Source organism: Pacificibacter marinus (assembly GCF_900109555.1).
Lineage (GTDB): Bacteria > Pseudomonadota > Alphaproteobacteria > Rhodobacterales > Rhodobacteraceae > Celeribacter > Celeribacter marinus_C.
Genome location: NZ_FNZV01000001.1, coordinates 1 through 115343 on the forward strand (window position 1 = coordinate 1; position 115343 = coordinate 115343).

Below are 115343 nucleotides of genomic sequence, written 5' to 3' on the forward strand. Positions count from 1 at the left end.
GTCGGCAACGCTGGCGATGTTGGCATGGGCGCGACGGTTACTTTTGCGCCGCCCAAAAAACCACCGAGCTCTGCGGGCGCCTACATCAACGATGCCGGCGAGCTCACACTCTACAGCCCGATGATGGCGCGGATGAACACCCCGCTGCGCGACATCTCTGATCACGATCCTGAAACAGGCGAAATCCGCGACATAGACTGAACGCACTCGGACTGATCGCGTTTAGACATTTTACCCCCACAGAAAGGCAAGCCATGCTTAATCTCACCCCTCTCACCAACGACAATCCTGCCCAAACCATGCGCGATACAATGCTGGAGCTTGGCAAACATGAAGCCATCGCCCCGCCAGATGGCATGGATCTGACAAAGCCGTTTCTGATCACGGTGCCGGACAAGCGTAAGGTCGAGGATTTAACGCAAAAGTATTTGTCCGCAGCGCAGCACCTAAAACCAACCCAGCGCAAAGGCACGGCGCGCCTCAAAGACTTGGAAAGCCTTGTGGCTTGGGCCAACCGTTTTAAGGGCGACAGCTCAGTCTTGTTTGCCAATCCCGTCATGGAAAATCCGTCTTTGACCTGCATTGCCGATTATCACGATGAAGGCCCTGCAGACCCGACAAACCCACTCGGCGACCCGAGCGCGCGTCACGGTCATCATCGTGGGATCTATGATTTTCCACTGTCTGAGGATTGGAAAGCATGGATGGCGGTGTCTGACACGCCGCTCGAAAAAGACGACATGGGCGAGTTTATTGAGACGCAGGCCAAGAACATCATGGACCCAACGCCCGCGATCATTGCCGGCGTACAAGACGATAAAAACGACGATTGGGAAAACCGCCTGATTGAAACGGCCTGCAAGATTGAGGGCCGATACGGCCAGCTCACGCAGCTGCTGCAAATGTCCAAACAGTTCCTCATCAATGAAACCAGCGACCTCAAACTGACCACCAACCGCGACACTGGCGAAGCGGAAATGAAGTTCATCAATGAGCACAAAGGCCTCAACGGTCAGCCGCTGAACCTGCCAAACCTGATCATTATTGCCATCCCGGTGTTTTTGAACGGCCCGCTTTACCGCATGCCCGTGCGCTTTCGCTACCGCAAGTCCGGCGGTCAGGTGAAGTTCATCCTGTCGATCTACAACCCCGAGAAAGCGTTCGAGGCGTCCTTCGATGAATCCCTCGACCTCGCCGTCGCGCACACCGACCTGCCGCTCTTTAAAGGCACGCCGGAAGCGTGACGCATTGGTGTAGGCCGTGCTCTGCGGCCTCATCCTATGCGGCATGACCGTCTATAAATCGAAATGAAAAGGGATCGACATGGGGCAAGCTTTACCAATCGCCGTGGCAGAAAAAAATGCAGCAAGGCTGTTGGACATGCCGACATCAGTGTTCCTTGATCTCGTCAACAAAGGGGCCCTGCCAAGGCCCATTGGAATAGCATCTGGCGTGCAAAGGTGGAGTGTGGCGCAGTTGAACGCCATCATGACTGGCGCTGCGATGGAAGATGATGAGTTTGAGACGTGAAAAAAACAAACCTACCATACTTGAATATTATTGAGCGTAAGGGCGTGACCTACATCTATTTTCGCCGTGGAAAAGTTCGCCATCGCCTACCCGACAATCCAGACACAGAAGAATTCAGTCGTGCGTATTGGGAAATTCGCAGTGGCAAAAAAACTTCGTCCATCAAAACAACGTGGGGCGCACTTGTGGTGAGCTATTACAAAAGCCCCGAATTCAACAAGTTAAGCGATGGAACCAAAGCCAACTATCGCCGACATTGCGAAGTCATTAGAGAGAAAAACGGCATAAAAGACGTGAGGCGCTTTCGGCGTAAGCACGCAATTGCTGCCCGTGATGCTTTGCAAGAGACTTGGTCAAAAGCCAACGAGAGAATCGCGGTCCTATCCATTCTCTGTAAACATGCCGTTGATCTTGAATGGATTGACAGAAATCCCGTCGTGGACATCTCAAAATTATCCGGCGGCTCGTATGAAGCATGGCCAGACGTAAAGCTCCTTGCTTTTGAGCGCTACTGTTTGACCCACGATCTAACAACAGCGCTCACGGCATTTGAGGTGGCAATCGGCACAGGTCAACGCATCGGTGATTGTGCGAAAATGGCTTGGGATGATTTTGACGGCGAATTCATGAATGTTATCCAGGATAAGACGAAGGCCAAGCTACGCGTGTATTGCCCAGAACGCCTGCAACAATATCTTGGATCACTCCCCCGAAAAGGGCGCCACATCTTCGCAAAAAACCTCACGCAGCCCATTGGTAAGCGCCAAATTCAAAAATCAGTGGAAGACGTGCGGGACGCCATCGGAATCATGGGTGGTAAAGATCGCCTTGTGCCTCATGGCTGGCGCTACACAGCAGCCAAACTACTTGCTGAGGCCGGATGCTCCGACAGCGAAATCCAAGCGGTAACGGGGCACAAAACTCTGACAATGGTTCAAAAATACCGTGCTCAAGCCGACCAAGAAACGTCATCTAAACGTGCGCAACAACGCAGAGAACGGAACAAGACTGTCCGTTAAATTTAACCACTACAGGGCCGCGCATCTTCTAGCGCAGTTCGCTGCCATTGATACACGCAGTGAACGGCCCAGAGCCGCCGTTGCCCGAAGAACCAAACGCTGCGTTGCAGCTTTCCTAAAGCTGCCGTTCGACACCTGACACAGCAAATTTGACAGCCCAAGGTCGGCTGTGCGGGACTATACTGCCGTTCCCCGCAAGTTCCCCAATGCCCGGTTCGGCGAACCGTTCTATATGGTGGTTTTTGGAGGACGTGAAATAACGAAGCGAGGACAGGCCCCGCTTCGTTATTGCGCCTGATTTAGTCGATGACCTTCACCGCTCAGCGCCTTATTATAAGATTTGCCATCCGCGAGGCTACCGGGAAGGCTATTGCTCCAAGCACAAAGGCAAAGGGCCATGCGATAAGAGCTGCTTTGGGCCACTCTGAGAGCCAAAGTGCGGTTGGGCCAAGGGCGATTAGTGACATTATGCCAGACATGGTGACCGCCATCATAAAGGTCATGATAACTTGAGTGAGGATTAGCGTTTTCTTGTCCATCGTTGGTTCTTTCCATGGTGGAAGATGCCTTGACGCGCATTGTGCGAAAAAGGGCACCATCCTGTTGCAAGGTTGGTGCCGCGGGTTCGTGCTTTCGAGCACGACTAAATCTCGTATGACCGAGGACTGGAATAACCGGACCAGTCTGAAATTTTTTCGACCTCGTTCAAATACGTGTCACACATAAAATGTCAATGATGGAAAAGGATTGCTTACTGCAAACCTTCCAAAAACGCTCGTTTGTGAAACAAGCAAAAGCGGCCCCTTTTAACGCAGCTCAAAACCCAAGTGGTTGTTGAAGGCTTTTGACTACGTCGACGAAAGCTGACATCCGCGACGTTGCAGCATTTCGGAACTATGGGCTCCAAGCGGACTTGCAGCAATGCTGCGCGTGGGTTTTGCGCAAAATGCCCTTCCACCGGCCTGTGAGTGATCACACCGGATGACTGCTGTCAACCCAAAACGGCTGTGGCGCTTCAGGGATGAATTGACAAAGCCGACGTTCATGGCGATGTGTTCCAGCGACGGAAGTGCGGACGAATCTGCCCTTCGATCCTGTGGCCTATCCAGCAAAGTTGGCGTTTGTCCAACATAGCATGATGGTTACCCAAGATAGACTTGCCCCGCTGGGTATTTCACCCTCGGAACACTGCGCGACGCGAGGAAGAACCCGATGGTCAGCGGGCCGACACGGCCGATGAACATCATCACCATAATGATTGACCTGCCAATACCATCAAGCTCTGCCGTTGTGCCACGCGACAGGCCGACGGTCCCGAATGCGGATGTGACTTCAAACGCGAGATCAATGAATTCACCATCGTGATGGATCGAGGCGACAAAAATGCCCGTCAGGACCAAAAGCATGGAAATGGTGGTGAGGGCGAGCACCTTCATCACCTCATTCACCCCCAAAGAGCGGCCAAATGCGTTCAGCGTCGTGCGGCGTCTGAAAAACGCGGTCGTGGCCAGCAACAAAACACAAAGGGTTGTGACTTTGATCCCCCCCGCGGTCGAGGTGCTGCCACCGCCCACTAGCATCAGCGTCATCGTCAGCATCGTCGCGCTGTCATGCATGCCGCCGGTGTGGATCGTATTGAACCCAGCGGTGCGCGGTGTGACCCCCTGAAACCAGCTCGCCCAGAGCTTGTCGGAGGTGCTCAACTGCCCCAAGGTCTCTGGATTCGACCATTCCAGCAGGCCGAACATGACGCTGCCCCAGACAATCAAAACGGCGGTCCCGAGCAGCATCAGTTTGGAATGCAGTGTGAGTGTGCGCCACTGACGTTTTTGATAAATATCGCCCATGACGATGAATCCGAGCCCCCCCAAAATGAACAGCGCCGGGATCACGATGTTGATGATCGGGTTGCCCACCCATTGCGACAGACTGTCGGCGTGCAGCGCAAAGCCCGCGTTATTGAAGGCCGACACCGAATGAAAAATCGCCTGCCATATGCCAGCCCAGCCGAACTCTGGAACAAAGACAAAGGCCAGCAACGCGGCACCGCAGGCTTCACACATAAGAGCAACAACAAAAATAATGCGTGCAAGATAGGTGAGATTAGACAGTGATGTCTGGTTCAGGTCTTCGCGCAGGATCAGCCGTTGCGGCATGCCGACGGGAATACCTAGCGCCCCGAGCAGCAACACAGCAAAAGTCATCAACCCCAATCCGCCCAATTGGATTAGCGTGGCTATGACCGCCTGTCCGAAGCCCGTAAAGACGGCGCCCGTATCGGCAAGCACAAGACCTGTCACCGTCACAGCAGAGGTGGATGTGAACAGCGCATCCCCCAGTCCGATGTCACCATAGTGCGAGATTGGCAGCCTCAGCAGGATTGCCCCTATGATAATGAATGCAATGTAAAAAATGACAAGCACCGCTGGCGGTGGCAGCTGCACTTTGGTGAAACGTTTCACCAAATTCAAGGTCCAGACTGTCATGGCTAAAGGCTGGCTGCGAAGTTGCGTAGGTCCTTGCGTTGCCCCAGCAACAGCAGCAAGTCATCCCGCGCCAATTGGCATCCTGTCGCATCTTGCCCGACAAATTCAGTGCCGCGCATGACGCCAATGCACCGCAGATTGAACTTCTCGCCATGGGGCAGGTCTTTGAGACTTTTACCTTCAAGGCTTTGTGGGATACGGAAATTCACAACGTGGTAGCCATTCCCCAAGGAGACATAGTCCCGCACCAAAGGGTTGTGCAAAACCTGCGCGATATGCTGGCCGACTTCCACTTCTGGGTGGATGATCCTGTCCACGCCGAGTTTGCTCAAAATCCGGTGGTGCGTCTTGGTCGCAGCTTTGGCCCACACGATCGGAACGCCAACGAGTTTCAGGTTGATCGCCGCAAGGATGCTGGCCTCTAGATCATCACCGATCGCAATGACGACCACATCACAGTCGCCAAAGCCCGCTTCTCGCAACGCGACATCATCGCGCGCATCGACGATCATGGTTTGTGACAGTGTATCGGCAAGCCCCATAACGTTCGCTTCGGAAATATCGGCGCCGATGACATGATTGCCAAATCTCTGCAGTTCTTTTGCGACGGTACTGCCGAAATTTCCCAGCCCTAAAACACCAAAAGTACGGTTGGTAGAGGTCTTCATGTGTTCGACTCACGATATTGAATGACAATTGGGCGAAAATCGCCGCAACGCAGCACGTTGTCAATATAGGCTCGAAGCCGTCGTTAGCTGCATCTTTGCCGAATGGCGGCTTTGGCGCAACTGCCAAACTTTGCAAACTCCGCTTTCTGCGCATAGCTGACCTTGATGGTTGGTGCAGCATGGTTGGTTAGGCTTTCGCGGTCTTGAATGACCGCTTTCACCGATCTGCAGTAAGATGAGTACAGGTGTAGCTAAGGTCCGGTTTCCGCCCGAAGTGTGGATCAACACGAACGGCCCGAAGCGGACGTTGAACAAATGCCTACGCTGCGGAGTAGAACCATCAAACAGCCCTTCTATGATGAGCAAACTGAAATGGCATCATGTCCTACCATCATCGTGTCAAACCACTTGAATTCAAGTGATTGAAAATACTACCAGACTGTACAGACATATCCCAAATTATTTTTCGAAATAGATCTGCAACTTCTTTTTAATCACTACCGTCAAAGCACCTTGACCTATGGACAGCTGAAAACAGTGCTTCCCGCGGGGGGCAGCTAACCAAAACTCAGCAGCTCCTACTTATCAATACGGGTCCTGAATTCAAACGTCGCGGCTGATCCTGGCAAGACCTCGCCATCGCATTCCCATCTTATACCACCCACATAACCAGGCGTCACTATATCAGGAAGCGCGAGGGTGCATTCGGTCCCGCTGCCGATTGTGAGCGTTTGTGTAATTCCGCCATCAAGGCTCGTGTAGGGTGGCGTGTGGTCGTGGATATGGACTCCACGCACGGAATCAATCCCGGTATTCGTGATGCGGATCCTGTACAGAAGAATATCGGCAGGCCCCCCGCTGTTGGAATGAGATTCGCCGGTCATCCGGGTCAGGTTTTCGACAGTTTTCTCGACGATGATGCCGCCGCCACTGCCTATGGTCACGCGGTCGGTATTGTCAGCCTGCAACGTAACACTGACATCATCAAACGCGGTTATTGCAGTAAGCCGATATGTGATGGCGGCACCGTCAGGCAATCCAGAGCCCGTGGCAACGCGGGACAGGATGCAGATACGGTCGCCGACTTCCACGGCAAAGGGCGCGGAAATCACGGCTCCGAGGGTGCCGTCGCAATCCTCGTCATGAAACAATGCAACACTGGCTGCGCCCTCTGATGGAAGGCTCAAGTCTTCGACGGAAAACGCGACGCTGCCCTTGCTGCCTGCAACGTAATCGTGAAACAGAAGGGCGATCTGCCCCGATTGCGCATAGGCGACAGAATTTTCGGAAAGCCGCGGCACGGGAACCAGGCCGAAGGCAAGGTTGCTCACGATGCTATCGGCTGCAAGGTCCAGCAGTATCCCCCCCCCATCATTTGGCGGGGATGATACGATCGCGGGAGAGCCTGAAATGCTTTTGGATATCGCCAGCATGCCGTCCGGCACCACCACCCTTGCCAAGGCAGGCCCCTCGAAACCAGGTGGAAGATCTACTGACCAATTGCCGAGGTCATCCGTAGAAGTCACGGCAATGGTCTGCCCGTCAGGTGTCTCGATCCTGACCGATACCGCTGCCAAGCCCGCCTCGCCACCGTTGAGCGCACCGTCATGGGCGCTGCCGTTCCCGGTGCCCGTGTCGGCAATGACCTGGCCCGAAAGCCTTGGGCGGGGTGGCCCAGACAGGGCGACGGCGTGGTCCTCGACCTCTCCGTCCGGAGCGTTTTCGATGGGGTCCAGGCCGGGTTGCGTGGACCAGCGGAACCGCGCGAAGCTGGCCCCCGGCCGAGCGTTGAGGGGGACAGCCACCGAAAGCGAAATCACCCCAGCCCCGCTTGACGTCATATCACTTGCGATTTGTTCGCCCGCCCCGAACGTGCCGTCCCCGTTCCAATCGATCCAGGCCTGCAAATATCCGGCCTCTCCCCCTGTTTCGCTCACGCTGACCTCGATGGTCTGGGTCGTGCCGACTGGCAAGGGTGGCAGAACAACGCCATCTTCGTCGTCGATCCCGCTTTCGTCATCCCCAGTCGCCGTCGGGTTTGCCTGCGGCCCTGACTCCATATCTGGCACGGCAGAGCCCATGAACAACGTCTCATAGATCAGATGGTAAGGGCTGCCGTAATTCGCTGTTGCGGTGCCATCGGGTGCGCGACCTGAAATCGGGCAATCAGCGTAGTCGGTGCAGATCGACGTCACCCCCGAAATCGACGCCTCCGCCTCTCCGATACCGACGCCGAAAAAACCGAGGAGAGGATCAACGGTAAGGTCCAGGCTCGGAGAGATTGCATCCACCAACAGACCGCCGACCAGGTCACCCACCAAAGGTTCGATCGTCGTGTCGATCAGCGGACCAACCAGGTTTCCCAGGCTGTCTTCCACGTCCACGTCGAGGTTTTCCGCAAGGGTTCCGATGAGATCACTGAACGATGATGCGCCATCCCCGGTTGACTGCCTTTGCGGATAGGGTGGCGAGAAGAACAACGTCTCGCTTATTTGAGGCGCGCTCTGCGCAAAGGATTTCACCCGGATGCCCGCGTTTTCTTGAACCAGACCACCAAACAAGGAGACGTCGAGTTGTGCAATGGTCGCAAATTCGACATCTGACTGCGCGATCGGCCGATTTCGATTGAAGAATATGGCGTCGTCGATACCGCCCAGAAACAGGTCGATTGCACTGGGCGCAAGAATGACGCTGGCCGTCTCCGTCACGGGGTCGGCCGAAAGGATCGTGCCGTCCACGCGGCCGAATTCAAAATAGAGATCCACGTCCCCCAAGGTGACATCCGTCGCTATCAGCCCCCCAAGAAGGGCCCCGAGAGCGCCATCCAACACAGCGGTATCCAACCCGATATCGGCCAGATCTACGGAAAGCTTGGCCCGCACGGTCGAGGTATGGAACTGCGTTCCAGCACCCCCGCATTCGAAATGGGGCGGCTCGACAACCTGCAGCAGTATCTCTGCTCCGCCAATGCCAAATTGTTGTAGAATGGCGTTATTCAGTGCGATGGGCTGTGTCGTGGTCACAACGTTTTCATAGTTGTAAAGCTGGATCGCCCCACCGATCAGATCCAGCGCATTCAACTCCAGCGTCGCCAAGGCCCCTTGGGGCAAGCCGATCGTGATTAGGTCAGCCAGATTGATGGTCTGATTCAGCTCGGCTATCGGCACGCTCAGCGCATTCAAGGCGTTCACCAGCGCGGTGTCACCATCAGCCTCTGCAACAGCGGCTGAGGCTTGAACGAGGTCCAGAAGGGTCAGGTCAACATTGGCGATCTGCCCCGGATCAGAAACCGTGACATCCTGCCCATTTTCACCAAGAAGTCCTAAAAGATCAATGTTGGCACCGGCCATCGCATTCCAATCCAGAACGCTCAGGCTGACATCGGTCCCAAGCAATCCCGAAAGGATGGGGCCAAGAAGCTCTGCCTCGCTGGATTCAACGCTGGCCATTCGGGGGCCTGCGAACACGCAGGCAGCTCCGCAAGAGTCTTGGGCCTGTGCCAAATTAGCAGCCGATAGTGAGAAAATCGCCAACAAAAAAACGACCACCTTCGTTCGAACCACCATGTAATGACGCAGCAAACTTTGAGCAGAGCAACAACGTGAAATTGAGAGATTCATTTGAGCTCAAGCCCCGCTTCGGTCGAAACCATGGCTGTTTGGTACAACAGCGCAATTATAGGTTGGGTAATCATAAAAATTTTTACTTCGTATTCGGTTGCAAAATTATGAACTGGGTGCCTCGTTTATCGTGCGACCAGCGAAATAAACGAGTTCTTTGCCGATCCTGCCAAGATCTAATTATCACGGAAAATCTAATCGGTCCCTGCTCATTGGTATGACTTCGATCTCTTAAGGATAGTGGCTCATGAAGGCCAACCGAGATTAAATCAGACAACATTAGAACGTAGCAGGTTTTCACTCGGCTTTCGAAAAGGACAAGGCTTGTTTCACATGTAGCGAAGGTCCAGAAACCGCCCTTGTGCAGATCGACGTGAACGGCCCGAAGCATGCGTAATTGGGCTACCCTCTGTTCTGAGGTCGAGCTCCCGATAAGATCACGGGATGACTGTGAACAAGGGAGAAAGAAGATGGAATATTTTGCCGGAATAGACGTATCGCTTCGATCCTGTGCGCTTTGCATTGTGGATGGCAAGGGGAAGGTGCTTCTTGAACGAGAGCTACCATGCGAGATCAGCGATATCACTAATTGCCTTGCTGAGTTTGCACATCCGATTGAACGGGTCGGCTTTGAAGCAGGTACTCTGAGCCAGCACCTATACTTCGGTTTGACAACAGAAGGCTTCGATGTGGCCTGCATGGAGGCGCGACAGGTCAATGCGGCGCTGTCAGCAATGCGGAACAAAACAAACAAGAATGATGCCCGTGGGATTGCCCAAGTGCTACGGACGGGCTGGTTCAGTCCAGTACATATGAAGAGCCGAAAGGCACATGGTGTGCGTGCCTTGCTCAGCACACGCAAGGCGTTGCTGAAGAAAACGATGGATTTGGCAAACGAAGTGCGTGGACTGCTGAAGATCTTCGGCATTCGTCTGCCCATGACCGTCAAGTATGGCAGTTTTGATGGTGTCGTCCGTCCGCTGATTGAGATGGATGATGTTTTGGCGCATGCCTTGGTGCCACTATTGGATGCACGCGTGGTTTTGTATCAGCACTTTCTGGAACTGGATCGGCGCGTCAAACGCGCAGCCAGCCATGACGAAGTTTGCATGCGGTTGATGACCGTTCCAGGCGTCGGGCCGATCGCATCGCTGACCTTCAAAGCAGCTGTAGACGATCCGACGCGCTTCAAACGATCACGGACTGTAGGTGCGCATTTTGGGCTGACGCCGCGACGATATCAGTCGGGTGAGCACGACAATCCCGGTCGTATATCAAAGGCAGGTGACCGAGATGTCCGTGCAACTTTGTATGCCGCTGCCAACGCATTTCTGATGCGAACGATGGCCGGGTCCCAGATCAAATCTTGGGGCATGCGACTGATGCGCACCAAAGGACGACGCCGTGCAGTTGTTGCAGTTGCACGCAAACTCGCCGTCTTGCTCCACAGGATGTGGGTTGATGGCACTGAATTCCGTCAGGATCCGGTGGGAGGCAAGGCATGATCTAAAACGCAACCACCCAATCCTAACGGGGTCGTCCCTCACCGGACGAGGTTCGTGCCCTCTCGGGCATGTAAACATGCCCTGTCTGGTAATAGAAGAAGCCGAAAATGTCTGCTGCGCAACGTGAAGCGCGCCCCAAAGCAAGGCTCTCCACTGCCTATCCGACATATGCGTGCAGCGGTGCCATCACGGCATCAACAAGACTGCGAAGAGAAGCGTGACCCGGATGAGTGACAAAGACCTAAAATGACAAGGAAAAAGAGCTTGACCTAAACACCCAATTAGAGAAGCCGACGTTTAACAATTGGTTTGATACTGCGGCGCAGCTTTCGTTTTACGGCCTTTCTTGCGGTTGCAACATCTTGTGGGCTTGAAGCCCCTGTATGTGGAAAAGCGCACCTCTGCGCTGCCCAACAATGACCGACATTCGTTTGTGCGGCTTCTAAGCAACAGTGCTATCCACTGAGGTCACGTGAGCGAGCAAACCAGTTGCTTACAGCAAACGAAAGCTGTCTCCCTAGGTTATTCCAATTCGAAGGGCGATCATCTTGCTTGCTCTTGCGGAATTCCCACTAAGCACTTGGCAAAAAGAGTTTATAAGCATGCGGCATCTACTAATATCGGCGTTCATTTTCGCTCTGGCAAGTTCCGCAACACCAGTGATTGCGATGCAGATTTTTGTCAAAATGCCTACGGAGCAGACCATTACTCTCGACGTCGAAGCCAATGATACAGTCGAAAATGTCAAATCCAAAGTTCAAGAGAAACAGGGCATTCCACCGGAACAGCAACGCTTGATTTTTGCCGGTACGCAACTTCAAGTCGGTCGGACGCTTTCCGATTACAACATTGGGAAGGAATCCACGCTTGATCTATTCTATGTACAGAGTGGAGCTGTCGATGCCGGCCCCGTTGCCGCCATTAGCGCCAACGGCCAGACGCGAGCAATGCAAACCGGTACAAGTAATAACTCCCGAAGCCGTTTAGGCGAAAGCTCTAGCAATATCGTGTCCCGGAGCCAGCTGTTTTTTTCGACCCAAAACCTGTCGAACAATTCGTTGGAGAGGCCTGAGTTGAACGTCTGGTTCTTGGCAGAGGGCCGACATTACAGCGGTGGCTACGATGGCTATTCTGCGGATGTGGTTTTCGGTGCGGATAAGTTGTTTTCCAACAATTTCTTGGCCGGCTTAATGCTTGGCTATGGCCACGTCGACATCAGCGACGCAACTGGCAGCGTTGGCGCGAACTCTCCTGCCGTTGGTGCGTACTTTGCTACCAAGTTCGCTGGGGACTTAATACTGGATGGCTACTTCAGCTACGCACGGCCTGAGTACAAGCTTGATGGTGCCACCTTAAAATCTGATCGCATTTCTGCCTCACTTGCACTGAGCGGCGATCACACAATAGGCACATTGAACATCCGTCCTTTTACATCTGTCAGTGGATATAGCGAAAGCCAACCGTCCTACATAGGAGGCGGTGGAGCGGTTGCCGCAAATGACATCTATGAATATAAAGCGTCATTGGGTGCAAGGTTCGAGGTGACCAGCGCCTTAGGCTTCACGGGCATGACATCTTATATGAGCGCCGCAGTTGACTATGGTCGCTCAAAGTCGACATCAACGGGAACCGAGGACTTTGCCGCTCCTCGCCTTGGCTTCGGTGTGAGCGGCCCTGTCGGCGAAGGTTATCTCAGTATTGATCTTGATGGCGGTAAGGTGTCTTCGGAAACTTACGATTTGGGTCTTCGAGCTAACTACAGTTTTAACTTCTAGGATGCAGCCAATTGCTGTGCGCGCAATCGCCGTGACAGCAGTCGCGACATATTCGTTACAGCGGCAGGAGGGCTACTGTTCGAAAATATGTCTTTCGGCTCATTCGCATCAAATTTCTGGTTGAGCATCAGTGGGCCGCCAGTGACGTGACCGCGTGCAAATTACCAACTTCCACACTTTGGCATTCATTCAACCTGTCGCCGCGCTGATTGCAAATTATTCATCAGTAAACTCTGGCTCGACGAAAGAAGTCCAAGCCAATCTTAAGTGCCTCGGGAGGGGCCGCTTTGACTGTTTATAGTTGGGAATCCTGCGTCATAGCTAAGGTCCGGTTCCCGCCCGACGTGTCGGCCTACAAGAGTCCACCGCCGTTTACGGACATTCATGCCGATGAATGCCGATAGCCGATCCACCCCTTAAATGTGAACGCGGCATAGAACAGCTGAATATCCGTGAGCCCAGCCTCTTCTAATAAGGTCGTGTCTTCTCGCGGCGTCAGGATCGGCAGGCGCTTTTTGAATGTTTCGATGCTCTTTTGTGCTTGTTCGGAGGGTATCCCATGGGACATCATCAATGCAGCGTTCCGACGTAGCCAGACGTCTCGTTCGGCGCCCTCCGGCGCGCTATGATGCATCACGATCAGCGGTGCGCCTGGGCGCAAGCGCCGCGCGATCTCTTGCAACGTGCGCAAGCGCTCTTCGCGCGGCAGGAAGTGTAGAGTCAGCAAGCAGGTTGCGCCATCGAAGGGGCCAATCGGCGCATCATCGATATAGCCTTGGGTGAATGACACGCGGCCAGCCTGACCGCCCAGCGTCAGGTGGGCTTGATCGATCATCTCGGCAGAGGGGTCGATGCCGTCAAAATGCCAATCGGGTTGCATATCTGTGAAGGCTTTTAGCTCAAGGCCACCACCAGCGCCCAATACCATCACGCGACCTGAGGCAGGCACCTGTTCGGCCAGCAAAATTCCAGCCATGCGATACATATCTTGCAGGCCGGGAACAAGACGTGCAGTCCTTGCTGCGTATCCGGGGGCATCCCGCGTGAATGTGTGATTGCTCATGCCTCTCTCCTTTATCCATGCATGTCTGGCCAAACCAGTGAGCGATGAAGTTGCAGGCCAGCCATGGCGCCGTCACCAACGGCAAAAGACAATGAATGCGGCATTTGGGCGACGTCACCGCAGGCGTATACGCCGCGCACCGTGGTTTCTTTCGCCCCGTCCACAGCGATCATCTGACCCATCGGTCCCTCTGCAATTGTGCAACCCAGTTTGGCTGGCAAAGTGGTCGAGGGCGTGACCGTCGGCGCAACAAAGAGCCCCGCAAATGACAGCGTCCGGCCATCAGCCAGTTGCACGCCGACCTCCCCCGTCAGAGCGCGGATGGCGGTGTCTTCGATAGTAACGCCTTTCTGCTCCAGAGCCTGCTGGGCAGCGGGGGCAAGCGGCAGGACACCGTTGGTGAAAAACGTGACCGTGCCCCACTCCGCCAACAGCTCGGCCTGATGCGTTGACATCGGGCCGGACGCGATAACGCCGATGCGGCCCTGATCAAGCTCGTAGCCATGGCAATAGGGGCAATGAAAGACGGACTTCCCCCACCGTTCCGCCAGCCCGTCGATCTCTGGCAGGTGGTCGGTTACCCCAGTCGCAAACAGGATACGGCGACTGCGGTAGGTTTGATTGCCCACGGCTTCCACGACAAACGTGTCACGTTCTCCGGTGACAGAGGCGGCCTTGCCTTCGACCCAAGTCAGGGTCGGATAGGCCTCCAACTGGCAGCGGGCATCATGGGCGATGACGGCAGGGTCTACGCCGTCCTGCCCCAGAAACCCATGAGAATGACTGGCCGTGCGGTTGCGCCGCTGTCCGGCGTCGATGACCAGCACTGAGCGGCGGGCACGCAGAAGCTGGAGGGAAGCTGCCATGCCAGCATAGCTTCCCCCGATGACGATGACATCATGGATCATTTAAAGGTCTTTCTGTTTAAGCCGTGCCGCGTATCGCACCGCAAAATCCGCTGCGAGGTCGGCAAGGGTAATTTCTCCAAAACGCGCCAACAGCAGGGCCTCAGCCTCGGCAAAACTTTGGTCTAGCGCTGCATTGACAGCCTGTTCGACAAGACAGTCGGGTGCTTCGTTGCGGTTGCCAACGGCGAATAACGCGGGTTCCCCCAAGGCATCATGCAGGTGGCGAAGCGTAACCACAGACAGGTCAGCCGTGATGCGCCAGCCACCCGCATGGCCCCGATCCGAGGTGACAATACCCGCATCCCGCAGGAACCCCATCGTCCGCCGAACAACGACAGGGTTTGTGGCAAGGCACTTTGCAAGGTCGTCGGATGTCATGGGGCCATCGCGCTCAGCCATATGGAGGAGCGCATGTAGTACAGAGGAGAGGCGACTATCACGTTTCATGTAACTTCAATAGTTATGATTCGGGCATTTTGTCAAGCAGTGCCCTTATTGCCGAACGTGGGTGGGTAAATATGGGCGCACATCTGCCTTTTGGCAAAGTCCGCTACGGAGCGGTCAGAATTTCAACTCTTGGCGCGTGGAGGCCCGCCGGCGAAAGTGTGAAAATCTCGAAGCCATCGGAGGTCACACCAATCGAATGCTCGAATTGTGCCGAAAGAGATTTGTCCCGCGTCACGGCCGTCCAGTCGTCCGCCAGTACTTTCACTTCCGCGCGCCCCAGATTGATCATCGGCTCAACAGTAAAAATCATACCCTCGCGCAGCTCAGGGCCAGTGCCCTCTTTCCCAAAGTTCAACACATCGGGGGAATCGTGAAAAACCTGACCGATGCCGTGCCCGCAAAACTCGCGCACCACAGAGCAGCGTTGAGAATGGGCGTAGTTCTGGATGGCGTGACCGATATCACCCAACCGCGTCCCTGGCCGCACCGCATTGATGCCCTGCATCATCGCCTCATGGGCGACCTGAATCAGACGCTCAGCCGCGCGTTTCGGCTTTCCCACCACATACATGCGACTGGAATCGCCATGCCACCCATCATGGATCAGCGTCACGTCGACATTCACGATATCGCCGTCGCGCAGCTTTTTCTCGGTTGGAAAACCGTGGCAGACAACGTGGTTTACCGATGTGCAACAGGCATATTGATAGCCGTTGTAACCAAGCGTTGCAGGCCTTGCATTATGGGCGGCGGCGAAATCGAGGACGAAGGTATTGATCTGCGCCAAAGCGGTGCCGTCGCGAATAAGATCGCACACACCGTCAAGGCATTGGGCGGTCAAAGCGCCTGCGCGGCGCATACCTTTAAAGGCGCTTGGTCCATAGATCTTGATGCTTTCGGTTCTGCGGGCGTCCTGCGCCTTTGATGTGGCAGGCACGTCAATATAACTAACCATCGTCCATTCTCTCTACATATCCTACGCTGTGGCGATCAACGCCATGTTGACCGACTGCTAATTGTCCGTGTATACGAATCATATATGAATCGTATATTTTAAATTAGGAGACTGGTCGATGGGCATCGTAAAAATCGGGGACGATCTGCATGAAGAACTACGCAAGGCCAGTTCGGTCATGTGCCGCTCAATCAATGCACAGGCCGAATTCTGGATGAAGGTCGGTATGCTTGCCGAAGCGAACCCAACCTTGCCTTTTATGGAAATTATGGCGCGGCAGCTCAAGAACGCCGGTGTGCAGGTGCCGCAGATCGAAGCAGCCTGAAACCTGACGCGTTCTTTGCAAACTAACAATTTGGGTGAAGTGGCCGTCTGCTTGACGGAATTGAGCGACAGGCCCGTTCGGCAAAACCGCCTGGGAACACTCTGCAGAGAATGGCGGCTCTCCGCCCGTTGTGCAGATCGACGCGAACGGCCCAGAGCCGACCTTGGTCATGAGATATGTCGCCGCATTGCAGCTTCCCCAGAGTTGACATTAAGCGAAGGCCCAACAGCTTGGACCGATTAAGTCTGCCAAGCGTATAATCTGAGCATGGCCCTCTAGGATTCAGAGGAGGCCAACATCTCGCCGCCATAAGCATCCATCAGCTCCGCCCCAAATTCTTCAGCACCTTCGCTCCTGAGGGCTGAGATATGAGCGACGGCGTCATCACGAACCTCGCGGCTTGGATAAACCGTTACGATGGCAAAGCGGTCTAGTTCAGCATCCATCAGCATTGAATGCTCCGCGCCCAAAGCCAGCAACCCAGGGAAATATTTTTGCACCATCAGGTCCGTTACATGCTGCAGGGTTTCGGTCTCGCCTATTATTCGCCAAGTGGTTATTGAAACAAAGCTCATTTGATCGTCCTCCGCTAAGTAGAACTATAGCACAGTTCGACACGATGGTCCTATATGTACTAATGCCAGTCTGCAGAGCCTTTCTCCACTTTGCTGTATCGCGTGCTACTTCAATGGGCGCGTCGCCATTCGGCCCTAAGCGGACCTTGCCAATGTCTTCAATCGCTGCGGCGAAGCTTCATCGGAACAGACGTTCATTGTTAGTCCGGTTAAAGGTCATCAATAGAAGAGAACATCCTTATTGCTAGTGCCACCCTGACCTCATTGTGAACGGTATCAAGATCGGCATTAGCATCCGCAGAAAACCCATCCTCTATCGTTTTGAGTTCCTCGTAGGACCCAACACGGGAAGTGTTGTTCGTCTCCCTTCTGAGCCATGCGTGATGCCTATTGAAATCTCCTGCCTTGACCATCTGTTGCAGCATTTCGATAATAGGGCTTGGAGGTATCCCTGTCTCAAGCTCCATTGCTTTCACAATTTGGCTCAGAAGGCTGCACAAAAAGCCGATGTCCGGCAGTATTCTGATAGAGAAACGCCGAGCTCGGTTCGCGTGTTTTTGAGCAGAGGTTTGTTGAAGGACGGGTTGCTCATGTTGGCGCACAAAGGCTAAGAGCCAAGTTTGAATCTCAACTAGCGACTTGCCGCCACACCACATTTCGACCAATGACTTCAAAGCCCCTAATATAATCTGCGAGCCTGCATCCTTGTCCGCCTGATTTGTGAAAGCGCGACCAAATACGGTATTTAACGATGTTTCTCGTACGAGCAGCGTTAGGTCTGCCGAAGATGTTACACACACATCTAGGAGCCAAGAAACCCAGTCGCTGGTTTCGGCTTTGTCGATTGGTGCAGAACCCATTTGGCTGACAATACGAGCGATCAGCTCAGGCGGAACACCATTCCGAACAGCTAGAGTTTGTTGCCAAGGAAGCACAGGAGGGTCCTGTAAAGTTTCTGTCGCTGCGGTGAGTGCTATTCGCCGAGACTGCAGCCATGCATCAGCAGAGGTCCCCTCTCGCGCTTTTCGCACAAAGTATCCGAAAGACCTTCCTGCGATGTCATCAAAACCCGATCGACCATCGTTCGTGACCGACGAAAGGCGCCGTATCATTGCCTGGGCTTTGGGATCAGAACTCGCTGTTGCTTCGATAGTATCCAAGAGTAGTTCTACTGGGTCGATAATGTCCTGGCATGCATCGTTATCGGAGAACACAATATCCAAAGGGTTTTGATCCTGCCCGAAGGCAAGTGCAGAAGTATCGACTCGGATAGGGTTGGCAGGAACAACGATAGCGAGCCCCGTTGCAGAATATGCAGCACGGCCAGCACGGCCCATTGCATTCAAAATCTCATGGGGAAGTAGATCTTTTCTTGGGTTCCCGCCCGGATCATCTTGAACGCTTCGATCGGTGCCTGCTAGAACTACTACGTCGCACGGCAAATTGAGGCCTTGAGCGATTGTTGAAGTGGCAGCAATTACCTCCAACCCATGCGTTGGCCCTGACGTAGGTCGACCTGTGCGAAAGACGGTCTCCATCAACCTTCGCTCCAAAGGCATCAAGTCACCATGATGCACGCCCGCCCGCAATCCTGTAGGTTCATAGGCTGCATCTGAAGAGCCAATGTCTTTTAGAATCGACTTTCTCATACTTTCTTGATCATCGGTTAAGGTGATGTCTGCGATGTCCAACTGTTCATTAATCGCATCAGCAATACTTCCACATGCCGTAGCATCAGTGCAAAAAACGACTACCCGCTTGCCTTGCGCCGCGTAATCAGCGGCCACTTGTGCCGCAACGGCGTTTCTATTTGAGGTGTGACGCCCATTCGGCTTGCGCGTCAGGGCTGGAGTTGCCGCCGTTAGTCTACGCACTGCGAGTTTTTCTGGCCTATCTGGATGCCAGCCTGACAACAGTGAGAACAACCCAAAGGGTTGAACTGGAATCGCATTCTGTTCCTTTTTCGTGGGTAATGTTGCAGTTTCTGCCGCCGAGCTTCTTACTTCGGCGTCGTCGTAAACCACACATGAACGTAACTGACGTGTCGGCTTCCAAGGATCATTGAAACAGTGGACTGTCTGCCCGGTGGTCGAGTGAAGCCAATTTTTAATTTCCTCTCCGTTTGCGACCATTGCGGAAAGCAGCAGTAAGTCCGCATTCCGTCGAAAGCTCATGAAACTCAATAGAGCCAACATTGCATCGATTGCGCGCGAGTTGATTTTAGGAGACGTCTTTGGGTCGTCTGCACTGATCAAGTGAAACTCATCAAAAACCAGTAAACCTACATTCTCAAAGAGCTCCGGGGCTGAACTCAGCAATGCAAGACATCTCTCCGGGGTCATCACGGAGAGTTGGGGGAGGCGATCTCCAATTTCTTCCAGCAAAGTATCTTCGACGCTTTCTGGATCGATGTCTCCGACCTCACCCGACAGGTCATACTCCACCTGATCCACAAGTGCATGGGTCGGCGCGAGGTAAACAACACTCTCATCAGCACACAATACAGCGGCAATTTTCAAGACTGACAACGTGGTCTTTCCCGAACCAGTAGGTGTAGTCATCACCATAGAGGAACCACGGTCTAAGTATCCTGTCGCGACCGCGTGCAAGTGGTTGGTCCAAAGAAACGGACGCTTTTCAGCTTGAGGCAGCAACCATTCTCTCCAAGTGGTCGAGTTCGCCCCTACCGGAACGGGTGTACGAATGAGCATGGATTGCCTGACTCTTGGCAATAACCTTAACAAGAGAGTGGCAACATGATGTGGCCCAGCATATTGCTCGTGCATTAGGCCCGCGATTCCTTCCGGCAGTTCATTATCGCGTGGTTCTGCGAGCGAAATAACCTGAACCAACTTTTGTTCCAAGTCTTCCACAATCTCTGACTTGCCGAGAGCTTCCACAGCGAGACCTTGCACGACTAGAGCACATTCACGGAATAAGAGGTTAGTTGCGTGCTGCCTGCTGTCGTCCGCTGCAATCGACTCCCCCTCCAAGGCTCGTTCAGAAATCTTCGAGAGTTCGCCCTTTGCGAGCTCGCGAATCGAGATTATCAACGCTCGCCTAATTGCATGATCTTCACCTTTTGCGATGAGCTTTGAAGCAGCCTCCGCAGCATCAGCCGCTCGGTCCGCAATCAAGAACAGCAATGTGCTGGCAATGGTGGAAGAAACCGCATCGCTAGAAAGTAAAGTTGGCCCAACTGCTCGTCCGTTGGTTGCTCTGGCAATGAGCTGATGAGCGCTCGCGGCGACAAATGCTGCCGCTTGTGTCCGTGCTGGCTGCAAATCAAGAGCAACATAGGCTTCGAAGGTGGCCGCCAAACGTCGCACCTTATCAAGAAGAATGCTCCGCCGAACCTCGTCTTCCCCAAAAATTTCGACCCGTATTGTCGCAAGCTCAATGTGCGCTTCTGTTAGCACCTCATCCAACATGTCGGCTTCAAGCCCTGGAAGATTTGGCGCTGTACGAATTAAACGTCGTGAGCTTTCGTCAAACATCATAACCCTCCGTTGCCGAACCGATGTCTCGCAACTTCTCAATCACTTCTTGAGCAAGCTGGTGAAGCCCATTTCTAACATCGTCGAAAGGCATAACCCCGCCAATCCTACTTGATAGTGCCCCCAATGCTACTTCATCGAAGCCAGCAAGGAGATGGGCAAAGTCAGCCGTTCCGCGTTGATTTTCACCTGTGGCTATCGACACACGGAACTGCCGAATTTTCTCCCAGAATATCGCATCGACCGCATCCTCCAGCTCTTCACCTGAAAGACCAGGGACAGCCTTTAAAAGCGTTGTAAGTGCAGACGATACCTCATCTTCACGTTCTCCGGCGCATATTGATGTGATTTCGTCCCAGACTCCTCCCTTTTTGATCACCAACCTACGTGGGTCCTGTGACGCCTTATCTTCACACAGAACCACTTTCTGCACTCGTTTCTGTGCGTCATCAAATTCAATAATGAACCCATCAAAGCCTTTATCAGCCTGCCGGACATGTGGCGGCGTAAGTATGTCGTTAGGGTTAGCTAATCGAGCAACGACCCAGGACAAGTATTGAAAGAGATGTCCATCCCTGTGCCAAATCGACACTTTAATGCGGTCAGTTGCTTTTTTTCGTTCATCCTCATCGCCACTTTGGGACAACTCGACGTCGGCGGGCTTTGGGGCCGTGAGCTTTGTAATAGCGTTCGGCAAGACTCTTTCTGTTGAAGAACGCGTCCTCGTTTCCAAAGTTTCTATAATGCGTTCGGCGTTTTGTTCTTGTCGTAGATACAGGTATGCCAAAATCGTAACGAGCTGGTCTCTCTTGGCCGGATCGATTGACCACTCGGTTAGGTTACACTCAATTGAAGTGAGTTGAGATTGGGCTACTGGCAAAAATACGCACTCCAAAACTGGTTTTCTAACAATATATGTCTGAACACACCTATAGAGGGAAGCCTGTAGTGTGTGTTCACTCAGTAATAGAAGGATAAGATACGGTCCGCTTTTGCGAAATCAGACTGCGCGATGCCCAGTCGGTCTGAATGTCTGCTAACGCGGAGCTACCCTTGCAAATTCGATACCGCAGCGAAAGTCCGCTTTCCGCCGATTCTGTTGAAAAACACCGTGTTGCTGGCGCAGAAAGTATTGCTTTAGACACAGCGCGAGCGCCTTTTCTATCAGGCTTTGCGCGTTTGCTGCGGTGCAGGAAAGATCTTGGCTAGTTTGCGGAGGTTTTGGACGGTTGCAGCGAGTAAAAATTCGTCATTTGCGCCGTTCGGCCCACGCAATCGCAATCGTCCCAATCCGAGGATGCGTTTGAGGTGGGCAAAAAGCATCTCGACCTTCTTTCTGAGCCGCATCGAGACCACATATTGCTTGGTTTTGGCGATATCGCGGGCGACCTGACGGGCGTCTTCGTCAGGTTCGCGGTTGATCGTTCGAATGCTCTGGTCCGGACAGCATTTTGCTTTTGAAGGGCAATCTTGACAGGTCAGCTTCAGAGCACGATATCGCATTGTACCTTTGCCCGATGGGCCACGATTTGGATCAGAATAATTGCGCCGGAACTGCTTGAGGTCGTGCCCTTCTGGGCAAATGTATCGATCATTTTCTTGATCCCATTCAAAGTCATCACGTGACCAAACGCCTTCTGCTTTTTTGGCCTGGTCGATGACTGGGATATGGGGTGCGATGCCACGCTTGACCAACCAACCGAGCATTGGACCTGTTCCATAGGCGGTGTCTGCGATCAACCGTTCTGGATCAATGTCGTGCCGGTCTTTGATCCGATCTAGCATGGTGCGCACTGACCCAACTTCGGCCTGTCGGATCGATCTGGAGCCTTCGACATCAACGATCACGCTGTGGTCGGTGTCGATCAGATAATTGGTTGAATAGCTAAAGAACGCAGGCCCTTTGCGCGCTGCAGTCCACTGGCTGGCGGGATCAGAATGCGATGTGAACTTAGGCTTCACCTCTGATGCGGCACCAAAGGCAGCATCGTCCAAGACGTCCAAATACTCCTTCACAGCTCGTGGCGCATCGCTGGGATTGATGGCGCTTATGTCCCAATCTTCCTTCGGTGTGGAGTTCTGTTTATTCGCGTCCGCTTCAATCAAACTGGCGTCGGCAGCAAGACGTTGGCCGCTGACCAAGCCATCCGCGATGCACCGTGCAACAGTCTTTTCGAATAGATGCCGCAGCAGCGCGCTCTCACGAAAACGGCCATGGCGGTTCTTGGAAAATGTAGAATGGTTCGGCACCGGATCAGATAAATCGAGGCGACAGAACCAACGATAGGCGAGGTTCAGATGCACCTCTTCGCACAACCGGCGCTCTGATCTGATACCGAAGCAATAGCCAACCAGCAGCATCCGGATCAGCAGTTCCGGATCAATCGACGGGCGACCTGTATGGCTGTAAAACTCAGCTAGGTATTGTCGAATGTCATCCAGATCGACGAACCGATCAATCGACCGCAGCAGATGATCTTGCGGGACATGCTCTTCCAGAGAAAACTCATAAAACAGTGCCGCCTGTGCTTCCTGCTTCGGTCCCATCATCGCCAAATCTCCCGCTACCGTAGACAAATTGAATCAGTCACAGGTCCTCAAATCAAGAAGAGTTTTTCAACAGAATTCGCCAATGCTGCTTCTCGCTGCGATTGCAGCCAATCACAAGCAGTCCTTGGAGTTAGTCCCAGCGCGGGTCTACTTTTCCTGCGCCATCAAATAAGGCCGCGTCAAGTTGTAGCTCTGAAGACCACAGGAAGCGGAGAACGGACACAAAGCTCTTACAATGTCCAAAAGTACCGCGCCCAAGCCGACCAAGAATCGTCATCAAAACGCGCGCAACAGTGTAGGGAACAGAACAAGACCAGAACGTGAAAGTGCCAAACAAAGTGCCAAACAGCTACATTTTGGCAGTTCATCAACGTTTAAGCGTCTGGGAAAGTTCAATAAAATCAAGGTGGTGCGGGTGAAGGGACTCGAACCCCCACGCCATAGGCGCCAGAACCTAAATCTGGTGCGTCTACCAATTCCGCCACACCCGCATTGCGTGCCTCATAGCAAAGGCAAATGACCAGCGCCAGACGTAAAATGCATCAAATATGTTTGAAAGCGCGATTTTGTGAAAAATCCTCCAAAACCACACACGCATAGCCCATGGCGGTGCGAGGATCGTTGTGAAATGCGCGCAGTGATTGGCAGAAGTTGGAAAAGATTACAGCGTGAAACCATTACAAACCAAGCGTCTTGAACACCTTGGGTAATGCGTCGGGCAGGTCCTCTGCAATAAGTCCCGCTCCAAAGCTCAGCGCACATTCGGTGTGCAAGTAGGCGGCAGTGTCAGCGGCATCATGCGGTGCAAATCCACGCGCCATCAGCCCCGTGATGAAACCAGCTAAAACGTCGCCTGCCCCAGCCGTCGCAAGCCACGGTGCGGAACGCACATAGAGTGACGCGTTGATCGACGCTCTCCCCTCGGGACTTGCGATGACTGTATCGGGGCCTTTGAACAGGACCGTGCAGCCCGCGCGTTTCGCAGCGTCGCGTGTGGCGTCGACTTTTGAATAGGCGGGGCCTGTCGCGGCTGGGGCGTCGAGTTTGGCGGCAATGTCTGGAAACAGGCGCTTGAATTCGCCGACATGGGGCGTGAGCACGCAATTTGCGTGCAGTTTGGCAAAGATGCCCGCATCTCGAGACAAGAGTGTGAGAGCATCGGCATCTAGCACGGTGCGTCGACCCGCGCCCAATGCCACCTCGACCAGCTTGGCGGCGCGCGCATCCAGACCAAGCGCGGGACCGAGGCAGAGCACGTTGATGCGCGCATCTCGCAAGGCGCGCCTAAGCGCCTGCGGACCATCGACCTCAGCGAGCATAATCGCGGTGAGTTGCATGGCATTTTCAAGCATGGCGGATTTTGGCGAGCCGACAGTGACCACCCCTGCCCCGATCCGCAAAGCCCCGCGAGCCGCCAGACGCGCAGCACCTGTTTGACCCGCAGGACCAGAGAGAACAAGCGCGTGACCGTGAGAGAATTTGTGGGAATCTGCGCGCTTTGCAAGGCCAAGATGATGGCCGGTCTTTAATTTAACCACATCGTTTGGCGGTATATGCGGGTGAGACCAGTTCTCAAGACCGATATCCGCGACGACCGTTTTTTGTGCCCCAATTGGGCCTTGGGCAAGCACATGCCCAAGCTTCATCCGATGAAAGCTCACCGTTAAGTTGGCCCTGACACATTGATCTAATGAGGTACCCGTGCGTCCTAAATACACCCCACTGTCTGCGCAAATGCCCGATGGGATATCGACCGACACGACTTTTGGTCGGTTGCCATGAAACGATCCAGCTTGCCAAGAATTCAGTTTGCTCTGCACGCGCGCAAGGCTAAAAAATGGACGCGTCAGGCCCGTGCCAAAGATGGCATCCACGGCCAAAGCTGTTTCAGGATTATTTTCTGCGTAGCTGTCAATCACGTCTTCTGTCAGTGCTTCAACCTTACCCAATTCACACCAGCGCTCATAGTTTGTGCGCGCGTCTGGGGGCAGCTTGTCAGGATCACCGTAGAGAAAAACATCCACATCCCAGCCTTGGTGCTTGAGCAATCGCGCGATGACGAAACCATCGCCACCATTGTTGCCGGGACCGCACAGAACGACGGCTTTGTGGGATGTTGCTGCCAATGTGGGCCATTCTTGAAAAACGGCCCCCACCACGCCATGACCCGCGCGCTCCATTAATTCTAGGCCCGTGACCGTTCCCGAGGCGATGACCGCCTGCTCAATGGCGCGCATTTGTGCAGATGTCAGAAGTTCGGTCATAAAATACTCATATAGTTTTCATTTCGCACATTAAACGATCACTTCGCCTAAATATTATGCAAATTGGTGTAAATTCAAGGAGCAGATATTCATGTCTGAGTGTAGTCGATTGTGACCCCAATTGAGAAGTGATCTGACACATATGAACGAATTTAAGGGAGTCTAAGGTCCATGAAAAAGATCGAAGCGATCATCAAGCCTTTCAAACTCGACGAAGTGAAAGAAGCGCTGCAAGACATCGGCGTCCAAGGTCTTTCTGTTGTCGAGGTCAAAGGTTTTGGGCGCCAAAAAGGCCACACAGAATTGTACCGCGGTGCGGAATACGTTGTGGACTTCCTGCCCAAGGTTAAAATCGAGGTCGTTTTGTCTGACGACCAAGTTGACGGCGCTATTGAGGCGATCGTGTCAGCTGCGAAAACAGACAAAATCGGCGATGGTAAGATTTTCGTGTCGCCTGTCGAACAGGCCATTCGTATTCGTACTGGTGAGTCTGGCGAAGACGCGCTGTAAGCATAGAGCGGCTTCATTTGAGGCTGTTTTTTCCAATCAATACACAATTTTAAGGGGATAAGGTCACCATGAGCATCGCAAACGTTCTTAAGACCATCAAAGACGAAGAAGTTCAGTACGTGGACGTTCGTTTCACCGACCCACGCGGCAAGTTGCAGCACGTCACATTGCGCTACACGGAAGTTGACGCTGACTTCCTTGAAGAAGGCTTTATGTTTGACGGCTCTTCCATCGCTGGCTGGAAATCCATCGACAAATCCGACATGAAATTGATCCCAGACACTGAATCAATTTACATCGACCCTTTCTACGCGGAAAAAACACTGTGTATTCACTGTTCCGTTGTTGAGCCTGACACACGTGAGCCATATGAGCGTGACCCACGCTCTGTTGCATCCAAAGCCGAAGCTTACCTCAAAGCATCTGGCATCGGTGATACAGCATACTTTGGCCCAGAAGCTGAGTTTTTCTTGTTCGACGATGTGCGTTTCCAAGTGTCCATGAACAAAGTTTCTTACCAAGTCGACGCGCTCGACGGTGCATGGAACTCTGACACAGAATACGAAATGGGCAACACTGGCCACCGTCCTGGCATCAAAGGCGGGTACTTCCCAGTCAACCCAATCGATGACGCACAAGATATTCGCGGTGAAATGCTGACAACAATGGCCAACATGGGCATGAAAGTCGACAAACACCACCACGAGGTTGCATCTTGTCAGCACGAGCTTGGTTTGATCTTTGGCACGCTTACAAAGCAAGCTGATGACATCCAAAAATACAAATACGTTGTACACAACGTAGCGCAAGCTTACGGCAAATCTGCGACATTCATGCCAAAGCCAATCGCTGGTGACAACGGCACAGGCATGCACGTGAACATGTCCATCTGGAAAGATGGCAAGCCATTGTTCGCAGGCGACAAATATGCTGATCTGTCTCAAGAAGCGCTGTACTTTATCGGCGGTATCTTGAAGCACGCGAAAGCACTGAACGCGATCACAAACCCATCAACAAACTCTTACAAGCGTTTGATCCCTGGTTTTGAGGCCCCTGTTTTGCGCGCCTATTCTGCGTCAAACCGCTCTGGCTGTGTCCGTATCCCGTTCTCAGAATCTCCCAAAGCAAAACGCGTTGAAGCACGTTTCCCTGATCCAGCAGCCAACCCATACTTGTGCTTCGCAGCCTTGTTGATGGCTGGCCTTGACGGCATCAAAAACAAAATCGATCCGGGCCCCGCGTCTGACAAAGATCTCTACGACCTTCCAGCGGAAGAACTCGCAGCGATCCCAACAGTTTGTGGGTCTTTGCGCGAAGCTTTGGACGCACTTGCAGCAGACATGGACTTCCTCACAGCGGGCGACGTGTTCACAAAAGACCAACTTCAGGGCTACATGGATTTGAAATGGGAAGAAGTGTACGCTTACGAGCACACACCACACCCAATGGAATACAAAATGTACTACTCCTGCTAATCGCTGGAACAGTCACAAATTTTGGAACGGGCGCCTCAAAAGGGCGCCCTTTTCTTTTGGGTAAATGGCTTTTTAGATAGATGGACACAAAGCGATCCCGACAGGGCGCGGCTGACGTTTCAACCCAACGCTTTTTGCGCCAAATCTGATAGCCTGCGCGCGGCCTCTTTCACGCAGGTTATATCCGCCTCATCCCAGCGGCGCGCATGTTGATGCACTGCGGAAATGCCTCCAACAGCCGCCTGCCCCACATGAAATGGAACCCCGATATAGGCCATGATGCCCATCTCACGCACCGCACCAGATTTGGCCAACAAAGGATGAGATAACGTGTCATCACACACCAACATGCGGTCCATATCCGTCACCAGATGACCGATGGTATGGCGTGGCTGTAACACGCGATCCAAAGGCCGTTGCACGGGTTTTCCACTGTGCGCAACAATATGTAGACCGCCCGGTTTTGACACCCAAACGACAACACCAGACGATTGCACAGCGTCTCGTACAGCACCAACAAGCGCCACGACGTCTGGATCATTCACTTCAAACATAGGCACCTCATACTTTGACATCGATTAATATCATATTTCGATATTTTTTTCACACCAAAACACACATCAAAGCCAAGAAAAGCGTGCCGCTCTTGCCCCCACCCGCTGTTCGTTCTAAAGACGCGACAACTCCTAATCAGATACAGAAGGGCATACCTATGATCCCCCGTTACTCCCGCAAAGAGATGGTCGACATCTGGGAACCCGCAACCAAATTCAAAATCTGGTACGAAATCGAAGCGCACGCCTGTGATGCGATGGCTGATCTGGGTGTCATCCCACGTGAAAACGCCGACGCTGTTTGGAAAGCCAAAGATGTCGAATTCGACGTCGCACGTATCGATGAAATCGAAGCTGTCACCAAACACGATGTGATCGCATTCTTGACGCACCTCGCAGAACATGTCGGCTCTGACGAAGCACGTTTTGTGCACCAAGGCATGACCTCTTCTGACGTTCTTGATACATGTCTCAACGTGCAGCTTGTGCGCGCATCAGACATCTTGATCAAAGATCTGGAAAACCTACTGGCCGCGTTGAAAAAACGCGCGCTTGAGCACAAAAACACCGTACGTGTCGGTCGCTCACACGGCATCCACGCGGAACCCACAACAATGGGCCTGACGTTTGCACGTTTCTATGCTGAAATGGACCGCAACTTGGCACGCCTCAAAGCGGCCCGTTCCGAAATCAGCACGGGTGCTATTTCTGGCGCGATCGGTACATTCGCCAACGTTGATCCGCGTGTTGAAGAACACGTATGTGAAAAACTCGGCCTCACACCAGAACCGATTTCCACACAAGTGATCCCGCGTGATCGCCACGCCATGTTCTTTGCTGTGCTTGGCGTGATTGCGTCTTCGATGGAAAACATCGTGATCGAAATCCGTCATATGCAACGCACAGAAGTGCTTGAAGGTGCGGAATTCTTCTCAATGGGTCAAAAAGGCTCGTCCGCGATGCCGCACAAAAAGAACCCTATCCTGACCGAGAACCTCACAGGTCTTGCGCGTCTCGTGCGCATGACTGTGATCCCTGCGATGGAAAACGTGGCCTTGTGGCACGAGCGCGATATCTCGCACTCCTCCGTTGAACGCACCATCGCGCCAGATGCCACGATCACGCTGGATTTCGCGCTCAACCGCCTGACAGGTGTGATCGACAAGATGTTGATCTTCCCACAAAACATGCTCGACAACATGAACAAATTCCCTGGATTGGTCATGTCGCAGCGCGTGCTTTTGGCGCTCACTCAAGCGGGCACAAGCCGCGAAGCTGCTTATTCTATGGTGCAACGCAACGCTTTGAAAGTCTGGGAAGAACGCCTTGATTTCCAAGAGCTTTTGCTCGCGGACAAAGAAGTCGTCGCAGCATTGGGCGAAGATGGCATCCGTGAAAAATTCGACATGGAATACCACACCAAACACGTGGACACGATTTTCAAACGCGTCTTTGGCTAAGCCCCTTCGGGACTGCCCTTGGCTTTTGAGACCAGTCACAACCAACGCCCGCCTCGGTTTTTCCGGCGCGGGCGTTTTTCTTTTCAATTCATCTAAAATTTAATGCAATTTCAGCAGGCTGGTAGCTTTGCGTTAAGGTTGATCGTGCAGGTTGGTCCCAAGATAAAACTAGGACGAGGCACAGGCGTGGACGGACTTCCTCAAGATTTTGGCGACATGGGCGCCCTGCCCGACCTTGGCTCATTCGGTGACACAAATGATATGGGCGATTTTGGCGGCTTTGATATGCCAGAAACCATCACCCGTATGCCCGTGGCGCTTTCCAAAAAAGCAAAAGCGGCCGTCATCGTGCGCCTGTTGTCCACCGAAGATGTCAAATTACCACTCTCGACCTTTCCAGAATCCATGCAGGTCGATCTGGCACACCAAATGACCGAGTTGCGCTATATCGACAAAGATACACTGGCAAGCGTCGTCGAAGAATTCCTCGCCGAACTCGAAGCCATCGGCCTGTCCTTTCCTGGCGGGCTTGAGGGCGCTTTAAACGTGCTTGAGGGCACGATTTCCGCGTCTACATCCGCCAAATTGCGCAAAAATGCCGGCTTCTCTTTGACCGGCGATCCGTGGGAACGCATCGCAGATTTAGAACCCGCACGCGTCCTTCCTATTCTCGAAGCGGAAAGTATCGAAGTGGGCGCCGTTTTACTGTCCAAATTAAAAGTCTCAAAATCGGCGCAACTGTTATCAATGCTGCCCGGCGATCGCGCCCGTCGAATTGCTTATGCTATTTCGCTCACATCGGCCATTGCACCAGACGTTGTTCAGCGTATCGGCATTTCCATCGCCGCGAAACTTGATGCACAACCCGCCAAAGCCTTTAAAGACGCACCAACCGAACGCGTCGGTGCAATTTTGAATTTCTCCGCTTCATCAACCCGCGACGGTGTCCTCGAGGGACTGGATGAGACCGACAAAGAATTCGCCGAAGAAGTGCGCAAAAATATCTTCACCTTTGCCAATATCGCAACGCGTGTGGATGGCCGTGATATCTCAAAAGTTGTCCGTGGCGTCGAACAAGATATGTTGATCAAAGCGCTTGCAGGGGCCACCGGCAATGCAGCCGTATCAACCGAATTCATCTTAACCAACATGTCCAAACGCATGGCAGACGGCATGCGCGAAGAGATGGAAGCGCTCGGCAAAGTCAAAGAATCTGACGCAGAAGAAGCAATGAGCGCAGTCGTGGCAGGCGTTCGAGAACTTGAATCCGCTGGCGAAATCTTCTTACTGACCGGCGACGAATAACCCCTGTGCGCGGTTGCACTTTGATCCATATGGACCCGCCCGTCGCTGTCTCGTACTGTGATAGTTATGGTATGGTTTTCGCGTCAGTCCGCCGCTTCGCAGGGCATTCTTTTTGTCATGATGTCTGTGAGTTTTTTCTCACTCATGGATGCTATGGCCAAACAACTCGGCACTCAGGTGAACGTCAGTCAAGTGCTTTGGGCGCGCTATTTTGGACAGCTGGTGATCGTTTTGATCATTTGCGGCAAGCGCACGTTGCCTTTGCTCAGAACGCCACATCTGGGACTACAGGTTTTTCGGGCGACAATGCAATTGGGGGCCGCGACATGTTTTTTTATCGCGCTCAAGCACCAAGGCCTTGCTGAAGCCACAACCGTTGCCGATCTGGCACCAGTTTTTATCACACTTGCGGCAGCTTTGGTGTTGGGTGAAAAAATTGGCGTGCGACGTATTTTAGGTGTGCTTGCTGCACTGGTCGGTGCGCTGATCATCATTCGCCCTGGCTCTGACGTTTTTGCGCTCAGTTCACTTTGGCCGCTCGGCACTGCAGCTTGTATTGCAGCCTTTTCAATCACAACCCGCCACATAGGCAAAACGGAATCGCCGCTCACCGCGCTGCTGTATTCCGCTTTGATTTGCTCTGCTATCATGAGTTTGATTGCGCCAATGGCTTGGACACAACCCAATACGTCGGGCACAGTGATGATGATCGGGGTGGGCGTGATTGGCACGCTGGGGCAATTGATGATGATCAAAGCTTATGCCAGAGCGCCCGCATCCATCGTCGCCCCCTTTACTTATGCTGGGCTCATCACGGCAACGCTATGGGGTGTTTTGTTCTTTGATCAGTGGCCCGATATGTGGACCTGCATCGGCGCACTTGTGATCGTAACGGCGGGACTTTATGTCTGGCATAGGGAAGTGCGCGCACGCCCCCGCCGAACCTAACTTTTGATCGGCGCAAATCGACACACTGGACATAGATATGAAAATCAAACGCGGCGACATAGAAGGCAGCTTGAGCGATTATATTCAAAGCCTTGCGCTGCGCGGACTTTTCGGCACGATGAGGCTTTTGCCGTTCTCTCTACGTCTCAAACTCGTTGGGTTTGTGGTCTCGCGGATCATTTCGCCTTTGGCGGGCTATGGCGAGCGCGTGCGCGAGAATCTAGCTTTGGTCATGCCAGACTTACCCGAAAAAGAAATCAAACGGCTGATGCGCAGCGTGCCAGCAAGTGTTGGACGCACCTTTGCTGAAATTTATTCGGGCGCAGATTTCAAAGCCCATGCAAAAAATGCCAAGATCACAGGTGCAGGAATCAAAGACCTTGAGCAAGCAAAAGAACGCGGACAAGGCGTGATTTTCGTATCAGGGCACTTTGGCAATTATGATGTACCGCGCGCGGTATTATCTGAGCGTGGATTTAAGATGGGTGCGCTTTACAAGCCTTTCACAAACCCGTTTTTCAATGCCTACAATTGCAAAGCGATTTCTGAAATTTCCGAACCTATCTTTGCTTCCAAAGACCGGTCTGATTTGGCGAAAATGCTACGGTTTTTGAAATCCGGTGGAATGATGGGCATATTGATCGACATTCATACCAGTGGTGCACCGCATCTGGACTTTTTTGGCAAACAAGCTGCGACAGCAACATCAGCTGCAGATATGGCCCTAAAATATGGATTGGCATTGGTGCCCGTCTACGGCATCCGTCACAGTGATCACGGGGACTATGAGTTGGTGATTGAGCCACCGATCCCGCACAGCACCGCAATTGAAATGACACAGGCATTGAACGATTCGATTGAACGCCAAGCCCGTGCCTATATGGATCAGTATTTTTGGGTGCATCGGCGTTGGAAAGCCGAAACACGAAACCGGTCAAACCAGTAAACTGAAATCACAGCCGCTATAGAATAGCGTCTGCGACCAAGCCGACGGTGATCGCACCAATCGCTTCATTCGTATTTGGGTCTGTGAGGGTGACGGACACCTGCACTTGATACAAGCCAGTAGACGAATCAACTTCTAGATCCGAAATATGCATCGCCCCCACACCTTTGACGAAGGTTTCGGAATGCTTGGGTTCATCACCTTGCCAATAGTCCGAGGTTGCAGAGGACGCCGCAACATTTAGACCTTTGGCATCCATGACAAAAATCTCAGTGATGGAACCGCCAGCCTCGGCCACACGGTGACGCAAGAAATCGGCAGCGTCACTTTTCAACACGCCATCCACAAGCGGGTGCGTATCGGTTTCAACCTCAGCGCGCCACTGTTTGTCTTGTGCAATCACGTCATCATTGGTCAGATCTTTGTGCATCACATTGCGCACACGCACAGCGCTGAGCAGGGCTTCGTCCGAAACCCATGGTTCAATTTGTTGTTCGAAGTAGGCCTTGATGATGACTTCATTGTCATTGGCATGCGCAGCACCCAAGGGGGAAAGCATGAGCAGGCTTACGAGAAGATTTTTAAGTTTCATGTCGGTATCCTTATAAACACAAGGCAACATTTCCACCAAAACCTGAAAGAATTGTTTAACGGTGCTCAATTCTTGCGCAAAACGCACCGTTAAAGTGACCTATGGTAAATTTGGGATTAATCAATCCGAACCGCAGCAACAATATGACCAGGCAATTGGTTCACATCTTGCTGAAGGATAACCGCCACAGGATCAGCCGTTATTGTCGGCACATCAACCTGCAAAGGGGCCACGCCATCCCAATCTGCGACATAATTCCATGAGGTCACAACATTAGCGTAATCTATTGTTTTACCAGCGTTTTCACCCATACGGATCGTCACCTTTTCCAAGGGCCGAAACTGAACAACTTGCACACGCATCGCGGGGGGAAGCGGCCCTAGCGGCACCATAGAAATGGTCAGGGCATCCTCAATACGCGTCGCTGAAAGGGCGACAGACGTAGGTCCTGCTTTGCTACGATGATCCATGATGAGGTCGGCCAATTCCATCGGCTTAAACCCAACGATATGATCGACACCGCTGACAATCATCTGAGGCGTGTAAATCGTGCGATGCCCCGCAGCACGCGCATAGGCACGTTGGCGCAGGGTGAATTTAGGGTCCGCAAAGACGTCTTTCCAGCCAATGTAATCCCAGTAATCCACATGGAGCGCGAGAGCGATCACATCATCTCGCTTTGCCACTTTGGAAAATAAAGCATCCGCAGGTGGGCACGACGAGCACCCTTGTGAGGTGAACAATTCCACCACAACAGCCGGACGAGACACAGCATCTTGCGCCGAGCTTGATAAGGGCACAAGGCTAAGCCCTGCCCCCAGTGCCGTAGCCGCAACAAAACCAAGCGCACGCGCTATAGGGTTTCGGTGTGAATGATGTGGCAAGGCGTGTCTCATACGAGCTCCAGATTGCAATGAACGTGTTCTACCCTGTCCAAGCTGCTGTGACCAATCAAGCAATTGCGAGAAAGCGTTACAGAAAACCAACCAGTGCGTGATCATTGACGCACCGAAGTGCGTATTCTTGGCGATGTGCGGCATGAAACCGAGTCAATCATACCTGACTAAAATACTAATTTCATCAATTGTGTACAATGGCATACAAATTGAACGGAAAGCCTCTTGATTGGACGCGACAGATGGGCCAAAAGCAAGCAAGCCAACCTTTTCATGCATCAAGGGAGCCACCCCATGACAGTTGTTGTCGGACATGACACCGCAAAAACACGCCGTACGCTCGACGTAAACGGCAAAAAAATCGCCTACTATTCCATTCAAGCCGCGACAGACGCAGGCCTTGGTGACTTCACCAAATTGCCAGCCGCTTTGAAAGTTGTTCTTGAAAACATCTTGCGCTTTGAAGATGGCGGGTTTTCCGTTTCTACAGACGACATCAAAGCCTTTTCGGAATGGGCTGACAAAGGCGGCAACAATCCCCGCGAAATCGCTTACCGCCCTGCTCGTGTTTTGATGCAGGATTTCACCGGCGTTCCTGCCGTTGTTGATTTGGCTGCGATGCGTGACGGGATCAAATCTTTAGGCGGCAGCGCTGCAAAGATTAACCCACTTGTGCCAGTTGATCTGGTGATCGACCACTCTGTGATGATCGACGAATTTGGCAACCCACGTGCGTTCCAAATGAACGTTGACCGCGAATATGAGCGCAACATGGAACGCTACCAGTTCCTTAAATGGGGTCAGACTGCGTTTGAAAACTTCCGTGTTGTGCCTCCGGGCACAGGCATTTGTCACCAAGTGAACGTGGAATACCTCGCGCAAACTGTATGGTCCGACAAAGATCAAAACGGCGAAGACGTGGCCTACCCTGACACGCTCGTTGGTACAGATTCCCACACAACTATGGTCAACGGTTTGGCTGTTTTGGGTTGGGGCGTTGGTGGGATTGAGGCCGAAGCCGCGATGCTTGGTCAGCCGATCTCTATGTTGATCCCAGAAGTTGTTGGGTTCAAGCTGACAGGCGCAATGGTTGAGGGCACAACAGCCACCGACCTCGTGCTGAAAGTTGTTGAAATGCTGCGCGCCCACGGCGTGGTTGGCAAATTCGTTGAATTCTACGGCGAAGGTTTGGACAAACTGCCACTCGCAGATCGTTCAACCATCGCCAACATGGCACCAGAATACGGCGCGACATGTGGGTTCTTCCCAATCGATAACGAAACAATCCGTTACCTGAAACAAACCGGCCGTGACGAAGACCGCGTTGCTTTGGTTGAAGCTTACGCCAAAGAAAACGGTTTCTGGCGCGGTGATGATTACGCACCTGTGTACTCATCTACTTTGTCTCTCGATATGGGTGAAATCGTTCCTGCGATCTCTGGTCCAAAACGCCCACAAGACTATGTGGCATTGACCGCTTCCAAAGCTGCATTTGCACATGAAATGGAAGACACATTCAAACGTGAGCAAGGCAAAGAAGTTGCTGTTGCTGGCGAAGATTACACCATGTCTTCAGGCAAGGTTGTGATCGCATCCATCACATCTTGTACAAACACATCAAACCCTTACGTTATGATCGGTGCTGGTCTAGTGGCCCGCAAAGCGCGCGCTTTGGGTCTGAACCGCAAACCTTGGGTGAAAACATCTTTGGCCCCTGGTTCGCAAGTTGTGACAGAATACTTGGAGGCCGCAGGCCTGCAAGAAGACCTAGATGCCATCGGTTTCAACCTTGTTGGTTACGGCTGTACGACATGTATCGGTAACTCTGGTCCAATCCAAAAAGAACTGTCAGATGCCATCGCCGAAGGCGATCTTGTGGCAACGGCTGTTCTGTCTGGTAACCGTAACTTTGAAGGCCGTATCAGCCCCGATGTGCGCGCCAACTACCTTGCGTCTCCGCCCCTCGTGGTGGCTTACGCTTTGGCGGGTGACATGAACATCGACCTGACAACTGAGCCTTTGGGCACAGATAAAGACGGCAACGATGTATACCTCAAAGATATCTGGCCCACCAATGCGGAAATTTCTGAACTTGTTGAAAGAACAGTGACACGCGAAGCCTTCCTTAAGAAATACGCCGACGTGTTCAAGGGCGATGAGAAATGGCAAGCGGTCGAAGTATCTGGCGGCGAAACATACGATTGGCCAGCAGAGTCCACCTACATCCAAAACCCACCTTACTTCCAAGGCATGGCAGCGGGCAAAGGCACGATCAAAAACGTTGAAGGCGCCAAAGTTTTGGCCATCTTGGGTGACATGGTCACAACCGACCACATTTCCCCTGCGGGCGGTTTCGCGCAATCCACACCAGCTGGCAAACTCTTGCTGGAAAAAGGCGTGGCAGTGCGTGAATTCAACTCCTACGGCTCACGTCGTGGCAACCACGAGATCATGATGCGCGGCACATTCGCCAACATTCGCATCAAAAACGAAATGCTCGATGGTGTTGAAGGCGGCTACACAAAAGGCCCAGATGGCGCACAAGCCTCAATCTACGATGCGTCTATGGCGTACCAAGCCGAAGGCACACCATTGGTTGTGTTTGCTGGCGAACAATACGGTGCAGGGTCTTCACGTGACTGGGCAGCCAAAGGCACAGCCCTTTTGGGTGTCAAAGCCGTGATCGCGCAAAGCTTTGAGCGTATTCACCGGTCCAACTTGGTCGGCATGGGCGTTGTTCCTTTCGAATTCACTGGCGGCGACAACCGCAAATCTTTGGGTTTGACAGGCGATGAGACTGTAACAATCCTTGGCCTTGATAGCGTTTCCCCGCTGCAAGACCTGACAGCGAACATCACATACGCAGACGGCACGACAAAAGACATCACAGTCAAATGTCGTATCGATACAGCGCCTGAGATTGAATACATCGAAAATGGCGGCGTTTTGCACTACGTGCTGCGCAATCTTGCCAAAGAAGCGTAAATAAAACGTTTCTTATTAAAGACGACAAAGGCCCTGCATCCACTGTGGGGCCTTTCTCTTTTGCTGGTTGAACTTAGCCCCTGCAACGCAGTGGCATACCCCCATTTTGTCTAAAATGGCTGCACATATTTTGAATGTTTCTTAATCTGGTTCTGCTTTGATAACGCGATACGTTGCCGGAGGTGAACCTAATGAGTCTGCAAAAAATTCTACCCGAAACGACAGAACACAAAATCGAAATTCCGAAACTCGTGAATATCCTCATCGTCGATGATCGTCGATTGGACCGCGCATGTCTCAGACGCATTTGCCATGCCCTCGATTTTGAGGTCAACGTCACCGAAGCAGGATCTTTGATAGAAATGAGCGCCGCACTTCGGCATTCTACATTTGATTTGGTTTTCCTAGATTTCCACATGCCAGACGGCAACGGCTTGCTGGCGATGAAAATTATTCAATTTGATATGCGTAACAAACATGCGGCGATTGTCATGGTCACCGGCGACTCTGATGCAGATATCGTAATCGGTGCCATGCAAAATGGGTGTCACGACTTTATCAACAAAGACGCTGTTTCAAGAGAATCCGTGCGACGTGCCACCCTGAATGCCTTGCAAAAAGTATCGCTCAACAATGGGTTAAAAACCCAAACTGCGATGCGTACAGATGTCGAATCTGTGTTGGATCATTTCACCCAACAATGCATCGAAGAATTTCACCCCATGCTGTTCAATATGCTGCGCCACGTGCGTAGTCTTCAAGCCGTCAAGCAGGACGAAGACAAATTCAAAGCAGCCATGCAGCAGATCGAAAACATTTGCGCCCGCCTGTTCGACTTTATGGACGACATCGAACATCAAGATCGCAAAGCTCATGCGTTCAAATACGCAAAGGTGGCTCCCAGTAATCCATCAACTCAACCAAAACCGGCAGAGCCAATCCCAATCAGGCCAAAACTTTTGGGGCACCACCCCAGCCAAGCCGCCGATTAAAAGGCGCTTTGCTATGTCACATGCATAACGTCACAAAGCGCCATGTAGACCAACCAAATAGGCCGACTGCTATATGGCCTTTTTCAAAGTTTCCATCCCACGCGCCTCAAACGCTTGGAGCGCCTCAAGATCCAGAGCGTCATTCACACGGTTGAACCAGCTTTTGACATTGTCAAAATCAGGCGTCAAATGCGGTGCCCATTGAAAAGCTGATGCTATAATGATGTCTGCAAGTGTTATTTTATCACCTAAAAAGAACTGCTTACCTCCCAATCCTTTGGTAAGACACTCCCCAACCTCCGTCATCGTACGAAAGGCGCCAATCATAGCAGGGTGACGGATTTCAGAAAAATGCGCCACCATCGCAGGTTCGACCACACCACCGTAATACATCATCCAAGACAGAAATGTGCCGCGGCCTTTTTCACCAACAGGGATGCTCAATGGTGCGCCATAAAGCTCGTCAAGATACATCATGATCGCAGCACTTTCGCGAATTTCTTCGCCTTCATCTGTGACCAAAAATGGTACTTTTCCTTCAGGGTGCGGGTTGTTTGGATCTGCACGCCCCGAGCCATCATTTCGAACAACGTCCACTATGACGACATTGACCTGATCCAACTTGCCCATAAGCAAAAGCTGCGCAATGACCCGTGAAGACCGAGTGTTTGGGGAATGATATAATGTTGGCATGGTATGACCTTTCAAGTTTGTCTTTTCGTGATGCGCCACATATGTCACCCTCTTCCTGACAATTCCTGTCAGTATGTATATGTGATATTTCGTCATGGCCAAATCAGATCGACTGTTCAGATTGCTTCACCTTATTCGCGGATTAACACCGCCCGTCACGGCTGCGCGTTTGGCAGCCGCGATGGAGGTCTCGGACCGCACGATATACCGCGACATCGATGCCTTGCGCGCGGCGGGGGCGCGGATCGAGGGCGAATCCGGACTTGGCTACACCATGACAGAAGACATCGCCCTGCCCCCGCAAACCTTTACACAAATCGAAATTGAGGCGCTCACTTTGGGTTTGTCTGATGTCAGCCAACGGGCTGATGCGGCACTGGCTGATGCAGCCAGTGCCGCGTTGACTAAAATACTGGCCACGTTGCCAGAACGCCAACAACGCCAAGCGGCCCATGCAGTCAATTTGGTGCATCGGTTTAACCGAGCAGAGACGCCGACCATTGATATGAACCTCTTGCGAGAATCGATGTGGGCCGAGGAAGCGTTGGATATAAAATATAAAGATATCAAGGATAGCGTAACAGACAGGCGGCTCTATCCTTTGGCGATTTCATATCATGATCGCGCAGTGATGCTATTGGCATGGTGCTGTGTGCGCCGTGATTTTCGGATGTTTCACGTTACACGAATTCAATCCTATGCCCGCGCCGGCGAGAGCTTTCGCCCTCGCCGTGTCGCGTTGTTGCGTGACTATCTTGCGGCGCTATATGCACGCGGCCAAGCCAGAGATTGCGACACATCTATTCCGCGGCAGCCTTTAGATTAACCCGATCAATCAAGTCTTTAGCGGTTTCAACCCGCTCAGAATAACGATCTGTCAGCGCAGGGCGCGAGCGTGCCATGTAGGTAAATTTGACCAATTCTTCCATCACATCCGTGATCCGCATCAAATAGGGCGACGGTTTCATTCGGCCCGCGTCATCAAATTCGTTCCACGCTTTGGCGATGGACGACTGATTGGGGATCGTAACCATCCGCATCCAACGGCCCAAAATACGCATCTGATTGACCGCATTAAAGCTTTGCGACCCACCGCAAACCTGCATCACCGCAAGCGTTTTGCCTTGGGTTGGGCGCACAGCCCCAAGCGAGAGAGGAATCCAATCGATCTGAGATTTCAAAATGCCCGTCATCGATCCGTGACGTTCGGGCGATGACCACACCATGCCCTCGGACCACTCGGCCAAGGCGCGTAGTTCGGCCACTTTGGGATGATCGGGCTCAACGGCATCGGGTAAAGGCAGGTCGCGAGGATCATAGATTTTCACCTCGCAGCCATACCATGTCAGCAAACGCGCGGATTCTTCTGCCGCTAAACGCGAAAATGATCGTTCGCGCAAAGACCCATACAAGATCAAAATACGCGGTGGGTGCCCGTCATCTTTGGCACTGGCATAATCGCGCCAATCAATTGGTTTGAGCAGAGTTTCATCAACAGCAGGCAAGGTATCCGTGGCGATGAATGTCATGGGGTCACCACTTCACCGTCTTCTTTGGTGTAGCTTTTGGGTGGGTTTTCCATGATCGAAAAGACTTTTTCAGAGGGGCGACACAGCGCCGTGCCTTTGGGCGTGATAACAAAAGGTCGATTGATCAAAATGGGGTCCTGCATCATCGCATCTAAAATCTGCGCTTCGGTCACCCCATCAGCCAAAAGCCCATGCTCTTTAGCCTCAGGTTGTTTGGCGCGTAAAGCTGTGTGCGCTGTTTCGCCTGCCGCGCTGATCATTGCACTCAATTCGGCGCGCGTTGGCGGTGTTTTGAGGTATTCAATCACCTCGATTTCAGCCCCAGAGGTTTGCAAGATGGCCAACGTGTTGCGCGAGGTGCCACATTTGGGATTGTGGTAAATTTTAATCATGATGTCAGATCCTTAGGCGTATTTTGCGAATTTGGGGGACAGCACGGCGCAAGCGTTTCAATCAATGAGGCACAGGCATCGGGGCGACCACCACAGCAATCTTCGAGTAGGAAATGCAGCAAGGCACTCAAGCCTTGCATGTCAGCGGTGTAAATAATGCTACGCCCGGCCCGAGTGCTAAAAATCAAACGCGCTTGTACCAAATGTGCGAGATTTTGCGAGGTTGTATTGGGTTTTGCCCCCAATGCCACTGCGATATCACCCGCTGCCATTCCAGTTGCGCCTGCCTTAATAAGCAAACGAAACGCATCAAGACGAAGCGGTTGACTGAGAGCAGCAAAGGCTGTGAGAGCTTGTGTTATGTCCATAATTCATGAAATATTGAAGTATAAATATGTAAGCAAGTCTAAAAATATGAAAACACAGTGTTTCTAAAAACAATCACGACATCTCAGACTATTTTAACATTGTTTGCCTATCCAAGGTGCATGATGAAATTTCTAACCTCACTCCCCTTACCCGTGACCGAGCTCATCATAGGCGCTGGCCTATTCGGAATATTGGTCCTAAACACCTGACCCCATTGTCATGCGCAGACCTGTGATTTAGCCTACGACAAACGTCATAGGGAGGACATCATGACAGAGCGCAAACAAGGTTTCGACACGCTGCAAATTCACGCAGGCACAGCCCCTGACCCCACTACAGGTGCGCGTCAGGTTCCGATTTATCAAACAACGGCATACGCGTTTCGCGATGCAGAACATGCAGCAAAACTGTTTAACCTCGAAGAAGTCGGGTATATTTATTCTCGTCTGACCAACCCCACTGTCGGCGCGTTGCAAAACCGTATTGCAGCGCTTGAGGGAGGGGTCGGTGCTGTCTGTTGCTCGTCAGGTCACGCGGCGCAAATCATGGCCCTGTTTCCCCTGATGCAGCCTGGCACAAATATTGTGGCCTCGACTCGCCTATACGGCGGTACATTGACGCAATTTAGCCAAACATTTAAACGCTTTGGCTGGTCTGCGACCTTTGTCGACTTTGATGATTTAGACGCTGTAAAAGCCGCGATTGACGACAACACGCGCGCGATTTTTTGTGAAACAATCGCCAACCCAGGCGGCTATATCACTGATCTCGACGCAGTGTCAGTCATCGCGAAAGACGCAGGCATCCCGCTGATCGTCGACAACACCACAGCCACCCCGTACCTGTGCCGCCCGTTTGACCATGGCGCGACTTTGGTGGTGCATTCGACCACCAAATACATGACAGGCAACGGCACGGTGACGGGCGGTTGTGTTGTAGATTCGGGTAATTTCGATTGGATGGCCTCTGATAAATTTCCATCCCTCAGCCAACCGGAACCTGCCTATCATGGCCTGTGTTTTGGCGCTGCTTTGGGACCTATGGCGTTCACATTCCACGGCATTGCCATTGGTCTGCGCGACCTCGGCATGACCATGAACCCACAAGGGGCGCATTACACTTTGATGGGGATCGAAACCCTGTCTTTGCGGATGCAACGCCATGTCGAAAACGCAGCTAAGGTGGCTGAATGGTTGGAAAAAGACGACCGCGTCGCGGCTGTAACTTATGCGGGATTGGCCTCGTCTCCCTATAAAGAGCGCATGAGCCGCATCTGCCCCAAAGGTGCTGGCGGCCTGTTCACTGTGGCACTTAAAGGCGGCTATGACGCTTGTGTCGCGACTGTCGATAAAATGGAATTGTTCAGCCATGTGGCAAACTTGGGCGACACGCGCAGCCTTGTGATCCACCCTGCATCCACAACGCACCGCCAGCTGTCTGAAGCCGAGCAAGTCAAAGCGGGCGCATCCCCCGATGTGTTGCGTCTGTCTATCGGGATTGAAGACGTGGCCGATATCATCGCTGATTTAGACCAAGCAATGTAATTGTGACGGTCAGACCAAGCAATGTAAATGCGACGGTCAGATCAAGCGGTTGCATGATATTATGCTGATATAAAACGACAAAACCCGCCCCAATGTTTGTGGGCGGGTTCTTTTGAGTATTTGGCCACAAAAGCCGTGATTGCTATTGAGCTGCGTTTTCGATCTCAGGCTTGATATATTTTTCCATGATTTCAACGGTAATCGGCCCCGCAAAACGATAGGTGATTTCACCATCGGCGTTCACCACATAGGTTTCAGGCACGCCGTAAAGGCCCCATTCCAGCGCCGTGCGCCCCGGCTCATCTGCGCCGACAGCCGAATATGGATTGCCCATTTCGGATAAAAATCCAAGCGCAGCATCCGCTTTGTCTTTATAATTGATCCCGTACACAGTGACGCCTTCGCCCGCCAGCGCTTCAAGCTGCGGATGCTCGGCGCGACACGGCGCACACCATGAAGCCCAGTAGTTGACCAGTTTCACGTCGCCCGTGCGCAGCATGTCGTCGCTCAACGGCGCAAGGTCGCCAAGCTGCGTGACATTTTCAATCGAAGGTGCCGCTTTGCCCGCTTTGGCCGAGGGCAATTGATTGGGATCATCGCGGTTCATACCGAATATAAACAAGCTCGCCAAACCTGCGAACATCAAAGGCGGCAGGGCCATCAACGGGGAAAACTTAGCCATTGGATTTACGACGCTCCTCAGCGGATTTAAGACGTTTTTTGATTTTTGCCGATTTGCGCAAAGACAGAATGATCAAGCCGCCAAGCAACACAAATGTAATGCCATAAGCGGCAAGCACATCGCTGGCGTATTTCCCAAGATCAGGCATCATCCTTGCACCCTCTCGCGCATTTCGATGGCATGCAAGCGGCGGGCACGGACTTCGGTGCGGGTGCGCAGTAAAACCAATGCGATAAACAGTAACACAAAGCCCGCAAGCGACACCAAAGCCGGATACCAAAACACGTCGGCAACGTTTTCTTGTTTGTCCAACGATAGAGATGCGCCTTGGTGCAGGCCTTGGTTCCAGAAATTCACCGCATAGCGTGACAGCACTGCAAACACGGACCCTACAAGGCACAAAACCGATGTCAAATCTGCTGCAGTGTCAGGGTCTTCAATCGCTTCCCAGAGCGCTAAGTATCCAGCATAAAACAAAAATAAAATCAAAAATGATGTTAATCGCGGATCCCATTCCCAATAGGTACCCCACATAGGTTTGCCCCAAATCGCGCCCGATGCCAGTGCAATCAGCGTCATCACCAGCCCGATAGGCGCTGCAGCTTTCGCGGCCAAAACAGACACGTGATGACGGCGCACCAACCAAATCAACGACGCAACCAGCATCATCAACCATGCGTTGATCGCGATCATTGCAGAGGGGACATGGATGTAGAAAATCTTGACTGTGGCCCCTTGGCGGTAGTCGTCAGGGACAAAGAAAAACCCCCAAACCAATCCCGCCACGAACAAAACAGCAGCAGCCACAGCAATCACCGGCAGGGCCTTATCGGTCCAAGCCATGAACTTGCGCGGATTTGCCCATTCCCAAATCGAGGCCATCTATTTCTCCCATTTTCGCGCCTACAGTACGTGCAAGCGCTGGTGATCTCAACTCAACAACGCGTCAACGTAACGCAATACGAATGGCTGCGGCTGCGGCAAAGGGCAGCATGGCAATCGCCCCTGCCGTGATCCCAGCTTGCATAAGCAAAGGCGTGGTCACTTCGAAACCCCGTGCGCCACGCCGCACCACTTCGGCCCCGAAAATCAGCGTTGGAATATACAGCGGCAACACCAAAAGACTCATCAACAATCCGCCCCGTTTCAGCCCCACAGTGATTGCAGCGCCAAAAGCACCGATGATTGACAGCGCTGGCGTGCCGATCAGCAAGGTGATGATCAGCCAACGATAGGCGTCAGTATCGAGGTGCAGCAGCACGCCCAAAAACGGTGCGGCAATGACCAATGGCAAACCCGTGGTGATCCAATGCGCCAGCGCTTTCATCGCCACCAATCCCTCTAAAGGGACAGGGGCCGTGGCGAGCAAATCAAGCGATCCGTCTTCATAATCAAGGGCAAAAATACGGTCGAGCGACAGCAGACATGCCAGCAAAGCCCCGACCCATAAGATGCCCGGAGCAATGGCTGCAAGGCGTTCTGAATTGGGCCCGACACCAAAGGGGACAAGCGTCACAAGGATCAAAAAGAACCCAAGACCAAGCCCAAATCCGCCGCCCGCGCGTAGGGCCAATGTCAAATCACGCAGTAAAAGCCGGATCATAAAAAGGCCTCATCAAAGGCACCTGTGGCTGTTTTTGGGTCTGCACGAAATGGCGTGACATCGAGCACCTGCGCTTGCAAACCAAGATCGATATGGGTGGCAACAATCATCGCACCACCAGTTTCAAGATGCGCCTGAACAGCTGCAGCAAACAAAGCCACAGAAGCCGTATCAAGCGACACAGTTGGTTCATCGAGCACCCAAACTGGCCGCCCCGTGACCAACAAACGCGCAAGACCCAAGCGGCGTTTTTGCCCTGCAGACAGATTGCCCGCAGGACGGTCCGCGAGAGGGTTCAGATCAAAAGCGGTCAAAGCCGCATCGATGCCCGACTGACCGTAAACACCGGCCCAAAACGTCAGATTTTCAGCGGCGGTCAACGTGGATTTCAACCCATCTGCATGCGCCCCATAAGCGACCGCATCGGGGGCGCAGATCACCTGCCCTGCCAATGCGGGTTGCAAGCCAGCGAGCGTGCGCAAAAGCGTTGTTTTACCCGCCCCATTGGGGCCACGCAAAATCAAAACCTGCCCTGAGGCGACAGAAAAATTCAGTCCCTCCAGCACAGGAACTCCGCCGCGCGCAACGCTCAGATCCGTAACAGATAAAATGCTCATGGCGTTGAGACTACTCGCATATGGCGCGACATCAAACGGGTAAGAGTGCCACAGCGACGCGCCGACCCTCTGAGGCCAAAATGTTATAGCTGCGGCAGGCTGTTGGGGTTGCCATCACCTCGGCTCCGATGCCGACAGCATCCAAAGCGCTGCGCAATGCGGGCGGCAAATAGGCCAGACCAGTACCGGTGCCAAACACGATAAAATCAACACGGGTTTCGAGCGCCAAAAGCGGGGCAACATCATCATAGCCGCCCCAAGCACGCGCCTCGGATTCCATCAAAATCATCGCACCGTTATGTAGTTGACCTTGGACACGAAAAAATCCGGGTCCATAGCTGTCGATGGGCACTGCGCCGTCGAATGCCATTTCGTTGATATGCATCACGCTCTCCCGCTGTTGATGTGTCGTGTCAGTATGCGCCCCAAGGCAAGCAGCGCGTTAAACCGCGCTGCCATCCGTTTGAATTCCAGGTGTCGGATCTTTCTTTTCCCAATCGCGTTTCACACCCAGCCACAGCAAGATGTTCGATGCGATAAAGACAGAAGACCACGTCCCCACGACCACGCCAAGCGTCATGGCAAAGACGAACCCGCGGATCACGTCCCCGCCCAAAACAAGCAGTGCGATCAAGGCAATCAATGTGGTGCCAGATGTCATGATTGTACGCGACAATGTTTCGTTGATCGACAGGTTCAAGACACCCGCAAGTTCGAGCTTTTTGAACTTACGCAGGTTTTCTCGCACACGGTCGAACACCACAACAGTGTCATTAAGCGAATAGCCCACGATGGTCAAAAGCGCCGCGATAATGGTCAGGTCGAACTGGATTTTAAAGATCGCAAAAATACCGATTGTGATGGCAACATCGTGCACCAAAGCAACCACTGCACCCAAAGCGAACTGCCATTCAAAGCGCAACCAGATGTAGAACAAAACCGCGCCGATCGCGGCCACAACAGCCAAGACAGCAGTTTTGATCAATTCCCCTGAAACCTTTGGTCCGACAGATTCCACAGACGGGAATGTAATTGTAGGATCAACAGTTTGCAGCGCCTCTTCGACAATGGCGATGGTTTCTGGTGTCACAGATGACACGTCATCTTGTGCTTCGATACGCACCATTGAGACGTGTTGATTTTCGTCAAAATTCGGATCAAACACTTCGGTGATCGACACATCACCAAGCCCCAAAGGTTCCATCGCGGCACGGTAATCGGCAACGCTGACGGCACTTTCAGACTGCGTACGAATGGTTGTGCCTCCGCGGAAATCGATGCCGAAATTCAACCCCAAAGCAAAGAAGGCAATAACAGCTGCGATCACAAAAGCGCCAGACAGGCCAAAGGTGTATTTCCCCGATTTAAAGAAATCGACGGTGGTGTTGTCGCGCACAAGCTTGATGCCTTTGAGCGTCCAGCCTTTACGGTTTTTACGGTGGTACCAAATCGCGACAATCGCGCGGGTCACATAGATCGCCGTGAACACCGATGTCAAAATGCCCAGAGCCAACGTCACGGCAAAGCCTTTTACGGGGCCAGAGCCCATGACGAACAAAATCGCAGCCGTGATAAAGGTGGTGATATTGGCGTCAACGATGGCGGACAGGGCTTTTTCATACCCCAACTCAATTGCACGCCCGACCCCTTTCGAGGTCTTCAATTCTTCGCGGATTCGCTCAAAGATCAACACGTTGGCGTCCACAGCCATGCCCACGGTCAACACGATCCCCGCGATACCGGGCAAGGTCAATGTCGCGCCGATGACAGACAAAAAGCCGAACAAGAGCGCCACGTTGATGATCAACGCGATGTTGGCAAAGATACCGAACAGCCCGTAAGCCAGCGCCATAAACACCAACACAGCCGCGAAAGCGATCATTGTTGCGATTTTACCTGCGGCGATGGAATCCGCGCCCAGTTCTGGGCCGATGGTGCGTTCTTCAAGGAAATTGATTTTGGCGGGCAACGCCCCTGCGCGCAGCAAAACTGACAGCTCAGTGGATTCTTCTACCGTGAAATTGCCCGAAATCTGACCAGACCCACCACGAATGGCCTCGTTGATGCGAGGGGCTGAAATCACTTCGTTATCAAGCACAATCGCAAAGGGCGCGCCGACGTTGGCAGCTGTGTAGTCACCAAATTTGCGTGCGCCAGTCGGGTTGAACCGGAACGTCACAGCAGGCGTACCATTTTGGTCAAACGCAGGTTGGCTGTCCGTCAGCTCATCCCCAGTGACAACAGGCGTGCTTTCCAAAATGTAGTACACGCCGTTGTCCGCAATATCAGGCGCGATAAAATTACGCGCGCCAGGGGCTTGGTTGGCGTTAGAGGTTTGGCCCACAACAGGATGGAATGTGAGTTTCGCCGTGGTGCCGATCAAAGATTTCAGCTCAGACGCTGATCCAATGCCGGGCACCTGAATAAGAATACGATTGTCGCCTTGGCGCTGGATCGTGGGTTCGCGTGTACCCACTTCATCGACGCGGCGGCGAATAATTTCAAGCGATTGCTGCATGGTACGCGTGTCTGTTGCGGCTTTTTCAGCTTCAGACAACTGCACCGTGATCACATCGTTTTTAGCGCTCACATCAATGTCATCTTGCCCAGCTGATGTCAAAGACACCACAGGCGTGCCCAAATCCCGCACCGTTTTCAGCGCAAGTTCCATCTGATCTGCGTTTGAGATTCGCACCCGCAACAGCCCGTCAGGCGCATCCACGCGGCGGATCGTGCCAACAGTGTCGCGTTCATCACGCAGCGCATCACGCACCGCTGGCCAATACCCGTCCATGCGTGCGGCATACACTTCGTCGACATTCACTTCCCCCAGCAAATGCGCCCCGCCACGCAGATCAAGGCCGAGATTGACAAGATTTTCCGCCATCCAAGTTGGCCAAGCGTCGCGTTCAAACGCCAGTTCTTGTGTTTCCCCCGATGTCTCAATCGCTGCGATCGCGTCATTGTGGCTTTCGACACGTCCGTAAAATGCGTTGGGCATCGCGGCGTAAAGGCCAAGGGCGACAAGGCCCCAAATGACGATCCGTTTCCAAAGGGGGAAGTTGAGCATGAGACTGCCTATCAGGAAGGGCGCGGGTGCGCGGGTTATTCGGTAAGGGTCGTAAACGACCAAAGGCCCGCCGATATGCGAGCCTTTGATTTAATTTTCAAACGCTTAGGATGCTGGCTCTGTTTTTGAAACAACATTGGCCAATGTGCCTTTAAGTACGCGGACTTTAACGCCCTCAGCCAATTCAACTTCCAATTCGCCGTCGTCTTTTACTTTGGTCACTTTGCCCAAAAGACCGCCAGCCGTCACAACTTGATCACCGCGACGCACCGCTTCGATCATTGCTTTGTGCTCTTTGGCTTTCTTTTGCTGTGGACGGATCATGAGGAAATACATGATCGCGAAAATCGCAATAAGCGGCGCGAATTGCATAATTGGGTTTGCGCCTGCGCCGCCTGCGGCCTGTGCGAATGCTGGAGATACGAACATGTTTTCGTCCTTTGTCTAAGCTGCGCGGGGTCTGTCCCGTCGCTGTAAATTTCGTCGCAAAAAGCGGTCTTCCGCCCTTCAAGTCGCGCGCACACTATGCGTCTGCGCGGGACTTGGCAAGCGGGCCTATCACCTGCTCAGCTTTGCCCCGTGCCCAAGATTAATCCCGTGACAAACGCGCGTTTCATGGATGATATAGGGAGGATTTTACGGAAATGAATTGAGTAGACTTAAAAATGTCTGAGAAAAACGAATTTGAACAGTTTTTGTCGCAGGTGGATGGGGTGGTGTTTCACCCCTTAACGCTGGGGTTTGTTGGTTTTGCTGTGCTTAGTTCGGTGATTGTCTTTGCGATGAACAACGCTAAACATGGAAAATCAAACCCACTCAAATTCTCAGAGACCCTTTGGCTCAACTACGTCTATTGGTTCGCGATCTTCTTTGCGCCGATCCTCGCGATCATCTTTGTATCTATTTTGGCGATGCTCACGCAGGTCGGTTTTCGAATTTTGTCAGGAAACACCATGCAAGGCGAAGCCGATAACCTGCGCTGGTATGTTTTATCATTTGTTGGGTTGCTCACAGCGCTAGGCGGTATCATTGGCACACCGCTCGCATTGATCCGTGTACATACGACAGAGCGGCAGACAAAGACGTCAGAACAAAACCTGTTAACCGACACCCTAAACAAAGCTATCGAAAATCTAGGAGCTTCCAAAGCGCATAAACGACAGGTTGGGGGAGGTACAATAGAGACAACAGTTCCAGCTTTGGAAAAGCGCATTGGCGCAATATTAGCTCTAGAACGTTTGGCATCGAACGACCTACAAATGCACATCGAAATAATGCGAATTATCACTGCATACCTTAGGACCGAAATCACAGAGTTTTCGCCCGCCAGTGATAAAAAGGAGAAGACAGAAACTGTTCCGCTGCGAGAAGACTTGAGCGTCGCATTGGCAGTACTATCCAGACGCGGCGAAGCACAGAGGCGATTGGAGAACCGTGAAGCATTTGTACTCGAGCTAGACAATACTTGCTTTGCAAACTTGCGGATATTGGACGTCAGCTTCGAGGGCATTTCTTTAAACAAATGCTTGTTTTCAAATTGCTACATAAGGAATGTGGAATTCTCTAATTGTAGCATTCATGTGGCCAATGCCTTTAACACTCGGCTTGAGCAATGCTCGTTCGAACAAACCGAACTCGTAAACACTAGATTTCAAAGCTGTAAGTTCTCCGATTGCGACTTGGGTGCAGCAGCAAACATAGGTGAATCTTCTTTCATCAAAGTTGACTTCCGTAATTGCTCAATCCCTAAACAGTTTTTGGATACTGGCTTTTGGAAAGAACTGACCAACTGCTGGTTTTATTCGTGTGACTTATCGAATCTAGATTTTGAAGAACCTGAAGACCTTGAAACGATTTGGGGCGATCAATTCACCTTACATCCTCAAACATATCAGGGATATGATCCGAGCTTAGACCTGGATACGGATTTTTTTGACGAAGAGCTCGTAAATATTCCGATGGAACGCCCAAAAAATTGGGAGCCTATTAGTCCACATGTACTCAATGATTTTAAAGAGCACTAATCGCAGGCAACAGAGAACTACAACTAGCACCCCTGCTTGATCCCATTCGCGCGCTATTGCATAAGCAGCACAACAGACATCCAATCCAAGGACTCCCCCGATGCATGACATCAAAGCCATTCGCGAAAATCCTGATGCTTTTGACGCGAGCCTTGCGCGCCGTGGGTTGGATGGGATGTCCTCAGACATTTTGGCCATCGATGCGGCCCGCCGTGCGATGATTGTTGCCGCCGAAGATGCCAAGGCAGCACAAAACAAAGCCTCTAAAGAGGTCGGCGCAGCCAAAGGCCGTGGCGATGAGGCAGAATTTGAACGCCTGCGCGCGCTTGTGGCCGAAAAAAAGGCCGAAGTCGCCCAGTTGAATGAAGACGCAAAAGCCAAAGATGCAGAGCTAAATGACGTCTTGGCCCGCATTCCAAACTTGCCAGCAGCCGACGCGCCCGATGGTAAATCCGAAGACGACAACGTCGAAGTCAAAACATGGGGCGATGTGCCGTCATTCGACTTTGACGCACGCGAACACTTTGAAATCACATCGGTCACAGCCTCAATGGATTTCGAAACGGGCGCGAAATTGTCAGGCACGCGCTTTGTTGTGCTCAAAGGCGGCGTGGCACGCATTCACCGCGCTTTGGCACAATTCATGATCGACACCCACGTCGATGAAAACGGCCTAACGGAAGTCAACACTCCCGTGATGGTGCGCGACGAAGCGATGTATGGCACTGATAAGTTACCGAAATTTGGCGAAGACAGCTACCAAACCACAAACGGCTGGTGGTTGATCCCGACCTCAGAAGTGCCTTTGACCTATTCCGTCGCGGGCGACGTTTTGGATGAAAGCGCTCTGCCGATCCGCATGACAGCGCATTCTTTGTGCTTCCGTTCAGAAGCGGGATCAGCGGGCCGCGACACGTCCGGCATGTTGCGCCAGCACCAGTTTGAAAAAGTCGAAATGGTATCCATCACGCACCCAAGCGCATCTGACGCGGAACAAGCGCGGATGTTGGGCTGTGCTGAGGGCATCTTGGAAAAGCTCGGAATCGCGTATCGCACGGTTGATTTGTGCACGGGCGACATCGGGTTCGGCGCGCGCCGCACATTCGATATCGAAGCATGGTTGCCGGGGCAAAATGCCTACCGCGAAATCTCAAGCGTTTCCACCACGGGCGACTTTCAGGCGCGCCGCATGAACGCACGGTTCAAGCCCGCTGACGGTGGCAAACCTGAGTTTGTGCACACGTTGAACGGTTCAGGTTTGGCAGTTGGCCGCACATTGATTGCGGTGCTGGAAAACGGTCAAAATGCCGATGGCACCGTGACCTTGCCAGCTGTGCTTGCGCCCTATTTGGGCGGCAAAACCACGCTCACGCTGGACGGCACACTCGCCTAAACGCGGGTCATATTAGAACGTTAGAACACCAAAAGCGGCGCGCTCTTATGAGTTGCGCCGCTTTTTTCACAATTACCTTGCATAAAACTGAGCCAAATGATCGCCTCAACCGTATCCAGTGAAAAGAAAGGACATTTCATGCGTCTCAAGGCCTTTTTCCTTGCTCTTGCCACCATCGCCTTTGCCGCGGGGCCGTTTTTGGTGCCGCAATTTGGTGGTTTCGATCCCGGTCTTTACCCCTATCCGCAAATTGACCCGCCTGTGCAGCCCGCGGGCTATGCCTTTGCAATTTGGGGCGTGATTTATCTATGGCTGTTGATCCATGCGAGCGTTGGGCTGCTCAAACGCAATGATGCCGACGACTGGGACCCGATGCGCGCGCCGCTGTTTGTGTCATTGCTTTTGGGCGCAGGGTGGTTGTCGGTGGCCGAAATATCACCTGTTTGGTCGCAGGTGATGATCTTTGCTATGCTGGCGACAGCCTTGGTCGCGATGCAACGCGCGCCCGTGTTGGACCCATGGTTGGCCCGCGCCCCCGTGGCGCTTTATGCGGGATGGCTGACGGCAGCCAGTTTTGCAGGGCTTGGATTGCTGGGCGCGGGTTACGGTATTGTTTTAGGCGAAGTCGGTTGGGCGTATTTGTGTTTGATCGGGGCCTTTGGCACGGCGCTTTATGGTTGTAAACTGCGCAGCGACGCGCCGTTTTATCCGCTTGGGGTAGCTTGGGCTTTGGTCGCTATAGCATTGAAAAACTGGGGAGATCACTGGGGGCTTGTCGCCCTTGCGGGGCTTGGCGTCTTTGTATTGGTGGTGATGAGTTTGCGTGCCTTTCGGGTTGAAGGCGATTTGACCCGCGACATTTAAACCGCATTTACGCCGCCGCGTTGCCTATGATTTCAAAAACAACGCGGCGGCGCGCGCCACTTCATCGACCTTGTCTGACATCGGCAAATGTTTGTCGTAGATGACTTGTAAAGGCACCCAAGCAGCATCCATCGCATCGTCATCCGCCACAGGCACGCCGCTGTCATAGCGGCACAAAACAGCCCCCAAAACAAAGTGATGCGTGACCGCGCCATCGGCGTCTCGGTGAATAAGTTCGGCCGTGTCCAACAGCGTCACAGCCGTGGCACGCACGCTGGTTTCTTCATGCAATTCACGCACTGCGGCCTCGGCAAAACTTTCGCCAAATTCCACATGCCCGCCCGCATACCCCCAAGTGCCCGCATCTGGCGGGTTCTTGCGTTGCACCAAAAGCGCCTGATCTTGATGGATCACGACCGCCAAAGCGCCAAGTTTGGGGACTTGCCCCATCACTCGGCCGCTTTGCGGGCTTTGATTTTATCCAACATCGGTTTCAGATAGCGCCCTGTGTGCGAGTCTGCGACTTCGGCCACCTGTTCGGGCGTGCCTGTCGCCACGATCATGCCACCGCCATCGCCGCCCTCTGGGCCGATGTCGATGATGTGGTCCGCTGTTTTGATCACATCCAAGTTATGTTCGATCACGATCATCGAATTGCCCTGATCCACCAACTCATGCAGCACTTCCAAAAGCTTTTTGACGTCTTCGAAATGCAGGCCTGTTGTTGGCTCATCAAGGATATACAGCGTGCGCCCAGTTGAGCGTTTGGCGAGCTCTTTTGACAGTTTCACCCGCTGCGCTTCGCCGCCCGAAAGCGTCGTCGCCTGTTGCCCCACTTTGATGTACCCAAGCCCCACGCGCATCAACGCATCCATCTTGTCGCGGATGCTTGGCACGGCTTTGAAAAACTCTTGCGCGTCTTCGACAGTCATATCCAAAACATCGGCTATGCTCTTGCCCTTAAACTGAACTTCCAAAGTTTCACGGTTATAACGTGCGCCTTTGCAGGTCTCACACTCGACGTAAACATCGGGCAAAAAGTGCATTTCGATCTTGATCACGCCATCGCCTTGGCACGCCTCACACCGCCCGCCTTTGACGTTGAACGAGAACCGCCCCGGCTTATATCCGCGAGCTTTGGATTCCGGTAGACCCGCAAACCATTCGCGGATCGGCGTGAAGGCACCGGTGTAGGTCGCGGGGTTGGATCGCGGTGTGCGCCCAATGGGGCGTTGATCAATATCAATGACTTTATCAAGGTGCTCAAGACCCTTGATCGTTTCGCACGGTGCGGGCGTTTGGCGCGCGCCGTTGAGGCGCATGGACGCTGTTTTAAACAGGGTTTCCAACGTCAAAGTCGATTTGCCGCCGCCGGACACACCAGAGACCACAACGAACATGCCCAAAGGAAATTCCGCTGTGACATTCTTTAAATTGTTGCCTGTGGCCTTAACCACTTTGATCTTTTTCTTGTTGCCCTTGCGGCGCTTTTCGGGGACTGGCACTTCGCGTTTGCCCGTCAAATAGTCTCCCGTGATCGAACCCTCAGTTTGTTCAATTTCCAGCGGCGTGCCTTTGGCAACGACTTGCCCGCCGTGCACACCTGCGCCTGGGCCGATGTCGAACACATAATCTGCCTTGCGGATCATGTCTTCGTCATGTTCCACCACAATCACTGTATTTCCTTGATTTCGCAGGTTTTTCAAGGTGCCAATCAAGCGATCATTATCGCGTTGGTGCAGACCGATAGACGGTTCATCAAGCACATAAAGCACGCCTTGCAGGCCAGACCCAATCTGAGACGCCAAACGAATACGCTGGCTTTCGCCCCCTGACAGAGTGCCCGAATTGCGCGACAAAGACAGGTAATCCAAACCAACATTGTTGAGAAACCCAAGCCGTTCGCGGATTTCTTTGATGATGGCTTTGGCGATTTCTTGCTTTTGCTTGCTCAGGCTGTCGTTGATGCCATCGATCCACGCATAAGCTTCTTTGATCGACATTTGCACCACTTCACCCGCGTGCAAGCGATTGTTTTCAGGTCCAATTTTCACGGCCAATGCTTCGGGTCGCAAACGGTATCCGTTGCACGCGCCACAGTGGCGGTTGTTTTGATAGCGTTCAAATTCTTCGCGAATCCAGTTGGAATCTGTTTCCCGGTAGCGACGTTCCATGTTTGGGATCACGCCCTCGAAAGACCGCGAGACCTCGTACACACGGCCGCCTTCGTCGTAGCGAAACTTGATTTCTTCTTCGCCAGAGCCGCGCAAAAACACGTGTTTCACCGCCTCGGGAATGTCTTTCCAAGGGCTGGAAGCTTTGAAATCGTAATGCTTGGCAATTGCTTCAATTGTCTGGCGGAAATACGGAGATTTGCCTTTGCGCCACGGTGCAATCGCTCCGTCGTAGACCTTGAGCGACGCATCAGGCACCACTAGACGCTCATCGAAAAACAACTCGACCCCAAGCCCGTCACACTTTGGACAGGCCCCGAACGGCGCGTTGAATGAAAACAATCGCGGTTCGATTTCGGGGATGGTAAAACCAGACACTGGACAAGCGAAGTTTTCAGAGAATGTCAGGCGCTCGACATCCCCCTCGCCCTCACGCGGTGCGGTTTCCAAAATGGCGATGCCGTCGGCCAGATCAAGCGCTGTGCGCAGGGAATCCGCCAGACGGGTTTCCAGCCCCTCACGCACCACAAGACGGTCGACAACCACGTCGATATCATGGCGATATTTTTTGTCTAATGTAGGCGGCTCATCGAGTTCATAAAACTCACCATCCACCTTAACGCGTTGAAAGCCCTGTTTGCGTAAGTCTAAGAATTCTTTACGGTATTCCCCTTTGCGGTCGCGCACGATGGGCGCCAACAAAAAACCACGCGTGCCCTCGGGCAAGGCCATAACGATATCGACCATGTCCTGTACCTGTTGCGCTTCAATCGGATCACCTGTGGTGGGGCTATAGGGCGTGCCTGCACGTGCAAACAACAAGCGCAGATAGTCGTAAATCTCAGTCACGGTGCCCACAGTAGACCGTGGGTTTTTCGAGGTGGTTTTTTGTTCAATCGAGATCGCAGGAGACAGCCCCGCGATGTGATCAACATCAGGTTTCCCCATCATATCAAGGAATTGGCGCGCATAGGCGCTTAGCGATTCCACATATCGCCGCTGCCCTTCGGCATAGATTGTATCAAACGCCAGCGATGATTTGCCCGACCCAGACAGCCCTGTGATCACAACCAACTGATCGCGCGGAATATCCACGTCGATGTTTTTGAGATTGTGCTCGCGCGCACCTCTGACTTCGATTGATTTCAGCTCTGCCATGTGCCTGCCACCCGTATAAATTCACCCAAAGCCCAAGGCTTTTCACATATCTAGCGTTCAATGCCCCGTGTTCCAATAGGAAAAAGAGAACATTTGTGGAACATACACACTCTGTTGAGGGAAATCGCATAATTTAGCCAGATGCGCGCAATCGCACCCCACATCTGCCGTCTTGAGATAGATTTACACCAAAGCAAATATGCTTATTCCGCGGCCTCAGTCACAGCCCCGTCAAATGTCGCTTGCTCTGCCGCAGCCATCTGCCCGCCTGCATTTGGCTCGTCTGGGCCAAAGTAAACATCACGCCGCGCCGAAAACCGCCCTGCGATAAAGCGCATGAATTCGGTGACGCGTGGCACATGGCGCAGATCAGGATGGGTAAGCACCCAGATCGGAAAATGATCGTCCAACGCAAATTGCGGCACACGCACCAACTTTGGATCACAACTGCCAACCAGATGAGTGCACCGCACCACGCCCAACCCAACATGGGCCGCCGACAAAGCGGACACCATATCATCGGTTTTCAATGCAATTTTACAGCTCGGCATATTGGCAAACAGCGTTGGCGGGCACACATTGTCCCAAGCCGTAAAGCCGATATAGGGCAGTGGAGTTTCAACGTCTTTCCCACTCAAAACATCGGCGTATTCTTCCAAAAAGGCAGGCGATGCAAACCACCCTGCCCGTTGCTGCACCATCATCCGCCCCCAAAGACTTTCTTCAGGTGAACTGCTAACGCGAATGGCGATATCGGCCTCACGTTTGTGCAAATTCAAAACATCGGTAGAGCCGCGAATTTGAATATCGATAAAAGGGTGCAACCGTTTGAATTCTTTTAGGTCTGCTGCAAAAATATCGTCAGCCACCAGCGGCGGCATGGTGATGCGCAACTCACCTTCTTCAGTTTCATCACGCGCCGCCAAAGCAATATCTAGCGCCACCATACGGGCCTCGACTTCTTCGGCGTGAGCTATGGCAACCTTGCCCGCTTCTGTCGCCTGAAGCCCTGAAGCCAGCCGTGTAAAAAATCGCACGCCCGCAGTCTCTTCGGCACGCGAAAGCTGCCGAGACACCGTAGCATGGTTGACGCCCAAAACACGTGCGGCGCCCGAAAGGCCGCCCTCACGCGCAACGGCGAGAATATATCTTAAAGAATCCCAATCTGTCATGCTCGGAGCATATGAGTGCTTTCATTTGCGCACAAGCGCTACGGCACAGCCTCGCAAAAAAGAACATCACATCATCAGGCGCACATCCTCATATCGCAAACGCAAAACGCCGCCCAAAGGGACGGCGCAGTGCAAAATCAATGGATTATATTAGATATGAATGGCACGCCCATATGCATCGAGCACGGATTCATGCATCATTTCCGACAAGGTCGGATGCGGGAACACAGTTTGCATCAAGTCTTCTTCGGTGGTCTCAAGTTGACGCCCGATGACGTAGCCTTGGATCAGTTCTGTGACCTCGGCCCCAACCATATGAGCACCCAAAAGTTCGCCTGTGGCCGCATCAAATACGGTTTTGACAAACCCTTCGGCCTCGCCCAAGGCCACGGCTTTACCGTTGCCAATAAAGGGGAATTTACCGACTTTAACCTTGTAGCCAGCTTCGATCGCTTTCGCTTCGGTCAAGCCAACTGAGGCCACTTGCGGATGACAATATGTACAGCCGGCGATGGAATTCGGCTTGATCGGATGCGCTTTTTCACCTGCGACCAATTCGGCGACCATGACACCTTCGTGCGATGCTTTGTGCGCCAGCCATGGTGCGCCGGCCACGTCGCCAATCGCGAAAACACCGTCCACGCCTGTGCGGCAGTATTCGTCCGTGACGATGTGTGTGCGGTCGACTTTGACGCCCAGCTCTTCCAGCCCCAAGCCTTCAACATTGCCGACGATGCCAACAGCAGAAATCACAGTATCGAATTCGTGCTTTTCAATTTTGCCATTGATTTCAATGTGCGCCACGACTTTACCGTTGCCGCGATCAAGCTGTTTCACGCCTGATTTTTCCAAGATCGTCATGCCCTGTTTTACGAATTGTTTTTTCGCAAATGCAGAGATGTCTTTGTCTTCGACGGGCAGCACGCGGTCCATAACTTCGACCACAGTCGTGTCAGCGCCGAGCGTATTGTAGAAGGACGCGAATTCGATGCCAATCGCACCAGAGCCGATGACCAAAAGCTTTTTCGGCATGCGTGTCGGCACAAGCGCTTGGCGGTAGGCCCAAACCAGATCGCCGTCGGCCTCAAGACCGGGCAATTCACGCGCGCGCGCGCCGGTGGCCACGATGATGTTTTTGCCCACAAGCGTCTCTTCGCCCGCGTCGGTTTTCACAATAACTTTGCCAGAGCCAGCCAATTTGGCTTCGCCCATAATGCTTGTGACTTTGTTCTTTTTGAACAGACCTTTGATGCCAGCATTCATTTGCTTGGCGACACCACGTGAGCGCTTTACGATGGCATCCAGATCGAAACTGATTTTTTCAGCAGACAGACCATAGTCTTTGGCGCGTCCCATTTGGTGAAACACTTCGGCAGAGCGCAGCAAAGCTTTGGTCGGGATACATCCCCAATTGAGGCAAATGCCGCCAAGGTTTTCACGCTCAATACAAGCGACCGAAAGACCGAGCTGCGCAGCCCGAATTGCGGCGACATAGCCGCCTGGTCCAGCGCCAATTACAACGAGGTCAAAAGATTTGTCTGCCATGGGGATCCTCCCGAAACCATATTTAGTTTGATACTAAACTATTCCAGAATTTCGGGCAACGGGTCGCATGCAATTGACTGCGAAATCCTGCATCCCGCCTGATGCATAGCTCAGACGGGAAACGCATAGGGCGTTAAAGTTCTATTTTAAACAGCGTGTTAAGCGGCAATTTGGTCTAAGTTTTCCAACGCAAACCTATAGCCACCCTTGGCCAAAAACTGTTCTTCGGCTTGATTTGTCGCCCGTCCTAGCGCGTCATTGCGGTATGGAAAGCGTCCAAATTCGCGGATCACGTTGCGATGCGCTTGGGCGTGGCGCAATTCTTGCCCGCTGGCAGACATCCGCTCTTTGTACAAACAGACATTGCGTTCTTGGTCGGTCAAGCATTCGGAATGCATCAATGGCAGATAGAAAAACTGGCGCGCTGGAGCGTCGATTTTCATATCCCAGCCCTTTGAAATCGCAACTTTAGCCGCAGCCAAAGCAATACGATCAGAGGCAAAGCTATTGCCCTCTCCGCGAAACATATTGCGCGGCATTTGATCGTTGAGAATGATATAAGCCAAAGCGCCTGAGGCGTAGGTGAGCCAAAGAGAATACGCGCCATCTTGGGCATTTTTCCAAGCGGGTAAAAACCGATCCCGGATCTGCTGATCCAGTGCAGGACTGCTGCTATACCAATCCTTGGGGCTCAATTCATCGAGCCAATAGGACAAGACATCGTCTGGGGTGATTGTCGACTGTAGCGGCTGAGTTTTGGCCATTGCCTCTCTCCATGATGGCGTGTCGTTACATAAAAGCGTTACAAACCCACAAGTTGGGTGCAAGCATATCGTATCAACGCGGCAGGCCTATTTAGGATCGTTGCGCAATAGAGACACAAATGGCCCAACCACGGCCTATTCAGCTGCAGTTAGGGCATCTTCGGCGTCATCTTCCGCTTGTTCGATCGCCCATTCAGAGGCCACCTCAGAGGCAACGGGCGTGGCAGATGGCATAACAGCGACATAGGCTGCGGTGTCTTCGACAGGAATTGCGGCACGACGTGTCATCCGCCACCCAGCATAACTGGTGACGCTGAGCATCAAAAGTGCTTGCAAGCCCCAGTACCCAGACGGGCCAACAACCCCCATAAGCCAACCTGCCACAACAGGACCACCAACAGCTCCGACGCCGTTGATGAAAATCAGCCCCCCCGAAGAGGCCGCCATATCATCAGGTTCAAGGTAATCATTGGTGTGAGCAATCAGCAAAGAATACAACGGATTGGCCATGCCACCGGCAACAAAAGCGACGCCAAGCGCCACATATAGAACTGTGCCGAACACAACTCCGACCAGACACACAACGCCCCCCACAGCAGCCGCGCCCAAGATCACAAGGCGGCGATCCATGCGATCTGACATCCAGCCAATCGGAACTTGGAACACCACAGCGCCGATGTAGATGGCTGCAATAAACAGTGAGACTTCGGGCAATGAAAAACCCGCTTGGATGGCGTACAAAGATGCCATGCCCATTTGCGCGGCAAAAACGCCACCCATCAAAAACATACCAACGCAGCCCAAAGGCGACACTTCGTACAGTTTGCGCAATGTCATTGGTTTGGAGGTCTCGAACGGCGGTGTTGGAATCACCGAAAGCAAAATCGGCGCAAACGAGATCGAAACCAACACAGACGGCACGATGAACAAGATGTAGCCAGAGGGATCACCAAGTGCCAGCACCCCTTGAGCGATGACCATTCCCACCATTTGCACCATCATATAGGCGGACAATGTTTTGCCGCGCACTTCGTTGGTGGCGGAATTGTTAAGCCAGCTTTCCGCGGTGACATACACGCCAGAGAAACAAAACCCCAAGGCGATGCGCAAAAACGTCCAGACCCAAGGGTCTGTTAATGTTGGAAAAATGATTAAAGCGGCAGAGATAAACGACGCCAAAGCAGCAAACACCCGCACATGACCGACGCGGCGGATCAGGTGTGGTGCGATTTGTGACCCGCCCAAGAATCCCAAAAAGTAGCCAGACATCACGATAGAGATTGAAAAGGTTGAAAACCCTTCGATGCTGCCACGCACGCCCAAAAGCGAGCCTTGCAGACCGTTACCGATCATCAAAAAGAGCATTCCAAGCAGCAAAGCTGACGATGAAGCAAGAACTTGGCGCATGATTGAAGACCTTATGACTGAGCGGACACACAAAACAACAAAAGAGACGCCCCTTTAGCTGTGATATCACTGCGGTTGAACGCCAGCGATATATGAGGACAAGTTGCTTAGAAAGGGTTTAAATTTCGTTGGGCAAAAGCAGCGATGAATCACCATATGAAAAGAACCTATATCCATTGTCTATGGCATGGTCATAAATCTGGCGAATACGCTCTTGCCCCAAGACGGCAGACACCAACATCATCAACGTGGATTTGGGTAGGTGAAAGTTGGTCATCAACGCATCAGTCACATGAAACTCAAACCCAGGACGGATGAAAATATCTGTTTCTCCCAAGAAAGACGCAATGGCCCCCGTGGGGCGTGCGGCGCTTTCAATCAATCGCAGTGCGGTGGTGCCAACTGGAATCACACGTCCGCCAGCAGCTTTGGTCTGTGCGATTTCAGTGGCAGCTTGGGCAGACACTTCGCCCCATTCCGCATGCATCTTATGGTCATCCACATTGTCGACTTTGACGGGTAAAAACGTGCCCGCGCCCACATGCAGCGTCACATAGGTGATCTCAACGCCTTTGGCTTTCAATGCCTCCAACAACGGGGCATCAAAATGCAAAGACGCCGTCGGGGCCGCCACAGCGCCAAGGGTTTTAGCCCAGACGGTTTGATAGTCTTCTTTGTCTTGGGCGTCAGCTTTGCGCAGTGCTTCGATATAAGGCGGCAATGGCATGGCACCCGCCGCATTCAACGCCGTGTCAAAATCATCGCCAGACAAGTTAAAGGTCAAAAATGCGGCCCCGTCTTCTTTGCGCTCTAAACGCGCAGACAGATCATCAGAGAACCGCACATCTTCGCCCTCTTTCACCTTTTTCAAGGGCTTCACCAAGGCGCGCCACTGCCCTGCAGTGGACTGTGGTTCGAGCAAAGTGACCTCGACGCGGGCCTCTTGATACCCCTGCGCCGTGTCGCGCCCCCGCAGACCTGTCAAACGGGCGGGCAATACTTTCGTGTCGTTCAAAACCAAACGGTCGCCTGCCCGAAACCAATCCACCAAATCGGTCACATGCCCGTCAGTGATCTGTGTGGGCGTGGCCACCAAAAGCCGTGCAGAAGAGCGCGGCTTTGCAGGGCGTGTCGCGATCAGCGTTTGTGGCAGGTCAAAATCAAAATCCGAAAGTTTCATAGCATCCCTTATATATGATCTATGCGCGACATTATTGCGGGGTAACGGCGCGGGGCTTTTTACGGAAAATCCCCCGCAACGCCCCGGGTGTAAGAATAGACAGCGGATTGACCCCAATCGAAGGATTGGACACCGCGCCGTTGAGCGTGAAGTTAAAGCCAAAAAGCCCCTCGCCTTTGCGCGATACTATCTGGCCGATGCCATTCAAGAAATAGATCGGCGAAATCACCCCTTGCAGATCGATCTGCTTTGACGCGATCTCATAGATGCCATTCGCCGTAATCCCCAAAGACGGGCCTTCGGCGCTGGCCGATGCGATCGTAATGCGTTCGGGTTGAATGGTGAACCCACTGACGATTTCAGCGAAATTGATCCCGGGGCCAGACAATTGTTCCAGCAAGCCAACAACAGACACCAGCGACAACAACTCGGCCAGTTTTGGGGCAGACAGCACTTTCATATTTTCAATACGCGCTGCCCCGTCATAACTTTTGTCTTCGCGGCGCGACTTAAGCGTCATCGCCAAAGTGCCGCCAGTCGCTTTTTCAAGCAGCCCCATTGCCACAACGGCTTTGCCCGCATCTTTGGCTTGCACTGAAATGACAGGCCCAAATTCGCCTGGGCGCACTGAGCCCGTGATCGGTGCACTGCCATTTAAGCGCCCAGAAAATTGCCCTGATGTGCCGCCATTTTGCGTGAGTGACGCGGACACCCCGTGCAGCGCGATGCTGTCAGTGATGATCAAACGATCCAGAACCAATTCCACAGGCCCAGATGCCCCAGAACTGCCAGACGTGTTGCCAAGCGGCGATGTTGACAGGTTCAACGTGCCACCGCCAAGGCGCACCGCAACAGGCGTGCCAGCCCCGCGCCCCACCAAGGTGACAGAGCTGTCCAGCCACGTGCCAACTTTAAACGTTTCAAAGCGCAACCGATCCAGCGCCCCCGCAGATGTAAGCGTCACCGAACCTTGCTGGGCGCTCAATCCGGGGGCTTCAATCGACAATGACGACACGGCTGGCACAAGGCCCGCCGTGCCAGAAACTTTGAACAATCCTGTGCGTTGCTGTGCTTTGGAAAAGCCAATGGAAGGCACCGAAAGGCCCAGCCCGTCCATCTCAGATGTTATTGTAAACGCGGGATCTTTGCCTTTTCGCAAAGCGACATCCAAGTCCCCTTGAGCCGCGCCAGACACAGTGCCCTTGGGCAAATCGATCTGGAAAACATCCAAAAGCGTCTGATTGATCGTCACAGATCCCGCAATATTTGAGACCCCGCGATGCTCTGGCCCAAAGGCTTTGCGCCAAACCGCAGACGCCCGCGCGCCCTCTACATCGACAACGCCAGATAGACTTAATCCAGTCGGATCAAGCGCCAAAAGCATGTGCGGCGCGCGCAGGTTTTTCCCCGCCAAAAGTTGATCCGACGACGCCTCGGTGATGTCGCCCGTGATGTTAAAATCAACATCGCTCAACTGGATTTTCTTGATCAATGGAATGGACAACTGCCCTGCCAACTGCGCCCGTCCCTGCGCGACATCAGCGCCAAAGGCCGCTTCTTTCAGCACATCAAACGGCTTTTGCGCCATCAACGACAGCGCAGCCTCAACGTTTGATGAGGTCTCAAGCTGCACCCCTAAGGTTGCAGGCTTGATGTTCAACTGCGGGATGCGCAAAACAGTGCCTGCAACATCAATATAACCACCAGAGGGGGCCGAAATAACGCCCTCTTGCACCACAACGGTCAAAGTATTGCCCGCAATCGTACCATACCCCGCCCCAGCTGTGACAGGTGGCAATGTTTTCATGAAACGCACCTCTGCGTCTTCAAAGTTCCACCCCAAATGGGTTTGTGGCGTCTGCGCCCCGGGGGCAAGTCGCACTGATACACCAACGTCATTGTACACGCCCGCAGTGATATTGGTGTCCAACCACACACGGGTTTTCGGGGACACGCTTTCGGGCCAAAATGACATTAAATCAGCGACTTGCATAGAATCCACCGCAGCATCCAACGACATAGACCATCCGTCAGGCGTGGCCTTGGCACCACCGCTGCCCCGCACCCACAGATCACCACGCCGTAACGCCATTTGCCCCAATTGCACCGAAAACGGATCGAGTGTCAGTTGCAAATCCAAAGCACCTTCATCGAATTCTACGGGCTGGGTAAAGATGTCTTTCGGGTCCGCAGAAAAGCGATCAATGTCAAATTGACCGATAAAGTTGGTCGGAAAATTCCCATCAAAATCACGCAGCAACAAATGACCGCGCCCAGCAACATCGAACGTATCTGAGCGCAGCGATATTTCGGGAAACGACAACCGCTCAGCAACTGGATCGTAATCAAAATAGCCCTTGGCGCCGTCGAAATTCAGAGGCGTTGCCCCCTCTCCAGCAACCAGTTGGCCCGCGCCAATCTCAAGCGTTCCCGAATAACTCGATAACAATCCGCTTGCATTCACCTGTGCGCGCATTGCGGCAGAAATAGGCGCGTCTAAAACGGATAGGAATGACAAAGCAGGGCTTTGCTGCGCCATGTCCAACGCTGGTGCATTGTGGACATTCAACGCGACAGTCGTTTCCAAAGATCCCTTTTGCGTGGCAAACCCAAGTTGCAATCTGGCCAGATCTTCGGTACCGTTGAAGACATCAAAATCCATAGAGATATTAATATCTTGAGGTGAATTGGTCAGAGTGATCGACGCATCAGTGGCCAGCCAAATCCGGTTGGATCGCGCGTCTTCCAAGGAAATGGTCAGGCCCCGCGCTTCAACGGTTTGCACGTCCCGAAACGGGTCGGTTGAAAAAGCGGTATCGATGGCTTTCAGCACATCTTCGGCTGAACCAACCGTGCCAGACGCACCACCAAAATCAAGCGCAAAACTGCCATCCGCGCGACGCCGCACGACGATCTGAGCGCCCGACAGACGCAGTTTTTGTGGTGTCAATTGGCCCGATTTCAACTGATCAAACGAAAACTGGGCCTGAAGTTCATTCAAACGCGCAATTTCAGAACCAGAGGGATCGATGATGCCGACATTATGCGCATGGGCGCGCGGCACAAAATTCTTGTCCACGCTCACAATGATCTGTCCGACGGACACCTTTGCATCGCCCAAGTCGCGGTTTATTTGTCGCTCGATGTGTTTGGTTAGGGGCGTTGGCAAGACAATATCTTGGCCTGTCAGGGCCAAAATCGCGAGCCCCGCCAAAAGCGATAGAAAAATGAGCATAGAGAAAAACCACAACCCGAACCGGTGGGCATGATGGCGTTTCTTGTGTCGACGATTGACTTTACCTGCTGGCGTCGCCTGCGGGTTTTCTGCATCTGTGTCAGATGACGTGTCAGCCGCTTTGGGGGCTTCAGAGGTTTGAGACACAGGATCACTGTTTTCGCCTGCGCCGCTAGATGCCGCGCGGGTTTCATTCGGAGAACCATCAAGATCAGGCGTCTTGGCCATAGTACGTTTGGGTCTTTCGGTTTCGGCAGCGCTGAACTGACGCTCAGCTTTGGATTGAACTTGCAGCATTTCCGCTTAGAACTGAAGCCCAACAAGATGCAATGGTCAAAGCGGCCATTTTCAGCGACAAGTGCATAAAATAACACCGCAGAAAAGGAGTCCCCATGCTTGAAATTGGAACCCTCGCCCCAGATTTCACTTTGCCCCGCGATGGCGGCAGTGACGTTTCGCTTGCTGAATTGCGTGGTAAAAAGGTCGTTTTGTACTTTTACCCCAAAGACAACACCCCCGGATGCACGACAGAAGCATTAGATTTCACCGCGTTGAAAGCAGAATTTGAATCCGCGAATACCGTTGTGATGGGCATATCGAAAGACAGCCTAAAAAAGCACGAGAACTTTTGTAAAAAGCACGACTTGGGCATTCCTTTGTTGTCTGATGAAAATGGAACGATGTGCGAAGACTATGGTGTTTGGGGTGAAAAATCCATGTACGGCAAAACCTATATGGGCATCACGCGCACCACCTATCTTATTGATAAAAAAGGAAAAATAACTCATGTTTGGCCCAAAGTGAAAGTCAAAGGTCACGCATCTGAGGTTTTGGACGCAGCAACATCATGACCCGCACGCTTGCTCAAATGGCCACTGATGTTTTGCTGACGGCAGATGGTCGCGAAAAAACGGCTTTGTCCCATAAATATGCAGCGTTATGGCGGGCCAGCCGCGCAGACGGTGCCAAACCCATAGATGTCGGCACGGCCAATCCACCTCTGCGCCCCGCGCGCCCGGCCAAGCCTGAATTGCTGTCCCCGCGCGATGTGCCCAAACGCAAACCGGGCACGCCAGAGGGGCGAATCGCGATTTTACATGCCATTGCCCATATCGAATTGAACGCGGTGGATTTGCATTGGGATTTAATCGCAAGGTTTTCGCATGTGCCGTTTCCTATCGGATTTTTTGACGATTGGGTGCGGGCCGCTGACGAGGAATCGAAACACTACAATCTGATGTGTGATCGTCTTGAAGCACATGGCAGCTATTATGGTGCCCTGCCCGCCCACGCAGGTATGTGGCAAGCGGCTGAAGATACGATTGACGACTTGATGGGACGTTTGGCCGTGGTGCCAATGGTGTTGGAAGCCCGCGGTCTGGATGTCACGCCGGGCATGATCAAACTGTTTCAACAGGCCAAAGACAAAGACACCGTCGCAGCGCTGGATGTGATCTATGCCGAAGAAGTGGGCCATGTGTCTTATGGCTCGAAATGGTTCCACTTTTTGTGCGGACGCGAAAACATTGATCCGAAACCTGTATTCCACGCCTTGGTGCGCAAGTATTTTCATGGCGGACTAAAACCACCGTTCAATGACGAAAAGCGTGCCGAAGCGGGCATTCCACCTGATTTCTATTGGCCGCTCGCGGACGAAATCACAAAACGCTAAGACGGGTGCCGCAAGGTATGGAATACCATATGTTGCGGTACACCTGCCAAACGCCCCTAACAGCGCCGCTCACATTTTAAATATCCGTGGCACAGCACGCTTTGAAGCTGCACAATTTAGGCAAAAAACCGCCAACAAACAGGCATTTCGCGCTCAAACTTCATCAATATGGGCAAAGGGATTGCCCCAGACCAAATCGTTTTGTAACACGTTATTAACCGCTGTGTGCTAACGATGGAACTTGGCATATCAAAAGGCGGATCTAACGGGACACGAGGGACGGTTTCTTGACAATAAAGCCAATTTACAAGCTTAACACCTTGCTTGAGCGCTATTTTCCTGAGCAACGGGTGTTCCTGCGTTCAGATCATGAAACACGTTATGTGCGCCTGTCTCCTGTGACGCAGCTTCTTGGGTTCACGGGCACAACGATTTTAGGCGCTTGGTTGATCATCGCCTCGGCAATCATACTGATGGACAGCATCGGGTCAGGCAACCTGCGCGATCAGGCCTCACGCGATTTGGCTTTGTTTGAAAGTCGTGTGAATGAATTGGCATCAGAGCGCGATATGCGCGCCGCCGAAGCCGCAGCAGCGCAAGAGCGTTTCAACACAGCCTTGGCGCAAATTTCGACGATGCAATCTGAACTTTTGTCCTCAGAAGAGCGCGTGCGTGAACTTGGCAAAGGCATCACCGTTGTTCAATCCACCCTGCGCCGCACGATGAAAGATCGTGACGCAGCGCGCGCCAACACCGTCACATTACAAGCCAAACTTGATGGCACAGACACAGGCCCCAAAAGCGTTGATCCCGAAATTATTGGCGAGACAGTTGATGTGCTGTCTGCCGCGTTGACATCAACCGCTGTCGAGCGCGACACAATGGTTATGTTGGCCAATCAAGCCGAACAAGTTGCCCAGACATTGCAAGATGATCTGCGCCTGATGGAAGAAAAGAACGACCGTATTTTCTCTCAACTTGAAGATGCTGTTGTGGTGTCGGTCGAACCGCTTGATAAAATGTTCACGGCTGCGGGGCTCTCCACAAAAAGCCTGTTGAATACAGTGCGCTCTGGATTGTCTGGCCAAGGTGGCCCGCTGACCCCGATCACATTTTCGACCAAAGGCGGCATTCTTGACCCTGACAGTCTGCGTGCCAATAGCATCATTGAGAAAATGGACCGTTTGAACATGTATCGCATTGCCGCACAAAAAGCGCCATTTGCTTTGCCATTGAAAAGTTCATTCCGGTATACATCTGGCTTTGGCCAACGCTGGGGACGCATGCACGAAGGCACAGACTTCGCAGCCTCCTACGGCACACCAATCTATTCTACTGCTGACGGCGTTGTCACATTTGCGGGCTGGTCCACCGGATATGGCCGTCTGGTCAAGATCCAACACGAGTTCGGAATTGAGACACGTTACGCGCACCAATCACAACTTATGGTCAAAGTTGGACAAAGGGTCTCGCGTGGTCAGCAAATCGGTGCTATGGGGAATTCAGGCCGCTCCACTGGTACTCACCTCCACTACGAAGTTCGCGTAGGCGGAAAGGCCGTTAACCCGATGACCTATATTAAGGCTGCCAACGATGTTTTCTAAAAGCAGAATCAACGAGACGGGCCCGTCAAAAGGAACCGACGACGTGACTTCAACTGATGTGGCTGCGGCCTCAAAATCTCCTGCGCCGAAAAAGACGCAAGAATTCACTCCAACTGCACCAAAAGCCAAACCGCCAGCATCCGTGCTGTCCAGCGACTTGACGATTGTGGGCAACCTCAAAACAACCGGCGATATTCAAATCGAAGGCACTGTTGAGGGCGACATCCGTGCGCACCTGTTAACCATTGGTGAAACAGCCACGGTACGCGGTGAAGTCATGGCGGATGATGTTGTGATCAATGGTCGCATCATCGGTCGTGTGCGCGGTTTGAAAGTGCGCCTGACCTCATCTGCAAAAGTCGAAGGTGACATCATTCACAAGACCATCGCGATTGAAAGCGGTGCGCATTTCGAAGGTTCTGTTCAGCGTGCTGACGATCCTTTGACCACAAGTTCACAAAACAAAGTCCCAGGTGTTGCGTCTTCAGCTCCTAAGAAAGCTGATCCTGCGAAAGCTGGTCCGACGTCCTAATCCGGATTTCATCTAGACTTCAAAAGCGGCCCTGATGCACATCACGGGCCGCTTTTTATATCTGATTATTTACCCAAACTTAAAGCGCGCACCACCAATACGACAGAGCCGTACATGGGCTGTGCGCCAATCCCGCTTGTGCCCCCGTGCAATCCAAGACAGGGTGAGCAAAATCGCCAAAGGACGTGCCCATGCCACAGATATCTCAAGACAAAAAGGCCGCTGACAATCTAAAAGGCGCGGTCTTTATGGTGGCGGCTATGGCGTTGTTCGCAGTCGAAGACACCCTACTCAAACATGTGTCCGAGCACCTGCCAGTCTCACAAATTTTGATCCTGTTTGGCATTGGCGGCACCGCCATATTCGCAGTGCTCACATGGCAACGGGGCGAACGGATTTTCAACTCTGACCTGAAACACCCCGCCCTGCTGATCCGATCGTGTTTTGAGGTCTTGGGACGGCTATTTTTCACGCTGTCTTTGGCGCTCACAGCCCTGTCCACCACGTCTGCCATCCTGCAAGCAACACCGCTTTTGGTTGCCGCAGCAGCTGCCGTTTTGTTTCGTGAAAAAATCACAGCGGGCCGTTGGGCCCTAATCGCTTTGGGTTTTGTCGGAGTACTGATGGTGCTGCGCCCCGGGCTAGACGGGTTTTCCCCACTGTCCATTTTGGCCGTGCTGGGCATGATCGGATTTGCAGGGCGTGATCTGGCGACACGCGCCGCCCCCAAGGGGCTGTCCTATGCGCAGCTTGGCGTTTACGGCTTTGCGATGTTAATCGTTTCAGGCGTTATATTGCTGGCATGGCACGGTGATATAGTGATGCCAACCGCGTTGGAAAGCCTGTCTCTTTGCGCGGCAATTATCGTCGGCGTTTCGGCTTATACAGCGCTGACCTTTGCCATGCGCACAGGCGAAATCAGCATCGTCACACCGTTTCGATATTCACGGCTTTTGTTCGCTATGATCCTTGCGGCAGTGGTCTTTGGCGAACGCCCTGATGCGATGGAAGTGGCGGGTGGCGCGGTGATTGTGGCCTCAGGCTTGGCGTTGATGATCACAGCACGCAAACGAAAATCCCGCTAAACTCATCAAATCAAAGCCCGTTTGTACAAGTGCCATGTGGCATGCCCCAACACAGGCATCACCACGAGCAACCCCAAAAACAGCGGCACCATAGCTGCAAAGGTCAGCCCCGCAACAAGACTTGCCCAAACCAGCATGACAAACAGATTTTGTTTCACGACTTGCAAAGACACAAGCATTGCCGTGACAAAATCCACTTCCTTTTCAAGGAGATGCGGCAGGCTGGTGACTGTAAGTGAAAACAGCATAAAGGCTAAAATGGCTCCCACGAACAATTCGACACCGATCATGGTTAACCCATTTGCGGTCAAGAATACCTCGTAAGATGTGGACACATTGCGCATGACAGACAAGCCCATGAACAGGGCGAAAATCATATGCGCTAGAAAAGACCAAAACAGAAAATAGATCACGATGATCGCGCCCATCCAAGGGATTTGGCGGTCTTTTTCCGAATGAACGACGCCTAAGATTTCAGACCACTTCATCGCCCCACCACGTTCCAGACGCCGCGAGACTTCGTATAGCCCAACAGCGGCAAAAGGCGCGACCAATGGAAACCCCAAAGTCATGGCAAAGGTCCATTCAACAGTCCCCGCCCCCAGCCAAACCATAAGAATGCCACCAAGCACATAAACGGTGGAAAAGAACAAGCCAAACTGCGGCGCTTTACGGTAGTCGGCCATGCCCGCCGTTAAGGCAAAGCGCAGATCTTTGAGCGACAATTTGGCGACCTGTGGAATGGGCGCTGCGTGGCTTGGAACTGTGTCAGTCATCTAAATTCCTTGGCTTCAATTTATGCCTGCGTCGACTACAACCACCATTCAAATGGCGCGCAGGACCGCACTGAAGTCAACCGAAATGCCCCGCCCCTGTCAAGCCGCGACACCCACATGCCGCATTATGGTTTTGCCGTGTCGCCAGCTGTCAAAAGAAACGAGACAGGCACGATTTCAACCGAGGCCGCGCGGTTACCCAAGGACCATTCCACCAAAGCTTTCAGTGTGTCTGATTTTGCCCGTCCAACCAAAATGATGTCTTCGTCGATACCAGAGCGAAAGGCCGCTTGATCTAAAAAACGTTTGATTGCTGACACATCTTGGTCGCGCCCATCAAAGTCACGAAACACCAAGGCTGCAGGTAAATCTGCACGTTTGGATTCTTGCATCATCGCGTTCAATCCACGTGAAAATGACACAAGGCCATGACCACTTGAGGCTGCTGAGGCCACAACCTGTGCCGCAACATCACGCGAGGCTTGAAATGACGCCGACGGCACATCCAAAAAGCCGATCGACACAGGCATCAAATCGCGGGCTTGGGTGATGGTGACCGCCACATCTTGCGCGGTGGCCCCCTCGGGTAAACCGATCAAGGCCAAGACTTCAAACCCGTTTTGGCGGTACATCTGCGCGCGTTCTGTGGCACCGGGGGCCAAGGCATCTACTGCAAACGTCACGGGGAAAGGTAGGTTTGCGAGCAGCGTCGCATTGGGGTCGATCTCGCCAATATCGACCAAAATGACTGACATTTCAGGGGCTTTGCCTAGTTTGGTGTAATCGGCTGAAAAGGCTACCAAAGCGGGCAAATCATCTGCGACAACCATAGGCGCCGCGTCTTCTTGGGCACTGCCGGACACAGATGGCAGGCGCATTGATTTCAAATTATCTTGGCGGTCAGTAAAGCTTCCAACTTTGGTTCCAATCGTCTTTTGCCCCTGAGGTGTCAGTTTTGATGGCGCGGTTTCAGGCGCAATGTCCCTATCCGACATCTGAGTTTGCGCGGGTAATTTCGGATCGATTTGCAGGGGCAGATCTGCTTTTTCTGGCGTGGTCAATTCCATCGCTTGCGGGCTGTTGACGACGGGGGTATCGCCCCCCACATCTGGGACTTCACGGGTGTCAGCCATCGGTTCACTAAGCGGGCTGGGGGCCATAATATCAGGCGATGCTGCGGTTTCGGTTTTTGGCGTTGACAGTGTATCTGGCGTCGTTTCTGTAGCCATTTCATCTGGCTTTGTGGCGCTCAGATTAGGCGTATTTACTGCCTTGGGGGTGCTCATATCGAGCGGCATATCTTGTGCCATATCGGGACTGATCGGCATGGATGGGGCAAGACTGGTACTGGGTGTATTGGGTTCATTAGAGGCGCTTGGCGCAACATCCTCTGGCACACTCTCATCAGGTACTGTTTCATCAGATGAAACAGCGTCGTCAGCGCGCATGTCTGGTGCTGCTGAAATTGGCGTCAAAGAAACTTTTTCCACCATCTGATTGGCCACAGTCATGATTCCAAAGCCCACAATCGAGCCCCACACCAAGCCTGCCAAAATTCCGCGTCCCATTCGTCGCCGCCCCTTGCTTATTCTTGTGCATATTCGTGCACGCACCAATTTTTATTGGCCTATCGTTATGCTTTGTGGTGCATTTGAAGCGTCAAAAGCTCTCAAACACTGCGAAAATCAAGTGCATGGCCTTGACCCTTCGCCCACCTTCGTGGACATGTATAGCGCGTGTATGAGCTGGGTTCATCCCCTTTCGACACAGGCCCTGCACGATGGACCCGGATCGGTCACAAATTGCTGATCAATATGCCGCGCGTCCCTATGATAACTGTTTTGGAAAGACCCGCCATGTTGCTTTTGATCGATAATTACGACAGTTTCACCTATAACCTTGTTCACTATATTGGTGAGCTTGGGGTGGAAACCAAAGTGATCCGCAATGATGATATGACCGTAGAACAAGCGCTGGCGCTCAAGCCCGCTGGCATTTTGCTGTCACCTGGTCCCAAAACACCGCTTGAAGCAGGCATATGTCTTGAGATGGTCCATGCTGCGGCCAAGCACGAGATCCCGTTGTTTGGCGTGTGTTTGGGGCATCAATCCATTGGCCAAGCCTTTGGCGGTCAAGTCGTGCGCTGTCATGAGATTGTACACGGTAAAATGGGCGCGATCTTGCACCAAGGCAAAGGCGTTTTTGCTGGGCTGCCATCGCCTTTGGCGGGCACGCGCTATCATTCTCTGGTGGTGGACCGCGCCACCCTGCCCGATTGTTTGGAAATCACGGCCGAATTGGAAGATGGCACAATAATGGGTTTGCGGCACAAAACGCTGCCCATCGAGGGCGTGCAATTTCACCCAGAAAGCATCCGATCTGAACACGGCCATGACATGCTGCGCACCTTTCTAAATCAATTCGCCAATACCAAAGAGATTTCGACCCAAAAGGTGCCAGCATGACAACAGCATATAATCCAGACAAAGCAATGAAAGCCCTTATTTTCGCAGCGTCCGAAGGCCCGATGAGCCGATCCCAAGCGGCGGAAGCCTTTGAGATTTTGTTCGAAGGTCAAGCGACGCCAGCCCAAATTGGCGGGCTGTTGATGGCCATGCGCGCGCGCGGTGAAGCGGTGTCGGAATACGCTGCCGCAGCCGCTGCGATGCGGGCCAAATGCCTGCCTGTGAAAGCCCCCGAGAGCGCGATGGATATCGTCGGCACGGGCGGTGACGGCATGGGCACGTTGAACATTTCCACAGCAACGGCATTTGTTGTCGCGGGCGCGGGTGTGCCGGTCGCCAAACACGGGAATCGCAACCTGTCGTCTAAATCCGGCTCTGCCGATGCTTTGACCGCATCTGGCATCAACATCATGGTCACGCCAGATGTGGTCGAGCGCGCGATCAACGAGGTCGGCATCGGCTTTATGATGGCCCCGATGCATCACCCTGCGATGAAAGATGTGATGCCTGTGCGCCAAGAGCTTGGCTGCAAAACCATCTTTAACATTCTAGGCCCACTGACCAATCCTGCGGGCGTCAAACGTCAACTCACAGGCGCGTTTGCCCCCGATTTGATCCACCCGATGGCGGAAACGTTGATGACGCTCGGCTCGACAAAAGCATGGCTTGTGCATGGTCACGATGGGTTGGATGAGGTGTCAATCTCTGGCCCGACCGCTGTTGCTGCTTTAGAAAACGGCGCGATCAAATCGCTTGAAATTCATCCCGAAGATGCTGGTCTGCCCGTGCATCCGCTGCGCGATATTTTGGGCGGCTCACCTGTTGAAAACGCCAAGGCTATGCGCGTGATGTTGGGCGGTGCCGCAGGGGCTTACCGCGATGCCGTGTTGTTCAACGCGGCGGCAGCATTGGTTGTGGCCGACAAGGTCAGCGATCTGAAAGCAGGTGTTGAAATGGCTGCCGAAAGCGTGGATTCAGGCGCTGCTTTGGCCAAACTCGATGCTTTGGCCGCACTGACATCAGCGAGTTAAATCCAAGGGCCTTGTAGCGGCCAATAATTCCAAAGAACAAACCATAAAAAAAGGGGCCCCAAACGGAGGCCCCTTTTAAATACAACATAAGTCACTGGTTAATTGGTTATAATTTCGGGCCCCATCAGCGAGTTTGGCAGATAGGTCGAAATAATTGGCACGTAGGTGACCAAAATCAAGAACACGAACAAGATCGCCAAGAACGGTGCGGCGGCGCGTACAACGGCCATCATCGGCATGCCAGCCACCCCAGAGGTCACGAACAGGTTCAAGCCAACAGGCGGTGTGATCATGCCGATTTCCATGTTCACGACCATGATGATCCCAAGGTGGATCGGGTCGACGCCCAGCTCAATCGCGATGGGGAACACAAGTGGTGCCACGATAACAATCAGACCTGAGGGTTCCATAAATTGACCACCGATCAGCAAGATCACGTTGACCATGACTAGGAACATGATTTTGCCAAATCCAGCCGACAGCATCGCATTGGCAATTTGCTGCGGGATTTGTTCATCGGTCAATACGTGCTTTAGAATCAGCGCGTTGGCGATGATGAACATCAACATGATGGTCAGCTTGCCCGCATCAAACAACGTATCACGCGTGTCTTTGTGGAAAAACGCGGTCACGATGGCTTGGGGTTTGCGCAGCAAAGACACACGGGCGTCAGAACCTTTGAGCGGCCCCATATCACGGTACACGAATGAGGCCACAAAGAAGGCATAAACAGAGGCCACAGCCGCCGCTTCAGTCGGGGTAAAGATCGCGCCTGTGATACCCGGAATGCCATAAATACCGACCATGATAATCACGATCAACATCAAGCCCCAGAACGCATCTTTGAACGAATTCCAAATCTCGCCCCAGCCCGCCCATTCGCCTTTTGGCAGTTTCTTGATCCGCGCAATCACATAGATGGCGATCATCAACATTGTGCCCGCCAAAAGCCCCGGGATCACGCCAGCCAAGAACATACGGCCCACGGAAACGTCGGTCGCAGAAGCGTAAACAACCATCACAATGGACGGTGGGATCAAGATGCCAAGCGTGCCTGCGTTACAAATCACGCCAGCGGCGAAGTCTTTGGTGTAGCCCACTTTTTTCATTGCAGCGATCACGATCGTGCCGATGGCAACAACTGTCGCAGGCGACGAGCCAGACAAGGCTGCAAAAATCATACAGGCAAACACACCCGCGATGGCAAGACCACCATGCATGTGGCCGACACAGGCGATGGAAAACCGCACAATGCGCGTCGCCACGCCGCCTGTGGACATGAAACTAGAGGCTAGAATGAAAAACGGAATTGCCAAAAGCGTGTAATGCCCCGCCATAGCTTGGTACAAAGATTGCGCCACAGAGGCGAGCGATGTGTCTGAAAACATGAGCAAAAAGATCATGGACGACAGGCCAAGAGACACAGCAATCGGCACGCCGATCAGCAACAATCCCAAAACCATAGCAAATAGAAAAATGACATCCATTGCGATTATTCCTTGTTCAAGTCGGCAGCAGCGCGCTCGACGTCTTCTTCGGCTTCATGCGACACGATCAAACTGGCCTGTTCACCTTTGATGATACGGATCGTCGCTTGGACAACACGCAGCAAGATCAACGCACAGCCAAAGGGGATGATGGCATAGGGCACAACGCGGGGCAGTTTGTCATAGCTGTCACCATAGTTGATCGCATCTTCCAGCCAGCGGAAAATACCCAACATCGGCACTTGATCCGTCATGTAAAACGCACGATCACGGGTGTTTTCAGTAAAGCCAAGCGGGAACCAGCGGCCTTCTGTGGGCTGCAAGGCTGCAAAGGGCGCCCAGTAATCCCATGCGCCTTTCATCAAAAGGCTTGCATAGATCAAACAGACGGCAGCTGACAGTAATGCCGTGATACGTTGACCGCGTGCAGGCAGCATATTGGTCACAGCGTCCACGCCCAAATGCGTGGTCTTTTTGAACCCATATGAAATGCCCAGCATCACCAACCAAGCGAAAAGGATCAGCACCACTTCAAGACCCCAAATCAGGGACTCGTTAAACACGTAGCGCATCACCACATTGACGAATGTGATCAGGGTCATCACCCCAAGAATGGCTGCGATAATGTTTTCTTCGACGCTGTCAAAAAAGCGCCCCAAGGCCGTGCCTTGGCTGTCATCATGATGTGACATGTCTTTGTCCCTTGTTATTTTGGGTCGGGGGGCGGCGGCGCTATTTGGATCAGCGCGGGGATCACGGGGTTTGAAAATGGCCCCAAACCGTTCTGTGCGGCGGGGCCATTTTAGATTTTTACATCAAAGACTTAGTGCTTTGCGTTGATCTCTTGTGCGGCAGCAATATTGTCTGCGCCAACATCACCTTCGAACTGTGCCCAAACAGGTTTCATCACATCGACCCAAGCTTGGCGTTGGTCCGCATCCAATTCACGGATCACGCCGCCTGCATCCAAAACAGCTTGACGGTTTTGCATGTCAACGTCAGCGATGGCTGCGTTGCGCTCAGTTGTGACTTCCATCATGATTGTGGACAGCTGATCACGGATATCCGCATCAAGACCTTCCCACCAATCAACAGATGTCACGACCATGTAGTCCAAAAGACCGTGGTTTGTTTCTGTGATCCCGTCTTGGACCTCAAAGAATTTTTGGCCGTAGACGTTGGACCATGTGTTTTCTTGACCATCAACAACGCCTGTTTGCAACGCGCCGTACACTTCTGAGAATGACATCGGCTGTGGTGACGCATCAAGCGCTTCCATTTGAGCAACCAAAACATCAGAAGGCTGCACGCGGAATTTCAAACCAGCGGCATCTGCTGGCAACACAAGCGGTTTGTTCGCAGAGAATTGTTTCAGACCATTGTGCCAGAACCCAAGACCCAAAAGACCACGACGTACCATGGCTTCTTTCATGTCTTGACCGGTTTCAGACTGTTGGAATTCTTCCACAGCATCCATGTTTTTGAACATGAACGGCAGATCGAAGATGCGGTAAATTTTGGTGAATGTTTCAAACTTAGACAGGCTTGGCGCCGCCATTTGCACATCGCCTTGCAGCATGGCTTCTAGCACTTGGTCATCGTTGTACAGTGTGGAGTTTGGGTAAACTTCGACACAGGCTTTGCCGTCCATTTCAGCATTCACACGCTCCATGAACAGGTTGGCAGCGATGCCCTTTGGGTGCTTGTCAGTGTTGGTGACGTGGCTGAATTTGATAACCATTTCGCCAGCGTCACAGGCCGCCATTGCAGATGTACCAGTGACGGCCAAAGCGAGCGCGGTAGCGGCAGATGCGAGAAATTTCATAGGTGTCCTCCCAGACAAGATGTCATAATTTTTGACCTCGGCCCGTTGAATCAGGGCGCTGCAGGTTCAAGGCCAGACAACAGCCTGTCGGCAAAGGCGACAAGGGGAAGTGACAGCTTTGTGAAATATGTAAATATTTCATTAAATTTCAGATCGTTACAAACGAACCGGTCACATAACAGCCATGCGCCGCACGCATACTGTGCGGATCACCGCACATAGGTTAGCGATCACTGTGCGGAATATCGCACACAGACGCACAATGTCTATCGCCCCCTATCAGCGATACAATTCAGCCAAAACACCATGTCGTGTCAGTTTGTCGTAAAATGTTTTGCGTGGCAGTTTTAGGCCTTTGGCGGCTTCTGTCGCGTTGCCGTGGTGGCGTTGCAGGGCCGATATCAACAAAGAGCGTTCTACCTGTGCCATTTGTTCGACCAAACCCAATTCCCCCTCAGGCGCGCCCCCATCCGACAGTCCCATGACAAAGCGCATCGCGGCATTCATCAAACTGCGCGCATTGCCGGGCCAGTTTTGCGCCATCAAATTCGCGATAATTTCTGAAGTGATTTCAGGCACGGGCAGATTGGTTTGCTCGCACGCGATATCAACATAATGGCGGAACAGCACAGGAATGTCTTCGGGGCGTTCGCGCAAGGGCGGAATGCGGATCACAGCGGCCTCAAGCCGATAAAACAAATCCGCCGAAAATCCATTTCGCGCCACCAAATCAGACAGATTGGCATAGCTGCCCGCAATCAAACGCGGACGATCATGGGTCTCAAGCAAATCCAACAATGAAAATTGTACATTTGATGGCAAAGCAGCGACTTCGTCGATGAAAATAGACCCTTCTGCAGCATCTTGAAAGGCCGCGGTCAAAGTGCGGGGTGTCATAGCCGCGCCAGAGAATTTCAAGAACGGCGCGACGGACCCAGCAGACAACAGATGCACGACTTCGGCCATTTTAGCGGTGCCCACACCAGGCTCGCCCGTGACCAACACATCCGCAGCAGAGCGCGCCACCGTGCGGGCCTCGCTGCGCAACCGTTTGGACAGAGCCGACGTGCCACGCAACAGCCGCGCGGCTGCATCACCCGATTCCACTTGGCGCTTCAAACGTCGATTTTCCAACACCAGTGCCCGCGTGCGCAAAGCCTTTTCCACCACGGCCACAAGTTCTTTGGGCGAACATGGTTTTTCCAAGAAATCAAATGCACCGCTGGAAATCCCTTTGACCGCCATCGGAATATCGCCTTCGCCCGTCAGCAAAACAACAGGCAGTTCTGGGTCGAGCCCTTGGGCATATTCCAATAGGGCAAACCCGTCTTTGCCCGGCATCCGAATGTCTGTGACAACGACGCCCGCGAAATCCCGAATGATGTGATCTTTGGCTTCGATATACGTGCCAGCCAAGGTGGGCACCAATTCTGCCAGTTCAAGCGTTTGCCCCAAAGCCTCGCGCACTGATGCGTCATCATCGACCAAAAGCACACGATCCACAGCATTGGTTCTTTTCATCAGACGGTCTCCTGAAGGGGTGTGACAGCGCGGGCGGCAGGCAAGGTGATCACAAATTCTGCCCCGCCCCCCGCAGGGTTATGGCCTTGGATGGTGCCGCCAAAACTTTGGATCAGCCCATATGAAATAGATAGGCCCAGCCCCATACCTTGGGCCGCGCCCACGTGTTTGGTGGAATAGAATGGCTCGAATATCTTTTCTGGTTCGAAAATGCCACCGCCCGTATCGCGAATGGACAGGCGGACCATATCGGCAGCTGTATCTGAATGCGCATCGGGCACGCCCAGCGCAATGCTGACCTGTTTGAGATCACTGTCGGCCACAGCGTCCACGGCGTTGGACACAAGGTTCATCACCACTTGTTGCAGCCGCACATCGCCACCACGCACCATGGTATTTGGCACGGGCTGCCAATCGATGGAAACACCGCCAGCGTGGATTTTGCCCATGGTCATTTCCAAAGCGGCATCGACAACGGCGCTTAAATCAACATCGGAAATGGCTTCGTTTTCTTGCCGCGCAAAAGCCCGCAGGTTTTTAATGATACGCCCCATGCGCCGCGATAGGTCTGCAATCCGCCCAAGGTTCTCGCCCGCCTTGGTCGCATTGCCACGTTCCAAGAACAGTTGTGCATTTTCCGAAAAAGACCGGATAGCCATCAAGGGCTGGTTCAGCTCATGGGAAATGCCCGCAGACATCTCGCCCAGCGCAGATAGTTTTCCCGCTTGCACCAAATCCGCTTGAGCGCGTTTGAGACGTGCTTCGGCTTCTTCACGTTCGGTCACTTCGCGCATCAAATCACGGTTGGCAATTTCTAGAGCTTGGGTGCGGGTGGCGACGCTGGCCTCTAGGCGCGTGTTGGCTTCGAACAACGTGCGGCGGCGCTCTGTTGCGAGCACCAAAAACGCGCCAAAGGCAAAGGCAATCGCCCCAGCCATCCCCGCCTGCATCGCAGCCAATGTGCGTACGGGGGCCAGATCATACAAAAGCTCCCCCGTCATATCCACGACGGGCAAAGGTTGGCTGATGTGTAAAACGCTGGCTGGGATATAAGGCCCCGCCACCATAGACCACACATCATGACCACCAATCACACGCTTGCGGGCAACAGGGAAATCCCCAGCACCCCCGCCAGCCAAGATCAGCTCTGTGCGGTTGGTCACAAAAATCACGTCATCTGTATCTGTGAAATACACAGCGAAAGGATCAGCAGGCCATCCCCATTCAATCGATTCCACATCGACATTGACCAAGACAGCGCCTTGGGCCGCGCCATTGGGTTTAAACACAGGAGCCGCATAGACAAACCGCCGCGCACCGTTGCCATCGACGAAATGCGCCACGCCCAGCGCACCGTTCATCGCCCGCGCAAAGGCAGCATCAGCGCCTGCAGGTAATATGGAACTTTGCGATGCGGCCAAAACGCGCCCTGTGTTGGACACAAGCACCAAAGACTGCGACCCAGTTTTGTCGGCCATGCGTTGCAACAATTGCGCCGCGGCATCATGCAATTCAGGGTTTGTGCCCCCGCGCTGTAAGATCAAAGAGGTCACTGTGGGATGCTCGGCCAAGATCACAGACAGTTCTCGGTACCGCTCAAGCCCTGTGCGCAAGCGATCTGTAGACAGGGCCAAGTCGGCCTTGGCGCGCCCTGCGGCTTGGTCCAGTTCAGATCGAAACGCCAGCGCATAGACCCCCAACCCAATGGCGATCACGACCAGCAACAACACCATCACCTCAACCAAACGCCGCCTTAGGGCATTTGTGTGCAGGTCGCTAAGGGGCGTAAAACTTGGATCATGACTTTGGTTCATATGGGCGCAGTTTAGAAACTCCTGCTTGCAAAGCAAAGCACCAAGCTTCACGGTCTCGCACGTAATTGCAACTTGACCAGACTGAGCCAACATGAGCCAACCGATGACATCCCTGTCCCAAGATCCCAAAGCACCTGATTTCGTTCAAAACCCCTATGCGTTTTACGACAGGCTGCGCAGCGCTGGCCCACTCGCCTATTGGCAAGAATTGGATCTGCCCGTGATCGCGTCATACGATGGGGTGAGCATGGGATTGAAAGATCGGCGGTTTGGACGTGAGGCTCCTGAGGGGTTCAAACCCGTTGTAAAAGACCATCTGCGGCCGTTTTATGACGTTGATGACCATTCCATGTTGGAATTGGAAGGCGACAGACATCGCAGACTGCGCTCACTGGTTTTGCGAGCATTCACATCGCGCAGGATCAAAGAACTGACACCTGAGATCACTGCGATTTCCAATGATCTGATTGATGGGTTTCCCAGTGGCGATTTTGATCTGCTCAAACAGTTTGCCACCCCCCTGCCCATTCGGATCATTTCGCGCCTGTTGGGTGTGCCCGAGGACATGAGCGATCAATTGCTGGCATGGTCCAACGCTATGGTGGCGCTGTACACCCCTATGTGTTCGCGCGAGACTGAAGACGCCGCAGCGCTGGCCGCCACAGAGTTTTCAGATTTCATGCGCAGTTATATAGACCAGCGGCGCAGCTTGCCTGCCGATGATTTGATCACGCATTTGATCGCGGCTGAGCAAGACGGCGAAAAGCTATCGACACAAGAGTTGATCACCACCTGTATTTTGCTGCTCAACGCGGGGCATGAAGCCACGGTGCATGCTTTGGGTTTGGGTGTGAAAACTCTGCTAGAGCACCAAACACCGAAAGAGATGCTGGGCAATGACGCGATTGATGGCACAGTAGAAGAATTGCTGCGCTTTGATCCCCCCCTGCATTTGTTTCAACGCTGGGTGAATGACGACACCACATTTTTGGGCCAAGATTTTAAAAAAGGTGACAAAATAGGGTTGCTGTTGGGCGCGGCAAACCGTGATGATGATGCCTGGGATGATCCGCATGTGTTTGATCCCACCCGTAAAGTGAAACAAAACACGGCCTTTGGCGGTGGCATTCATTTTTGCGTCGGGGCACCTTTGGCGCGGCTTGAAATGCGGATCGCTTTGCAGGTGTTATTTGAACGCTGTCCTGATCTGCGCCTTGCCCAGCCCCCACGCTTTGCCAACACATGGCATTTTCATGGGCTAGAGACATTGATGGTCCGCACATAAGCCTCTAACAAGACACACGCAGATCAGCAGACACGGGGATTACCGCAAATGGCCACAGTGCTCGATAAAATCAAAGCCTATAAACTGCTTGAAGTGGCCGCCGCCAAACAGGCCGTGTCCTTAAGCGATCTTGAAGCGCAGGCCAAAACCCAATCTGCCCCACGCGGATTTGCCGCCGCGTTGCAAGCGGCTGCTACAACAGGCTACGGTTTGATTGCCGAAGTGAAAAAGGCGTCTCCATCCAAAGGGCTGATCCGCGCCGATTTCAATCCACCTGTTTTGGCCAAAGCGTACGAGGACGGCGGCGCGACCTGTTTGTCCGTGCTCACAGACACGCCATCTTTCCAAGGCGCGCCAGAGTTTTTGATCCAAGCGCGCGCGGCAGTCTCGCTGCCTGTACTGCGCAAAGACTTTATGTATGACACCTACCAAGTTACGCAAGCGCGCGCATGGGGGGCAGATGCTATTTTGATCATCATGGCGTCCGTGTCTGACGCGCAGGCCACTGAATTGGAAGATGCCGCCTTTGAACTGGGCATGGATGTGCTGGTCGAAGTGCATGACGAGGACGAACTCACACGGGCTTTAGCACTGAAATCACCTCTTTTGGGCGTCAACAATCGCAATCTGAAAACATTCGAGACCTCGCTCGATACCACGCGCACCCTGTCAAAACTGACCCCTGCGGGCAAGCTGTTGGTCTGCGAAAGCGGTCTGAGCAATGCCCAAGATTTGGCTGACATGGCCGCATACGGTGCGCGCACGTTCTTGATCGGGGAAAGCCTGATGCGCCAAGATGATGTCACCGCCGCCACGCGCACGCTGCTGGCAAACCCCGTTCCCGCGTAATCTATCACACTGACCCAAAAGGATCGTCCCATGGCTGATTTGACCCATTTCGATGACGCAGGCCACGCGCATATGGTCGATGTTTCAAACAAAGCCGTGACAGATCGTTTGGCCACAGCCGAGGCTGCGATCAAAATGCGCCCCGAAACTTTGGCACTTGTCCTAAAAGGCACCGCGAAAAAGGGCGATGTTTTGGGCGTCGCACGATTGGCAGGCATCATGGGGGCCAAGAAAACCTCTGATCTAATCCCTTTGTGTCACCCTTTGCCAATAACCAAGGTCACGCTGGATCTTGTCCCAGATGAAACACTCCCCGGAGTGCGCATCACCGCGACTGTGAAAACCTCAGGCCAAACAGGCGTGGAAATGGAAGCGCTCACTGCCGCCTCTACAGCCGCTCTCACCATCTACGACATGTTGAAAGCCGCTGAAAAAGGCATGGAAATCGTGCATATCCGCCTTTTGCGCAAAGAAGGCGGCAAATCGGGCATCTACACCTTGGACGAGACGCCCCTATGATTTCCGTCTCACAAGCGCTGGACCATGTCTTTTCGCTTTGCGATCCCTTAGGGGCTGAAACAATCCCTCTGCGTGCTGGCCTAGGCCGTGTTCTGGCCAAAGATGCCACAGCCACCCGCAATCAACCGCCTTTCTCAGCCTCCATCATGGATGGGTACGCGGTGCGTGACGCAGATAGCCAGATCGGCGCGCAGTTCACGGTAATTGGCGAAGCGGCAGCAGGTCATAGATTTGACGGCACAGTGCAAGCGGGCCAAGCCGTGCGTATTTTTACTGGCGCGCCTATGCCACACGGAGCATCCCGTGTGGTGATCCAAGAAAATGTCACCCGTGACGGTGATACAATCACCCAAACAGACATTTCGCGCACCACCAACATTCGCGACATCGGCGCAGATTTCAAAGCGGGCGACACAGTGCAAGCCCCGCGCCAGCTGACGCCCCGCGATCTGGCGCTTTTGGCCGCGATGAACATCGATAAAATCACAGTCACCCGCAAACCGGTGGTCGCCTTGATTGCCACAGGCGATGAATTGGTGATGCCCGGCGAGACGCCAAACGATGCGCAAATCATTGCATCCAATTCCTTTGGACTTGCCGCGATGGTCGAAGCCGCAGGTGGCATTCCCCGCATGCTGCCCATTGCCCGCGACACTGAATCGTCCTTGTGCCAAGCGCTCAGCCTTGCCGCTGGTGCTGATATGATCGTTACCATTGGCGGTGCCTCAGTGGGCGATCATGACATTGTCGGCAAAGTCGCCGCTGATATGGGATTGGACCGTGCATTTTACAAAGTCGCTATGCGTCCGGGCAAGCCGCTTATGGCGGGCAAACTGAATGGTGTCATGATGCTTGGCCTGCCGGGTAATCCTGTATCGTCTTTGGTGACTGCGCATCTGTTTATGCTGCCTGCTCTGTGCAAAATGCTGGGGCTTGGGGCTGCACTTACGGCGCACACCTTGGTCGAGCTGACCCAAGACCTGCCCGCCAATGGCCCCCGCGCCCATTACATGCGTGCGCAGATTGACGCGGGAAAAGTGACGCCCTTTGCCAGCCAAGACAGCGCCTTGTTGCGGATATTATCGGACGCCAACGCCCTGATCATTCGCGCCCCAAATGCGCCCGCCAGTGAAGCGGGTGATCTGGTGGATGTGATCCGATTGTAGCATGCGCTTGGTGTGCATCCGCATGCGCTAGGTTTTCACGCAATATTTCCATCGGCTTCGCGCAATTTTAACCCTTCATTAGTCACCAGTCGGTCTCATAGGGCCAAGACCAAAGCCCTTTGCATCAAAGGCATGGGTCGAGGTCAAATGACGGAGAACATGTTGACACATTACAAGAACGACCGTAGAACATTGAATGAACACGTTACCAATGTGGTCTGGAATAAGATTGATCAGGGCGGTCCTGTGGTGTTCAGAACCGTGGCGCAAAATACGCCGCGTCTTCTGTCTCGCCCCTTGCCTGACCTACACTCTCAACAGAGCAATGTGCACTTTGTACCGCTCTCGACCCCAGATCGCTTGAGTTAAACCAAACCGGTCCTTGATACGATATCAGGACCAGCGAGACACAGGCGGGAGCACAAACATGCTGACGAAAAAACAGCTACAACTGTTAGAATTTATCAACACGCGGATGCACAAAGATGGTGTTCCGCCGTCTTTTGATGAAATGAAAGAAGCGCTCGACCTGCGGTCTAAATCAGGCATCCATCGCCTGATCACAGCGCTTGAAGAACGCGGATTTATTCGCCGTCTTGCCCACCGTGCGCGAGCCATTGAAATCGTCAAACTGCCCGAAAGCCTTGGCGGAATGCCCACTGCGCCCACTGTCGCAGGGTTTGAACCGCGCGTGATTGAAGGCGACCGTCCCAATTCACCGCCCCCGATGCAAGCAATGGAAGTGGCTGTCTCTGCGTTCAATTTGCCAATCATGGGAAAAATAGCCGCAGGAGTGCCTATTGAAGCGGTTGAAGATGGCGCGATGAATGTCGCTGTGCCTGGATCAATGCTATCGGGACGCGGCAATCACTATGCGCTTGAGGTCAAAGGCGAATCCATGATTGACGCTGGTATCAATGATGGTGATATCGTGGTTATTTGCGAAACGTCACAGGCTTCAAATGGCGATATCGTTGTGGCCATGGTCGAAGGATATGAGACCACGCTGAAACGCTACATGCGCAAGGGCGATATGATCGCGCTTGAAGCGGCCAACCCTGCGTTCGAAACGCGCATGGTCGCGGCTGATAAGATCGAAGTCCAAGGCAAATTGGTTGGGCTGATCCGCAGCTACTAATTCACGTTAAAAATCATTGCAAAAGCCGCCCATATCATGCTTCGTGCCATGTTTCGGGCAGCTTTTGCACAGGTGATTTATGGCGCATACGGATCAATATGACCCGCAGTCGTAACGGCCAAGCCAAAGACACCGCGCTGCGTTAAATCTTGTAACACCGCATCAATGGGTCTTTTTGAATAGCGCAAGCTTGGAGTTGTCCAAAGCCGCACGCCCGACGCCCCATAGGCCGTCGTAATATCTACACCGTTTTCCAAAGGGCGAAACGACAAAGCACCGCTTTGCGCTAGATAAGCCAAATCCAACATCAGGCAGGGTTTCAGCGGCTCAGTTTCCCATTTTTTATTTACAATCACGATGTCATGGGTTTCGCAAGCACTCTGAGCAGCCTCAAGCCAACCACGCCCCGAAACATGAGCAATGCGGACGCCTGCTATGTCCAAAGATGGTAAAAAACGGGCCGCCGCGGCGATTTGATCGGGGATGTCTCCGTCATTTTCCAGCCATGAATGCGCCGAAAACCCTGCACCCGTCGCTTTGTTCAACGCGCGCCCCTCGGCCGTCATCCGCCCCACAAGTCCGCCATCTGCAGACACAAGCAAACTAGGGCGATCTGCCGTTGCCCAAAGTGCAAATCCCAAGATGACGGGCAACAACCCCAACAGCTGCGCGCGTCCACGCCACAGCATCACAAAAAGCCCGCCAAGCGCGATAAGCGGCAAGGTCTGTGACGGCGGCATAACCACATGGGTCACAGCGCCTTCGACGTTTGAAACCTTTTGCGCGACGAACAAAATCCACCGAATGGCAGGCTCCATCACCGCCAAAGGCAGGCTTTGTAGCCCAATTGGCGATAGCACGGCAGCCAAAATTGCAGCAGGCATCACCACAGCGCCCATGACAGGTACGGAAATCACATTTGCGATCAAGCCCAAATCAGCGATCCGGTTGAAATGCGCCGCAGCCACAGGCGCGGTCGCAATCCCAGCAACGGCAGAGGACAACACCACAGTCAACGCTCCGTTGGCCCAACGCGGCCAACGCCCCATCACATTGAAACGCCGCACAAGCGTGAAGACAGTGACAAGCGCGGTGGTCGCAGCAAAGGACATCTGAAACCCTGGTTCGGGCAACACTTCAGGGCGGATCAACAGGATCAATATCGCAGCCATGGCAACAGCACGCATCGAAATTGCTTGGCGGTCAAACAGCACCGCGATGAACATCATCGACACCATAATATAGGCGCGCTCTGTCGCCACGTTCCAACCGGACAACGCCAGATACATAGCGCCCGCAATCAAGGCGCAGACCGCAGCGATCTTTTTGGTCGGAAGATAAAAGAACGCAACAGGGATCAACGCCAATCCCACACGAATGGCTGCGAAAATAACGCCGGTCAAAAGCCCCATATGCAGGCCTGAGATAGCCAAAAGGTGCGATAAATTACTGGCGCGCAGATTTTCCGCAGTTTGCGCTGAAATGCCAGACCGATCCCCTGTTAAAATGGCCGCGGCAAAGGCACCAGCCTGCCCTGACATTTGCGATTGCAACGCCAAAGACAACGATTGTCGTATTCTATGGATGGCCAAAGACAGGCCTTTGTCCGTGGCCCCAGACCGTAAAACAGGCGTGCGCGTGTAGCCAACCCCGCCCAATTGGTCGAACCACGCCATACGTTGAAAATTAAATCCCGTGGGATCGGCGGCGCTTGGTGGCGGTGAAACATGCGCGGTCATTGCGATGCGCAAACCGGGCTCGGGCGTGATATAGTCTTGTGGTCCATGCAACGAAATGCGCACGCGAATGGGCGTCCGGTGGGGCTGCATATTTTTTAAAATAACGTGATCAAGTGTCAAACGCACAGCTTCTGATGCGGATCGATCAATTTTAATGATGCGCCCCTCGACGGGGCCATAATACCGATAGTTTAACACAGGGGCTGCGACAGAATGCGCCCTGTATCCTGCGGACAAAAACCCAATTGAGATCATCACACACATCGTCAAAGGCGGTGCGTAATAGGCTGGAATAAAGCACAAAACCACCATACCCAGCCCCGTAAAAACAGCGCTATAGATATAGGTCTGTGGTGCGGGTTCAATCGAGGCGACAAAGTACAAAGATACGCCAACGCCAATCATCACAGGCAGCCACAAGAAAAGACGCCCACGCTGGCGATCAAAAATATCCAAAAGCCAGTAAAGCGGGCTTAAAATAGACGTCACCTATCGGTCCTTTTATTTATGATGCTACCTGATCATCGGTTCTTGCTGCACATGCTGCCGCGTCGTACGCATGCCACAGAAAAGCGATTTCCACTTTGCGCAAAAATGCTCTAGACCTGCCTCAACATCACATCTGAACGCTACTGCCTCCATGGTTACCAAAGGGTTAATTTCCCCATGTCAAACGCCGCCAAAACCACCACTGCCAACGCCAAACCTGTCGTCACCCGTATTGCGCCGTCCCCCACTGGAGACATGCACATCGGCACAGCCCGCACGGCGCTGTTCAGCTGGCTTTATGCCCGCGCCCGAGGTGGCAAATTTTTGCTGCGAATTGAAGATACAGATCGTGCGCGCTCAACCCCTGAGGCCACCCAAGGCATTTTGGATGGCATGGCGTGGCTGGGTTTGGATTATGACGGCGAGGCCGTGAGCCAGTTCGAACAAGCCGCACGACACGCAGAAGTTGCCCAACAGATGCTCGCGGCAGGAACAGCCTATAAATGTTTCGCGACCCAAGACGAAATTGAAGCCTTTCGCGAACAGGCCCGTGCCAATAAAACCAGCACATTGTACCAATCCCCTTGGCGTGATGCAGATGAAAGCACCTATCCTGATGCGCCTTATGTGATCCGCATGAAAGCACCCCGCGATGGTGCGACGGTGATCCGCGATCAGGTGCAGGGCGATGTGACGATCAAAAACGACCAGATCGATGATATGATCGTGCTGCGCTCTGACGGCACGCCCACCTACATGTTGGCCGTTGTGGTGGACGATCACGATATGGGCGTCACCCATGTTATTCGCGGCGATGATCACTTGGCCAACTCTGCGCGTCAGATGATGGTCTATGATGCGATGGGATGGGATCTGCCAGTTTACGCGCATATCCCGCTGATCTTCGGCCCTGATGGCAAGAAAATGTCCAAACGCCATGGCGCGACGGGCGTGAAAGAATATCAGGCGATGGGATACCCTGCACAGGGGATGCGCAATTATTTGGCGCGCCTTGGGTGGTCGCACGGGGATGATGAATTTTTCTCAGACGCGCAGGCGATGGAATGGTTCGATTTGGATGGAATCAACAAAGCCCCTGCCCGCTTTGACACCAAAAAGCTAGAAAACATCTGCGGACAGCATTTGGCGGTGATGGAGGATGCTCAAATCATGAGCGAAATCGATGCATACCTTTTCGCATCTGCACAACCCGCTTTGACGCCAGCACAAAAATCGCGTCTGAACGCTGCGTTGTACTGTCTGAAAGGATCGGCCAAAACTTATCCGCAACTTATTGAAAAAGCTAGATTTGCACTCAATCAACGTCCTGTGGATGTTGATGAGAAAGCGCAAAAACATCTTGGGGCGGTATCCAATGGTATACTGGAAGAATTGACGCCGCACCTGCAAAGTGCTAGCTGGAACCGCGACGCATTGGAAGCGGCTGTTGGCCGCGTCATGGACGCACAAGACATCGGCTTTGGCAAGGTCGCAGGACCGCTACGCGCGGCCCTTGCAGGACGCGCCCAAACACCAAGTGTTTTGGATATGATGTTCGTACTTGGACAAGAAGAAACACTCGCTCGGATTTCCGACGCAGTACAAGAGTAACAAGACTAAAAGTGCAATTTAAACGCTCTTTTGGGATCGCGGTCAGTGTATTTTAAGACCGCATGCAAATTCTACCGCGACTTTCACAGTCCGGTAACATGGCACGCCGTAGATAACGGTAAAGACCATTCAACAAAGAGCGGCACCGGCCCTCTTTAGCCACAGAATGGCGCGCGGATTTCAATTTGCGCGCCGTCCCCGACCTCCAGCGGTGCCAGAATTGGCCCGTTGCCAACCGAAGGAACGACCATGGCAGAAACACAAAAGACAGCGACCCTGACGCTTGACGGCAAGTCCTATGAGCTTCCGGTTCATTCACCAACCGAAGGTCCCGATGTTGTTGATATCCGCAAGCTTTATAGCGAAGCTGGCGTGTTCACATACGACCCTGGCTTTACATCTACAGCAGCGTGCGACAGCGCGATCACATACATCGATGGCGGCGAAGGTGTTTTGTTGCACCGTGGTTACCCAATCGGTGAACTGGCTGCGAATTCTCACTACCTCGAAGTTTGCTACTTGTTGTTGCACGGTGAATTGCCAACAGCGGCACAAATGGAAACATTTGAATCTGCCATCACCAATCACACGATGGTGCACGAGCAGATGCACAAATTCTTTTCAGGCTTCCGTCGTGATGCGCACCCTATGGCGATCATGGTTGGTGTTGTCGGCGCGATGTCTGCATTCTACCACGATTCCACTGATATTTCAGACCCTTGGCAGCGCGAAGTTGCGACCACACGTCTGATCGCAAAGATGCCAACCATCGCTGCCATGGCGTTTAAATACACCACAGGCCAGCCATTTGTGTACCCACGCAATGATCTGGATTACGCGTCAAACTTTTTGCGCATGTGCTTTGCTGTGCCTGCCGAAGATTACGTTGTGAACCCGATCCTTGCCCGCGCAATGGACCGTATTTTCACATTGCACGCAGATCACGAACAAAACGCATCCACATCTACAGTGCGCTTGGCGTCGTCTTCTGGTGCGAACCCGTTCGCGTGTATCGCTGCTGGTATCGCCTGTCTTTGGGGGCCAGCACATGGTGGTGCAAACCAAGCTTGTCTTGAAATGCTGCAAGAGATTGGCACAGTGGATCGCATCCCTGAGTTCATCGCACGCGCCAAAGACAAGAACGATCCTTTCCGTTTGATGGGCTTTGGTCACCGCGTTTACAAAAACTTCGATCCACGCGCGACTGTGATGAAACAGTCTGCTGACGAAGTGCTTGAGCTTTTGGGCGTTGAAAACAACCCGATCCTTCAGGTTGCCAAAGAACTGGAAGCTGCTGCCTTGGCTGATCCATATTTCGCAGAGAAAAAACTCTTCCCGAATGTGGATTTCTACTCAGGCATCATCTTGGAAGCGATGGGTTTCCCGACATCTATGTTCACTCCAATCTTTGCCCTGTCCCGCACAGTTGGCTGGATTTCCCAGTGGAAAGAAATGATCGAAGATCCATCTATGAAAATTGGCCGTCCACGTCAGCTCTACACAGGCGCCACACAACGCGCCTACACAAATGTCGAAGATCGCGGCTAAGTCCATCTGATCGCTTGAATATAGAAAAGGCCGCTCCATCGGGGCGGCCTTTTACATGAGATATCATCAGTCTGTCGCGCCACATTGAAAAGGCAGCGCAACTGCTTGATCAGCGTCCTTCGAACTTGGCAGCGCGTTTTTCTGTGAATGCGACCACACCTTCGCGAAAATCACGTGTGGTGCCGCAGCGCCCTTGCAGCTTGGCCTCAAGCGCCAGTTGTTGAGTAAAGTTGTTGTTGGCCGAGGCATGCAGCGCCTCTTTTATCCCCGCATAGGCCACAGTTGGTCCTTTGGCGAGATGCTGCGCACGCGCAGTCCAATGGGCTGTAAATTGATCGTCTTCAACGCTCTCGTAAATCATGCCCCACTGCGCCGCTTTGTTGGCCGAAATCGCATCACCAAACAAGGATGCACCCATGGCACGTGCCAACCCCACTTGACGCGGCAAAGCATAGCTGCCCCCCGCATCAGGCATCAAACCAATCCGCGTAAAGGCTTGAATAAAAACGGCACTTTCAGTTGCGATCACCACATCTGTGGCCAAGGCAAGCGAGGCGCCCGCCCCTGCAGCAACGCCATTGACGGCCGCTATCGTGGGGATTTTACTGTCATGCAGGGCATGCAACATCGGCTCGTATTCATCGCGCAAAGTACGTTCCAAATCGGCATTGCCAGCATTGACGCCATCGCCCAAATCTTGGCCAGAACAAAACGCGTCTTGCGCCCCTGTGATCACCAAAACGCGGGATTCTGTACCTGCGGCACGCACTGCATGGGCGATTTCAGCCCGCATCTGCGTGTTTAGCGCATTTTTAACTTCGGGACGGTTGAGCGTGATGACGGCAACATCGTCACGAAGGGAATAGCGGATGGTGTCATACTGCATGTGCGGTTCTTTCCTAAAGGGCGTGCATACAACTTAGGCATCGCACGGCTTAAAGAAAGAGAGACGCTCCGTTAAAACGCAGAAACATTGGATTTAATCAACCAAAACCGTGGTGCGTGGCGCATTCGCCAACAGGTTCCCCATCTTAAAACCCAGTGACATTAGTCTTTCATCAAACTCTCAAGATGTGCTTTTTCCGCCTCTGAAAGTTCATCAATCGTTGTTTCATTTTGACGTCGACGTACAAAACCAATGCCGACCCCAAGCGCCAAAAGCAGCATCAAAGGCCCAGCAACCCACAAAAGTTTATTGGCCCCTGTGAGGGTTGGTTTGAGCAGCACATATTCACCGTAGCGCTCAACAATGTAATTGATAACGCTAACATTACTGTCGCCCGCAAGCAATCTTTCACGCACCAAAAGGCGCAAGTCTTCAGCCAATTGCGCATTCGATTCATCAATATTTTCATTGCGACACACAAGGCAGCGCAGCTCTTTTGAAATCTCGCGAGCGCGGCTTTCCAACACCGGATCAGACAGCACTTCGCTGGGCTGCACCGCAAAAAGTGGCGTCGCCATAAGCACGCAAAGAGCAAAGATCAGACCCTTCATTCTGCAGGCACTCCTTTGGGCGTCAACGCGGTTTTACGTGCCCCAGCCGCAACGCGGTAGCGCCGGTCCGTCAAAGACATAAGTCCGCCAAGCGCCATGATAATCGTGCCGCCCCAAATCCAATTGGCCAGCGGTTTCACGTAAGTACGCACGGCCCAACCGCCGTTCGACTGCACATCGCCGATCACCACATAAACATCGCGCAGAAAGCCTGAATCGATGCCCGCTTCGGTTGTTGGCATCCCCGCGACGGGGTAATTGCGCTTTTCGGGGTGCAGCGTTGCAATTTTTTGCGCGCCGTCAAACAGCGTCATATCCGCCATTGTGGTGATATAATTTGGCCCTTGTTTGCGTGCGACATTGTCCAAAGTGATCGTGTAGCCCGCGACTTCAAAGGCTTCGCCGACCTGCACAACGCGGATGTCTTCTACCGTCCAAGCGGTCAATCCGGCGATACCCGCGATGGTAATGCCAAGCCCGCCATGCGCCAAAAAGCGCCCCCAATCGGCGCGCGGCAGACGCAAAAGCCGCGACAGATCACGTTTTTTGCCAAGTTTGGATGCAATATCTTGCGTCGCGCCAGACAGCAGCCAAATGCCAAGCCCCAGTCCAATCGGCCCAAGCAAAGATTTGCCCGTCTGCATCACAAAGACCAAAGCCAAAACAGCAAAGGCCAGCACCATTGACGGGATCAGTTTACGCAGCACGGTGCTGATTTTCGCGCGCTTCCACGGCATCATCGCGCCAATAGGTAAAATGATCGCGAGTGCTGTGAAAAAAGGCGTGAATGCCGCATCAAAGAATGGCGCGCCAACAGACAGTTTTCGGTCCCAAAAGGCTTCAGCCACGAGCGGCCAAATGGTGCCAATAAAGACGACAAACGCCGCAACGGCCAACAAGATGTTGTTGAGAATCAAAGCCGTCTCACGAGACGCCACAGCGAACACGCCGCGCGATTCCATCGAGGCGGCGCGCAGAGAAAACAAGATTAATGCCCCGCCCATAAAGACCCCCAAGATCATCAAAATAAAGATACCGCGCTCAGGATCATTGGCAAAGGCATGCACCGATGTGATCACGCCCGAGCGCACAAGGAATGTGCCGATCAGGGAAAACCCAAAGGCGAGAATGGCCAGTAAGATGGTCCATGCTTTCAAACTTTCGCGCTTTTCCACAACAATGGCGGAGTGCAACAAAGCTGCCGCAAAAAGCCAAGGCATAAAGGATGCGTTTTCAACGGGGTCCCAGAACCAAAATCCGCCCCAGCCCAATTCGTAATAGGCCCACCAAGAGCCTAGTCCAATGCCAATGGTCAAAAACACCCAAGCCGCCAAAGTCCAAGGACGCACCCAGCGCCCCCAAGCCGCATCGACACGCCCCTCTAACAAGGCCGCAACGGCAAAGGAAAAGGTCATAGAGAGACCAACATAGCCAAGATACAAAAACGGCGGATGGAACGCGAGACCAGGATCTTGCAACAAAGGATTAAGGTCTTGCCCATCCATTGGCGGCGTCGCGAGGCGCACAAACGGGTTCGATGTGAACAAGATAAACGCCAAAAAAGCCACGCCGATGGACCCTTGAACGGCAATGACGCGGGCTTTCAATGTTGTTGGCAGATTCGCACCAAACAGCGCAGCCGCCGCGCCAAAGAGCGCAAGGATCAAAACCCACAACAGCATCGAGCCTTCGTGATTGCCCCAAACGCCAGCGACTTTGTAAAGCATCGGCTTAAGTGTGTGGGAATTCTCGACCACAAGTTTGACAGAAAAGTCAGAGCGCACAAAGGCATAGGTCAAAACGCAAAAGGAAAACGCGATCAAAACCAAATGCACCAAGGCGGCAGGAGCGGCCAAATCCATCAACGCGCGGCGACCGAAATGCGCCCCTATGAGCGGAAGAACGGTCTGCACGCAGGCGATGAAAAAGGCCAACACCAGCGCAAAATGTCCAAGTTCAACAAGCATATCGTCTCTCCCATTGGGTCAAGCGCCGATGCGCGGTCCCTATTGACGATAGGTTGTAGCTTGCTTGCCGCGCGCCGCCAATGGGATGCGCTGCCATGTCGCAAATAATTGAAAATTCAATGCACGAAAAAGGAGGCCTCAGCCCCCCTTTTCTGTCTCACCCACCCCATTGAATGCATTCAATCACATCAACAACAGGACCCCTAGAGACACGCCCAAAGCGCCCAGAACGGGCACAAGAAAGCTTAATCCATGATAACCAAACGACCCTTGGATGACGGCGAAATGAAGCACAGCGCCAGACATAAGTAAGGATAGAAAGAGAAACAAAACAGCCGCTTCAAGTCCCCAAGTCGGGCTTTGGCGGATTTGCATCCCCCACCACCAGCCCAGTGTAAGACCTAGCCCAGCCCAGCTGAAAGACATGCCAAGTGCCAGCGGCGTGGCCCGCACCTGCCATAGCCATAAGAATGTACCAGAGATCAAAAGCGCCATCACCGAGATCGCGCCATATCCAATCAGAACCATATGCGTGGTGCCGATGGCCAACATGCCCATGAGCGCTAAACCCAAGATCACGCTGTATAATATCAGTGCCTGTTTCATTGTTCCAACATCTCCTTTACGGCTGCATCAAGTGCATGTGCCGCATCTCGGTTGCGTTTAACGGCCTGTGCAAAAGGCGTGCCTGCAACCAAATCCAATAGCCAAATCGCGAGGTGTTTCAGATGTGATTTCATTCGTGACGCCCCCCACGCGGCAAGCGTTCGCGGATCATCGTTGTCATCTCAATCAAGATTTGAGAATTCTTATCCAGCACGGCACGTGTGGCCTGATCTTTTTGTAAGTCTCTGTACAAAAGGAAAAAAACCATAATAGCCCATGGGCCGTGATCAGCCAAAGCATTGACCAGTGCATCACTCATCATGGCCAGACCTCCATGCGATTAACGCTGGGTTGGCGACATCAAAACCCGCAACATCAGCGCCACCTGCCACATCTGCCGTGGCCGGCCCTGACACATAGGGGCTTTGCGTGGCGGGGATGCCTTTGGCCCCAGCGTCAAGCGCCTCTAAAGTGCGAATATTTGCCGTCACGATGGAAGCTTGTGCCGCGGTCGCCGCAATGGAGCTTTGAAAACTCTGACCTTTCACCTGATAGCGTGCGCCAAAATAAAAGCTGACAATTGCGCCCATGAGCCACCAAAGCGGCTCTGGAATCAGTGAAATGCCCTGCATCCGTGCGGCAAACCAAATCGGATTGGTCATTGCCGCCACACACAACCCAATTGTCCCAAAAGCCATCAAAGGGCGAGGCACGCGATTGAGCCCATCCATAAACCGGTCAAACCGCCCCATGCGGGCGACTGCGAATTCTTTGGCGAACTGATCCATGGCGGCCGAGCGCAGATTTGCATCACGCACCGACCCGTTTTCGATATTTTCCATGAACACTTCAGCCGTTTCTTTGACAACGTTGCGCCCGCCACCAAACAGCAGTTGCACCAAAGCTTGCACTATCCCCATGACGCCACCCGTGTGGCATGTTCTGCCTGTGTCAGATGATATCTGGGGGAAATGAAGTCTTCAGCGCGGGTAATCCAGCCGCCCTTGCCGCCATCACGCCGCTTGGCGTATTTGCGACTTTTGGGACGCCGATCTGCCAGAGCATAATAGTAATTGCGGCGCGCAATGCCAAACGCATCAGCCAGATGGTGCGGTGCCAAAGATTGCGCGAGAAAACACGCTTCAATCGTTTTGGGGCCGATGACCCCATCCACGGAAATCCTTTGCCCCATATCCACCAGCAAGCGCTGTAAAATACGCACGGCATTCGACCCCGCATTGACGTACATATCAAAAACGCTGGCCTGTAAAACAGGCGGCAGCTCGTCAATACGTGGTCCGTTGAAATAGTGCTCAACGTAAATATCTGTGGCCTGCGCCCGCGTGATCAAACGCACATCAGACGATGTCACACGCCCGTCACCATCGTTGTCGATGCCAAGCCTGCGCAGCGTGCCAATGGTGACGCCGTACTTTGTAGCGCCCCCCAAATCATCGGGATCATCTACATAACCGCCCTCACGGGCAATGATGTCACTTGCGATTTTTTGTACTGTTTTCATATGCCTCAAACCCACCAATTTGATGTGTTAAGGCTGCCTGAAAAAGGTTAACGGTGGCGGACCAGAGCGTTCGGGTTACTCGGACGTGGGTTTGTACACCCCTTGCTCTTTAAGAGCGTCGACCACCTCTTTTGGCATATAAGTTTCATCGTGTTTGGCCAAAATTTCAGAGGCCACGAACACACCATTTTGCAACGTTCCTGTACCAACCATGCCCTGATTTTCTTCGAACAAATCAGGCAATACCCCCGTGTAGCTAACAGGAACAGTCTTATTGGTATCGGTGACGCTAAAGGTCACAGAGGTCCCTTCGCCACGGATCAAACTGCCCTCTAGCACCAGCCCGCCAATGCGAAACACTTCGCCTTTGCGTGGCGGATCTTCCATCACTTGTGTGGGCGATCGGAACAGATTGATACCATCTTTAAAAGCAAAGCCGATCAGTGTCACAGACACAACAAGCGCCACCACAGTGACGACAATGATTTGAATACGGCGTTGTTTTTTAAGATTTTTCATTAAAATGTTTTCCTCTTAGGGCACATATTTATGGATAAACAGGTGCCAAAGTCAGACCAGATGTCTCATCAAGCCCAAGCATCAAGTTTGCATTCTGAATAGCTTGCCCAGAAGACCCTTTGGCCAAATTATCCAACACAGCAATCACAATAGCACGCCCTGTACGGCGGTCAGCGGCGACGCCGATGTGGCAATAGTTTGAAGCGCGCACATGTTTGAGCGCAGGTACTTCCCCCATCGGCAACACTTGGATAAACGGCTCATCTGCGTATTGATCCACCAGTGTCTGATAGACAGCATCCGCATCGCCTTTGACATAGGCCGTGGCCAAGATACCGTGGGTCGCGGGGATCAAATGCGGCGTGAATTGAATTTCGACAGGACGCCCAGCGATCTTTGAAAACTCTTGGTCAAATTCGCCAAGATGGCGATGTTTACCGCCGACTGCGTAGCCAAAAGCATTGTCGTGCAATTCGCCAAACAAAAACGGCTCTTTCAATGAGCGCCCCGCGCCAGACACGCCAACTTTAAGGTCGAGAATGATCTCATCCAAATCAATCACACCTGCGGCAATCAAAGGGCGCAAAATGAATTGGCCAGTCGCAGCATTACAGCCCGTGCCCGCTACAAGACGCGCTGATTTGATGTCTTCGCGGTAAAACTCTGTCAGACCGTAGACTGCCTCGGATTGCATCTCAATCGCCGTGTGCGGCTGACCATACCATTTGGCATAGGCTTCGGGGTCACGCAGACGGAAATCTGCTGACAGATCAACGATTTTCAAAGTCGTTGGCAATTTTGAAATCACAGCTTGTGACGTCGCATGCGGCAATGCGCAAAAGGCCAAATCGACATTTGCGAAATCAATGTCTTCTATCTTGCATAAAGCTGGCAGATCAAGATGACGCAAATGCGGATACACCGAAGACATCGGCAAACCCGCTTTGCGATCGCCAGACAGGGCCACAATTTCAAACGAAGGATGTGTACTGATCAAGCGGACAAGCTCAGCCCCAGTGTAACCGGAAGCCCCAAGAATGGCGATTTTATAGGTCATTTGGTCTCTCTTTGATCTGAAATAAGGCCTAGCCTTACTGCGTAATGGGTGGGGCCTTATGAGTTTATCCCTATGTAAGGACACCCACGACAAAGCGCAATTGCGGCAAATGGCGCACGTCCATTGTTGCTTTTTTACGCTTTTTGAAACTCGACTTTTCGTTTCAAAAATTGTGTTGCACCACGACTGACTTTAACAGGATCGCCTGTAGTCAAAAACAGGCTCTCTGTCCCTGCCCCAATCATTTGCGGACGACGACGCAAATAATCCACAAGACTTTCCGCCACCAAATTGGCCTGTGAAAACACTTTAACTTGTGATCCCAGCGCGTCTTGAAATTCTTTTTCCATAATAGGGTAATGGGTGCAGCCAAGGATCGCAGCATCAGGATTGGGCAATTTACGCATGAGCGCATCCACATGCGAGCGCACCAAAGCGTCTGCCAAAATCATGTCGCCATCTTCAATCGCATCCACAACACCGCCACAAGCCTGCGCTTCAACATCGACGCCAATCGCACGAAAAGCCAATTCGCGTTGAAATGCACGCGAGGCAACTGTGGCAGGCGTGGCAAATAGCGCAACGGATTTAACGGCAACCTCTGTGGGCGGGGAATTGTCGCCCCATTGGCGTTCGGTCAAAGCCTCAATAAGCGGCACAAACACGCCCAACACGCGTTTGTCCGTGGGCACCCAGCTTTCTTGCATCCGACGCAATGCCGCTGCAGAGGCCGTGTTGCAGGCCAAAATCACCAAATCACAGCCAGCATCCCACAACCGCTCAACAGCCGCCGTGGTCAGATTGTAAATATCATCCGCTGTGCGTACACCATAAGGCGCATGAGCATTGTCACCAAAGTACACCAAAGGCACATCAGGCAAGCGCTTGCTCACCGCGTCATAAACCGTTAGCCCGCCAAGTCCGCTGTCGAAAATACCCACTGCCATATCAATACCGGTCCTTTAGACCCTTGCGCATCGTTTTTTGCGCTGTTGTTTTGTGTTTGTCTTCAAACTCGTACCCCAAGCCCAAATCGTCAAGGGGGGTTGGTGACAAGGCATAGGTCCGCGCCCGTAAAAAATCCATCATCTTTTTGGGATCACGGCGATATGGTGCCAAATCTGCCTCGGGGATCGGATCACCAATCACCACACGCACAGGCGCATTGATCTTGCTGCGAAACTCGCGGATCAACAGCCCCATGCGTAGAGTCGTGTGAAAATGGCTGGCCAATTGAAACAATCGAGAATTCGACCCGTCAAAATAAATAGGCACCACCTGCGCTTCAGATTTTGCAATCATCTTGGCCGTAAACGCTCGCCAACTCGGGTCAAGCGCGGGGCCAAGCGGCGTGGCGGCAGTTGATACTGTACCACCTGGAAAAATGCCAACACATCCGCCTTGGTTCAAATACGCCACAGCCGCATTTCGAGTCTCCAAATTCAACTTAACCGCTTCTTTGGTGCCTTCAAAAGAGACAGGTAAAATCACACGATCAATGTCTTCAGCCTTTTTAAACACGCGGTGCGCGAGAATGCGAAAATCACCACGGGTTTTGGCCAAAATATGCCCCAGACACAGCCCGTCCAAAATGCCGTAAGGATGGTTTGACACAACCACAAGCGGACCTGTGCGTGGGATCGCATCCAAACTGCCGCCTACCACATCCAGTTCTAACCCATAACGGTCGACCATCACCTGCCAAATGTCATGCCCTGCAAGCAAATCAGCACCATAGCCACGCACCCGTTTGATCAACCCCAAACGCCCTGTGGCATTTTCGATCACACGGATCAACGCCCGCCCAGACCTCGTTTCCGCTGAGCTTGCATAGGAAATGTCACGCGCCACTTGGCGCTCTTGGTGTATTCGCGCGTCCTTCACGTTTCACCCATCTAAATCGTTCCCTTTGGGGCAGCCTTCATTATGCGACACCTTATCGCGCCAAAGACATGACTTCCATCGTACATGAAAAAATTCACCCCCTTGACCCACGCACTCTGCATTTGCGTCATAAATGCGTCAGATCGACTTTCATAAAACAGTCACGCAACAAAGCGCTCAGGCTTTAGACAAAGTATGGAAATCTTAAAGAAATTTCAGTAAAACACGCACTCTGCGCTTGCACAAAAGATCAAAACAAACAAAGAGAGCGAAAAAAGTCGCTTTGTGCCATGACACGGCTATGATGCAAGCGGTTGGTATATAAGGTGACAGGTATGGACTGGGATAAATTACGGATTTTTCACGCGGTCGCAGACGCAGGGTCTTTGACCCATGCTGGCGATACGTTGCATCTGAGCCAGTCTGCCGTGTCGCGCCAAATTCGGGCCTTGGAAGAATCTCTTTCCACAACATTGTTTCACCGCCATGCGCGCGGTTTGATTTTAACCGAGCAAGGCGAGCTTTTGTTTGATGCAACGCGCGCCATGGCCAAGCGCCTAGATGCCGCCGCAGCCCGTATCAAAGACAGCGAAGAAGAAGTGTACGGCGAGCTGCGCGTCACCACCGCTACAGGGTTTGGCACCCTATGGCTCGCGCCACGTCTGTCCAAACTTTATGACAAATACCCTGACCTCACCATCGATCTAAAACTTGAAGAGCGCGTTTTGGATTTGCCAATGCGTGAAGCTGATGTTGCCATCCGCATGAAAGAACCATCGCAAGCTGATTTGATCCGCAAACGCTTGATGAACATTCGTATGCGCTTGTTTGCGACACAAGCCTATATCGATGAACGTGGAATCCCCAAAAGCTTGGATGATCTGGACACGCATCGCCTGATCTCGCAAAATCCCGAATCTGCACAAGTTTCTGCTGGGGCAAGCCTCATCCATGAATTGTCAGAACATGAAGTCCAATCCAGACTTTACGTGAACAACTACTTTGGCGTCTTGCAAGCCGTGCTCAATGATCTTGGGATTGGCGTTTTGCCCGACTACCTTGTGGACAGCGCCCCACGCCTTGTGCGAGTTTTGGATGACGTTGAAAGCAATGAAGTGCCTGTGTTTTTGGCCTATCCAGAAGAATTGCGCCATTCAAAGCGGATCGAAGTGTTCCGCGACTTTATCACCACCGAGATCAATGACTATCGCCGCCGTCATCGCGATGATGCGAACAGCTAAAAGACTTTTCTCAACAGCCCAAGATCTATCGCGTCGAATCTACCAATTAATACACAACAATATCAGCATGATACCCCATAACTTAGGGATCGTCATGCATTCAGCGCATAGCGGCTTTGCGCCAAAAAACAACAATGGCCCTTGAACGGTTCGCACACTGCACATAAATCAATCATCGAAGCGGCTGATAGAGGAAACTCTTAGCAACTTCACCTCCCTGTTGGACTTGGGCCGAGCTTATGCTCGGCCTTTTTTTTCGTCTACGCTATAGATGCCGGTTGCGCCCCCAAGCATAGATCCCAAAAACAAATTGCAGTCAGACGACGTTCCAAATGGGTTTCCCGCAAAAACTTGTCGTTTCTGCGCCAATATACACCAATTCCGCTTGTTCGATTGCATCTGCCCTCTTTCCCAAAGCGTCATCATAGCCTAAGAGAACGCCAGACTGAGACATGACCAAGCTATGCTTCTTGCACGCTCCACTGCTGCGACTTTGTGAGAGGCTCTGATCACCTTTAGGGGGACTTCCATGACCGATCCGAAAATTACCGATGATCTGATTGCCGCACACGGCCTCAACGCCGAAGAATACGCGCGCATCCTTGAGATCATGGGCCGCGAGCCAACCTACACCGAGCTCGGGATTTTCTCGGCCATGTGGAACGAGCACTGTTCTTACAAATCCTCTAAAAAGCACCTGCGCGGCCTACCTGTTGATGGCCCACAGGTCATCTGTGGCCCTGGTGAAAACGCAGGCATCGTCGATATTGGCGATGGTCAGTGTGTTGTCTTCAAAATGGAAAGCCACAACCACCCATCCTACATCGAACCCTACCAAGGGGCTGCGACGGGTGTGGGCGGCATTCTGCGCGATGTGTTCACCATGGGCGCGCGCCCGATTGCGGCGATGAATTCACTGTCTTTTGGCGTCAAAGACCACCACAAAACCAAACAGCTTGTGCACGGTGTTGTTGAGGGCGTTGGCGGCTATGGCAACTGTTTCGGCGTGCCAACTGTGGGCGGCGAAGTTCGGTTCCACTCCGCCTATAATGGCAACTGCTTGGTCAACGCTTTTGCGGCAGGCTTGGCGGACACTGATAAAATCTTTTATTCTGCGGCCTCTGGCGTTGGCATGCCTGTTGTTTACTTGGGCGCGAAAACAGGCCGTGACGGCGTGGGCGGGGCGACCATGGCCTCAGCCGAATTCGACGACACAATCGAAGAAAAGCGCCCTACTGTGCAAGTGGGTGACCCCTTCACTGAAAAGCGCTTGATGGAAGCGACACTTGAATTGATGGCCACTGGCGCTGTGATTTCGATCCAAGACATGGGGGCTGCTGGCCTAACATGTTCTGCGGTTGAAATGGGCGACAAAGGCAAATTGGGCGTGCGTCTTGATCTTGAAAACGTGCCACAGCGCGAACTCAACATGACAGCCTATGAAATGATGCTATCAGAATCCCAAGAGCGCATGTTGATGGTGCTCAAACCCGAACTCGAAGCCGAGGCCCGCGCTGTTTTTGAGAAATGGGATCTCGATTTTGCCATTGTTGGTGAAACTTTGGAAGAAGACCGGTTCTTGATCATGCACAACGGCGAGATCAAAGGCGACTTGCCGCTGTCTACACTTGCGTCCTCTGCGCCAGAATACGACCGCCCATGGGTGCCGACACCTGCGGCGGCACCTTTGGCGGATGTACCAAGCATTGATCCGATTGATGGTCTAAAAGCGCTATTGGCCTCACCAAACTACACATCAAAAGCATGGGTGTACGAACAATACGACAGCCAAGTCATGGCTGACACAGTGCGCACACCCGGCGTTGGGTCTGGTGTGATCCGCGTCCACGGCACACCAAAAATGTTGGCGTTCACATCCGATGTGACCCCGCGTTACGTGAAAGCCAACCCTGTTGAAGGCGGCAAGCAAGCGGTGGCAGAAGCCTACCGCAACTTGATGTCCGTCGGGGCAAAACCACTTGCAACAACAGACAACCTGAATTTTGGCAACCCCGAGAAACCTGAAATCATGGGACAACTTGTTGGCGCGCTGCAAGGCATTGCTGAGGCTGTGAAATTCCTTGATATGCCCATCGTGTCCGGCAACGTGTCTTTGTACAATGAAACCGATGGTGTTGGTATTTTACCCACGCCCACAATCGGCGCAGTCGGCCTCATCAATTCAGAAGATGACCTAATTTCCGGTCTTGCCCAAGACGGCGACATCGCTTTGGTGATTGGCGGCAATGGCACACATCTTGGCCAATCAGCTTTGCTGGCCGAAGTGTTCAACCGCGAAGATGGCGATGCGCCAGCCGTTGATTTGGCCGCAGAAAAAGCCAATGGCGAATTTTTGCAAGCCAACCGTACATTAATCAATGCCGCAACGGATTTATCCGATGGTGGCCTTGCGTTGGCAGCGTTTGAATTGGCCGAAAAAGCTGGGTTTGGCTTGACTTTGGACAGTGGCGAAACAGCAGATCTGTTTGGCGAAGATCAAGCACGCTACTTGGTGTCTTGCTCTTTCGATCAAGCCGAAGCGTTGATGATAGCCGCAGCCCAAGCCGGTGTCACATTGACAACTGTTGGCAGGTTCGGTGGCGACACGGTGAAACTTGGCGCCGTAGATGCACCGCTTTCTGAACTCACCGCCGCGTTCCGCAACAGCTTTGCCGAAACCTTTGCCTAAAGCATTGTTTGTGGTCTAATCCCCTCACCAAAGGCCCGCCACTTTGCGCGGGCCTTTCCTATTTCGTGCCCTGTTTACCCCCTAAGGATCGACCAAATGGACCTGCCAGACCTCACATCAGATTGCGCCAATTGCGCGGGCTTGTGCTGTGTCGGGCTGTCATTTCAAAAGGGCGATGACTTTGCCATCGACAAAGCTTCAGGCACCCCCTGCCCCAATTTGGATCGTACACATCGCTGCAAAATCCACACCACCTTGCACAAGGATGGCTTTGAAGGCTGCATCAAATTCGACTGCGCAGGTGCAGGCCAGCGCGTGACGCAGATGCGGTTTAATGGTGAAAGCTGGCAGGACTCACCTGAACTTTTGTTTGCAATGATGCGCGACTTTGAAAATCTACGGCCTCTGCACGAACGGATGATCCAGTTGAAAGAGGCCGGTCTCAACACGCTTTCTGAGCCGCTGGAAACAGAACGCCTAGCACTGATCGCACGCAGCGCGCGGGTTTGGGCGGATTCAGACACGCTTAAGGCCCGATATGACAGATTTTTGACTGACTTGGCGCAAACTGCATCGTCTTAATCTGATCTGCGCCTTGCAGCGAGGCCGCGCCCGTCTTACATTTCACCCAACACATGACGACACCAAGGAGCGCCTTACATGGCTATCACTGCCGCCGAAATCGAAACTCTGATCCGCAATGCCTTTCCCGAGGCCGCCATCACCGTGCAAGGCGACGACGGGCAACATTTTGCCGCAGAAGTGGTCGATGAAAGCTTTCGTGGCAAGAATCGCGTGCAACAACAACGCGCTGTAAATGCAGCGCTTAAAACCGAAATCGACAGTGGCAAGCTGCACGCATTGGCTTTGTCCACTCGCGCCCCTGAATAGGTGGAACTTTTGGCGCTGACTGCGCGACGGGAACATGTCGTTTGGATCGCGCTGATTGGAATTCCACGCCTCTTAAAATTTGGACTTCGTGGCCTGCGCGAAGACATAGATAAGGATGATGACAATGACTGCTCAAGAAACAATCCAGAAAACCGTTGAAGACAACGATGTTGTTCTGTTCATGAAGGGCAATAAAATGATGCCACAATGCGGGTTTTCATCTCGCGTGGCGGGTGTTTTGAACTTTATGGGCGTGGAATTTCACGACGTAAACGTTCTGGCCGATGCTGACATTCGTCAAGGCATCAAAGATTTTTCCGATTGGCCAACCATCCCACAGCTTTACGTCAAAGGCGAATTTGTCGGCGGATGCGACATCATCACCGAGATGACCCTGTCTGGTGAGTTGGACACATTGTTCGAAGCCAATGGTGTGGTATTCGACAAAGAAAAAGCCGAACAAGTGCGCGCAGCCAACGCGTAACTCTTTTAATAATAACAATAAAAAAGGCGGGAAAGTTTATCTTTCCCGCCTTTTTATAATTCAAACTGTCAAAATGTAACCTAGGCCGCCCCCCCAAGACGATCCTCAAGAGCTGCGGCCATCGCTTCGGTCCGTGCTGCAAGTTCGGCAAAGGTGTCATTCACTTCAGCAGGCACCACAGGCACTTCAATGCGTTCAGGTGCGGGCTCCGGCGCAGAGCGCAGCTCTTCGATCAAGGCCTCTTGAGCGCCCAATTTGTCCTCAAGCGCGCGCATCTGTTCTTCCATACCTGCCGTTTTATCCGCCAACATCAAACCGGACATCAACAACATCCGTGCTTCGGGCAAACGACCAATTTGGCTCGATAAAACAGTGGCTTCATTGTCCAATAGCTGTGCTGCAGACTTTAAGAAATGCTCTTCGCCGGGCTGACAGGCCACTTCGAACTCACGCCCGCCAATGGAAACTTTGATCTCTGGCATGGGTTACGCCTCTTCTTTCTGGGCCGCATCTGTAAAGGGGCGCAGGTCGGTTAAGATGGTGTTGAGCTCTGCCAAATCAGCATCGCGGCCCACTCTGAGCGCTTCAAGTTCCGTGATCAATGCAGTGTTGACCAAAGACGGATCACCGATGGCATCGATATTGACAGTCCGCAACGCCGTATTGTTTTCACGCAACTGACTGTTAATGCTTCGCATTTTTTGCATCTCTGCATCATGTGACATCAACTGCTGACGCAAAGCTTCGACTTCGGCCTCAAGTGCTGCGACATGACTTTGTTGTTTCTCATGAATGGCGCGCACACGGTTTTCAAGTTGCGCATTGGTGTCGCGTTCAACATCCAATGCCTCTTGCAAGCGGCCCATTTCATTGACCATATCATCCGTTGCGATACCGCCCTGCCCAGCGGTGACATTTTGCTCATCCGCAGAGGCCACAGCGCGACCAATGCGTTCGAGCGCTGCCGTGATCCGGGCTTCAAATTCTGAAATTTCGCTCATCGCCACATACCTGTCACTCTTTATTACTTCGATCTCAAAGTCGATATAACGTCTTTCGTATCCCAGACACCTCAACAAAGGTTTACCCAAAGTTATCAGGTTGATGATTTTGAAACACACGTCAAATCATCTTGCACACAGACACAACAAGATCGCTTGATATCAAGGACCGTTCGATTCGAGAGATTAGCGCATGACGGGCCGTTTACCAACTGCTTGGACGGAACTTTGCCGAAATGCACATGCAAACAGTCAATTTGCCCTGTCTCGCTTGCACTTCTGCGCAACATCGTTATCACCAAACGCGAATGGCTGCGATGCTATATGCCTGTCTTCAGGGGGTCGCAGCTGCACTTGAGAGCAAGGAGATCCACACGTGGACATCGCAAAACTGCGCGCAGCGCACCCTGATCACTGGATGCGGGCTGCTGCCATCCGTACATTGACACTTGATGCCGTTGCTGCGGCAAATTCTGGTCACTCAGGTATGCCAATGGGCATGGCCGATGTTGCAACTGTTTTGTTTGAAAAGCACCTGAAATTTGATGCCTCTGCCCCGCTGTGGGAAGATCGCGATCGTTTCATTTTGTCCGCCGGCCACGGATCCATGTTGGTCTACTCTTTGCTGTACCTCACAGGCTACGCACAAATGCCTTTGGAAGAGATTAAAAACTTCCGCCAAATGGGTGCGAAAACAGCGGGTCACCCCGAGAATTTCTTGCTGGATGCGGTTGAAACCACCACAGGCCCATTGGGTCAGGGCATTTCCAACGCTGTGGGCTTTGCCATGGCCGAAGAATCCCTGCGCGCACGGTTCGGCAAAAAGCTGCAAGACCACTACACATACTGTATCGCTGGCGATGGCTGCTTGATGGAAGGTGTGTCACACGAAGCGATTGCTTTGGCTGGCCGCCAAAAGCTGAGCAAGCTCATTGTATTCTGGGACAACAATAACATCACTATTGATGGCAAAGTTGAACTGTCTGATCGCACCGATCAACCTATGCGCTTCAAAGCCGCGGGTTGGCATGTGCAAGAAATCGATGGCCACGATCCAGAGGCAATTGATGCCGCGATTACGGCTGCAAAAAATGCGGGCAAACCTTCGATGATTGCGTGCAAAACGCACATCGCTTTGGGCCACGCACAACAAGACACGTCAAAAGGTCACGGCGCTTTGACCGACGCGGATCAAATGAAAGCAGCAAAAGAAGCCTATGGCTGGACTGCTGCACCGTTTGAAATCCCTGCCGATATCAAAGCACAGTGGGAAGCCATCGGATCGCGTGGTCGCGAAGACCGTGCCGCATGGGAAGCGCGCCTTGATGAGCAATCAGATCGCCGCCAAGAAGAATTCGCCCGTACATTTGCGGGTGAAGCTCCTAAAAAACTTTCTGCGGTTATTCGCGCGCTGAAAAAGCAAATCTCTGAGAGTGCGCCGAAAGTTGCCACACGCAAGTCATCTGAAATGGTGCTTGAAGTGATCAACCCTGTGTTGCCCGAAACCATTGGCGGCTCTGCGGATCTCACCGGATCAAACAACACATTGACCGCCGATATGGGGGTGTTTGACGAAAACAACCGCAAAGGTCGTTACGTCTACTACGGCATCCGCGAGCACGGCATGGCGGCTGCGATGAACGGCATGGCATTGCACGGCGGTATCCGCCCCTACGGCGGCACGTTCTTTTGTTTCACAGATTACGCCCGCCCTGCGATGCGCCTGTCTGCTTTGATGCAAATCCCCGTGACCTACGTGATGACACACGATTCCATCGGTCTTGGCGAAGATGGCCCAACACACCAACCTGTTGAACATCTCGCGATTTGCCGCGCGACACCAAACACATTGACCATCCGTCCTTGTGATACGGTTGAAACGGCTGAAGCGTGGGAAATCGCGCTGACATCGCAAAAAACGCCAACTGTTTTGGCACTGACCCGCCAAGGTCTGCCAACGCAGCGCAAAGAGCACAAAGTGAAAAACTTGGTTGCTCAAGGTGGCTATGTTTTGGCTGACTCAGACGGCAAACGCCAAGCGATTTTGATCGCGACAGGGTCCGAAGTTGAGATCGCTATGGCGGCACGCGAGATCTTGCAAGAGGCTGGCATCGGCACGCGCGTTGTGTCCATGCCGTGTATGGAACTCTTCGCAGAGCAAGACCTCGCCTACCGCCGCAAAGTTTTGCCTGCTGGCCCAGTTCGGGTTGGTGTTGAAGCTGGCGCACGTGCGGGCGGCTGGGACAAGCTTTTGCTCGGCGAACGTGGTCGTGAACAAAAACAAGCCTTTGTTGGCTTGGATCGCTTCGGTGCCTCTGCGCCAATCGATGAGCTGTACGAAAAGTTCGGCATCACCGCTGAAAATGTTGTCGCTCAAGTGAAAGCGCTTTTGGGCTAAACCTGCCCCTCTCTTACAAATTGAAAAGCCCGTGCAGCACTGCGCGGGCTTTTTCTTTTGACTGCAACCGCGTCCCCCAAAGAGCTTTGAGATCAACCAAAAATACGAATAATCATAGGATATATGCCAATAGAGCAAATTGTTTGCGCTAACCCTTCATGTTTACGCTAACATGTTGGCGCTAAACGTCTTTTTTCACATTGGCGACTCCCCTATACGACCCAAGACGCGCCGCGGGCGGCCCCCTGCAGCACGTCATGAGATCGCATAAATCTGAGCGACGGCACACCCGCTGTAGAGAGCACCAGGAGAGACGCATATGACCATTCGCCTAGGGATCAACGGTTTTGGCCGTATCGGACGCTGCACATTGGCACATATCGCCGAAGCTGCGCGCAATGATGTCGAAGTTATCAAAATCAACGCGACCGGCCCGATTGAAACAAATGCGCACCTATTGAAATACGATTCAGTCCACGGTCGTTTTGGCGGCAACATCCGCGTTGACGGCGACACGATGGATTTGGGTCGCGGCCCGATCAAAGTGATGTCCACCTACGATCCACAAGAATTGGATTGGGATGGTGTTGACGTTGTTTTGGAATGCACCGGCAAGTTCAACGATGGTTTAAAATCGGCTGTTCATTTGGAACGCGGCGCGAAAAAAGTGCTCATTTCTGCCCCTGCGACAAACGTGGACCGCACCGTAGTCTACGGTGTGAACCACCGCGATATGTTGGCAAATGAACGGATGATTTCGAACGGATCATGCACCACCAACTGTCTTGCCCCTTTGGCCAAAGTGTTGAACGACGCGGTAGGTATCGAGAGCGGCATCATGACCACGATCCATTCCTACACAGGCGATCAGCCCACGTTGGACCGCCGCCACACGGATCTGTACCGTGCGCGCGCAGCCGCTATGGCGATGATCCCGACATCTACAGGCGCGGCCAAAGCGCTGGGTCTGGTGTTGCCAGAACTTGCAGGCAAACTTGACGGCACATCCATGCGCGTGCCGACACCGAATGTGTCAGCCGTCGATTTGACATTCCAAGCTGGCAAAGACGTGACTGTGGATGACATCAATGAAATCGTGCGCGAAGCGGCCAATGGCTACATGGGCATGGTGATGAGCTATGATGCAGAAGCCAAGGTATCGATCGATTTCAACCACACCACGGAAAGCTCAATCTTTGCACCGGACCAAACCAAGGTCGTTGGACGCACCGTGCGAGTTTTGGCATGGTACGACAACGAATGGGGCTTTTCATCGCGCATGGCCGATGTGGCAGGCGCTATGGGGCGTTTGATGCACTAAACCGTGCTACAACAATTAAATCACTCAACGGCTCAACGGGCAAAGCGCCCTTTGGGCCGTTTTGTTTCAACAGAGCCCCTTTTCTTTGACACGCAGATCGTCCATTGTTTTGAAAACTATGGAATGAACCGAGCTATGGACCGCCTCTCTGTTGCCTTTGCGTGTCTTGTCGTGCTTGCTGTGATCCTCGACATGACCCTGAATGACGGAACAGCGTCACTTTTCTTGACGCAAAAGTTTATGTTATTGATCAAACTCGTGGCATTTTGGCGATAAATATATCCATTGACGGTTGACCTTTTGCCGTGAATGCGGATGTTAGCGATAACGGCACAGGGTGGTTATTTCACCTATGCGCCAGCACCGAGTGGCTGGGCCACTCAGAATTATAGCGTCAAGGAGTTGCTGAAATGGCGGTAAAAGTCGCAATCAACGGATTTGGTCGGATCGGTCGCAATGTGTTGCGCGCTATCATCGAATCTGGTCGTACAGACATCGAAGTGATCGCAATCAACGATCTTGGTCCAGTGGCCACAAACGCACACCTGCTACAATATGATTCAGTGCATGGCCGCTTCCCTTTCGAAGTGAAACACACTGAAGACACCATTGATGTGGGCCGTGGTCCGATCAAAGTGACCGCAATGCGCAACCCTGCCGATCTGCCTTGGTCTGATGTTGACGTTGTGATGGAATGTACGGGCATCTTTACATCCAAAGAAGCGTGCCAAGCACACCTCGACAACGGCTCCAGCCGCGTGTTGATTTCTGCACCGGGCAAAGACGCTGACAAAACCATCGTGTTTGGTGTGAACCACGACACATTGACTGCGGACGACATCATCGTGTCAAACGCGTCTTGTACAACCAACTGTCTGTCGCCTGTGGCCAAAGTGCTCAACGACAACATCGGTATCGTCAAAGGCTTTATGACCACGATCCACTCGTACACAGGCGATCAGCCAACGCTTGATACCATGCACAAAGACCTCTACCGCGCACGTGCGGCAGCTTTGTCCATGATCCCAACATCTACGGGTGCTGCCAAAGCTGTTGGTCTGGTTTTGCCAGAACTCAACGGCAAATTGGACGGTGTTTCCATTCGCGTTCCAACACCAAACGTTTCTGTTGTCGATCTGACATTCGAAGCGGCACGTGAGACCACTGTGGAAGAAGTAAACCAATTGATCCGCGATGCGGCAAACGGCCCACTCAAAGGCGTGCTTGGCTTTACCGACGCACAGCTCGTGTCCTCTGACTTCAACCACGATCCACATTCATCTATCTTCCACACAGACCAAACCAAGGTCATGGAAGGCACAATGGTACGGATTTTAACGTGGTACGATAACGAATGGGGCTTCTCAAACCGTATGTCCGACACAGCCGTTGCTATGGGTAAATTCCTGTAAACAACTGCGACGTCAACATTCTGAAAAACATTCAACACCGCAGCCCTCGCTGCGGTGTTTTTTATTGATAAGGCCAAAAAAGTACATATATATCAATCGCCACTCCTGCCCTTACCCCAAACTCTTAATTATGATGTGCCCTGATTTATGCTCAATTTTCAGACAATTCTCAGCGAATTTATCACCCTGTGGGTTGTCATAGATCCCATTGGCACATTGCCCGTTTTCATTGGCGTCACTGCATCGCTTAGCCCTCGGCTGTCAAAATCAGTCGCCATTCGGTCCACGCTTGTAGCGTTTATCATTTTGCTGGTGTTCATCATGTTTGGACAGATCGTGCTGGATGCGCTTGGGCTTGGGCTACCCTCATTCCAAATCGCTGGCGGACTAGTGCTTTTCTTGTTCGCAATGACCATGATTTTTGGGGACGGCAAACCCGCACAAGAAGAAAACCTCGTCACATCAAAGGCTTTCACCCCTGCAGTGCTTGCGCGGCGCGTGGCGGTTTTTCCACTGGCGATGCCCTCTATCGCCTCGCCGGGCGCAATGTTGGCCGTGGTGATGCTGACCGACAATGATCGGTTTTCCATTGCGCATCAGGCCATGACAGCAGCAACCATGACCGTTGTTTTGCTGATCACGCTTGGTATTTTGTTGGCAGCAGGGCCAATTTTGAAAGTCTTGCGCGACACCGGTGCGGCCATTGTCAGCCGCGTGATGGGGATGGTTTTAGCGGCTGTGGCCGTAGACACAGTTTTGCAAGGGTTTGTCGAAATCGGCGTTATACCGCCGTTTTAAACGCGCCTCTTAAACGGCCACGGTTCATGAACTTTTCAATTTACGCAGCAACTGTGTCTCGACATCTTCTGTCACAAATTTAGACACATCCCCGCCAAGGCGCGCAATCTCTTTGACCAGTTTGGAAGCGATCGCTTGATGGCGCGCTTCGGCCATCAAAAACACGGTCTCGATGCTATCATCAAGCGCGCGGTTCATTCCAACCATTTGATATTCATATTCAAAATCGGCAACAGCACGCAAGCCACGCACAATAATCGATGCGCCAACATCAGCAGCACATTGGATCAACAAGTTTTCGAACGGATGCACGACAATTTCACATCCCGTCTCGCGGGCGATCTCAGCACAAATCGGTTCAAGCATTGCCACACGTTCTTCTAACGAAAACAACGGGCCTTTGTCGCGATTGATCGCCACGCCAATGACAAGCCGATCCACCAAAGCACAACAACGGCGAATGATATCAAGGTGGCCGTGAGTGACCGGATCGAACGTTCCGGGGTATAAACCAATGCGCATAGCAGTCTCCTTTACTTGAAAAGGACGCAACAATATTGCGCCTGTAATTGCAAGCACAAGTCGACAGGAAAGCACATCGAAATCCAAGTGTCGCAGGGGCACACCAAAACGCCAAGCATGGCGGTGTCATGCGCCCCTTATCGCATGATCAACACAGTCCCGATATCAGGGCTCAGTGCCCCATAATCATCCCTTCAAGGGCGGAATTTTCCATCGCAAGCTCGGCCAAACGCGCCGAAACCACATCGCCGATGGACACAAGACCAACAAGTTTATCCCCATCGATGACAGGCATGTGCCGAAAGCGGCCTGCGCTCATGCGTTCCAAAACAGCCAAAGCCGTGTCATCAGGCACACACACTTGCAGTTTGCGCGTCATAAGCTCGTCCACGGTGCGCGTTAAAACACTTGCGCCCTCTTTGCCAAGTTCACGCACCACGTCGCGTTCAGATAAAATTCCGTCGTAAGTATCAGGGGTGGATTGCACGATAATCGCACCAATCTTTTTAGACGACAAAAGCTCAGCCGCAGCCGCAATCGTCATGTCTGGTCTGATTGTAACGATAGTCGAAATGTCTTTTTGCTTTAGAATCTGACCAACTAGCATAAATTCTCCTAATTCTCCTGCTCCCATCTTCAAGCGTCCGTCAGACACAGCAGTCTGTCAAGCGTCTCGTTCCAGATCATCGACAACAGCTTTCATCTCAGCCACCAGAATATCGGCGAAACGGGTCAGTCTTTCGACCTTTCGATCATCCGCATGTCTGATCAAATAAAACGAGCGTTTAAGGCGGAAATCAGCGGGCAATATGCGCTGCATCTGCGCCACATAGGGCAAGCAAAAATCATGCACCACACCAATCCCAAGACCCGCGCGGATCATATTCAACTGCACAGACACAGTGTTGGATGAAAAGTGGACATGCTCACAGCCAATATCATCTAAGTAGTCAAGTTCTTTATCAAAAATCAGATCAGGGACATAGCCGACAATCTTATGATGTTTCACATCAGCAAGAGTTGAGATCGGCGAAACCGTTTGCAGATACTCTGTCATGGCAGCAAGCGAGAGATGATAATCGGTGATTTTTTGCACCAACAATCGACCTGCTTGTGGCGCGCTGACAGAAATCACTAAATCGGCCTCGCGTTTGGACAGATTGATCACACGTGGCAAGGCAACAACTTGCACATCAAGATTGGGATGTGATGCGGCGATACGTGCCAGCACCTTGGGCAAAACAAAATTCGCACAACCATCTGGCGCGCCCAAACGGATCACGCCGCTCAGGGTTTCACCGCCGCCTTCCAAATCAGCCGCACCCAATGTGACAGCGTTTTCCGCATCCTCGGCATGGACCAAAAGCCGTGTGCCATCACGGGTCAGATCATAGCCTTGCGGGGATTTCGCAAACAGCGTCACCCCCAATCCTTGTTCCAATCGCGCCACGCGCCGCCCCACCGTCGCGGGATCCATTTTCAATCCGCGCCCTGCGCCTGACAGGCTTTCCGTACGCGCAACTGCCAAAAATACGCGAATGTCATCCCAATTCATGCTGTTGTCCTGTGGTGTATTGGCAAAGCGCAGATCACCGATAGCTTTGCATTTTTGCATTTCTATTTTTAAAAATAGACTATTTTCACAACATTTTTGCAAGACTATCTTGGGGTAAATTCAAAAGGAGCCACCCATGCAAGAGTTCACTCACTACATCAACGGCAAACACGTCGCGGGTACATCAGGCCGCTTTTCCAACGTCTACAACCCTGCCACTGGCGAAGTTCTAGGCCGCCTGCCTCTTGCCACCCCGCAAGAAGTCGATGACGCTGTTAGCAAAGCAGCAGAAGCGCAAATCGCATGGGCCAAAGTAAACCCACAACGTCGCGCCCGCGTGATGATGAAATTCGGTGCTTTGATCAACGAACATATGGACGAGCTGGCAGAACTTGTCTCTCGTGAGCACGGCAAAACATTGCCTGACGCGCGCGGCGACGTGCAACGTGGTCTTGAAGTGGTCGAAGTGTGCATGGGCGCGCCTGCGATGCTCAAAGGCGAATTCATGGACAGCGCCGGCCCAGGCATCGATTTGATGTCTATGCGCCAAGCTTTGGG

106 protein-coding genes and 1 tRNA gene (1 of these 107 running past the window's edge) are annotated in these 115343 nt (G+C 52.8%); 45 read left to right on the forward strand and 62 right to left on the reverse strand.

Features of this window, described 5'->3' with window-relative positions; genetic code table 11:
- The 4 genes from BM025_RS19045 to BM025_RS00020 form a co-directional block, all read left to right on the forward strand.
- Nucleotides 1-201: hypothetical protein (locus tag BM025_RS19045; protein WP_170842072.1), on the forward strand; the 201-nt coding region annotated here is incomplete at its 5' end.
- Between the two features lie 53 nt (nt 202-254).
- Nucleotides 255-1244, forward strand: a complete 990-nt coding sequence (locus BM025_RS00010; RefSeq protein WP_090875114.1) for a DUF2303 family protein — start codon at nt 255-257, stop codon at nt 1242-1244.
- Nucleotides 1245-1323: 79 nt separating this feature from the next.
- On the forward strand, nt 1324-1530 hold the full coding sequence (locus BM025_RS00015) for a hypothetical protein (RefSeq protein WP_085847521.1): 207 nt from the start codon (nt 1324-1326) through the stop codon (nt 1528-1530).
- Complete coding sequence (locus BM025_RS00020) at nt 1527-2549, forward strand: site-specific integrase (protein ID WP_085847520.1); 1023 nt, start codon at nt 1527-1529, stop codon at nt 2547-2549. The genes BM025_RS00015 and BM025_RS00020 overlap by 4 nt, the downstream gene beginning before the upstream one ends.
- Nucleotides 2550-2869: 320 nt before the next feature.
- On the opposite strand, the gene BM025_RS19685 is transcribed toward BM025_RS00020, so the two are convergent.
- The 4 genes from BM025_RS19685 to BM025_RS00040 form a co-directional block, all read right to left on the reverse strand.
- Nucleotides 2870-3148, reverse strand: coding sequence for a DUF2798 domain-containing protein (locus BM025_RS19685; protein ID WP_425287519.1), 279 nt, complete (start codon nt 3146-3148; stop codon nt 2870-2872).
- Nucleotides 3149-3691: 543 nt separating this feature from the next.
- On the reverse strand, nt 3692-5035 hold the full coding sequence (locus tag BM025_RS00030) for a TrkH family potassium uptake protein (RefSeq protein ID WP_170842073.1): 1344 nt from the start codon (nt 5033-5035) through the stop codon (nt 3692-3694).
- Between the two features lie 2 nt (nt 5036-5037).
- Nucleotides 5038-5703 (reverse strand): potassium channel family protein, encoded by a 666-nt coding sequence (locus BM025_RS00035; protein WP_085847518.1) that lies wholly within the window; start codon nt 5701-5703, stop codon nt 5038-5040.
- Between the two features lie 578 nt (nt 5704-6281).
- On the reverse strand, nt 6282-9323 hold the full coding sequence (locus tag BM025_RS00040; protein WP_085847517.1) for a GEVED domain-containing protein: 3042 nt from the start codon (nt 9321-9323) through the stop codon (nt 6282-6284).
- A 470-nt stretch (nt 9324-9793) separates the two neighbouring features.
- On the opposite strand from BM025_RS00040, the gene BM025_RS00045 reads away from it, so the two are divergent.
- Both BM025_RS00045 and BM025_RS00050 read left to right on the forward strand, forming a co-directional pair.
- Nucleotides 9794-10828, forward strand: a complete 1035-nt coding sequence (locus BM025_RS00045; protein ID WP_085847516.1) for an IS110 family RNA-guided transposase — start codon at nt 9794-9796, stop codon at nt 10826-10828.
- 602 nt (nt 10829-11430) lie between these two features.
- Nucleotides 11431-12603, forward strand: a complete 1173-nt coding sequence (locus tag BM025_RS00050; protein WP_085847515.1) for a ubiquitin-like protein — start codon at nt 11431-11433, stop codon at nt 12601-12603.
- Nucleotides 12604-12985: 382 nt separating this feature from the next.
- Here BM025_RS00050 and BM025_RS00055 read toward each other — a convergent pair whose 3' ends face one another.
- From BM025_RS00055 to map, 4 genes are all read right to left on the reverse strand, one after another.
- Nucleotides 12986-13666 (reverse strand): class I SAM-dependent methyltransferase, encoded by a 681-nt coding sequence (locus BM025_RS00055; RefSeq protein ID WP_085847514.1) that lies wholly within the window; start codon nt 13664-13666, stop codon nt 12986-12988.
- A gap of 11 nt (nt 13667-13677) precedes the next feature.
- The gene (locus tag BM025_RS00060; protein WP_085847513.1) at nt 13678-14574 is read right to left on the reverse strand and encodes an NAD(P)/FAD-dependent oxidoreductase; all 897 of its coding nucleotides are present in this window, start codon (nt 14572-14574) and stop codon (nt 13678-13680) included.
- Complete coding sequence (locus tag BM025_RS00065) at nt 14575-15021, reverse strand: RrF2 family transcriptional regulator (RefSeq protein WP_085847512.1); 447 nt, start codon at nt 15019-15021, stop codon at nt 14575-14577.
- 103 nt (nt 15022-15124) lie between these two features.
- Nucleotides 15125-15976 carry a type I methionyl aminopeptidase gene (gene map / locus BM025_RS00070; protein ID WP_085847511.1) on the reverse strand — a complete coding sequence of 284 codons (852 nt, stop codon included), beginning with the start codon at nt 15974-15976 and terminating at the stop codon, nt 15125-15127.
- A gap of 118 nt (nt 15977-16094) precedes the next feature.
- Between map and BM025_RS00075 the strand changes: the two genes are divergently transcribed.
- Entirely contained in the window at nt 16095-16301 is a 207-nt protein-coding gene (locus BM025_RS00075; protein WP_085847510.1) for a ParD-like family protein, read from the forward strand.
- Nucleotides 16302-16576: 275 nt separating this feature from the next.
- Here the strand turns inward: BM025_RS00075 and BM025_RS00080 are convergent, their stop codons facing one another.
- The 6 genes from BM025_RS00080 to BM025_RS00105 all read right to left on the reverse strand — a co-directional run bounded on the left by BM025_RS00080 (nt 16577) and on the right by BM025_RS00105 (nt 25187).
- Nucleotides 16577-16876 (reverse strand): hypothetical protein, encoded by a 300-nt coding sequence (locus BM025_RS00080; RefSeq protein WP_085847509.1) that lies wholly within the window; start codon nt 16874-16876, stop codon nt 16577-16579.
- A gap of 209 nt (nt 16877-17085) precedes the next feature.
- Nucleotides 17086-20373 carry a DEAD/DEAH box helicase gene (locus tag BM025_RS00085; protein ID WP_085847508.1) on the reverse strand — a complete coding sequence of 1096 codons (3288 nt, stop codon included), beginning with the start codon at nt 20371-20373 and terminating at the stop codon, nt 17086-17088.
- Nucleotides 20366-21253: a hypothetical protein gene (locus BM025_RS00090; RefSeq protein ID WP_085847507.1), complete on the reverse strand. Its 888-nt coding sequence runs from the start codon at nt 21251-21253 to the stop codon at nt 20366-20368. Before BM025_RS00090 ends, BM025_RS00085 begins: the two co-directional genes overlap by 8 nt.
- Before the next feature lie 284 nt (nt 21254-21537).
- Nucleotides 21538-22923: an IS1182 family transposase gene (locus tag BM025_RS00095; RefSeq protein WP_085847506.1), complete on the reverse strand. Its 1386-nt coding sequence runs from the start codon at nt 22921-22923 to the stop codon at nt 21538-21540.
- A 407-nt stretch (nt 22924-23330) separates the two neighbouring features.
- Nucleotides 23331-23414: transfer RNA gene (locus tag BM025_RS00100), tRNA-Leu, on the reverse strand.
- Nucleotides 23415-23600: 186 nt separating this feature from the next.
- Nucleotides 23601-25187 carry an NAD(P)H-hydrate dehydratase gene (locus BM025_RS00105; RefSeq protein ID WP_085847505.1) on the reverse strand — a complete coding sequence of 529 codons (1587 nt, stop codon included), beginning with the start codon at nt 25185-25187 and terminating at the stop codon, nt 23601-23603.
- A 171-nt stretch (nt 25188-25358) separates the two neighbouring features.
- On the opposite strand from BM025_RS00105, the gene BM025_RS00110 reads away from it, so the two are divergent.
- Both BM025_RS00110 and glnA read left to right on the forward strand, forming a co-directional pair.
- Nucleotides 25359-25697 carry a P-II family nitrogen regulator gene (locus BM025_RS00110; RefSeq protein ID WP_085847504.1) on the forward strand — a complete coding sequence of 113 codons (339 nt, stop codon included), beginning with the start codon at nt 25359-25361 and terminating at the stop codon, nt 25695-25697.
- Between the two features lie 68 nt (nt 25698-25765).
- A complete protein-coding gene (glnA, locus tag BM025_RS00115; RefSeq protein ID WP_085847503.1) occupies nt 25766-27172 on the forward strand; it encodes a type I glutamate--ammonia ligase in 1407 nt (468 codons plus the stop codon).
- A 119-nt stretch (nt 27173-27291) separates the two neighbouring features.
- Here glnA and BM025_RS00120 read toward each other — a convergent pair whose 3' ends face one another.
- Nucleotides 27292-27747, reverse strand: a complete 456-nt coding sequence (locus BM025_RS00120; RefSeq protein WP_085847502.1) for a GAF domain-containing protein — start codon at nt 27745-27747, stop codon at nt 27292-27294.
- Between the two features lie 137 nt (nt 27748-27884).
- Here BM025_RS00120 and purB point away from each other — a divergent pair, with 137 nt between their 5' ends.
- From purB to BM025_RS00140, 4 genes are all read left to right on the forward strand, one after another.
- A complete protein-coding gene (gene purB, locus BM025_RS00125; RefSeq protein WP_085847501.1) occupies nt 27885-29186 on the forward strand; it encodes an adenylosuccinate lyase in 1302 nt (433 codons plus the stop codon).
- Between the two features lie 186 nt (nt 29187-29372).
- A complete protein-coding gene (locus tag BM025_RS00130; protein ID WP_244515359.1) occupies nt 29373-30491 on the forward strand; it encodes a flagellar motor switch protein FliG in 1119 nt (372 codons plus the stop codon).
- A gap of 66 nt (nt 30492-30557) precedes the next feature.
- Nucleotides 30558-31439: a DMT family transporter gene (locus BM025_RS00135; RefSeq protein ID WP_085847500.1), complete on the forward strand. Its 882-nt coding sequence runs from the start codon at nt 30558-30560 to the stop codon at nt 31437-31439.
- 37 nt (nt 31440-31476) lie between these two features.
- Nucleotides 31477-32385, forward strand: a complete 909-nt coding sequence (locus BM025_RS00140) for a lysophospholipid acyltransferase family protein (RefSeq protein WP_085847499.1) — start codon at nt 31477-31479, stop codon at nt 32383-32385.
- 16 nt (nt 32386-32401) lie between these two features.
- On the opposite strand, the gene BM025_RS00145 is transcribed toward BM025_RS00140, so the two are convergent.
- Nucleotides 32402-32977, reverse strand: coding sequence for a PDC sensor domain-containing protein (locus BM025_RS00145; protein WP_139204519.1), 576 nt, complete (start codon nt 32975-32977; stop codon nt 32402-32404).
- A 116-nt stretch (nt 32978-33093) separates the two neighbouring features.
- Nucleotides 33094-33873: a DUF1223 domain-containing protein gene (locus BM025_RS00150; protein WP_085847579.1), complete on the reverse strand. Its 780-nt coding sequence runs from the start codon at nt 33871-33873 to the stop codon at nt 33094-33096.
- A 294-nt stretch (nt 33874-34167) separates the two neighbouring features.
- Here BM025_RS00150 and acnA point away from each other — a divergent pair, with 294 nt between their 5' ends.
- Both acnA and BM025_RS00160 read left to right on the forward strand, forming a co-directional pair.
- On the forward strand, nt 34168-36858 hold the full coding sequence (gene acnA, locus BM025_RS00155; RefSeq protein ID WP_085847497.1) for an aconitate hydratase AcnA: 2691 nt from the start codon (nt 34168-34170) through the stop codon (nt 36856-36858).
- 191 nt (nt 36859-37049) lie between these two features.
- Complete coding sequence (locus BM025_RS00160; protein ID WP_085847496.1) at nt 37050-37850, forward strand: response regulator; 801 nt, start codon at nt 37050-37052, stop codon at nt 37848-37850.
- Nucleotides 37851-37919: 69 nt separating this feature from the next.
- Here the strand turns inward: BM025_RS00160 and BM025_RS00165 are convergent, their stop codons facing one another.
- Nucleotides 37920-38543 (reverse strand): glutathione S-transferase family protein, encoded by a 624-nt coding sequence (locus BM025_RS00165; protein ID WP_085847578.1) that lies wholly within the window; start codon nt 38541-38543, stop codon nt 37920-37922.
- Between the two features lie 94 nt (nt 38544-38637).
- Between BM025_RS00165 and BM025_RS00170 the strand changes: the two genes are divergently transcribed.
- Nucleotides 38638-39369 (forward strand): helix-turn-helix transcriptional regulator, encoded by a 732-nt coding sequence (locus tag BM025_RS00170; protein ID WP_085847495.1) that lies wholly within the window; start codon nt 38638-38640, stop codon nt 39367-39369.
- Here BM025_RS00170 and arsH read toward each other — a convergent pair.
- Genes arsH through BM025_RS00185 form a run of 3 tightly spaced genes read right to left on the reverse strand, consistent with a single transcriptional unit; the run spans nt 39344 to nt 40832 of the window.
- Nucleotides 39344-40072, reverse strand: a complete 729-nt coding sequence (arsH, locus tag BM025_RS00175; protein ID WP_085847494.1) for an arsenical resistance protein ArsH — start codon at nt 40070-40072, stop codon at nt 39344-39346. The genes BM025_RS00170 and arsH overlap by 26 nt on opposite strands.
- Nucleotides 40069-40464: an arsenate reductase (glutaredoxin) gene (arsC, locus tag BM025_RS00180; RefSeq protein ID WP_085847493.1), complete on the reverse strand. Its 396-nt coding sequence runs from the start codon at nt 40462-40464 to the stop codon at nt 40069-40071. The genes arsH and arsC overlap by 4 nt, the downstream gene beginning before the upstream one ends.
- Nucleotides 40461-40832, reverse strand: coding sequence for an ArsR/SmtB family transcription factor (locus BM025_RS00185; protein WP_085847492.1), 372 nt, complete (start codon nt 40830-40832; stop codon nt 40461-40463). Before BM025_RS00185 ends, arsC begins: the two co-directional genes overlap by 4 nt.
- 270 nt (nt 40833-41102) lie before the next feature.
- Here BM025_RS00185 and BM025_RS00190 point away from each other — a divergent pair, with 270 nt between their 5' ends.
- Complete coding sequence (locus BM025_RS00190; protein ID WP_170842074.1) at nt 41103-42377, forward strand: O-acetylhomoserine aminocarboxypropyltransferase/cysteine synthase family protein; 1275 nt, start codon at nt 41103-41105, stop codon at nt 42375-42377.
- 142 nt (nt 42378-42519) lie between these two features.
- Here the strand turns inward: BM025_RS00190 and BM025_RS00195 are convergent, their stop codons facing one another.
- From BM025_RS00195 to yajC, 8 genes are all read right to left on the reverse strand, one after another.
- Complete coding sequence (locus tag BM025_RS00195) at nt 42520-43059, reverse strand: DsbE family thiol:disulfide interchange protein (protein ID WP_085847490.1); 540 nt, start codon at nt 43057-43059, stop codon at nt 42520-42522.
- A complete protein-coding gene (ccmD, locus tag BM025_RS00200; protein WP_085847489.1) occupies nt 43052-43210 on the reverse strand; it encodes a heme exporter protein CcmD in 159 nt (52 codons plus the stop codon). Before ccmD ends, BM025_RS00195 begins: the two co-directional genes overlap by 8 nt.
- Nucleotides 43207-43941 carry a heme ABC transporter permease gene (locus BM025_RS00205; protein ID WP_085847488.1) on the reverse strand — a complete coding sequence of 245 codons (735 nt, stop codon included), beginning with the start codon at nt 43939-43941 and terminating at the stop codon, nt 43207-43209. Before BM025_RS00205 ends, ccmD begins: the two co-directional genes overlap by 4 nt.
- A 64-nt stretch (nt 43942-44005) precedes the next feature.
- Nucleotides 44006-44662, reverse strand: coding sequence for a heme exporter protein CcmB (gene ccmB / locus BM025_RS00210; protein ID WP_085847487.1), 657 nt, complete (start codon nt 44660-44662; stop codon nt 44006-44008).
- The gene (ccmA, locus tag BM025_RS00215) at nt 44659-45279 is read right to left on the reverse strand and encodes a heme ABC exporter ATP-binding protein CcmA (protein WP_085847486.1); all 621 of its coding nucleotides are present in this window, start codon (nt 45277-45279) and stop codon (nt 44659-44661) included. The genes ccmB and ccmA overlap by 4 nt, the downstream gene beginning before the upstream one ends.
- 31 nt (nt 45280-45310) lie before the next feature.
- Nucleotides 45311-45664, reverse strand: a complete 354-nt coding sequence (locus BM025_RS00220; protein WP_085847485.1) for an Mth938-like domain-containing protein — start codon at nt 45662-45664, stop codon at nt 45311-45313.
- A 57-nt stretch (nt 45665-45721) separates the two neighbouring features.
- Complete coding sequence (gene secD / locus BM025_RS00225; protein ID WP_085847484.1) at nt 45722-48349, reverse strand: protein translocase subunit SecD; 2628 nt, start codon at nt 48347-48349, stop codon at nt 45722-45724.
- A gap of 105 nt (nt 48350-48454) precedes the next feature.
- On the reverse strand, nt 48455-48778 hold the full coding sequence (gene yajC / locus BM025_RS00230; protein ID WP_085847483.1) for a preprotein translocase subunit YajC: 324 nt from the start codon (nt 48776-48778) through the stop codon (nt 48455-48457).
- A 236-nt stretch (nt 48779-49014) separates the two neighbouring features.
- Between yajC and BM025_RS00235 the strand changes: the two genes are divergently transcribed.
- From BM025_RS00235 to BM025_RS00245, 3 genes are all read left to right on the forward strand, one after another.
- Entirely contained in the window at nt 49015-50373 is a 1359-nt protein-coding gene (locus BM025_RS00235) for a pentapeptide repeat-containing protein (protein ID WP_085847482.1), read from the forward strand.
- 100 nt (nt 50374-50473) lie between these two features.
- A complete protein-coding gene (gene serS / locus BM025_RS00240) occupies nt 50474-51766 on the forward strand; it encodes a serine--tRNA ligase (protein ID WP_085847481.1) in 1293 nt (430 codons plus the stop codon).
- A gap of 138 nt (nt 51767-51904) precedes the next feature.
- Nucleotides 51905-52630 carry a hypothetical protein gene (locus BM025_RS00245; RefSeq protein ID WP_085847480.1) on the forward strand — a complete coding sequence of 242 codons (726 nt, stop codon included), beginning with the start codon at nt 51905-51907 and terminating at the stop codon, nt 52628-52630.
- A 24-nt stretch (nt 52631-52654) separates the two neighbouring features.
- Here the strand turns inward: BM025_RS00245 and BM025_RS00250 are convergent, their stop codons facing one another.
- The 8 genes from BM025_RS00250 to BM025_RS00285 form a co-directional block, all read right to left on the reverse strand.
- Nucleotides 52655-53080, reverse strand: a complete 426-nt coding sequence (locus BM025_RS00250) for an NUDIX hydrolase (RefSeq protein WP_085847479.1) — start codon at nt 53078-53080, stop codon at nt 52655-52657.
- Nucleotides 53080-55962 carry an excinuclease ABC subunit UvrA gene (uvrA, locus tag BM025_RS00255; RefSeq protein WP_085847478.1) on the reverse strand — a complete coding sequence of 961 codons (2883 nt, stop codon included), beginning with the start codon at nt 55960-55962 and terminating at the stop codon, nt 53080-53082. Before uvrA ends, BM025_RS00250 begins: the two co-directional genes overlap by 1 nt.
- Before the next feature lie 203 nt (nt 55963-56165).
- A complete protein-coding gene (locus BM025_RS00260; RefSeq protein ID WP_085847477.1) occupies nt 56166-57134 on the reverse strand; it encodes a LysR family transcriptional regulator in 969 nt (322 codons plus the stop codon).
- Between the two features lie 150 nt (nt 57135-57284).
- Nucleotides 57285-58679: a dihydrolipoyl dehydrogenase gene (gene lpdA, locus BM025_RS00265; RefSeq protein WP_085847476.1), complete on the reverse strand. Its 1395-nt coding sequence runs from the start codon at nt 58677-58679 to the stop codon at nt 57285-57287.
- A gap of 158 nt (nt 58680-58837) precedes the next feature.
- Complete coding sequence (locus BM025_RS00270; protein ID WP_085847475.1) at nt 58838-59443, reverse strand: DUF924 family protein; 606 nt, start codon at nt 59441-59443, stop codon at nt 58838-58840.
- Between the two features lie 135 nt (nt 59444-59578).
- Nucleotides 59579-60850, reverse strand: a complete 1272-nt coding sequence (locus BM025_RS00275) for an MFS transporter (RefSeq protein ID WP_085847474.1) — start codon at nt 60848-60850, stop codon at nt 59579-59581.
- Nucleotides 60851-60968: 118 nt separating this feature from the next.
- Nucleotides 60969-62030, reverse strand: coding sequence for a tRNA preQ1(34) S-adenosylmethionine ribosyltransferase-isomerase QueA (queA, locus tag BM025_RS00280; protein ID WP_085847473.1), 1062 nt, complete (start codon nt 62028-62030; stop codon nt 60969-60971).
- A gap of 31 nt (nt 62031-62061) precedes the next feature.
- Nucleotides 62062-65562, reverse strand: coding sequence for a YhdP family protein (locus BM025_RS00285; protein ID WP_085847472.1), 3501 nt, complete (start codon nt 65560-65562; stop codon nt 62062-62064).
- A gap of 95 nt (nt 65563-65657) precedes the next feature.
- Here BM025_RS00285 and bcp point away from each other — a divergent pair, with 95 nt between their 5' ends.
- The 5 genes from bcp (at nt 65658) to BM025_RS00310 (ending at nt 70158) form a co-directional block, all read left to right on the forward strand.
- The gene (gene bcp, locus BM025_RS00290) at nt 65658-66116 is read left to right on the forward strand and encodes a thioredoxin-dependent thiol peroxidase (protein WP_085847471.1); all 459 of its coding nucleotides are present in this window, start codon (nt 65658-65660) and stop codon (nt 66114-66116) included.
- Nucleotides 66113-66937: a ferritin-like domain-containing protein gene (locus tag BM025_RS00295; protein WP_085847470.1), complete on the forward strand. Its 825-nt coding sequence runs from the start codon at nt 66113-66115 to the stop codon at nt 66935-66937. The genes bcp and BM025_RS00295 overlap by 4 nt, the downstream gene beginning before the upstream one ends.
- A gap of 287 nt (nt 66938-67224) precedes the next feature.
- The gene (locus tag BM025_RS00300) at nt 67225-68541 is read left to right on the forward strand and encodes a M23 family metallopeptidase (RefSeq protein ID WP_085847469.1); all 1317 of its coding nucleotides are present in this window, start codon (nt 67225-67227) and stop codon (nt 68539-68541) included.
- On the forward strand, nt 68531-69073 hold the full coding sequence (locus BM025_RS00305; protein WP_085847468.1) for a bactofilin family protein: 543 nt from the start codon (nt 68531-68533) through the stop codon (nt 69071-69073). Before BM025_RS00300 ends, BM025_RS00305 begins: the two co-directional genes overlap by 11 nt.
- A 191-nt stretch (nt 69074-69264) precedes the next feature.
- Nucleotides 69265-70158, forward strand: coding sequence for a DMT family transporter (locus BM025_RS00310; protein ID WP_085847467.1), 894 nt, complete (start codon nt 69265-69267; stop codon nt 70156-70158).
- Between the two features lie 5 nt (nt 70159-70163).
- Here BM025_RS00310 and BM025_RS00315 read toward each other — a convergent pair whose 3' ends face one another.
- Nucleotides 70164-70934, reverse strand: a complete 771-nt coding sequence (locus tag BM025_RS00315) for a DUF2189 domain-containing protein (RefSeq protein WP_085847466.1) — start codon at nt 70932-70934, stop codon at nt 70164-70166.
- 125 nt (nt 70935-71059) lie between these two features.
- Nucleotides 71060-72502, reverse strand: coding sequence for a divergent polysaccharide deacetylase family protein (locus tag BM025_RS00320; RefSeq protein WP_085847465.1), 1443 nt, complete (start codon nt 72500-72502; stop codon nt 71060-71062).
- 288 nt (nt 72503-72790) lie between these two features.
- Here BM025_RS00320 and BM025_RS00325 point away from each other — a divergent pair, with 288 nt between their 5' ends.
- Nucleotides 72791-73399 (forward strand): anthranilate synthase component II, encoded by a 609-nt coding sequence (locus BM025_RS00325; RefSeq protein WP_085847464.1) that lies wholly within the window; start codon nt 72791-72793, stop codon nt 73397-73399.
- Entirely contained in the window at nt 73396-74430 is a 1035-nt protein-coding gene (trpD, locus tag BM025_RS00330) for an anthranilate phosphoribosyltransferase (RefSeq protein WP_085847463.1), read from the forward strand. Before BM025_RS00325 ends, trpD begins: the two co-directional genes overlap by 4 nt.
- 98 nt (nt 74431-74528) lie before the next feature.
- Here the strand turns inward: trpD and BM025_RS00335 are convergent, their stop codons facing one another.
- The 5 genes from BM025_RS00335 to BM025_RS00355 all read right to left on the reverse strand — a co-directional run bounded on the left by BM025_RS00335 (nt 74529) and on the right by BM025_RS00355 (nt 81077).
- Nucleotides 74529-75917 (reverse strand): TRAP transporter large permease, encoded by a 1389-nt coding sequence (locus tag BM025_RS00335; RefSeq protein WP_085847462.1) that lies wholly within the window; start codon nt 75915-75917, stop codon nt 74529-74531.
- Between the two features lie 5 nt (nt 75918-75922).
- Nucleotides 75923-76609, reverse strand: a complete 687-nt coding sequence (locus BM025_RS00340) for a TRAP transporter small permease (RefSeq protein ID WP_085847461.1) — start codon at nt 76607-76609, stop codon at nt 75923-75925.
- Between the two features lie 131 nt (nt 76610-76740).
- A complete protein-coding gene (locus BM025_RS00345; protein ID WP_085847460.1) occupies nt 76741-77742 on the reverse strand; it encodes a DctP family TRAP transporter solute-binding subunit in 1002 nt (333 codons plus the stop codon).
- Between the two features lie 279 nt (nt 77743-78021).
- The gene (locus tag BM025_RS00350; RefSeq protein ID WP_085847459.1) at nt 78022-79263 is read right to left on the reverse strand and encodes a sigma-54-dependent transcriptional regulator; all 1242 of its coding nucleotides are present in this window, start codon (nt 79261-79263) and stop codon (nt 78022-78024) included.
- Nucleotides 79263-81077 (reverse strand): sensor histidine kinase, encoded by a 1815-nt coding sequence (locus BM025_RS00355; RefSeq protein ID WP_085847458.1) that lies wholly within the window; start codon nt 81075-81077, stop codon nt 79263-79265. Before BM025_RS00355 ends, BM025_RS00350 begins: the two co-directional genes overlap by 1 nt.
- A 103-nt stretch (nt 81078-81180) precedes the next feature.
- Between BM025_RS00355 and BM025_RS00360 the strand changes: the two genes are divergently transcribed.
- The 5 genes from BM025_RS00360 (at nt 81181) to lexA (ending at nt 86034) form a co-directional block, all read left to right on the forward strand.
- On the forward strand, nt 81181-82362 hold the full coding sequence (locus tag BM025_RS00360; protein ID WP_085847457.1) for a cytochrome P450: 1182 nt from the start codon (nt 81181-81183) through the stop codon (nt 82360-82362).
- Nucleotides 82363-82410: 48 nt separating this feature from the next.
- Nucleotides 82411-83211, forward strand: a complete 801-nt coding sequence (gene trpC / locus BM025_RS00365; protein ID WP_085847456.1) for an indole-3-glycerol phosphate synthase TrpC — start codon at nt 82411-82413, stop codon at nt 83209-83211.
- A 30-nt stretch (nt 83212-83241) separates the two neighbouring features.
- The gene (gene moaC, locus BM025_RS00370) at nt 83242-83730 is read left to right on the forward strand and encodes a cyclic pyranopterin monophosphate synthase MoaC (protein ID WP_085847455.1); all 489 of its coding nucleotides are present in this window, start codon (nt 83242-83244) and stop codon (nt 83728-83730) included.
- Nucleotides 83727-84896, forward strand: a complete 1170-nt coding sequence (locus BM025_RS00375; RefSeq protein WP_085847454.1) for a molybdopterin molybdotransferase MoeA — start codon at nt 83727-83729, stop codon at nt 84894-84896. The genes moaC and BM025_RS00375 overlap by 4 nt, the downstream gene beginning before the upstream one ends.
- 427 nt (nt 84897-85323) lie before the next feature.
- Nucleotides 85324-86034, forward strand: coding sequence for a transcriptional repressor LexA (gene lexA, locus BM025_RS00380; protein ID WP_085847453.1), 711 nt, complete (start codon nt 85324-85326; stop codon nt 86032-86034).
- A gap of 77 nt (nt 86035-86111) precedes the next feature.
- Here lexA and BM025_RS00385 read toward each other — a convergent pair whose 3' ends face one another.
- Entirely contained in the window at nt 86112-88262 is a 2151-nt protein-coding gene (locus BM025_RS00385) for a ComEC/Rec2 family competence protein (RefSeq protein ID WP_244515364.1), read from the reverse strand.
- Between the two features lie 177 nt (nt 88263-88439).
- Here BM025_RS00385 and gltX point away from each other — a divergent pair, with 177 nt between their 5' ends.
- Together gltX and gltA are read left to right on the forward strand one after the other, a co-directional pair.
- Complete coding sequence (gene gltX, locus BM025_RS00390; RefSeq protein ID WP_085847452.1) at nt 88440-89873, forward strand: glutamate--tRNA ligase; 1434 nt, start codon at nt 88440-88442, stop codon at nt 89871-89873.
- Nucleotides 89874-90122: 249 nt separating this feature from the next.
- Nucleotides 90123-91421: a citrate synthase gene (gene gltA / locus BM025_RS00395; protein ID WP_085847451.1), complete on the forward strand. Its 1299-nt coding sequence runs from the start codon at nt 90123-90125 to the stop codon at nt 91419-91421.
- Between the two features lie 109 nt (nt 91422-91530).
- Here the strand turns inward: gltA and BM025_RS00400 are convergent, their stop codons facing one another.
- From BM025_RS00400 to BM025_RS00450, 12 genes are all read right to left on the reverse strand, one after another.
- Nucleotides 91531-92307 (reverse strand): enoyl-CoA hydratase-related protein, encoded by a 777-nt coding sequence (locus BM025_RS00400; RefSeq protein ID WP_085847450.1) that lies wholly within the window; start codon nt 92305-92307, stop codon nt 91531-91533.
- A gap of 161 nt (nt 92308-92468) precedes the next feature.
- A complete protein-coding gene (locus BM025_RS00405) occupies nt 92469-92918 on the reverse strand; it encodes a cytochrome c-type biogenesis protein (RefSeq protein WP_085847449.1) in 450 nt (149 codons plus the stop codon).
- The gene (locus tag BM025_RS00410; protein ID WP_085847448.1) at nt 92915-94885 is read right to left on the reverse strand and encodes a heme lyase CcmF/NrfE family subunit; all 1971 of its coding nucleotides are present in this window, start codon (nt 94883-94885) and stop codon (nt 92915-92917) included. The genes BM025_RS00405 and BM025_RS00410 overlap by 4 nt, the downstream gene beginning before the upstream one ends.
- Before the next feature lie 183 nt (nt 94886-95068).
- The gene (locus BM025_RS00415) at nt 95069-95491 is read right to left on the reverse strand and encodes a hypothetical protein (protein ID WP_085847447.1); all 423 of its coding nucleotides are present in this window, start codon (nt 95489-95491) and stop codon (nt 95069-95071) included.
- Nucleotides 95488-95625, reverse strand: a complete 138-nt coding sequence (locus BM025_RS19050; RefSeq protein ID WP_170842075.1) for a hypothetical protein — start codon at nt 95623-95625, stop codon at nt 95488-95490. The genes BM025_RS00415 and BM025_RS19050 overlap by 4 nt, the downstream gene beginning before the upstream one ends.
- Complete coding sequence (locus tag BM025_RS00420; protein WP_085847446.1) at nt 95622-95813, reverse strand: hypothetical protein; 192 nt, start codon at nt 95811-95813, stop codon at nt 95622-95624. The genes BM025_RS19050 and BM025_RS00420 overlap by 4 nt, the downstream gene beginning before the upstream one ends.
- The gene (locus BM025_RS00425; protein WP_085847445.1) at nt 95803-96411 is read right to left on the reverse strand and encodes a holin family protein; all 609 of its coding nucleotides are present in this window, start codon (nt 96409-96411) and stop codon (nt 95803-95805) included. Before BM025_RS00425 ends, BM025_RS00420 begins: the two co-directional genes overlap by 11 nt.
- Nucleotides 96402-97013, reverse strand: coding sequence for a holin-associated N-acetylmuramidase (locus tag BM025_RS00430; RefSeq protein WP_085847444.1), 612 nt, complete (start codon nt 97011-97013; stop codon nt 96402-96404). Before BM025_RS00430 ends, BM025_RS00425 begins: the two co-directional genes overlap by 10 nt.
- A 75-nt stretch (nt 97014-97088) precedes the next feature.
- Nucleotides 97089-97532: a cytochrome c maturation protein CcmE gene (gene ccmE / locus BM025_RS00435; RefSeq protein WP_085847443.1), complete on the reverse strand. Its 444-nt coding sequence runs from the start codon at nt 97530-97532 to the stop codon at nt 97089-97091.
- 28 nt (nt 97533-97560) lie between these two features.
- Nucleotides 97561-98589, reverse strand: a complete 1029-nt coding sequence (gene argC, locus BM025_RS00440) for an N-acetyl-gamma-glutamyl-phosphate reductase (RefSeq protein ID WP_085847442.1) — start codon at nt 98587-98589, stop codon at nt 97561-97563.
- Nucleotides 98590-98723: 134 nt separating this feature from the next.
- Nucleotides 98724-99536, reverse strand: coding sequence for a glutamate racemase (locus BM025_RS00445; RefSeq protein ID WP_085847441.1), 813 nt, complete (start codon nt 99534-99536; stop codon nt 98724-98726).
- Between the two features lies 1 nt (nt 99537).
- The gene (locus BM025_RS00450) at nt 99538-100458 is read right to left on the reverse strand and encodes a lysophospholipid acyltransferase family protein (RefSeq protein WP_085847576.1); all 921 of its coding nucleotides are present in this window, start codon (nt 100456-100458) and stop codon (nt 99538-99540) included.
- 350 nt (nt 100459-100808) lie between these two features.
- Between BM025_RS00450 and BM025_RS00455 the strand changes: the two genes are divergently transcribed.
- The 5 genes from BM025_RS00455 (at nt 100809) to grxD (ending at nt 105778) form a co-directional block, all read left to right on the forward strand.
- The gene (locus BM025_RS00455; protein WP_085847440.1) at nt 100809-101714 is read left to right on the forward strand and encodes a LysR family transcriptional regulator; all 906 of its coding nucleotides are present in this window, start codon (nt 100809-100811) and stop codon (nt 101712-101714) included.
- Nucleotides 101715-102243: 529 nt separating this feature from the next.
- The gene (gene purL, locus BM025_RS00460) at nt 102244-104403 is read left to right on the forward strand and encodes a phosphoribosylformylglycinamidine synthase subunit PurL (protein ID WP_085847439.1); all 2160 of its coding nucleotides are present in this window, start codon (nt 102244-102246) and stop codon (nt 104401-104403) included.
- Nucleotides 104404-104499: 96 nt separating this feature from the next.
- Nucleotides 104500-104985, forward strand: a complete 486-nt coding sequence (locus BM025_RS00465) for a hypothetical protein (protein ID WP_085847438.1) — start codon at nt 104500-104502, stop codon at nt 104983-104985.
- 78 nt (nt 104986-105063) lie between these two features.
- The gene (locus tag BM025_RS00470) at nt 105064-105294 is read left to right on the forward strand and encodes a BolA family protein (RefSeq protein WP_085847437.1); all 231 of its coding nucleotides are present in this window, start codon (nt 105064-105066) and stop codon (nt 105292-105294) included.
- A gap of 124 nt (nt 105295-105418) precedes the next feature.
- On the forward strand, nt 105419-105778 hold the full coding sequence (grxD, locus tag BM025_RS00475; RefSeq protein ID WP_085847436.1) for a Grx4 family monothiol glutaredoxin: 360 nt from the start codon (nt 105419-105421) through the stop codon (nt 105776-105778).
- Nucleotides 105779-105858: 80 nt separating this feature from the next.
- Here the strand turns inward: grxD and BM025_RS00480 are convergent, their stop codons facing one another.
- Together BM025_RS00480 and BM025_RS00485 are read right to left on the reverse strand one after the other, a co-directional pair.
- Nucleotides 105859-106260: a cell division protein ZapA gene (locus BM025_RS00480; RefSeq protein ID WP_085847435.1), complete on the reverse strand. Its 402-nt coding sequence runs from the start codon at nt 106258-106260 to the stop codon at nt 105859-105861.
- Between the two features lie 3 nt (nt 106261-106263).
- Nucleotides 106264-106779, reverse strand: coding sequence for a hypothetical protein (locus BM025_RS00485; RefSeq protein ID WP_085847434.1), 516 nt, complete (start codon nt 106777-106779; stop codon nt 106264-106266).
- Between the two features lie 376 nt (nt 106780-107155).
- Between BM025_RS00485 and tkt the strand changes: the two genes are divergently transcribed.
- From tkt to BM025_RS00505, 5 genes are all read left to right on the forward strand, one after another.
- Entirely contained in the window at nt 107156-109177 is a 2022-nt protein-coding gene (tkt, locus tag BM025_RS00490; protein ID WP_085847433.1) for a transketolase, read from the forward strand.
- A 319-nt stretch (nt 109178-109496) separates the two neighbouring features.
- Nucleotides 109497-110498 carry a type I glyceraldehyde-3-phosphate dehydrogenase gene (gene gap, locus BM025_RS00495; protein ID WP_085847432.1) on the forward strand — a complete coding sequence of 334 codons (1002 nt, stop codon included), beginning with the start codon at nt 109497-109499 and terminating at the stop codon, nt 110496-110498.
- Nucleotides 110499-110633: 135 nt separating this feature from the next.
- Nucleotides 110634-110774 (forward strand): hypothetical protein, encoded by a 141-nt coding sequence (locus BM025_RS19055; protein ID WP_170842076.1) that lies wholly within the window; start codon nt 110634-110636, stop codon nt 110772-110774.
- A gap of 134 nt (nt 110775-110908) precedes the next feature.
- Nucleotides 110909-111910, forward strand: a complete 1002-nt coding sequence (gap, locus tag BM025_RS00500) for a type I glyceraldehyde-3-phosphate dehydrogenase (RefSeq protein ID WP_085847431.1) — start codon at nt 110909-110911, stop codon at nt 111908-111910.
- 147 nt (nt 111911-112057) lie between these two features.
- Nucleotides 112058-112708, forward strand: a complete 651-nt coding sequence (locus tag BM025_RS00505) for a MarC family protein (protein WP_085847430.1) — start codon at nt 112058-112060, stop codon at nt 112706-112708.
- 24 nt (nt 112709-112732) lie between these two features.
- On the opposite strand, the gene coaD is transcribed toward BM025_RS00505, so the two are convergent.
- From coaD to BM025_RS00520, 3 genes are all read right to left on the reverse strand, one after another.
- On the reverse strand, nt 112733-113230 hold the full coding sequence (gene coaD / locus BM025_RS00510) for a pantetheine-phosphate adenylyltransferase (RefSeq protein WP_085847429.1): 498 nt from the start codon (nt 113228-113230) through the stop codon (nt 112733-112735).
- A gap of 172 nt (nt 113231-113402) precedes the next feature.
- Entirely contained in the window at nt 113403-113837 is a 435-nt protein-coding gene (locus BM025_RS00515) for a CBS domain-containing protein (RefSeq protein ID WP_085847428.1), read from the reverse strand.
- A gap of 57 nt (nt 113838-113894) precedes the next feature.
- Entirely contained in the window at nt 113895-114785 is an 891-nt protein-coding gene (locus BM025_RS00520; RefSeq protein WP_085847575.1) for a LysR family transcriptional regulator, read from the reverse strand.
- A gap of 136 nt (nt 114786-114921) precedes the next feature.
- On the opposite strand from BM025_RS00520, the gene BM025_RS00525 reads away from it, so the two are divergent.
- Nucleotides 114922-115343, forward strand: partial view of a CoA-acylating methylmalonate-semialdehyde dehydrogenase gene (locus BM025_RS00525; protein WP_085847427.1) — the start only. 1078 nt of this gene lie beyond the right edge of the window; only the first 422 of its 1500 coding nucleotides appear in the window; it begins with the start codon at nt 114922-114924; its stop codon lies off the right edge, out of view.

Coding starts and splice junctions, on each gene's coding strand:
- BM025_RS00360 (WP_085847457.1), top strand. CDS start 81,181: ATGACATCCCTGTCCCAAGATCCCAAAGCACCTGATTTCGTTCAAAAC.
- BM025_RS00055 (WP_085847514.1), bottom strand. CDS start 13,666: ATGAGCAATCACACATTCACGCGGGATGCCCCCGGATACGCAGCAAGG.
- BM025_RS00485 (WP_085847434.1), bottom strand. CDS start 106,779: ATGAGCGAAATTTCAGAATTTGAAGCCCGGATCACGGCAGCGCTCGAA.
- BM025_RS00320 (WP_085847465.1), bottom strand. CDS start 72,502: ATGGGACGCGGAATTTTGGCAGGCTTGGTGTGGGGCTCGATTGTGGGC.
- BM025_RS00195 (WP_085847490.1), bottom strand. CDS start 43,059: ATGGCTAAGTTTTCCCCGTTGATGGCCCTGCCGCCTTTGATGTTCGCA.
- ccmA (WP_085847486.1), bottom strand. CDS start 45,279: ATGAGCATTTTATCTGTTACGGATCTGAGCGTTGCGCGCGGCGGAGTT.
- BM025_RS00075 (WP_085847510.1), top strand. CDS start 16,095: ATGGGCATCGTAAAAATCGGGGACGATCTGCATGAAGAACTACGCAAG.
- BM025_RS00335 (WP_085847462.1), bottom strand. CDS start 75,917: ATGGATGTCATTTTTCTATTTGCTATGGTTTTGGGATTGTTGCTGATC.
- BM025_RS00205 (WP_085847488.1), bottom strand. CDS start 43,941: ATGGCCTCGATTTGGGAATGGGCAAATCCGCGCAAGTTCATGGCTTGG.
- grxD (WP_085847436.1), top strand. CDS start 105,419: ATGACTGCTCAAGAAACAATCCAGAAAACCGTTGAAGACAACGATGTT.
- BM025_RS00235 (WP_085847482.1), top strand. CDS start 49,015: ATGTCTGAGAAAAACGAATTTGAACAGTTTTTGTCGCAGGTGGATGGG.
- BM025_RS00160 (WP_085847496.1), top strand. CDS start 37,050: ATGAGTCTGCAAAAAATTCTACCCGAAACGACAGAACACAAAATCGAA.
- arsH (WP_085847494.1), bottom strand. CDS start 40,072: ATGACATTCATCGCCACGGATACCTTGCCTGCTGTTGATGAAACTCTG.
- BM025_RS00480 (WP_085847435.1), bottom strand. CDS start 106,260: ATGCCAGAGATCAAAGTTTCCATTGGCGGGCGTGAGTTCGAAGTGGCC.
- BM025_RS00040 (WP_085847517.1), bottom strand. CDS start 9,323: ATGAATCTCTCAATTTCACGTTGTTGCTCTGCTCAAAGTTTGCTGCGT.
- BM025_RS00455 (WP_085847440.1), top strand. CDS start 100,809: ATGGACTGGGATAAATTACGGATTTTTCACGCGGTCGCAGACGCAGGG.
- BM025_RS00110 (WP_085847504.1), top strand. CDS start 25,359: ATGAAAAAGATCGAAGCGATCATCAAGCCTTTCAAACTCGACGAAGTG.
- BM025_RS19050 (WP_170842075.1), bottom strand. CDS start 95,625: ATGAAATCACATCTGAAACACCTCGCGATTTGGCTATTGGATTTGGTT.
- BM025_RS00260 (WP_085847477.1), bottom strand. CDS start 57,134: ATGACAGATTGGGATTCTTTAAGATATATTCTCGCCGTTGCGCGTGAG.
- trpC (WP_085847456.1), top strand. CDS start 82,411: ATGGCCACAGTGCTCGATAAAATCAAAGCCTATAAACTGCTTGAAGTG.
- acnA (WP_085847497.1), top strand. CDS start 34,168: ATGACAGTTGTTGTCGGACATGACACCGCAAAAACACGCCGTACGCTC.
- BM025_RS00035 (WP_085847518.1), bottom strand. CDS start 5,703: ATGAAGACCTCTACCAACCGTACTTTTGGTGTTTTAGGGCTGGGAAAT.
- gltX (WP_085847452.1), top strand. CDS start 88,440: ATGTCAAACGCCGCCAAAACCACCACTGCCAACGCCAAACCTGTCGTC.
- BM025_RS00345 (WP_085847460.1), bottom strand. CDS start 77,742: ATGAAATTTCTCGCATCTGCCGCTACCGCGCTCGCTTTGGCCGTCACT.
- BM025_RS00190 (WP_170842074.1), top strand. CDS start 41,103: ATGACAGAGCGCAAACAAGGTTTCGACACGCTGCAAATTCACGCAGGC.
- BM025_RS00465 (WP_085847438.1), top strand. CDS start 104,500: ATGGACCTGCCAGACCTCACATCAGATTGCGCCAATTGCGCGGGCTTG.
- BM025_RS00045 (WP_085847516.1), top strand. CDS start 9,794: ATGGAATATTTTGCCGGAATAGACGTATCGCTTCGATCCTGTGCGCTT.
- BM025_RS00120 (WP_085847502.1), bottom strand. CDS start 27,747: ATGTCAAAGTATGAGGTGCCTATGTTTGAAGTGAATGATCCAGACGTC.
- BM025_RS00430 (WP_085847444.1), bottom strand. CDS start 97,013: ATGAAAACAGTACAAAAAATCGCAAGTGACATCATTGCCCGTGAGGGC.
- ccmD (WP_085847489.1), bottom strand. CDS start 43,210: ATGATGCCTGATCTTGGGAAATACGCCAGCGATGTGCTTGCCGCTTAT.
- BM025_RS00355 (WP_085847458.1), bottom strand. CDS start 81,077: ATGAACCAAAGTCATGATCCAAGTTTTACGCCCCTTAGCGACCTGCAC.
- moaC (WP_085847455.1), top strand. CDS start 83,242: ATGGCTGATTTGACCCATTTCGATGACGCAGGCCACGCGCATATGGTC.
- uvrA (WP_085847478.1), bottom strand. CDS start 55,962: ATGGCAGAGCTGAAATCAATCGAAGTCAGAGGTGCGCGCGAGCACAAT.
- yajC (WP_085847483.1), bottom strand. CDS start 48,778: ATGTTCGTATCTCCAGCATTCGCACAGGCCGCAGGCGGCGCAGGCGCA.
- BM025_RS00015 (WP_085847521.1), top strand. CDS start 1,324: ATGGGGCAAGCTTTACCAATCGCCGTGGCAGAAAAAAATGCAGCAAGG.
- purB (WP_085847501.1), top strand. CDS start 27,885: ATGATCCCCCGTTACTCCCGCAAAGAGATGGTCGACATCTGGGAACCC.
- serS (WP_085847481.1), top strand. CDS start 50,474: ATGCATGACATCAAAGCCATTCGCGAAAATCCTGATGCTTTTGACGCG.
- BM025_RS00375 (WP_085847454.1), top strand. CDS start 83,727: ATGATTTCCGTCTCACAAGCGCTGGACCATGTCTTTTCGCTTTGCGAT.
- BM025_RS00095 (WP_085847506.1), bottom strand. CDS start 22,923: ATGATGGGACCGAAGCAGGAAGCACAGGCGGCACTGTTTTATGAGTTT.
- BM025_RS00410 (WP_085847448.1), bottom strand. CDS start 94,885: ATGCTTGTTGAACTTGGACATTTTGCGCTGGTGTTGGCCTTTTTCATC.
- ccmB (WP_085847487.1), bottom strand. CDS start 44,662: ATGATCCGGCTTTTACTGCGTGATTTGACATTGGCCCTACGCGCGGGC.
- BM025_RS00505 (WP_085847430.1), top strand. CDS start 112,058: ATGCTCAATTTTCAGACAATTCTCAGCGAATTTATCACCCTGTGGGTT.
- BM025_RS00310 (WP_085847467.1), top strand. CDS start 69,265: ATGCCACAGATATCTCAAGACAAAAAGGCCGCTGACAATCTAAAAGGC.
- BM025_RS19055 (WP_170842076.1), top strand. CDS start 110,634: ATGGACCGCCTCTCTGTTGCCTTTGCGTGTCTTGTCGTGCTTGCTGTG.
- BM025_RS00325 (WP_085847464.1), top strand. CDS start 72,791: ATGTTGCTTTTGATCGATAATTACGACAGTTTCACCTATAACCTTGTT.
- BM025_RS19685 (WP_425287519.1), bottom strand. CDS start 3,148: ATGGTGCCCTTTTTCGCACAATGCGCGTCAAGGCATCTTCCACCATGG.
- map (WP_085847511.1), bottom strand. CDS start 15,976: ATGGTTAGTTATATTGACGTGCCTGCCACATCAAAGGCGCAGGACGCC.
- BM025_RS00085 (WP_085847508.1), bottom strand. CDS start 20,373: ATGTTTGACGAAAGCTCACGACGTTTAATTCGTACAGCGCCAAATCTT.
- ccmE (WP_085847443.1), bottom strand. CDS start 97,532: ATGAAAAATCTTAAAAAACAACGCCGTATTCAAATCATTGTCGTCACT.
- BM025_RS00010 (WP_090875114.1), top strand. CDS start 255: ATGCTTAATCTCACCCCTCTCACCAACGACAATCCTGCCCAAACCATG.
- lexA (WP_085847453.1), top strand. CDS start 85,324: ATGCTGACGAAAAAACAGCTACAACTGTTAGAATTTATCAACACGCGG.
- BM025_RS00050 (WP_085847515.1), top strand. CDS start 11,431: ATGCGGCATCTACTAATATCGGCGTTCATTTTCGCTCTGGCAAGTTCC.
- BM025_RS00140 (WP_085847499.1), top strand. CDS start 31,477: ATGAAAATCAAACGCGGCGACATAGAAGGCAGCTTGAGCGATTATATT.
- gltA (WP_085847451.1), top strand. CDS start 90,123: ATGGCAGAAACACAAAAGACAGCGACCCTGACGCTTGACGGCAAGTCC.
- BM025_RS00520 (WP_085847575.1), bottom strand. CDS start 114,785: ATGAATTGGGATGACATTCGCGTATTTTTGGCAGTTGCGCGTACGGAA.
- BM025_RS00250 (WP_085847479.1), bottom strand. CDS start 53,080: ATGGGGCAAGTCCCCAAACTTGGCGCTTTGGCGGTCGTGATCCATCAA.
- BM025_RS00060 (WP_085847513.1), bottom strand. CDS start 14,574: ATGATCCATGATGTCATCGTCATCGGGGGAAGCTATGCTGGCATGGCA.
- BM025_RS00420 (WP_085847446.1), bottom strand. CDS start 95,813: ATGATGAGTGATGCACTGGTCAATGCTTTGGCTGATCACGGCCCATGG.
- coaD (WP_085847429.1), bottom strand. CDS start 113,230: ATGCGCATTGGTTTATACCCCGGAACGTTCGATCCGGTCACTCACGGC.
- BM025_RS00150 (WP_085847579.1), bottom strand. CDS start 33,873: ATGAGACACGCCTTGCCACATCATTCACACCGAAACCCTATAGCGCGT.
- BM025_RS00065 (WP_085847512.1), bottom strand. CDS start 15,021: ATGAAACGTGATAGTCGCCTCTCCTCTGTACTACATGCGCTCCTCCAT.
- BM025_RS00285 (WP_085847472.1), bottom strand. CDS start 65,562: ATGCTGCAAGTTCAATCCAAAGCTGAGCGTCAGTTCAGCGCTGCCGAA.
- trpD (WP_085847463.1), top strand. CDS start 73,396: ATGACAACAGCATATAATCCAGACAAAGCAATGAAAGCCCTTATTTTC.
- argC (WP_085847442.1), bottom strand. CDS start 98,589: ATGACCTATAAAATCGCCATTCTTGGGGCTTCCGGTTACACTGGGGCT.
- gap (WP_085847432.1), top strand. CDS start 109,497: ATGACCATTCGCCTAGGGATCAACGGTTTTGGCCGTATCGGACGCTGC.
- BM025_RS00470 (WP_085847437.1), top strand. CDS start 105,064: ATGGCTATCACTGCCGCCGAAATCGAAACTCTGATCCGCAATGCCTTT.
- BM025_RS00170 (WP_085847495.1), top strand. CDS start 38,638: ATGGCCAAATCAGATCGACTGTTCAGATTGCTTCACCTTATTCGCGGA.
- BM025_RS00080 (WP_085847509.1), bottom strand. CDS start 16,876: ATGAGCTTTGTTTCAATAACCACTTGGCGAATAATAGGCGAGACCGAA.
- BM025_RS00340 (WP_085847461.1), bottom strand. CDS start 76,609: ATGTCACATCATGATGACAGCCAAGGCACGGCCTTGGGGCGCTTTTTT.
- BM025_RS00135 (WP_085847500.1), top strand. CDS start 30,558: ATGGTATGGTTTTCGCGTCAGTCCGCCGCTTCGCAGGGCATTCTTTTT.
- arsC (WP_085847493.1), bottom strand. CDS start 40,464: ATGATTAAAATTTACCACAATCCCAAATGTGGCACCTCGCGCAACACG.
- BM025_RS00515 (WP_085847428.1), bottom strand. CDS start 113,837: ATGCTAGTTGGTCAGATTCTAAAGCAAAAAGACATTTCGACTATCGTT.
- BM025_RS00270 (WP_085847475.1), bottom strand. CDS start 59,443: ATGGCCAAAACTCAGCCGCTACAGTCGACAATCACCCCAGACGATGTC.
- BM025_RS00315 (WP_085847466.1), bottom strand. CDS start 70,934: ATGACTGACACAGTTCCAAGCCACGCAGCGCCCATTCCACAGGTCGCC.
- gap (WP_085847431.1), top strand. CDS start 110,909: ATGGCGGTAAAAGTCGCAATCAACGGATTTGGTCGGATCGGTCGCAAT.
- BM025_RS00295 (WP_085847470.1), top strand. CDS start 66,113: ATGACCCGCACGCTTGCTCAAATGGCCACTGATGTTTTGCTGACGGCA.
- BM025_RS00185 (WP_085847492.1), bottom strand. CDS start 40,832: ATGGACATAACACAAGCTCTCACAGCCTTTGCTGCTCTCAGTCAACCG.
- BM025_RS00415 (WP_085847447.1), bottom strand. CDS start 95,491: ATGAAACAGGCACTGATATTATACAGCGTGATCTTGGGTTTAGCGCTC.
- BM025_RS00445 (WP_085847441.1), bottom strand. CDS start 99,536: ATGGCAGTGGGTATTTTCGACAGCGGACTTGGCGGGCTAACGGTTTAT.
- BM025_RS00220 (WP_085847485.1), bottom strand. CDS start 45,664: ATGCATATCAACGAAATGGCATTCGACGGCGCAGTGCCCATCGACAGC.
- BM025_RS00305 (WP_085847468.1), top strand. CDS start 68,531: ATGTTTTCTAAAAGCAGAATCAACGAGACGGGCCCGTCAAAAGGAACC.
- queA (WP_085847473.1), bottom strand. CDS start 62,030: ATGAAACTTTCGGATTTTGATTTTGACCTGCCACAAACGCTGATCGCG.
- BM025_RS00275 (WP_085847474.1), bottom strand. CDS start 60,850: ATGCGCCAAGTTCTTGCTTCATCGTCAGCTTTGCTGCTTGGAATGCTC.
- glnA (WP_085847503.1), top strand. CDS start 25,766: ATGAGCATCGCAAACGTTCTTAAGACCATCAAAGACGAAGAAGTTCAG.
- BM025_RS00425 (WP_085847445.1), bottom strand. CDS start 96,411: ATGGGGATAGTGCAAGCTTTGGTGCAACTGCTGTTTGGTGGCGGGCGC.
- BM025_RS00350 (WP_085847459.1), bottom strand. CDS start 79,263: ATGAAAAGAACCAATGCTGTGGATCGTGTGCTTTTGGTCGATGATGAC.
- BM025_RS00400 (WP_085847450.1), bottom strand. CDS start 92,307: ATGCAGTATGACACCATCCGCTATTCCCTTCGTGACGATGTTGCCGTC.
- BM025_RS00165 (WP_085847578.1), bottom strand. CDS start 38,543: ATGCCAACATTATATCATTCCCCAAACACTCGGTCTTCACGGGTCATT.
- BM025_RS00145 (WP_139204519.1), bottom strand. CDS start 32,977: ATGAAACTTAAAAATCTTCTCGTAAGCCTGCTCATGCTTTCCCCCTTG.
- BM025_RS00245 (WP_085847480.1), top strand. CDS start 51,905: ATGCGTCTCAAGGCCTTTTTCCTTGCTCTTGCCACCATCGCCTTTGCC.
- secD (WP_085847484.1), bottom strand. CDS start 48,349: ATGCTCAACTTCCCCCTTTGGAAACGGATCGTCATTTGGGGCCTTGTC.
- BM025_RS00105 (WP_085847505.1), bottom strand. CDS start 25,187: ATGACCGAACTTCTGACATCTGCACAAATGCGCGCCATTGAGCAGGCG.
- BM025_RS00405 (WP_085847449.1), bottom strand. CDS start 92,918: ATGAAGGGTCTGATCTTTGCTCTTTGCGTGCTTATGGCGACGCCACTT.
- lpdA (WP_085847476.1), bottom strand. CDS start 58,679: ATGGCAGACAAATCTTTTGACCTCGTTGTAATTGGCGCTGGACCAGGC.
- bcp (WP_085847471.1), top strand. CDS start 65,658: ATGCTTGAAATTGGAACCCTCGCCCCAGATTTCACTTTGCCCCGCGAT.
- BM025_RS00030 (WP_170842073.1), bottom strand. CDS start 5,035: ATGACAGTCTGGACCTTGAATTTGGTGAAACGTTTCACCAAAGTGCAG.
- purL (WP_085847439.1), top strand. CDS start 102,244: ATGACCGATCCGAAAATTACCGATGATCTGATTGCCGCACACGGCCTC.